The 108,583-nt window shown below is 65.2% G+C and carries 122 protein-coding genes, 1 tRNA gene and 2 pseudogenes (1 of these 125 cut by a window edge); 81 read left to right on the top strand and 44 right to left on the bottom strand.

Annotated elements, in window-relative coordinates:
* Positions 1–40, bottom strand: the beginning of a protein-coding gene (leuB, locus tag WOC76_RS18755; protein WP_341104627.1) for a 3-isopropylmalate dehydrogenase. The gene continues 1,070 nt to the left of window position 1, outside the view; the window shows 40 of its 1,110 coding nt (coding positions 1–40); it begins with the start codon at positions 38–40; its stop codon lies beyond the left edge, outside the window.
* Between the two features lie 246 nt (positions 41–286).
* Here leuB and WOC76_RS18750 point away from each other — a divergent pair, with 246 nt between their 5' ends.
* From WOC76_RS18750 to WOC76_RS18735, 4 genes are all read left to right on the top strand, one after another.
* Positions 287–754 carry a hypothetical protein gene (locus tag WOC76_RS18750; protein WP_341104628.1) on the top strand — a complete coding sequence of 156 codons (468 nt, stop codon included), beginning with the start codon at positions 287–289 and terminating at the stop codon, positions 752–754.
* A gap of 188 nt (positions 755–942) precedes the next feature.
* On the top strand, positions 943–1,548 hold the full coding sequence (gene secG / locus WOC76_RS18745) for a preprotein translocase subunit SecG (protein ID WP_341104629.1): 606 nt from the start codon (positions 943–945) through the stop codon (positions 1,546–1,548).
* A gap of 109 nt (positions 1,549–1,657) precedes the next feature.
* Positions 1,658–3,286: a CTP synthase gene (locus WOC76_RS18740; protein ID WP_341104631.1), complete on the top strand. Its 1,629-nt coding sequence runs from the start codon at positions 1,658–1,660 to the stop codon at positions 3,284–3,286.
* A 3-nt stretch (positions 3,287–3,289) separates the two neighbouring features.
* Complete coding sequence (locus WOC76_RS18735; RefSeq protein ID WP_445730604.1) at positions 3,290–3,427, top strand: type II toxin-antitoxin system PemK/MazF family toxin; 138 nt, start codon at positions 3,290–3,292, stop codon at positions 3,425–3,427.
* Between the two features lie 22 nt (positions 3,428–3,449).
* Here WOC76_RS18735 and WOC76_RS18730 read toward each other — a convergent pair whose 3' ends face one another.
* Positions 3,450–6,119, bottom strand: coding sequence for a PAS domain-containing sensor histidine kinase (locus WOC76_RS18730; protein ID WP_341104633.1), 2,670 nt, complete (start codon positions 6,117–6,119; stop codon positions 3,450–3,452).
* Positions 6,120–6,389: 270 nt separating this feature from the next.
* Here WOC76_RS18730 and WOC76_RS18725 point away from each other — a divergent pair, with 270 nt between their 5' ends.
* The gene (locus WOC76_RS18725) at positions 6,390–6,749 is read left to right on the top strand and encodes a phasin (protein ID WP_341104634.1); all 360 of its coding nucleotides are present in this window, start codon (positions 6,390–6,392) and stop codon (positions 6,747–6,749) included.
* A gap of 40 nt (positions 6,750–6,789) precedes the next feature.
* Positions 6,790–7,278 (top strand): phasin family protein, encoded by a 489-nt coding sequence (locus tag WOC76_RS18720; protein ID WP_341104636.1) that lies wholly within the window; start codon positions 6,790–6,792, stop codon positions 7,276–7,278.
* A 65-nt stretch (positions 7,279–7,343) separates the two neighbouring features.
* On the opposite strand, the gene WOC76_RS18715 is transcribed toward WOC76_RS18720, so the two are convergent.
* Positions 7,344–8,186, bottom strand: a complete 843-nt coding sequence (locus WOC76_RS18715; RefSeq protein ID WP_341104637.1) for a shikimate dehydrogenase — start codon at positions 8,184–8,186, stop codon at positions 7,344–7,346.
* A 94-nt stretch (positions 8,187–8,280) separates the two neighbouring features.
* Between WOC76_RS18715 and WOC76_RS18710 the strand changes: the two genes are divergently transcribed.
* Positions 8,281–8,682: a hypothetical protein gene (locus WOC76_RS18710; RefSeq protein WP_341104638.1), complete on the top strand. Its 402-nt coding sequence runs from the start codon at positions 8,281–8,283 to the stop codon at positions 8,680–8,682.
* Here the strand turns inward: WOC76_RS18710 and bioB are convergent.
* Both bioB and WOC76_RS18700 read right to left on the bottom strand, forming a co-directional pair.
* Positions 8,660–9,619 (bottom strand): biotin synthase BioB, encoded by a 960-nt coding sequence (gene bioB, locus WOC76_RS18705; protein WP_341431532.1) that lies wholly within the window; start codon positions 9,617–9,619, stop codon positions 8,660–8,662. The genes WOC76_RS18710 and bioB overlap by 23 nt on opposite strands.
* Positions 9,616–10,104, bottom strand: coding sequence for a PTS sugar transporter subunit IIA (locus WOC76_RS18700; RefSeq protein WP_341104641.1), 489 nt, complete (start codon positions 10,102–10,104; stop codon positions 9,616–9,618). Before WOC76_RS18700 ends, bioB begins: the two co-directional genes overlap by 4 nt.
* Positions 10,105–10,287: 183 nt before the next feature.
* Here WOC76_RS18700 and WOC76_RS18695 point away from each other — a divergent pair, with 183 nt between their 5' ends.
* The gene (locus WOC76_RS18695; RefSeq protein WP_341104642.1) at positions 10,288–10,572 is read left to right on the top strand and encodes a hypothetical protein; all 285 of its coding nucleotides are present in this window, start codon (positions 10,288–10,290) and stop codon (positions 10,570–10,572) included.
* Positions 10,573–10,686: 114 nt separating this feature from the next.
* Positions 10,687–13,488: a phosphoenolpyruvate carboxylase gene (gene ppc / locus WOC76_RS18690; protein WP_341104644.1), complete on the top strand. Its 2,802-nt coding sequence runs from the start codon at positions 10,687–10,689 to the stop codon at positions 13,486–13,488.
* A 24-nt stretch (positions 13,489–13,512) separates the two neighbouring features.
* Here the strand turns inward: ppc and WOC76_RS18685 are convergent.
* A pseudogene (locus WOC76_RS18685) lies at positions 13,513–15,008 on the bottom strand (putative bifunctional diguanylate cyclase/phosphodiesterase).
* Positions 15,009–15,475: 467 nt separating this feature from the next.
* Between WOC76_RS18685 and WOC76_RS18680 the strand changes: the two are divergent.
* A complete protein-coding gene (locus tag WOC76_RS18680; protein ID WP_341104646.1) occupies positions 15,476–15,811 on the top strand; it encodes a rhodanese-like domain-containing protein in 336 nt (111 codons plus the stop codon).
* A 15-nt stretch (positions 15,812–15,826) separates the two neighbouring features.
* On the opposite strand, the gene dgcA is transcribed toward WOC76_RS18680, so the two are convergent.
* Complete coding sequence (dgcA, locus tag WOC76_RS18675; protein ID WP_341389883.1) at positions 15,827–16,810, bottom strand: N-acetyl-D-Glu racemase DgcA; 984 nt, start codon at positions 16,808–16,810, stop codon at positions 15,827–15,829.
* A 133-nt stretch (positions 16,811–16,943) separates the two neighbouring features.
* Between dgcA and WOC76_RS18670 the strand changes: the two genes are divergently transcribed.
* The 6 genes from WOC76_RS18670 (at position 16,944) to WOC76_RS18645 (ending at position 22,395) form a co-directional block, all read left to right on the top strand.
* Positions 16,944–18,086, top strand: coding sequence for an ABC transporter permease (locus WOC76_RS18670; RefSeq protein ID WP_341104649.1), 1,143 nt, complete (start codon positions 16,944–16,946; stop codon positions 18,084–18,086).
* An 11-nt stretch (positions 18,087–18,097) separates the two neighbouring features.
* Positions 18,098–18,907 carry an ABC transporter ATP-binding protein gene (locus WOC76_RS18665; RefSeq protein ID WP_341104651.1) on the top strand — a complete coding sequence of 270 codons (810 nt, stop codon included), beginning with the start codon at positions 18,098–18,100 and terminating at the stop codon, positions 18,905–18,907.
* An 11-nt stretch (positions 18,908–18,918) separates the two neighbouring features.
* Positions 18,919–19,827, top strand: a complete 909-nt coding sequence (locus tag WOC76_RS18660; RefSeq protein ID WP_341104652.1) for an MlaD family protein — start codon at positions 18,919–18,921, stop codon at positions 19,825–19,827.
* 172 nt (positions 19,828–19,999) lie between these two features.
* The gene (locus tag WOC76_RS18655) at positions 20,000–20,389 is read left to right on the top strand and encodes a 2Fe-2S iron-sulfur cluster-binding protein (protein WP_341108723.1); all 390 of its coding nucleotides are present in this window, start codon (positions 20,000–20,002) and stop codon (positions 20,387–20,389) included.
* Positions 20,390–20,629: 240 nt separating this feature from the next.
* Positions 20,630–21,679: an NAD(P)/FAD-dependent oxidoreductase gene (locus tag WOC76_RS18650; RefSeq protein WP_341104653.1), complete on the top strand. Its 1,050-nt coding sequence runs from the start codon at positions 20,630–20,632 to the stop codon at positions 21,677–21,679.
* 23 nt (positions 21,680–21,702) lie between these two features.
* The gene (locus WOC76_RS18645; protein WP_341104655.1) at positions 21,703–22,395 is read left to right on the top strand and encodes a 4'-phosphopantetheinyl transferase family protein; all 693 of its coding nucleotides are present in this window, start codon (positions 21,703–21,705) and stop codon (positions 22,393–22,395) included.
* A gap of 9 nt (positions 22,396–22,404) precedes the next feature.
* Here WOC76_RS18645 and truB read toward each other — a convergent pair whose 3' ends face one another.
* From truB to WOC76_RS18610, 7 genes and pseudogenes are all read right to left on the bottom strand, one after another.
* A complete protein-coding gene (truB, locus tag WOC76_RS18640) occupies positions 22,405–23,307 on the bottom strand; it encodes a tRNA pseudouridine(55) synthase TruB (RefSeq protein ID WP_341104656.1) in 903 nt (300 codons plus the stop codon).
* A gap of 6 nt (positions 23,308–23,313) precedes the next feature.
* Positions 23,314–23,739 (bottom strand): 30S ribosome-binding factor RbfA, encoded by a 426-nt coding sequence (gene rbfA / locus WOC76_RS18635; protein ID WP_341104657.1) that lies wholly within the window; start codon positions 23,737–23,739, stop codon positions 23,314–23,316.
* 154 nt (positions 23,740–23,893) lie between these two features.
* Positions 23,894–26,532: pseudogene (gene infB / locus WOC76_RS18630) on the bottom strand (translation initiation factor IF-2).
* On the bottom strand, positions 26,525–27,271 hold the full coding sequence (locus WOC76_RS18625; RefSeq protein ID WP_341104662.1) for an RNA-binding protein: 747 nt from the start codon (positions 27,269–27,271) through the stop codon (positions 26,525–26,527). The pseudogene infB and the gene WOC76_RS18625 overlap by 8 nt, the downstream one beginning before the upstream one ends.
* A 4-nt stretch (positions 27,272–27,275) precedes the next feature.
* Entirely contained in the window at positions 27,276–28,862 is a 1,587-nt protein-coding gene (gene nusA / locus WOC76_RS18620) for a transcription termination factor NusA (protein WP_341104663.1), read from the bottom strand.
* A 3-nt stretch (positions 28,863–28,865) separates the two neighbouring features.
* Positions 28,866–29,639, bottom strand: coding sequence for a ribosome maturation factor RimP (gene rimP / locus WOC76_RS18615; RefSeq protein WP_341431531.1), 774 nt, complete (start codon positions 29,637–29,639; stop codon positions 28,866–28,868).
* A gap of 185 nt (positions 29,640–29,824) precedes the next feature.
* On the bottom strand, positions 29,825–30,865 hold the full coding sequence (locus WOC76_RS18610) for a linear amide C-N hydrolase (RefSeq protein WP_341104666.1): 1,041 nt from the start codon (positions 30,863–30,865) through the stop codon (positions 29,825–29,827).
* A 168-nt stretch (positions 30,866–31,033) separates the two neighbouring features.
* Here WOC76_RS18610 and murI point away from each other — a divergent pair, with 168 nt between their 5' ends.
* Positions 31,034–31,834 (top strand): glutamate racemase, encoded by an 801-nt coding sequence (murI, locus tag WOC76_RS18605; RefSeq protein ID WP_341104668.1) that lies wholly within the window; start codon positions 31,034–31,036, stop codon positions 31,832–31,834.
* Here murI and WOC76_RS18600 read toward each other — a convergent pair whose 3' ends face one another.
* The 7 genes from WOC76_RS18600 to WOC76_RS18570 all read right to left on the bottom strand — a co-directional run bounded on the left by WOC76_RS18600 (position 31,835) and on the right by WOC76_RS18570 (position 39,130).
* The gene (locus WOC76_RS18600) at positions 31,835–33,055 is read right to left on the bottom strand and encodes a cytochrome-c peroxidase (RefSeq protein ID WP_341104669.1); all 1,221 of its coding nucleotides are present in this window, start codon (positions 33,053–33,055) and stop codon (positions 31,835–31,837) included.
* Positions 33,056–33,184: 129 nt separating this feature from the next.
* Positions 33,185–35,005 carry a glucan ABC transporter ATP-binding protein/ permease gene (locus tag WOC76_RS18595; RefSeq protein WP_341104671.1) on the bottom strand — a complete coding sequence of 607 codons (1,821 nt, stop codon included), beginning with the start codon at positions 35,003–35,005 and terminating at the stop codon, positions 33,185–33,187.
* A gap of 155 nt (positions 35,006–35,160) precedes the next feature.
* Entirely contained in the window at positions 35,161–35,463 is a 303-nt protein-coding gene (locus WOC76_RS18590; protein ID WP_341104672.1) for an HPr family phosphocarrier protein, read from the bottom strand.
* Positions 35,464–35,470: 7 nt separating this feature from the next.
* A complete protein-coding gene (locus tag WOC76_RS18585; protein ID WP_341104673.1) occupies positions 35,471–35,872 on the bottom strand; it encodes a PTS sugar transporter subunit IIA in 402 nt (133 codons plus the stop codon).
* Between the two features lie 195 nt (positions 35,873–36,067).
* Positions 36,068–36,529 (bottom strand): HPr kinase/phosphorylase, encoded by a 462-nt coding sequence (locus tag WOC76_RS18580; RefSeq protein ID WP_341104674.1) that lies wholly within the window; start codon positions 36,527–36,529, stop codon positions 36,068–36,070.
* On the bottom strand, positions 36,526–38,421 hold the full coding sequence (locus WOC76_RS18575) for a stimulus-sensing domain-containing protein (RefSeq protein WP_341389327.1): 1,896 nt from the start codon (positions 38,419–38,421) through the stop codon (positions 36,526–36,528). Before WOC76_RS18575 ends, WOC76_RS18580 begins: the two co-directional genes overlap by 4 nt.
* Before the next feature lie 10 nt (positions 38,422–38,431).
* Positions 38,432–39,130 (bottom strand): response regulator transcription factor, encoded by a 699-nt coding sequence (locus WOC76_RS18570; RefSeq protein WP_341104675.1) that lies wholly within the window; start codon positions 39,128–39,130, stop codon positions 38,432–38,434.
* Here WOC76_RS18570 and WOC76_RS18565 point away from each other — a divergent pair.
* Complete coding sequence (locus WOC76_RS18565; RefSeq protein WP_341389325.1) at positions 39,120–39,275, top strand: hypothetical protein; 156 nt, start codon at positions 39,120–39,122, stop codon at positions 39,273–39,275. The two genes, WOC76_RS18570 and WOC76_RS18565, sit on opposite strands and share 11 nt — an antisense overlap.
* A 392-nt stretch (positions 39,276–39,667) precedes the next feature.
* Here the strand turns inward: WOC76_RS18565 and WOC76_RS18560 are convergent, their stop codons facing one another.
* Entirely contained in the window at positions 39,668–39,907 is a 240-nt protein-coding gene (locus WOC76_RS18560; RefSeq protein WP_341104676.1) for a YdcH family protein, read from the bottom strand.
* 726 nt (positions 39,908–40,633) lie between these two features.
* Here WOC76_RS18560 and rpsL point away from each other — a divergent pair.
* From rpsL to WOC76_RS18335, 45 genes are all read left to right on the top strand, one after another.
* Positions 40,634–41,005, top strand: a complete 372-nt coding sequence (gene rpsL, locus WOC76_RS18555) for a 30S ribosomal protein S12 (protein WP_026015930.1) — start codon at positions 40,634–40,636, stop codon at positions 41,003–41,005.
* A gap of 118 nt (positions 41,006–41,123) precedes the next feature.
* The gene (rpsG, locus tag WOC76_RS18550) at positions 41,124–41,594 is read left to right on the top strand and encodes a 30S ribosomal protein S7 (protein ID WP_341108724.1); all 471 of its coding nucleotides are present in this window, start codon (positions 41,124–41,126) and stop codon (positions 41,592–41,594) included.
* A gap of 33 nt (positions 41,595–41,627) precedes the next feature.
* Complete coding sequence (gene fusA / locus WOC76_RS18545; protein ID WP_341104686.1) at positions 41,628–43,703, top strand: elongation factor G; 2,076 nt, start codon at positions 41,628–41,630, stop codon at positions 43,701–43,703.
* A 47-nt stretch (positions 43,704–43,750) separates the two neighbouring features.
* Positions 43,751–44,941 (top strand): elongation factor Tu, encoded by a 1,191-nt coding sequence (gene tuf, locus WOC76_RS18540; RefSeq protein ID WP_341104687.1) that lies wholly within the window; start codon positions 43,751–43,753, stop codon positions 44,939–44,941.
* Positions 44,942–45,062: 121 nt separating this feature from the next.
* Positions 45,063–45,371 (top strand): 30S ribosomal protein S10, encoded by a 309-nt coding sequence (gene rpsJ, locus WOC76_RS18535; RefSeq protein WP_003613511.1) that lies wholly within the window; start codon positions 45,063–45,065, stop codon positions 45,369–45,371.
* A gap of 52 nt (positions 45,372–45,423) precedes the next feature.
* A complete protein-coding gene (gene rplC, locus WOC76_RS18530) occupies positions 45,424–46,152 on the top strand; it encodes a 50S ribosomal protein L3 (RefSeq protein ID WP_341104695.1) in 729 nt (242 codons plus the stop codon).
* A gap of 3 nt (positions 46,153–46,155) precedes the next feature.
* On the top strand, positions 46,156–46,776 hold the full coding sequence (gene rplD / locus WOC76_RS18525) for a 50S ribosomal protein L4 (RefSeq protein ID WP_341104697.1): 621 nt from the start codon (positions 46,156–46,158) through the stop codon (positions 46,774–46,776).
* The gene (locus WOC76_RS18520; RefSeq protein WP_036285005.1) at positions 46,773–47,069 is read left to right on the top strand and encodes a 50S ribosomal protein L23; all 297 of its coding nucleotides are present in this window, start codon (positions 46,773–46,775) and stop codon (positions 47,067–47,069) included. Before rplD ends, WOC76_RS18520 begins: the two co-directional genes overlap by 4 nt.
* A gap of 25 nt (positions 47,070–47,094) precedes the next feature.
* A complete protein-coding gene (gene rplB, locus WOC76_RS18515; RefSeq protein WP_341104701.1) occupies positions 47,095–47,934 on the top strand; it encodes a 50S ribosomal protein L2 in 840 nt (279 codons plus the stop codon).
* 3 nt (positions 47,935–47,937) lie between these two features.
* On the top strand, positions 47,938–48,216 hold the full coding sequence (gene rpsS, locus WOC76_RS18510; protein WP_341104703.1) for a 30S ribosomal protein S19: 279 nt from the start codon (positions 47,938–47,940) through the stop codon (positions 48,214–48,216).
* Between the two features lie 6 nt (positions 48,217–48,222).
* Positions 48,223–48,609 (top strand): 50S ribosomal protein L22, encoded by a 387-nt coding sequence (rplV, locus tag WOC76_RS18505; protein ID WP_341104705.1) that lies wholly within the window; start codon positions 48,223–48,225, stop codon positions 48,607–48,609.
* Positions 48,610–48,622: 13 nt separating this feature from the next.
* Positions 48,623–49,387: a 30S ribosomal protein S3 gene (gene rpsC, locus WOC76_RS18500; RefSeq protein ID WP_341104707.1), complete on the top strand. Its 765-nt coding sequence runs from the start codon at positions 48,623–48,625 to the stop codon at positions 49,385–49,387.
* A gap of 34 nt (positions 49,388–49,421) precedes the next feature.
* Positions 49,422–49,835: a 50S ribosomal protein L16 gene (gene rplP, locus WOC76_RS18495; protein WP_341389308.1), complete on the top strand. Its 414-nt coding sequence runs from the start codon at positions 49,422–49,424 to the stop codon at positions 49,833–49,835.
* A gap of 11 nt (positions 49,836–49,846) precedes the next feature.
* Entirely contained in the window at positions 49,847–50,053 is a 207-nt protein-coding gene (gene rpmC / locus WOC76_RS18490; RefSeq protein WP_341104708.1) for a 50S ribosomal protein L29, read from the top strand.
* A 14-nt stretch (positions 50,054–50,067) separates the two neighbouring features.
* Positions 50,068–50,310 carry a 30S ribosomal protein S17 gene (gene rpsQ / locus WOC76_RS18485; protein ID WP_341104709.1) on the top strand — a complete coding sequence of 81 codons (243 nt, stop codon included), beginning with the start codon at positions 50,068–50,070 and terminating at the stop codon, positions 50,308–50,310.
* Between the two features lie 205 nt (positions 50,311–50,515).
* Positions 50,516–50,884, top strand: coding sequence for a 50S ribosomal protein L14 (gene rplN, locus WOC76_RS18480; protein WP_016917723.1), 369 nt, complete (start codon positions 50,516–50,518; stop codon positions 50,882–50,884).
* Positions 50,884–51,201, top strand: coding sequence for a 50S ribosomal protein L24 (gene rplX, locus WOC76_RS18475; protein ID WP_341104711.1), 318 nt, complete (start codon positions 50,884–50,886; stop codon positions 51,199–51,201). The genes rplN and rplX overlap by 1 nt, the downstream gene beginning before the upstream one ends.
* Entirely contained in the window at positions 51,194–51,853 is a 660-nt protein-coding gene (gene rplE / locus WOC76_RS18470) for a 50S ribosomal protein L5 (RefSeq protein ID WP_341104713.1), read from the top strand. Before rplX ends, rplE begins: the two co-directional genes overlap by 8 nt.
* A gap of 47 nt (positions 51,854–51,900) precedes the next feature.
* Complete coding sequence (rpsN, locus tag WOC76_RS18465) at positions 51,901–52,206, top strand: 30S ribosomal protein S14 (RefSeq protein ID WP_341104714.1); 306 nt, start codon at positions 51,901–51,903, stop codon at positions 52,204–52,206.
* 14 nt (positions 52,207–52,220) lie between these two features.
* Positions 52,221–52,619, top strand: a complete 399-nt coding sequence (rpsH, locus tag WOC76_RS18460) for a 30S ribosomal protein S8 (RefSeq protein WP_341104716.1) — start codon at positions 52,221–52,223, stop codon at positions 52,617–52,619.
* A 38-nt stretch (positions 52,620–52,657) separates the two neighbouring features.
* Positions 52,658–53,191 carry a 50S ribosomal protein L6 gene (gene rplF / locus WOC76_RS18455; RefSeq protein ID WP_341389302.1) on the top strand — a complete coding sequence of 178 codons (534 nt, stop codon included), beginning with the start codon at positions 52,658–52,660 and terminating at the stop codon, positions 53,189–53,191.
* A 12-nt stretch (positions 53,192–53,203) separates the two neighbouring features.
* Positions 53,204–53,566, top strand: coding sequence for a 50S ribosomal protein L18 (rplR, locus tag WOC76_RS18450; protein WP_341104720.1), 363 nt, complete (start codon positions 53,204–53,206; stop codon positions 53,564–53,566).
* A 78-nt stretch (positions 53,567–53,644) separates the two neighbouring features.
* The gene (rpsE, locus tag WOC76_RS18445; RefSeq protein WP_341389300.1) at positions 53,645–54,217 is read left to right on the top strand and encodes a 30S ribosomal protein S5; all 573 of its coding nucleotides are present in this window, start codon (positions 53,645–53,647) and stop codon (positions 54,215–54,217) included.
* A gap of 14 nt (positions 54,218–54,231) precedes the next feature.
* The gene (gene rpmD / locus WOC76_RS18440; RefSeq protein ID WP_341104723.1) at positions 54,232–54,423 is read left to right on the top strand and encodes a 50S ribosomal protein L30; all 192 of its coding nucleotides are present in this window, start codon (positions 54,232–54,234) and stop codon (positions 54,421–54,423) included.
* A 10-nt stretch (positions 54,424–54,433) separates the two neighbouring features.
* A complete protein-coding gene (rplO, locus tag WOC76_RS18435; protein ID WP_341104725.1) occupies positions 54,434–54,910 on the top strand; it encodes a 50S ribosomal protein L15 in 477 nt (158 codons plus the stop codon).
* A gap of 166 nt (positions 54,911–55,076) precedes the next feature.
* A complete protein-coding gene (secY, locus tag WOC76_RS18430) occupies positions 55,077–56,411 on the top strand; it encodes a preprotein translocase subunit SecY (protein WP_341104727.1) in 1,335 nt (444 codons plus the stop codon).
* Complete coding sequence (locus WOC76_RS18425) at positions 56,408–56,989, top strand: adenylate kinase (protein WP_341104728.1); 582 nt, start codon at positions 56,408–56,410, stop codon at positions 56,987–56,989. Before secY ends, WOC76_RS18425 begins: the two co-directional genes overlap by 4 nt.
* A 60-nt stretch (positions 56,990–57,049) precedes the next feature.
* Positions 57,050–58,345, top strand: a complete 1,296-nt coding sequence (locus WOC76_RS18420; RefSeq protein WP_341104729.1) for an Hsp70 family protein — start codon at positions 57,050–57,052, stop codon at positions 58,343–58,345.
* Between the two features lie 219 nt (positions 58,346–58,564).
* Positions 58,565–58,933 (top strand): 30S ribosomal protein S13, encoded by a 369-nt coding sequence (rpsM, locus tag WOC76_RS18415; protein WP_341104731.1) that lies wholly within the window; start codon positions 58,565–58,567, stop codon positions 58,931–58,933.
* Between the two features lie 145 nt (positions 58,934–59,078).
* Positions 59,079–59,468: a 30S ribosomal protein S11 gene (gene rpsK / locus WOC76_RS18410; protein ID WP_014890740.1), complete on the top strand. Its 390-nt coding sequence runs from the start codon at positions 59,079–59,081 to the stop codon at positions 59,466–59,468.
* 100 nt (positions 59,469–59,568) lie between these two features.
* A complete protein-coding gene (locus WOC76_RS18405) occupies positions 59,569–60,588 on the top strand; it encodes a DNA-directed RNA polymerase subunit alpha (protein WP_341104742.1) in 1,020 nt (339 codons plus the stop codon).
* Between the two features lie 132 nt (positions 60,589–60,720).
* Positions 60,721–61,137: a 50S ribosomal protein L17 gene (gene rplQ / locus WOC76_RS18400; protein ID WP_341104743.1), complete on the top strand. Its 417-nt coding sequence runs from the start codon at positions 60,721–60,723 to the stop codon at positions 61,135–61,137.
* A gap of 6 nt (positions 61,138–61,143) precedes the next feature.
* Positions 61,144–61,425: a DUF4260 family protein gene (locus WOC76_RS18395; protein ID WP_341104744.1), complete on the top strand. Its 282-nt coding sequence runs from the start codon at positions 61,144–61,146 to the stop codon at positions 61,423–61,425.
* 75 nt (positions 61,426–61,500) lie between these two features.
* Positions 61,501–62,943 (top strand): DegQ family serine endoprotease, encoded by a 1,443-nt coding sequence (locus WOC76_RS18390; protein WP_341104745.1) that lies wholly within the window; start codon positions 61,501–61,503, stop codon positions 62,941–62,943.
* Position 62,944: 1 nt separating this feature from the next.
* Entirely contained in the window at positions 62,945–63,265 is a 321-nt protein-coding gene (cutA, locus tag WOC76_RS18385) for a divalent-cation tolerance protein CutA (RefSeq protein ID WP_341104746.1), read from the top strand.
* A gap of 29 nt (positions 63,266–63,294) precedes the next feature.
* Positions 63,295–64,266: a signal peptide peptidase SppA gene (gene sppA / locus WOC76_RS18380; protein WP_341104748.1), complete on the top strand. Its 972-nt coding sequence runs from the start codon at positions 63,295–63,297 to the stop codon at positions 64,264–64,266.
* Positions 64,267–64,311: 45 nt separating this feature from the next.
* Entirely contained in the window at positions 64,312–64,602 is a 291-nt protein-coding gene (gene ihfB, locus WOC76_RS18375; protein WP_341104750.1) for an integration host factor subunit beta, read from the top strand.
* A 112-nt stretch (positions 64,603–64,714) separates the two neighbouring features.
* A complete protein-coding gene (locus WOC76_RS18370) occupies positions 64,715–65,062 on the top strand; it encodes a LapA family protein (RefSeq protein ID WP_341104752.1) in 348 nt (115 codons plus the stop codon).
* Between the two features lie 109 nt (positions 65,063–65,171).
* Positions 65,172–65,247: transfer RNA gene (locus tag WOC76_RS18365), tRNA-Thr, on the top strand.
* 350 nt (positions 65,248–65,597) lie between these two features.
* Complete coding sequence (locus tag WOC76_RS18360; RefSeq protein ID WP_341104754.1) at positions 65,598–65,969, top strand: lasso peptide biosynthesis B2 protein; 372 nt, start codon at positions 65,598–65,600, stop codon at positions 65,967–65,969.
* The gene (locus WOC76_RS18355; protein WP_341104756.1) at positions 65,926–67,881 is read left to right on the top strand and encodes an asparagine synthase-related protein; all 1,956 of its coding nucleotides are present in this window, start codon (positions 65,926–65,928) and stop codon (positions 67,879–67,881) included. Before WOC76_RS18360 ends, WOC76_RS18355 begins: the two co-directional genes overlap by 44 nt.
* 356 nt (positions 67,882–68,237) lie before the next feature.
* Positions 68,238–69,107 carry a hypothetical protein gene (locus WOC76_RS18350; protein ID WP_341104757.1) on the top strand — a complete coding sequence of 290 codons (870 nt, stop codon included), beginning with the start codon at positions 68,238–68,240 and terminating at the stop codon, positions 69,105–69,107.
* Positions 69,104–69,382 (top strand): PqqD family protein, encoded by a 279-nt coding sequence (locus tag WOC76_RS18345; protein WP_341104759.1) that lies wholly within the window; start codon positions 69,104–69,106, stop codon positions 69,380–69,382. Before WOC76_RS18350 ends, WOC76_RS18345 begins: the two co-directional genes overlap by 4 nt.
* Positions 69,382–69,525 (top strand): hypothetical protein, encoded by a 144-nt coding sequence (locus WOC76_RS18340; protein ID WP_341104761.1) that lies wholly within the window; start codon positions 69,382–69,384, stop codon positions 69,523–69,525. The genes WOC76_RS18345 and WOC76_RS18340 overlap by 1 nt, the downstream gene beginning before the upstream one ends.
* A 63-nt stretch (positions 69,526–69,588) precedes the next feature.
* Positions 69,589–71,340 (top strand): ABC transporter ATP-binding protein, encoded by a 1,752-nt coding sequence (locus tag WOC76_RS18335; RefSeq protein WP_341104763.1) that lies wholly within the window; start codon positions 69,589–69,591, stop codon positions 71,338–71,340.
* Positions 71,341–71,413: 73 nt separating this feature from the next.
* On the opposite strand, the gene WOC76_RS18330 is transcribed toward WOC76_RS18335, so the two are convergent.
* From WOC76_RS18330 to WOC76_RS18320, 3 genes are all read right to left on the bottom strand, one after another.
* Positions 71,414–72,598 (bottom strand): nucleotidyltransferase family protein, encoded by a 1,185-nt coding sequence (locus WOC76_RS18330; RefSeq protein ID WP_341104764.1) that lies wholly within the window; start codon positions 72,596–72,598, stop codon positions 71,414–71,416.
* Between the two features lie 175 nt (positions 72,599–72,773).
* Positions 72,774–74,231: an O-antigen ligase family protein gene (locus WOC76_RS18325; protein ID WP_341431530.1), complete on the bottom strand. Its 1,458-nt coding sequence runs from the start codon at positions 74,229–74,231 to the stop codon at positions 72,774–72,776.
* 75 nt (positions 74,232–74,306) lie between these two features.
* The gene (locus WOC76_RS18320; RefSeq protein WP_341104767.1) at positions 74,307–74,798 is read right to left on the bottom strand and encodes a hypothetical protein; all 492 of its coding nucleotides are present in this window, start codon (positions 74,796–74,798) and stop codon (positions 74,307–74,309) included.
* Positions 74,799–75,030: 232 nt separating this feature from the next.
* Here WOC76_RS18320 and WOC76_RS18315 point away from each other — a divergent pair, with 232 nt between their 5' ends.
* The 4 genes from WOC76_RS18315 to WOC76_RS18300 all read left to right on the top strand — a co-directional run bounded on the left by WOC76_RS18315 (position 75,031) and on the right by WOC76_RS18300 (position 80,148).
* Positions 75,031–75,915 (top strand): polysaccharide biosynthesis/export family protein, encoded by an 885-nt coding sequence (locus tag WOC76_RS18315; RefSeq protein ID WP_341431529.1) that lies wholly within the window; start codon positions 75,031–75,033, stop codon positions 75,913–75,915.
* A gap of 83 nt (positions 75,916–75,998) precedes the next feature.
* Positions 75,999–78,230 (top strand): GumC family protein, encoded by a 2,232-nt coding sequence (locus WOC76_RS18310; RefSeq protein ID WP_341431528.1) that lies wholly within the window; start codon positions 75,999–76,001, stop codon positions 78,228–78,230.
* Positions 78,208–78,843, top strand: coding sequence for a hypothetical protein (locus tag WOC76_RS18305; protein ID WP_341104774.1), 636 nt, complete (start codon positions 78,208–78,210; stop codon positions 78,841–78,843). The genes WOC76_RS18310 and WOC76_RS18305 overlap by 23 nt, the downstream gene beginning before the upstream one ends.
* A gap of 306 nt (positions 78,844–79,149) precedes the next feature.
* Positions 79,150–80,148, top strand: coding sequence for a hypothetical protein (locus tag WOC76_RS18300; RefSeq protein WP_341389270.1), 999 nt, complete (start codon positions 79,150–79,152; stop codon positions 80,146–80,148).
* A 37-nt stretch (positions 80,149–80,185) separates the two neighbouring features.
* Here the strand turns inward: WOC76_RS18300 and WOC76_RS18295 are convergent, their stop codons facing one another.
* Positions 80,186–81,079: a tyrosine-protein phosphatase gene (locus WOC76_RS18295; RefSeq protein ID WP_341104777.1), complete on the bottom strand. Its 894-nt coding sequence runs from the start codon at positions 81,077–81,079 to the stop codon at positions 80,186–80,188.
* Between the two features lie 28 nt (positions 81,080–81,107).
* Here WOC76_RS18295 and WOC76_RS18290 point away from each other — a divergent pair, with 28 nt between their 5' ends.
* Positions 81,108–81,869, top strand: a complete 762-nt coding sequence (locus WOC76_RS18290; protein ID WP_341104779.1) for a methyltransferase family protein — start codon at positions 81,108–81,110, stop codon at positions 81,867–81,869.
* 55 nt (positions 81,870–81,924) lie between these two features.
* Here WOC76_RS18290 and WOC76_RS18285 read toward each other — a convergent pair whose 3' ends face one another.
* Complete coding sequence (locus WOC76_RS18285) at positions 81,925–83,340, bottom strand: sugar transferase (RefSeq protein ID WP_341104780.1); 1,416 nt, start codon at positions 83,338–83,340, stop codon at positions 81,925–81,927.
* 389 nt (positions 83,341–83,729) lie between these two features.
* Here WOC76_RS18285 and WOC76_RS18280 point away from each other — a divergent pair, with 389 nt between their 5' ends.
* The 6 genes from WOC76_RS18280 (at position 83,730) to WOC76_RS18255 (ending at position 86,231) form a co-directional block, all read left to right on the top strand.
* Positions 83,730–83,957: a hypothetical protein gene (locus WOC76_RS18280; protein WP_341104782.1), complete on the top strand. Its 228-nt coding sequence runs from the start codon at positions 83,730–83,732 to the stop codon at positions 83,955–83,957.
* Positions 83,958–84,077: 120 nt separating this feature from the next.
* Entirely contained in the window at positions 84,078–84,713 is a 636-nt protein-coding gene (locus WOC76_RS18275; RefSeq protein ID WP_341104784.1) for a tetratricopeptide repeat protein, read from the top strand.
* 134 nt (positions 84,714–84,847) lie between these two features.
* On the top strand, positions 84,848–85,147 hold the full coding sequence (locus WOC76_RS18270; RefSeq protein WP_341104786.1) for a hypothetical protein: 300 nt from the start codon (positions 84,848–84,850) through the stop codon (positions 85,145–85,147).
* A 110-nt stretch (positions 85,148–85,257) separates the two neighbouring features.
* On the top strand, positions 85,258–85,473 hold the full coding sequence (locus tag WOC76_RS18265) for a hypothetical protein (protein ID WP_341104788.1): 216 nt from the start codon (positions 85,258–85,260) through the stop codon (positions 85,471–85,473).
* Positions 85,474–85,757: 284 nt separating this feature from the next.
* Entirely contained in the window at positions 85,758–85,985 is a 228-nt protein-coding gene (locus WOC76_RS18260; RefSeq protein WP_341104789.1) for a hypothetical protein, read from the top strand.
* A 33-nt stretch (positions 85,986–86,018) separates the two neighbouring features.
* Positions 86,019–86,231, top strand: coding sequence for a hypothetical protein (locus tag WOC76_RS18255; RefSeq protein ID WP_341104791.1), 213 nt, complete (start codon positions 86,019–86,021; stop codon positions 86,229–86,231).
* Positions 86,232–86,249: 18 nt separating this feature from the next.
* Here the strand turns inward: WOC76_RS18255 and WOC76_RS18250 are convergent, their stop codons facing one another.
* From WOC76_RS18250 to WOC76_RS18235, 4 genes are all read right to left on the bottom strand, one after another.
* Entirely contained in the window at positions 86,250–87,281 is a 1,032-nt protein-coding gene (locus WOC76_RS18250; protein ID WP_341104793.1) for an amino acid ABC transporter substrate-binding protein, read from the bottom strand.
* A gap of 36 nt (positions 87,282–87,317) precedes the next feature.
* On the bottom strand, positions 87,318–87,935 hold the full coding sequence (locus WOC76_RS18245) for a L,D-transpeptidase (protein WP_341389262.1): 618 nt from the start codon (positions 87,933–87,935) through the stop codon (positions 87,318–87,320).
* Between the two features lie 56 nt (positions 87,936–87,991).
* A complete protein-coding gene (locus tag WOC76_RS18240; protein ID WP_341104797.1) occupies positions 87,992–88,474 on the bottom strand; it encodes a hypothetical protein in 483 nt (160 codons plus the stop codon).
* A 204-nt stretch (positions 88,475–88,678) separates the two neighbouring features.
* The gene (locus WOC76_RS18235; protein ID WP_341104798.1) at positions 88,679–89,047 is read right to left on the bottom strand and encodes a hypothetical protein; all 369 of its coding nucleotides are present in this window, start codon (positions 89,045–89,047) and stop codon (positions 88,679–88,681) included.
* Between the two features lie 210 nt (positions 89,048–89,257).
* Here WOC76_RS18235 and WOC76_RS18230 point away from each other — a divergent pair, with 210 nt between their 5' ends.
* Positions 89,258–89,920, top strand: coding sequence for an O-methyltransferase (locus WOC76_RS18230; protein ID WP_341104799.1), 663 nt, complete (start codon positions 89,258–89,260; stop codon positions 89,918–89,920).
* Between the two features lie 74 nt (positions 89,921–89,994).
* Here the strand turns inward: WOC76_RS18230 and WOC76_RS18225 are convergent, their stop codons facing one another.
* From WOC76_RS18225 to WOC76_RS18185, 9 genes are all read right to left on the bottom strand, one after another.
* Positions 89,995–90,441 carry a hypothetical protein gene (locus tag WOC76_RS18225; protein ID WP_341104801.1) on the bottom strand — a complete coding sequence of 149 codons (447 nt, stop codon included), beginning with the start codon at positions 90,439–90,441 and terminating at the stop codon, positions 89,995–89,997.
* A 178-nt stretch (positions 90,442–90,619) separates the two neighbouring features.
* Entirely contained in the window at positions 90,620–91,012 is a 393-nt protein-coding gene (locus tag WOC76_RS18220; protein ID WP_341104802.1) for a hypothetical protein, read from the bottom strand.
* A gap of 61 nt (positions 91,013–91,073) precedes the next feature.
* Positions 91,074–92,135, bottom strand: coding sequence for a GTPase ObgE (gene obgE / locus WOC76_RS18215; protein ID WP_341104803.1), 1,062 nt, complete (start codon positions 92,133–92,135; stop codon positions 91,074–91,076).
* Positions 92,136–92,142: 7 nt separating this feature from the next.
* Positions 92,143–92,745: a GNAT family N-acetyltransferase gene (locus tag WOC76_RS18210; RefSeq protein WP_341104804.1), complete on the bottom strand. Its 603-nt coding sequence runs from the start codon at positions 92,743–92,745 to the stop codon at positions 92,143–92,145.
* Between the two features lie 192 nt (positions 92,746–92,937).
* A complete protein-coding gene (gene rpmA, locus WOC76_RS18205) occupies positions 92,938–93,207 on the bottom strand; it encodes a 50S ribosomal protein L27 (protein WP_341104806.1) in 270 nt (89 codons plus the stop codon).
* 88 nt (positions 93,208–93,295) lie between these two features.
* Positions 93,296–93,598, bottom strand: coding sequence for a 50S ribosomal protein L21 (gene rplU, locus WOC76_RS18200; protein WP_341104807.1), 303 nt, complete (start codon positions 93,596–93,598; stop codon positions 93,296–93,298).
* A gap of 196 nt (positions 93,599–93,794) precedes the next feature.
* On the bottom strand, positions 93,795–94,130 hold the full coding sequence (locus WOC76_RS18195) for a hypothetical protein (RefSeq protein ID WP_341104809.1): 336 nt from the start codon (positions 94,128–94,130) through the stop codon (positions 93,795–93,797).
* A 72-nt stretch (positions 94,131–94,202) separates the two neighbouring features.
* Positions 94,203–95,711 carry a L,D-transpeptidase family protein gene (locus WOC76_RS18190; protein WP_341104811.1) on the bottom strand — a complete coding sequence of 503 codons (1,509 nt, stop codon included), beginning with the start codon at positions 95,709–95,711 and terminating at the stop codon, positions 94,203–94,205.
* 54 nt (positions 95,712–95,765) lie between these two features.
* A complete protein-coding gene (locus WOC76_RS18185; RefSeq protein WP_341104814.1) occupies positions 95,766–96,293 on the bottom strand; it encodes an adenine phosphoribosyltransferase in 528 nt (175 codons plus the stop codon).
* Between the two features lie 115 nt (positions 96,294–96,408).
* On the opposite strand from WOC76_RS18185, the gene WOC76_RS18180 reads away from it, so the two are divergent.
* Positions 96,409–96,726 (top strand): hypothetical protein, encoded by a 318-nt coding sequence (locus tag WOC76_RS18180; protein ID WP_341104815.1) that lies wholly within the window; start codon positions 96,409–96,411, stop codon positions 96,724–96,726.
* Between the two features lie 7 nt (positions 96,727–96,733).
* Here the strand turns inward: WOC76_RS18180 and WOC76_RS18175 are convergent, their stop codons facing one another.
* Positions 96,734–97,615, bottom strand: coding sequence for an S-methyl-5'-thioadenosine phosphorylase (locus WOC76_RS18175; RefSeq protein ID WP_341104817.1), 882 nt, complete (start codon positions 97,613–97,615; stop codon positions 96,734–96,736).
* Positions 97,616–98,132: 517 nt separating this feature from the next.
* Here WOC76_RS18175 and WOC76_RS18170 point away from each other — a divergent pair.
* The 5 genes from WOC76_RS18170 (at position 98,133) to WOC76_RS18150 (ending at position 103,174) form a co-directional block, all read left to right on the top strand.
* Positions 98,133–98,696, top strand: coding sequence for a F0F1 ATP synthase subunit delta (locus WOC76_RS18170; RefSeq protein WP_341104819.1), 564 nt, complete (start codon positions 98,133–98,135; stop codon positions 98,694–98,696).
* On the top strand, positions 98,696–100,228 hold the full coding sequence (atpA, locus tag WOC76_RS18165; RefSeq protein WP_341104821.1) for a F0F1 ATP synthase subunit alpha: 1,533 nt from the start codon (positions 98,696–98,698) through the stop codon (positions 100,226–100,228). Before WOC76_RS18170 ends, atpA begins: the two co-directional genes overlap by 1 nt.
* Before the next feature lie 81 nt (positions 100,229–100,309).
* Positions 100,310–101,191, top strand: a complete 882-nt coding sequence (locus WOC76_RS18160) for a F0F1 ATP synthase subunit gamma (protein WP_341104823.1) — start codon at positions 100,310–100,312, stop codon at positions 101,189–101,191.
* Between the two features lie 25 nt (positions 101,192–101,216).
* A complete protein-coding gene (gene atpD, locus WOC76_RS18155; RefSeq protein ID WP_341104826.1) occupies positions 101,217–102,644 on the top strand; it encodes a F0F1 ATP synthase subunit beta in 1,428 nt (475 codons plus the stop codon).
* A 128-nt stretch (positions 102,645–102,772) separates the two neighbouring features.
* Positions 102,773–103,174, top strand: coding sequence for a F0F1 ATP synthase subunit epsilon (locus tag WOC76_RS18150; RefSeq protein ID WP_341104828.1), 402 nt, complete (start codon positions 102,773–102,775; stop codon positions 103,172–103,174).
* Positions 103,175–103,274: 100 nt separating this feature from the next.
* Here WOC76_RS18150 and WOC76_RS18145 read toward each other — a convergent pair whose 3' ends face one another.
* The 3 genes from WOC76_RS18145 to recA form a co-directional block, all read right to left on the bottom strand.
* Positions 103,275–104,519 (bottom strand): cyclic nucleotide-gated ion channel, encoded by a 1,245-nt coding sequence (locus WOC76_RS18145; protein WP_341389251.1) that lies wholly within the window; start codon positions 104,517–104,519, stop codon positions 103,275–103,277.
* A complete protein-coding gene (gene alaS, locus WOC76_RS18140) occupies positions 104,516–107,185 on the bottom strand; it encodes an alanine--tRNA ligase (RefSeq protein WP_341104832.1) in 2,670 nt (889 codons plus the stop codon). Before alaS ends, WOC76_RS18145 begins: the two co-directional genes overlap by 4 nt.
* 214 nt (positions 107,186–107,399) lie before the next feature.
* Positions 107,400–108,473, bottom strand: coding sequence for a recombinase RecA (gene recA / locus WOC76_RS18135; RefSeq protein ID WP_341104834.1), 1,074 nt, complete (start codon positions 108,471–108,473; stop codon positions 107,400–107,402).
* Positions 108,474–108,583 lie beyond the last annotated feature (110 nt).

Below are 108,583 nucleotides of genomic sequence, written 5' to 3'. Positions count from 1 at the left end.
TGCCGTCGCCGGGCAGGAGCAGGATCTTGTAGGCGGACATGAAACCCTCTTTTTTGCGTGCGGGAAAAGTCAAAAGCGTCAATAGAGCGGCGGGTCGCCCCGCGCAACATCGCGGGCGCCCGGCGCCTGCGGCCGTGCGACAATTCGCGCGGCTCCTTTCCCTTGCTCGAAACGGCGAAGCCGTGCAGCTTGAAAAATGTCAAGGAACAAGGAAATTGCGGGCTCCGAGTCGCGGCCGCGAAAAGAGCCGGGATCGCGCGCAATTCCAAGAGGAGACGCTGCAACCATGAATATTCTCAAGATCGGCGCGCTGGCCATGTTCGCAGCCCTTGCCGGAGCGGCGCCCGCCAAGGCCTTCTGCCTCATCAACTGCGAGCCGAAGCCCGAAGACGCGCGCAAGGTTTTCGAAAACCTGATCAAGAAGAAGTTCGACGAGAACGCCGTGATCGACAAGTTCGACGTCACGCGGTTCTGGCCGCTCGACGTCGAGGGCGCGGGCCACGCCGGCTACGAGTTCTATTTCACCGCCAGTGTGCGCTTCCCGAAGGGCGCCAATCTGGAGTGCAAGCCGGAGGGCGGCGCGCCGAAGCCCGGCTGCTCGGACAATACGACCTACTTCTCGACCACGATCCAGAACCAGATGGTCAAGGACAAGCAGTATATCGAGCCGGGCAAGGTCATCGAATTCAAGGACGAGACCCGCTTCGATCAGGAAGGCGGCAAGTGGAAGGGCCAGGACGGCAATCTCTACTGAGTCGCAGCGCGCGGCTTTACGCAGGGCGGGCCGTCGCGGGCCCGCTTTTTTCATGAGCCGGTCGCAATCGCCGTCAGGGTCGCCACGTCGCCCCTTCCTTGCGCGTCCCGCTTGGTGTAGAAGCCCGCGCAGGGATTTGGCGTCGAGCTTGGCTTCGGCCGGGGCTCCGCTAGGGAAGAAGGTCGAAAATGCAGCAGGTCATTATCGCGATCCACCTGATGGTGGTGACGGCGCTCGTCGTTCTCGTGCTGTATCAGAAGTCCGAGGGCGGCGCGCTCGGCATGGGCGGCAGCGGCGTCTTCACGGGCCGCGGCCAGGCCAACGCCCTGACCCGCGCGACCGGCATTCTCGCGACGATCTTCTTCATCACCAGCATCGCCCTGACCGTGCTGCCGGCCTGGCAGCGTCACGCCGAGGGCGGCGACGACTGGACCAAGGCCATCGATCAGGGCGACATCAAGCTCAAGGAGCTGAAGCCCGGCGAGAAGGCGCCCGAAGCCGGCAAGGATTCGATCTTCGACCAGCTCCAGCGCGCCCAGCAGAAGCGCCAGCAGGGCGCCGCTGCGCCCGCACCCGCGGGCGAGGCCCCGAAGGCCGACGCGCCGCAGGCGCAACCTGTGATCGAGGCGCCCAAGATCGAGGCTCCCAAGTCGGAAGCGGCACCCGCCGCCGAGGCGCCCAAGAGCGAAGCTCCGAAGACCGAGGCGCCGGCCGCCGAGGCTCCGAAGGCGGAATCAGCGCCGGCCCCCGCTCAGCCCGCGCCGGCGACCCAGTGGAAGTCCCCCGCGCAATAAGCGCGGGCCCCTCCCTTTCCACACCTTTGGCGACGCGCTGGGGAAGGGTTCTTCTCCGGCGCATTAAACGCTATCCAAATCCATAGAAAGGCGTTAGGCGTTAAGCCCCATGGCGCGCTACATCTTCATCACCGGCGGCGTGGTTTCCTCACTTGGCAAGGGTCTCGCGTCGGCGGTTCTCGGCGCGCTCCTGCAGGCGCGCGGCTATACCGTCCGGCTCCGCAAGCTCGACCCCTATCTCAACATCGATCCGGGGACCATGTCCCCCTATCAGCACGGCGAAGTCTTCGTCACCGACGATGGGGCCGAGACCGATCTCGACCTCGGCCATTACGAGCGCTTCACCGGCCGCCCGGCGACCCGGCAGGACAATGTCACCACCGGCCGCATTTATCAGGACATCATCAACAAGGAGCGGCGCGGCGACTATCTCGGCGCGACGATCCAGGTCATTCCGCATGTGACGAACGCCATCAAGGAGTTCGTGCTCGAGGGCAATGACAACGTCGATTTCGCGCTGATCGAGATCGGCGGCACGGTGGGCGACATCGAGGGTCTCCCCTTCTTCGAGGCGATCCGCCAGCTCAAGAACGACCTGCCGCCGCACCACTGCATCTATATTCACCTGACGCTGCTGCCCTTCATTCCGAGCGCCGGCGAGCTGAAGACCAAGCCCACGCAGCATTCGGTGAAGGAGCTGCGCTCCATCGGCATTCAGCCCGACATTCTGCTCTGCCGCACCGACCGCGAGATTCCACGCGAGGAGCGCCGCAAGCTCGGCCTCTTCTGCAATGTCCGCGAGCAGGCGGTGATCGAGGCGCGCGACGCCGCGAACATCTACGACGTGCCGCGCGCCTATCACGCGGCGGGCCTCGACGCGCAGGTGCTCGCGGCCTTTGGCATCGAGCCGGCGCCCAAGCCCGACATGAGCCGCTGGAGCGCGGTCACGCAGCGCATCGCCAATCCGGAAGGCGAGGTGACGATCGCCGTCGTCGGCAAATATACGGAGATGAAGGACGCCTATAAGAGCCTCATCGAGGCGCTGGCGCATGGCGGCATAGCGAACCGCGTGAAGGTCAACCTCGACTGGATCGAGGCGGAGATTTTCGAGGGCGGCGATCCGGCCGCGCATCTCGAACATGTGCACGGCATCATGGTGCCGGGCGGCTTCGGCCAGCGCGGAGCCGAGGGCAAGATCCTCGCCGCCCGCTTCGCGCGCGAGCGCAAGGTCCCCTATTTCGGCATCTGCTTCGGCATGCAGATGGCGGTGATCGAGGCGGCGCGCGCCCTCGCCGGGATTGACGCGGCCAATTCGACCGAATTCGGCCCCTGCGCAGAGCCGGTCGTCGGTCTGATGACCGAATGGCTGAAGGGCAACGAACTCGAAAAGCGCGCGGCGGACGGCAATCTGGGCGGCACCATGCGCCTCGGCGCCTATCCGGCGCTGCTCGCGCCGGGCTCCCGCATCGCCGGCATTTATGGCGCAACGCAAATCTCCGAGCGCCACCGCCATCGCTACGAGGTCAATGTCTCCTATCGCGAAAGGCTCGAGGCCTGCGGCTTGCTTTTCGCCGGAACCTCGCCCGACGGCCTGCTGCCGGAGACGGTCGAAATCCCGGATCACCCCTGGTTCATCGGCGTGCAATATCACCCGGAGCTGAAGTCACGGCCGTTCGAACCGCATCCGTTGTTTGCGAGCTTCATCGCGGCGGCGAAGGCGCAGAGCCGGCTGGTGTAAGGCATGCAGACGACCGGCGTCGTCCGCTGCGACCAACCACGTGCGCTCGACCTTGCGTCACGATCCGGCCGCAAGCTCGAAAGCGCGCCGCCGGATATCGTCCAAGAGGTGCTGGCGAAGTTGGCGGCAATCCTGGAGTGACGCTGCGCGGCGGCGCGTTCCCTCACTCCGCCGCCAGCACCTGCGGCGGCGGGAAGGCGATCTCGATCAGCGTGCCTTCGTTCTTGCGGCTTCGGATCGTGAAGCTCGCCTGATTGGCCTCGATCAACGCCTTGGTCAGCGGCAGGCCGAGGCCGGTGCCGGGCCGCTTGTGCGAAATCGGCACCTGTTTGAAGGGCTCCAGCGCCGTCTGCACCTCTTCCTCGCTCATGCCGATGCCGGTGTCCTTCACGCGGATGACGACATGGCCCGAGTCGGTGAGCGCGCTCGAGACGATCACCTGACCGCCCGGCTCGTTGAACTTCACGGCGTTGGAGAGAAGATTGAGCAGGATCTGCTTCAAGGAGCGCGCGTCAGCGCGCACTGGCGGCAGGCGGTCTGAAAGCGACAGGCGCATCACGATGCGCGCCTTGTTGGCCTGCGTCTGCATGATCGAGGCGCATTCCGTGATGACGCCATTGGCGTCCACCCGGTCGAACTCCAATTCCATCTTGCCCGCCTCGATCTTCGAAAGGTCGAGAAGATCGTTGACGAGCGAGAGCACATGCTCGCCCGAGGCGTGCATGTCCCGGACATATTCCTTGTAACGCTCCGAGCCGATCGGCCCGAGCCGCTCCTGCATCATGACTTCCGCGAAGCCGAGAATGGCGTTGAGCGGCGTCCGGATCTCGTGGCTGACGCGGGCGAGGAATTCCGACTTGGCGGCGTTCGCCTGCTCCGCCGCGTCGCGCGCCGCCCGCAGCGCGTCGGCGCGCGCGTCCGCCGCGTCCTCGCGCAGGGTCAGGCAGGGTTTTTGCGCGGCGCCGAGACGGCGCAGCGTCGCCTCGAAGACCCTGCCGCCGAGCCGCTCGGACAGGCGCAGCGCGGCGCCTGTCTCGCCGGCGCGGGAGAAGGCGCCGGCGAGCGTGCGCGTATCCTCCGGCGAGAACAGCGAGGTGAGCGGCAGGCCGTCGAAGGCGCCTTTTTCGCCCTCGAACAGCGCGGCGAAGGCGCCCGTGGCGCTCTCGATGCGGCCCTCCTCGCTCACCACGGCGACGGCGGTGCCGCTCGCCTCCAGAATGCCGCGCAGCAGGCTGTTGTCGGCCCTCAGGCGGGCGAGCTTGTCGTCGAGTTCGCGGGCGAGCGCCAGCGCGCTTTCATCCGGGCCGGGCAGGCGGTTTCGGTTGCGGCGCAGGGTCACGAGCGTCGCCGGGCCGCCATCCCAGTCGACGCTTTGCAGATGCACGTCGACGTCGAGCGCCTCGCCGTCGCTCGACTGCACCGCCGCGGCCCGCGCGCCAGCGTCGCCCGGCGGCCGGCCGAAGAACATGCGGGCGAGGCCGCCATCGGCCTCGAAGGCGGCGGCGTCGGGATAGCCCAGATAATCGAGCAGCGTGCGATTGGCGAAGAGCGTACGGGCTCCCCGCGCGATCAATACGCCAACCGGCAGGCGATCGAGAACGCCAGAGGCGACGGAGGACGGCGGAACTGGCCCGGCGGGGCCTATCTCTCCGCCCTCTGGCGCGCCGGCGCGATCGGCCTCCTCCAGCGCCGCGTCGGCTGGCGCCGCGCCGCTCTCCGCGAGCGATTCAAGCGCGGCGTCCACGGCCAGCGGCATGTCCCCGCCCTTCAGGGCGCGAGCGATTTCCTCGAAATTCAGACGCTCGATTCGCGACAGCGATTCGGCCTGGGCGTCAACTTGCGCCTCCGGCTCCTCCCGGTGGATGGCGATCGGCCGCAGCGGTACGACATTGTCGGCCGCATAGGCCTGCGCCGGCGAAGGCTCCGGCGCTGACTCCGGCCTTGACTCGGCCGGCGTCCGCGCCGCCGGGGGCCTCGGGGCGGCGGCTGCAATGAAGGCCCGATCGAGATGAATGACGCCATAGCCCTGAAAGCCGGCGAAGCGGCGGTCTGCGTCCGATATCGGCAGGCCGCCGAGCGTGACCGGGGCGCGCGTGGCCTCGTCGAGCGGCCAATCGACCGAAAGGCCGGACCAGCTCTTCTCCGACGCGACCGCTGACGCGACCGCCGGGTCGAGCGCGAAATCCGAAACGACCTCCTCGACCGTCCGGCCGATAATCTCGGCCCTCGCGGCGCCTGCGACATCGGCGAGCACATGCGTCACGTCGACGAAGCGGCCGGCCGCGTCCGTCTTCCACAGGAAGCGGGGCGCGCGGCCGCCGTGGCGCCCGATGAGGCGCTCACGCAGCGCGCGCTCCGCGTCCGGCGCCGCGAGCGGCTCGCAGGGCGGGGCCTCCGATGCATCGGACCGGGCCCCCGCCTCTTGCGCCGGAGCGACGGCAGGCCGGACGCCGAGCGCGGCGAGGACCAGCAAGTCAGGTGCATCGGGCGTCGAGAGTTTGCGGCAGAGGAGCGTGACGGTCTGCGGCGACCGGCCGAAATCGAAGCGCAGGCGCTCGAGCCGCAGCGCCGCGCCCCGGCGGACCGATTCGACGAGTTCGGCGAGCCGCCTGGCGCTGGGCTCGGCGCCCGAAAACAGGCGCGCGGCCACCGCCGCGCGGTCGGCTCCGAAAATGGCGCGGGCCGAATCATTCAGATGGACGATCTCGAGCGGATCTCCCCATGCCGCGAGAATGGGCGCGCCGGACCCGTCCAGCGCCGAAAATGCAGGATCGGCCGCGATACGGCTGGCGGCGAGAACGCTTGCTTCGACCTCTGCCTGCGAAGAGCCCATGACGCTGGCTCGCCTTTGCGACGGGGAACACGCGCTCGCGCCAGACCCGCTTCTCTCGGAGCGAATTCAAGTTTGAGCTTAACGCAAACTTAAACCCTTGCCGCGCCCCGGTCCATCGGCGGCGCCTGCTTTACAGTCATTTTTTTGATACGATTCTAGGTTCCATACTGCATTGCACAATTAATGTTGCAACGCAGCAAAAAATGGACCATAGTGTGCGTGACGGCTTGGCCCACCCGCCAGCCGACGCATGAATAAAGGAGACGTTCCATGGTTGATCAGATCTATCAGGTTCCCACCGAAGTCCGCGATTTCGCGGAGAAGAGCGTCGAGCAGGCGCGCAAGGCCTTCGAAGGTTTCGCCGGCGCTGCGCAGAAGGCGCTGACCTCCACGACCGACCTGCCCATCGTGCCGCCGGGCGCGAAGGATGTCGGCGCCAAGGCCTTCTCGTACGCGGAAGCCAACGTGAACGCGGCCTTCGATCTTGCGCAGAAGCTCGTGAAGGCCAAGGATCCGCAGGAAGTTTTTCAGCTTCAGGCCGAGTTCGTGAAGTCGCAGTTCGAGGCCATTCAGGAGCAGACCAAGGAGCTCGGCGCCGCGATCCAGCGCTCCGCGACTCTGAAGTCCTGATCCCACTTTCATTCATCCGCAACATTTGAGGAGCGGGAAGATGGCGACGAAAAGCAGAGCTGACAAAAGCATCCCCCTCGACGTCGGGCAGGCGGCCCCTGCCGAGGCGCCGGAGGAGGCGCGCGCCGAGATTCCCGCCGAGCCGGCGTTTGCGCAATCCGCGTCCGAGCCGGCGCCTGCTCCCCTGCCGGAGCCGGAGATTGTCGACATCGTCTCGACTCCGCTCGCGGTCATCGAGGAAGCGGCCGAATCCTCCGCCGAGTCCTTCTCCGCTTCGTTTGACTTCCACACATCGGTCTGGACGAAGAAATCCTTCGAGCTCTGGGCCGAGAACGCCGCGGCGTTCCTCGAATTCGCCGAGCATGTGGCCCGGGCGAAAAGCTTCGAGGAAGCGGTCGATCTCCAGTCGCGCTTTGCGGCCGGACGCTTCGAGGCCTTCATCCGTCAGTCGCAGGAGTTGATGGAGATCGCCAGGGACATGGCGAGCTTCGCCGCCGCTCCGCTTTGCGACGCGCGCAAGGCCGCCTGAGCGGCAGATAAGAATTTTCGCTGTTTGGCGGGCGCCGGCGGCCATTGGGCCGCTGGCGCTTTTTTTCAGAGCGTTGCGACGATCGCCGCCCGCAGCTCGGGCGTCACTTCCGGCATGACGCCCGTCCAGTCCCGAAAGGCCGGCCGCGCCTGATGCAGCAGCATCCCCAGGCCGTCGACCGGCGTTGCGCCTCTGGCGCGGGCCTCCGCGAGCAGCGGCGTCTCGAGCGGGGCGTAGACGATGTCCGCGACGACCGCCGAGGCGGGAAGCGCCGCCAGCGAGAGATCGAGCGGCTCCTGGCCGACCATGCCCTGGCTCGTCGTATTGACGAGCAGCGCCGCGCCGGCGAGCGCAGCGTGGCGGTCGTCCCAGTCATGGGCCGAAACCGGCGCGCCGAAATCCTGCGCCAGCCGATCGGCGCGCGCACGGGTGCGGTTGAAGAGGCGGATGTCGCGGGCCCCCGCGTCGATCAACCCCGAGACGATCGCCCGCGCGCCACCGCCCGCGCCGATGACGACGCAGGGGCCGGCGTCGGCCTGCCACTCCGGCGCGGCTTCGCGGAGCGAGGCGACGAAGCCATAGCCGTCATAATTATGGCCGATCAGCGCGCCAGCCTTGTCCACGACGATGCAGTTGACGGCGCCGATGCGCCGCGCCGCCGGGTCGATGTCGTCGAGAAAGGGGAGCGCGGCTTCCTTGTGCGGGATGGTGAGGTTGCAGCCGGAAAAGCCGAGCGCCGGCAGCGCGCGCAGGGCGGTTTCGAGCCGTCCCGGCTCCACGGGCAGCGGAACGTAGCACCCCTCGATGGAATGGCGCGCAAACCAGTAATTGTGGATTCTGGGGCTGCGCGAATGGGCGATGGGCCAGCCCATGACGCCGGCGAGGATGAATTTTTGACGGTGGCTCACGGGTGTCTCGCGTTTTTTTTAGTCATTCGTTGTGAAAAAATTCTACCATATGTCAACCGCGAGCGCGGGCGTTTCCGGAGGAGGCGACAAGGGAATGAATGCGGCGACGAACCGGCGGCTGGACGCGCTTCTCGAAGATGCGGAGCAGTCCATCGCCGCCCATTGGGAGCGCTGCCGGGATAGCGGCGTGGCCGGCGCGACGACGGAGGCGACCGGGCGCGTCGATGATCGCGTCCGCGCCTATTTCGGCGAGCTGAAGGCGCTGCCCCCGCGCGTCCCCGAGGGAAGGATCGTCGAGGCGCTGACGCGCCTCTTCGACGATCTGATGCGACTGGACGAAGAGACCGGCGGCGGCCTCCTCGAAGAGGCCGAGCGCGATCTGTTGCAGCCCCTGATCCTCAACGCCGCCGAGACGGCGGGGCTCGATCCGCATAAATTCCCCCGCCGGGAGCCCGGTGGGCGTCGGCTCGATTTCAGCGTGGCGCGAGCGCGGTGAAGAGCGCGTCGTCCTCGTTCACGCCGGCGTTGTTCGTGGTGAGCAGCTTCTCGCCATAGAAGATGGAGTTCGCGCCCGCGACGAGGCAGAGAATCTGCGCCTCGCGGGTAAGGAAGGAGCGGCCCGCCGAGAGGCGCACCCGCGCGCGCGGCATGACGATGCGGGTGACGGCGATCATGCGCACGAGATCGAGCGGATCGACCTTTTCGCGCTCGGCGAGCGGGGTTCCTTCCACAGCGACCAGCGTATTGATCGGCACGCTCTCGGGATGCGGGTCGAAGCCCGCGAGAACCTGCAACATGCCGGCGCGGTCGCGCACGCTTTCGCCCATGCCGATGATGCCGCCGCAGCACATTTCGAGCCCCGCGCCGCGCACCGCCTTCAGCGTGTCGAGGCGATCCTGATAGGTGCGGGTCGAGATGATGTCGCCGTAGAATTCGGGGCCGGTGTCGAGATTGTGGTTGTAGGCGGTGAGTCCCGCCTCGACGAGGCGGCTCGCCTGCGACTCGTCGATCATGCCGAGCGTGACGCAGGCCTCCATGCCGAGTTCGCGCACGCCGCGCACCATCTCGACCACCGCGTCGAAACGCTTGTCCTTCGGGGCCGAGCGCCAGGCCGCGCCCATGCAGAAGCGGTCGGCGCCGGCCTCCCTCGCCGTCCTCGCGGCAGCGAGCACGTCCTGCGTCGAGAGGAGATCGACGCGATCGAGCTTCACCTCGCGGTGATGCGCCGACTGCGGGCAATAGGAGCAATCCTCGGGGCAGCCGCCGGTCTTGATGGAGAGAAGCGCCGCCTTCTGCACGTCGTTGACGTCATGATAGCGGCGATGCATGGCGTTGGCGCGCGCGATCAGATCGAGAAGGGGCAGGTCGTGGATGGCGACGATCTCGTCGACCGTCCAGTCGTGGCGGATGTCGAAGTCGGCCGGGGCGTTCATTGCGCGGCTCCTTTGCGGTCTCGCGAGCGCGCGGCGAGCTTGCGCGCGGGCGCGGCCGTCTCCGCGCCGGCCTTGCCGCCGAGCACCGTCATATAGGCCACATAGAGGGCCACCGCCACGTCGAAGCCGACGGTCGCCATGACGAAGGGCGCGGGCGCGAACGCCTGGCCGGCGCCGAAGTAATGTTCATAGAGCGTCCAGACCGGATGCAGGGCGAAGCCCGCGACCACGAACCAGGGCGAGCCGACGATCGACATGCCGGCGAGCGTGCCGAAAACGGCGACGGCGGTCATCTCGAAGCCGACCCAGGTCTCGTAGTTCTCGGCGCGGATGGCGAAGCCCACGTAAAGGAAGCAGACCGCGATGAGCGCATAGGACGCAAGCAGCGCCGGCCGCGTCTTCGACCAGCGCGAAAGGACGATGAGGCCGATGGCGAAGAGAACTCCGAGCCCCGCGAAGAGGGCGATTTCCATAGTGTCGAGCATGGCGTGACCGATTGGCGCGCGACGGGCGCGGGCGATTGACGTTTGCTGGCCGCGCAAGGTCTATAAGGGGGGCGGGGGTTTCGAACAAGGGGCGGTCGTTCGAGGCGGGCGCTCGAGGCGGGCGCTTGCCAAAGCGGCGCCGACGCCGCACAGTCGGCCTGTCTCAGAGCCAGGGGCCGCCGGATGAAGATCCTCGCTTCCGCATTCGCTTTCGTCATTCTTGCCTGCGCTCCGGCCTTCGCAGTCAACACCTGGGCGGGCAACACGGCCGAGGACATGGCCGAGGAGCAGGGCGCCTGCGCGGTCGACTCGGGCCGTTTCTGCGGCGGCAACACGGTCTTCATCTTCGAGATGGAGAACTGCCTCAAGCGTCACATCCGGCAACTGGCGCCGGCTTGTCGCCAGGAGCTGACGCCGACCGATTTCAGGAAATATCACGACGAGGAATTCGACCCCTTCGATCCGTGAGCGTCGGGCGCGGCGCCGGTCTTGTATGAGGCCCTGAGTCGTAAACGCGGCCCCGGCCTGCTATAGGCTGCGGCGCGCCGCGAGGGGCGGGGCGTTCGAATTCAAGGGTTCATCATGCAGCTCGACGCACAGACGAAGGAAGCGGCGGCTCAGGCTCAGAGTCCGGCGGAGCCGGAGGCGCGCGGCGACCTGCCGCTCAACGAGGACATCCGCCTTCTCGGCCGCCTGCTCGGCGACGCCGTGCGCGAGCAGGAAGGCGATGAGGCCTTCGAGCGCATCGAGACGATCCGCCGCCTCTCCGTGGCGGCGAGCCGCAACAAGGATCAGGACGCCGCGGTCAAGCTCGACGCGCTATTACGCTCGCTCACCGCCAAGGAGGCGACGGCGGTGATCCGCGCCTTCAGCTATTTCTCGCATCTGGCGAACATCGCCGAGGATCTGCATCCGCTGAAGGAACGGGCGCGGGCGCTCGCGGCGGGCGGGGTTCTCGACGAGCCGAGCCTCACGCGCTCCTTCTCGCATCTTCGCAAGGCGGCCATCGGCCCCGGCAAGATCGCGGCCGCCCTGTCGCGCGGCTGGATTTCCCCCGTCTTGACCGCCCATCCGACGGAAGTGCGCCGCAAGAGCCTGCTCGACACCGAGCGCGCCATCTTCACCTTGCTCGCCCAGCGCGAGCACATGAAGAGCAAGGCCGAGCGCGCCCAGAACGAAGCTCAGCTGCGCGCCCGCGTCATGCAATTGTGGCAGACCGAGCTTTTGCGCGAGTCGCGGCTCACCGTGCGCGACGAGATCGAAAACTCGCTGAGCTATTACCGCTCGACCTTCCTGCGCGAGATTCCGAAGCTCTACGGCGAGATCGAGGCGAAGCTCGACGGCCTGCGCGTGCCGCCCTTCCTGCGCATGGGCGCCTGGGTCGGCGGCGACCGCGACGGCAATCCGAACGTGACGGCCGACTCGCTTGCGACGGCGCTGCGCATGCAGTGCGAGACGGCGCTGCGCCATTATCTCGTCGAGGTGCACGAACTCGGCGCGGAGCTCTCGATCTCGCGGCGTTATGGCGGCGCCACGCGGGCGCTGGAGGAGCTCGCCCAGCGTTCGGGCGACGACAATCCGCACCGCGACAACGAGCCCTATCGGCGCGCGCTGATCGGCGTCTATTCGCGCCTCGCCGGCACGCTGGAAAAGCTCACCAGCGGGCAGGCGATGCGCCACGCCGTCGCGCCGGGCGCGCCTTACGCCAATTCCTGGGCGCTGCTCGCCGATCTCGTCACGATCGACGAATCGCTGCGCATCCATCACAGCGACGTCATCGCCTCGCAGCGTCTCGAGCCGCTCATTCGCGCGGTGGAGGTCTTCGGCTTCCATCTCGCCACACTCGATCTGCGCCAGAGTTCGGATCGCCACGAGGAGACGATCTCCGAGCTCCTCGCCGCCGCCCGCGTCGCCGAGGATTACGCGGCGCTCGCCGAAGTCGAGAAGCAGCAATTGCTCATGCGGCTCCTCTCCGATCCGCGTCCCGTGCGCCTGCCGGAGAAGGTCTACAGCGACCGCACGATGAGCGAGCTCGCGATCTTCGAGCGCGCCGTGGAGATGCGCCGCCTCTATGGCGACGAAGCGATCCGCCATTACATCGTCAGCCATACGGAGACGGTGAGCGATCTTCTCGAAGTGCTGCTGCTGCAGAAGGAATGCGGCCTGATGCGCGGCACGCTCGATCCGCGCGACGCGGAGGCCGTGGCCGCCGATCTCATCATCGTGCCGCTCTTCGAGACCATCGGCGACCTGCGCAACGCCGCGCCGATCATGCGCGCCTTCTACGCCTTGCCCGGCATTCAGCGGCTCGTCGTCAATTCCGGCGCGCAGCAGGACATCATGCTGGGCTATTCGGACAGCAACAAGGACGGCGGCATTCTCACGAGCATCTGGGAGCTCTACCGCGCCTCGACGGCGCTCGCCGACTTCTTCGCCTCCATGCCCAATATCGCCATGCGGCTCTTCCATGGCCGCGGCGGCACGGTCGGGCGCGGCGGCGGCCCGAGCTACGACGCCATTCTCGCCCAGCCGCCCGGCACGGTGAACGGGCAGATCAGACTGACCGAGCAGGGCGAAGTGATCGCGGCGAAATACGCCAATCCGCAGATCGGCCACGTCAATCTCGAGCTGCTGGTCGCCGCGACGCTGGAGGCGACGCTCCTGTCTCAGCACAAGGCGCCGCCGCCGGAGTTTCTGGAGATCGCCGACGAGCTGTCGCGCGCCGGCATGGCGGCCTATCGCGGACTCGTCTACGAGACCGAGGGCTTCGTCGATTATTACTTCGCCTCGACGCCGATCGCCGAAATCGCCTCGCTCAACATCGGCTCGCGGCCCGCGTCGCGCAAACCCTCGCGCAAGATCGAGGATCTGCGCGCGATTCCCTGGAGCTTCTCCTGGGCGCAGGCGCGCGTGGCGCTGCCGGGCTGGTTCGGCTTCGGCTCGGCCATCGCCGGCTATCTCTCGGCGGATGAAAAGCCGCGGCTCGATCTGCTCCGCCGCATGGCGCGCGAATGGCCGTTCTTTCGCTCGCTTCTTTCCAACATCGACATGATCCTGTCGAAGACGGACCTCGAAATTGCCCGGCGCTACGCCGATCTCGTCGAGGATCGCGCGCTGGCCGAGCGCATCTTCGCCATGATCGAGGCCGAGCACGCGCGCTCGGTCGCGGCGCTGGAGAAGATACTCGGCACCAGGGAGCGGCTCGCCGACAATCCGACGCTGGCGCGCTCGATCAGGCACCGCTTCCCCTATATTGCGCCGCTCAACTACATTCAGGCCGAACTCATCCGCCGCCACCGCGCCGGCATGACCGACGCCGAGATTCGCGAGGGCATTCTCATGTCCATCAACGGCGTCTCGGCGGGCCTGCGCAATACGGGCTGACCGCCCGCGGGTCGGGGCCTCGGGTCAGGGCGTCGCCGGGGCGGCGCCCTGACGGCTGATCCCCGCCGGCGCCGCCTCGGCCCAGCCGTAGAGCGCGCCCTGGAAATAGTCGACGCCCCAGTCGCGCAGGATGCGCGCCGTGGCGTCGTCCTCCACCCATTCCGCGACGACCTTCAGCGACAGGTGCCTGGCGAGGTCGATCAGCGTCTTTACGAAGAAACGGTCGTCCGCCGAGGTCGCGATATTGCGGATGAAGGCGCCGTCGATCTTGACCATCTCGAAGGCGAGATCGCGCAGATTGCGGAAAGAGGTGTGGCCGGCGCCGAAATCGTCCATCGCGACCCTCACGCCAATGCTCTTGCAGGCCGCGATGCGCGCCCGCGTGGTTTCGAAATCCTCGATCATCGCCGTCTCGGTGATCTCGATGATGAGGCGGCCTTTCAGGCCGGGGTTGGCGGCGGCCGCCTGGGCCAGACGCTCGGGCCACTCCGGATCGAGCACTGTATTGATCGAGCAGTTGACGGAGACCCGCAGATCGGGGTCGGCCGCGAGCCGGTCGAGCGCCAGCTCCAGCACCCGCTGGTCGAGGAGCGGCGCGAGGCCGGCCTTTCGGCGACCGGCAACAGGGTCGCGGGCGAGATCGCGACGCCGTCGGGCAGGCGTAGGCGCAACAGCGCCTCGTGAAAGGCGACCTCGCCCGAGGCCGCGTCGACGATCGGCTGAAAGGCGAGCTCGACGCGCCTGTCGCTCAGCGCGGACACGATATTGTCGGCGACGCGAAGCGCCCTCAGCCGCGCGTCCTTGCGGGCGAGAGAGGCGGTGTAGGCGACGTAGCGGCTGTCGGCCCCCTGACGCGCGAGGTCGAGCGCCTCTTCGGCGCGGCGAAACAGCGCCTCGGGACTGCGCCCCTCCCGCGGCCCGACGACCCCGCCGATCCGGATGGTCGCGGGGATCGGTCCGGCCGAGGTCTCGAAGAGCGCATCCTTCACCACGTCGATGAGGCGATGGGCGGCCGAATGCGCCTCCTCCGTGTCGCAGTCCTCGAGCAGCAGCGCCAGCTTGTTGGCCGCGTGGCGGCCGACCACATCGGTGGCGCGGACGTTTTCACGCAGGCGCCGCGCCAGCCCGGCGATCACCTCGTCGCCCGCCTGATAGCCATAGGTGCGGTTGATGGCGAAGAGATTGTCGAGCGCCGCGAGCAGCACGACGAACGGCTTGCGGTTGGGCTCGACGCGCTGGAGGGCGCCGGTCAGACGGTCGGCGAACTGGGCGCGCTGGAGCGCGCCGGTGAGCGGATCGATCTGCGCGCCGAGCGCCAGCCTGCGCTCCGCTTCATGGCGCTGGGTGACGATCCGCAGCACGCCATGGGCATGGGCGGGCCTGCCGTCGGCCCCGGCGAACCAGCGGCCTGTGTCCTCGACCCAGACGACGGGCGCCGGCCCCTCCTCGCGCGGCGCCTTGAGGCCATAGACGATCTGATAGGCGACGCCGGCGCCCTCGTCCTTCTCGGTCGAGCGCATGACGGCGTCCTCGCGCGAGGTCGCGCTCTCGCGGGCGACGAGCGCGCCATAGGCGGCGCCGCGGTCCATGTCGGCGGTCCCGATGGGCCCCAGCGTCTCCAGGCGGTTCGGCCCCCAGCTCAGCCGGTCGGCGGCGATGTCCCAGAGATAGACCAGCTCGCCGATGGACGGGAGGATGAGGCTCGGGTCGGGCGCGGGAAGAGCCGTCCCCGCGGGTCGCGCCTCCGGCGCCGCGGGCGCCCCTTGCGGACTGCGACTGGCGAGATGGCGTAACTGCATTCTAGAAGCCTTCAGCTCGGCATGAGCGCGCTCACTGTCGCGGCCAAACGTAAATGCGCGGTTTCCTCCCGCTCCGAGACATGGCGCGAGCCGCTCTGGGCGGGACTGGCGCGCGCCGCTCTGGACGGAACTGGCGCGCGCGTGCGAATGAAATGGCTGACCGAAAAAACCCTTGGAGTGATCAGCCCATGGACGCCTCCGCCTTCAACGACATCGGCCTCGACGCCCTCAAGGCGGGGCTCGCGAACGGCTCCATCCTTCTCGTCGACGTGCGGGAGGCGGAAGAATATGCGGCCGGCCATATCGCGGGGGCGCTGTTCAACCCGCTGTCGCAGTTCGATCCCGCGAAGCTGCCGGTCGCGGCAGAGGGGCGGAAGGTGGTGATCTATTGCCGTTCGGGGCGCCGGTCGGTGACGGCCATGGAGCAGGCGCGGCTCGCCGGGCGGCGCGACGCCGACACCCATTTCGGCGGCGGCATCCTGGCCTGGCTCGAAGCCGGCGAACCGGTCATCCAGGGCATGTGATCGAGCCTGAGGCGGTCAGCCCCAGAGCGCGGGAGGCGGCGGCGTCAGGGTCGAGCCCTCATAGACGAGGCCGGGCTCGCGGTCCTTCTCGAGCAGCAGCGGGCCGTCGAGGTCCACGAAAGCCGCCATCTGGCCGATGAGCGCCGCGGGCGCCATGGCGAGAGAGGTGCCGACCATGCAGCCGGCCATGATCTCGAAGCCCATGGCCTGCGCCGCGCGCGCCATGGCGAGCGCCTCGGTCAGCCCTCCGGCCTTGTCGAGCTTGATGTTGACCGCATCGTAGCGGCCGCGCAGCGGCTCGAGCGACTGGGCGTCATGGACGCTTTCGTCGGCGCAGATCGGGATCGGGCGGGCGATTCGCGCCAGCATCTCGTCCCGGCCGGCGGGCAGGGGCTGTTCGACGAGCGCGACGCCGTAGCGGGCGCAGGCGTCGAGCTGGCCGGGGAGCGTCTCTTCGCGCCAGGCCTCGTTGGCGTCGACGATCAGCCGCGCATGGGGCGCCCCCTCCCGCACGGCGGCGAGGCGGGCGTCGTCGCCCTCGCCGGCGAGCTTCACTTTCAGAAGCGGCCGGTCGGCGGCCTTCATCGCGGCGGCGCGCATCTCCTCGGGCGTCCCCACCGACAGCGTATAGGCGGTCGTCAGCGGAACGAGGCGCGCAAAACCCGCCGTGAGATAGGCGCGCCGCCCGCTCGTCTTGGCTTCGAGATCCCACAGGGCGCAGTCGAGCGCGTTGCGCGCCGCGCCCGGAGGCAGCAGGCGCTGGAGCGCCATCCGCCCCGCGCCCGATTCGATCTCGCTGCGAACGCTTTCGATCTGCGCCACGACGCTTTCGACGCTCTCGCCGTAGCGGGCGTAAGGCACGCATTCGCCGCGTCCGACAGCGTCGCCGGCCCGAAGCGCGGCGACGACGACCCGCGCTTCGGTCTTGGCGCCGCGGGAGATGACGAATCGCCCGGCGATGGGAAAAGCCTCGACGGCCAGGACAAGCTCGATGCGCAAATGTATCGCTCCGCGTTCTTCAGCCACGATTTATCACGCTTTTGCCACGAGCGCGCTTGTCGATGGGGAGCCGCGAAGCTAAGACCTGTTGAAAGGCTTGGCCGAACCCGGCTTTCTCCAAAAACGAGGTCCGATGGCTCTCGACGCCGCTCCGACGCCGCCAGACGTTGCGCCCCGCGAGGGCGGCGCGCGTCTGGCCCTGTCCGGCGACTGGACGCTCGCCGCCGCGCGTCGCCTCGAACAAAAGGCGCAGGACGTGATCGATCTGGGCCAGAGCGTCAACTTCGTCACGCTCGATCTGTCCGGCGTCTCGCGGCTCGACACCGCCGGCGCCTGGCTGATCAATCGGGCGCGGCGCCGGCTCACGCAGGAAAATGTCGGCGTGGCGCTCGAACATGTGCGGCCCCGGCACGGCGTCATGCTGGAACAGGCGGCCTGGCGCGATTTCGGCCCGCCGGCGCGCCGCCGCCCGTCCGCGATCGTCTCCCTGCTGGCCGACCTCGGGCTTTCGGTCGTTCAGGGTTTTTCGGAATTCCATCGGGGCATGGCCTTTCTCGGGGAATTCATGGCGGCCATGGCCTATGTCGCTCTAAATCCGAGGCGTTTCCGCGTCACCTCGCTCGTCGCGCATATGGAGCTGATCGGCCTGCGCAGCGCGCCGATCATCATCCTGATCAATCTCCTCGTTGGCGGCATCGTGGCGCAGCAGGGCATCTTCCAGCTCCTGAAATTCGGCGCGTCGAGCTACACGGTCAGCCTCATCGGCATTCTCGTGCTGCGCGAGATGGGCGTGCTGCTCACCTCGATCATGATCGCCGGCCGCTCGGGCTCGGCCATCACCGCCGAAATCGGCTCGATGAAGATGCGCGAGGAGATCGACGCGCTGCGGGTGATGGGTCTCTCGCCGATCGAGGTGCTGATCGCGCCGCGCGTGCTCGCGCTCGTCTGCTCGCTGCCGCTGCTCACCTTCATCGCCGACATGGCGGCGCTGTTCGGCGGCATGCTCGTCTCCTGGAGCTATGGCGGCATCAGCCCGGTGGCCTTCGTCTCCCTGCTGAAAGACGCGATCGCCTTTCACACCTTCATGGTCGGACTCATCAAGGCGCCCTTCATGGCGCTGGTGATCGGCCTCATCGCCGCCATGGACGGGCTCTCGACCGAGGGCTCGGCCGAGTCGCTTGGACGCCAGGTCACTTCGTCTGTCGTGAAGTCGATCTTCATGGTCATCCTGCTCGACGGGCTCTTCGCCGTGTTTTTCGCGGCGGTCGACTACTGAGGGGCGCATAGATGACAGCCCTGGAACAGGGAACGAGCCAAGAAACGGGGCCCGGCGAGCCGATCATCAGCGTGCGCCGCCTCGTCGTGGGCTTTGGCGACAAGCTCGTGATGAACGGGCTCGATCTCGACGTCTATCGCGGGGAGGTGCTCGGCTTCGTCGGCGGCTCCGGGCAGGGCAAATCGGTGCTCACCCGCGCCATTCTGGGGCTCGTGCCCAAGCGGGCGGGCGAAATCCGCATATTCGGCAAGGATCGCGACGCGCTGTCGGCCGCCGAGCGGCAGGCGCTCGAACAGCGATGGGGCGTGCTGTTTCAGAACGGCGCGCTCTTCTCCGGCCTCACCGTAAAGCAGAACATCCAGATGCCCATGCGGGAGACGCGCGATCTTTCGCAGCGGTTGATGGACGAACTCGCCATGCTCAAGATCGCCCTCGTCGGCCTGAAGCCGGACGCCGCCGACAAATTTCCGTCGGAATTGTCGGGCGGCATGGTCAAGCGCGCGGCGCTCGCGCGGGCGCTGGCCCTCGATCCCGAACTGGTCTTCCTGGACGAGCCGACCTCGGGCCTCGACCCCATCGGGGCGGCGGAATTCGACGATCTGATCGCGACGCTTCAGGAGACCCTCGGCCTGACCGTGTTCATGGTGACGCACGACCTCGACAGCCTGTATTCGATCTGCGACCGCGTCGCCGCGCTGGGCGATGGCCGGGTGATCGCCGACGGGCCGCTCGAGACGCTGCTCGAGTCCGATCATCCCTGGCTGAGGGCCTATTTCCACGGGGTTCGCGGCGGCAGGCTTGCCGGCGCGATTTCCGGCTAAGAGGGAGACGGATGGAAACCCGCGCCAACTACGCGCTGATCGGCGCCTTCACGCTGACAGTGATTTTCGCCGCCTTCGGCTTCGTCTACTGGTTCTCGGGCTCCGGCCAGAGCGGGAAGCAGGACATCTATCAGATCGTCTTCACCGGATCGGTTTCGGGCCTCTCACGGGGCTCCTCGGTCCTCTTCAATGGCGTGAAGGTCGGCGAGGTGACGCATCTGGCGATCTCAGCGACGGATCCGAGCAAGGTCGACGTGCTCGTGAAGATCAACGAACTGACGCCGGTCAAGACCAATACCCGCGCCAAGCTCGAGACGCGGGGCTTCACCGGCGTCTCCGACGTGCTCCTCGTCGGCGGAACCGAAAAGGCGCCCGATCTCGTCGCGCAGAAAGGCCAGCGCTATCCGCAAATCCAGGCGGAACGCTCGGAAATCCAGAACCTGCTCGGCAATGTCAACGATCTCTCCACCAAGGCGGCGGAGGTCCTGACGAAGATCGACCGGATGCTCGACGACAACAAGGATTCGATCAGGGGCGCGCTGAAGAACGCCGAGACCTTCACCAAGACGCTCGCCGACAATTCCACGCAGATTTCGTCCTTCATCAAGGACGCGGCGGAGACCGCTCATGCGCTGAAGCCCGTCGCGGCCCGGCTCGACAAGGTGCTCGCCGCCGGGGAGCAGACGATCAAGGCGATCGATCCCAAGCAGATCAAGGCCATTACGGGCAACATTGCCGGCGCCTCGGCCAATCTCAAGCATTTCTCGGCGGCCGGCCTGCGCCAGTATGAGCAACTGGCGATCGACGCGCGGCGGGCGGTGGATTCGCTCGACCAGGCGATCAAGTCCATAGAGCGCGACCCGTCCCAGTTCATCTGGGGCCCCTCACAGCAGCCGGCGGCGCAGACCTCCGGCCGTTGAACCTGCGCGTCTCGCGGGATGCGCGCCACGCGGGCGAAAGGGGGCTAGCGCGGCGCCCGGCCGGGTGCTAATCGAGCCCGACACGTACACAAGTTTCGGCCGGGCCGGACTTGAGCGGCTGCGGCATCAGCGGCGCCAGCGCCGCCGGCAATCGAGGGAAGAGACGCGCGTCATGGTGAAGATGAGCTTCGACGACACCGCCACCCGCTATGGCGCCGAACCCGGCGGCGGCGCGCCGACCAAGGTCAAGATCACCTTCGTCGACTCGACCGGCCAGGACCGCACCGTCGAGGGCGAGGTCGGCTCCACGGTGATGGAGACCGCCCGGCGGAACGACATTCCGGAAATCGCGGCGGAATGCGGCGGCGCCTGCGCCTGCGCCACCTGCCACGTCTATGTGGACGAGAAATGGGTCGAGAAGACCGGCAAGCCCTCGCAGATGGAGGAGGACATGCTGGACTTCGCCTTCGACGTGAAGCCGAATTCCCGCCTCTGCTGCCAGATCACCGTGCGTCCGGAGCTCGACGGTCTCGTCGTCGTCACGCCGGCCCAGCAGGGCTGAGGCCGCAGGCGGCGGCCCCGCCGCGGTGGGTTTGGTGTTGCATCGCCAGACGAATGCTATAGACGAAAGAGAGCGGCGGCGGATGAGCCTATCCGCCGGCCGGTTGGCCGCGTCCGACGATCCTCCCCGTTTTCTCGGTCCGGCCCATTTCGACCGTCCGGGGCGCGCCGGAGCGCCGCAGCGGCTCCGCGCCTCGAGTCGGGCGGACGCGCCGCAAGCAAGACATTGAGGATTTAGGACATGAACCAGCTCAACCCGCCTGCGATCGAAACCGATGTCGTCATCGTCGGCGCCGGGCCGGCCGGCCTCTTCGCGGTGTTCGAACTGGGCCTTCTGGACATCAAGTCTCATGTCATCGACATTCTGCCGCGCGCGGGCGGCCAGTGCTCCGAGCTCTACCCCGAGAAGCCGATCTACGACATTCCGGGCCTGCCGATCGTCACCGGCCAGGAGCTGACGGACAATCTGCTCAAGCAGATCGAGCCCTTCGGCCCGACCTTCCATTTCAACGAAATGGTCGAGACGCTCACCCCGCTCGGCACGCCCGAGAAGCCCTCCTTTCGCCTGACGACCGACGCGGGCAAGGTCTTCATCGCCAAGGTGGTGATCATCGCGGCCGGCGGCGGCTCCTTCCAGCCCAAGAAGCCGCCGATCCCGACGATCGAGCAGTACGAAGGGAAGTCTGTTTTCTACGCGGTGCGCCGCATGGAGGATTTCCGCGACAGGGACGTGGTCATCGTCGGCGGCGGCGACTCCGCGCTCGACTGGACGCTCAACCTCCAGCCGGTCGCCCGCAGCGTCACCCTCGTTCACCGCCGCGACGCCTTCCGCGCCGCGCCGCACTCCGTCTCTGCGATGCAGGAACTGGTGAAGGCGGGCAAGATCTCCTTCAGGCTCGGCCAGATCACGGCCGTCGAGGGCGCGGATGGCCAGCTTGCCCGCGTGACGCTGAAGGGAAATGACGGCGCGGAGGAGCAGCTCTCCTGCCATCGCATGATGCCCTTCTTCGGCCTGACCATGAAGCTCGGCCCCGTGGCCGAATGGGGCCTCCAGCTCAACGAGAACCTCATCCCCGTCGACACCGAGAAGTTCGAGACGAGCCATCCTGGCATCTTCGCCGTCGGCGACATCAATTACTATCCGGGCAAGCTGAAGCTCATTCTCTCCGGGTTCCACGAGGGCGCGCTCGCGGCGCAGAAGGCGCATCGCTACATCTATCCCGAGAAGAAGCTTCTGTTCCAATACACGACGTCGTCGACCAATCTGCAAAAGAAGCTCGGCGTGTCCTGACGCTTCGGGAAGCCTGGAAGGCCGTGGAAGTCGCGGTTCATGCGCTCGATGTGCGGAGCGTCGCCCCCGGGCAATGGCTGCGGCTCGCCGCGCTGCTAGACAACGACGAGCGGGCGCGCGCCGCGCGGTTCGCCTTCGAGGAGGACCGTCAGGCCTATGTCGCCGCCCACGCGCTGCTGCGCGCGGATCTCTCCCGCCGGGCGGGCGGGGCGCCGCAGGACTGGCGCTTCGCGGCGGCGCCGCTCGGCAAGCCCTACCTCCTCGATCCCCCCTGCGACCTGCGCTTCAGCATGACCCACACGCGGGGCATGGTCGCCGTCGCGCTCGCCGAGGGCGTCGAAATCGGCGTCGATGTGGAGCCCGCCAATCGGCGCGCCGAAAGCCTGAAACTGGCCGAGCGTTTCTTTGCGCCCGAGGAGGCCGCGCTTCTGCGCGCGCTCGAGGACGAGGCGCGGCGCGACGCGTTCTTCGCCATATGGACGATGAAAGAGGCGGTGGTGAAGGCGACCGGCGAGGGGCTGCGCCGCCCGCTCGACAGTTTCGTCATCTCGCTCGACCCGCCGGGGGTGTCCATGCGCGATGAAACCGCCGCAGGCGCCTGGCGCCTGGCGCATTGGCGGCGAGGGGCGCATCATTTCGCGCTGGCGGGCCGCTGCGCCGACTGGCGCCCGACCCTCGCCGAGACCGACATCGAAGCCCTGCTGCGCGGCGCGTGAGCCGCGCGATCAGAACGGCAGATTGAAGACGCGCGAGGGAACCAGCGCGCCCTCGACCACTTCGCCGAACGCCACGGGCGCGCCGCCGCAGGCCGCGTAAACGACGCCACCATGTGGCGCATCGCGGCCGCGCAGAATGACCGAGCCGCCGCGCCGCAGCCGGGCGGCCGTGTCGCGATCGACGACGACGCAGGGCAGTTCGGAAAGGCCCGCCTCGACGGAGAGCAGCGCATCGGCCGCCATGCCCTGAGCCTCGATCTCGTCCAGGGTGAAGGAATCCTCTTCGAGGAACGGACCGACCCGGGTGCGGCGCAGCGCCGTGACATGGCCGTAACAGCCCATGAGCCGCCCGAGATCGCGGGCGATGGCGCGCACATAGGCGCCCTTGCCGCACTCCATGAACAGGACCGTCTCCTCCGGGGAGAAAGACTCGATCGTCAGCGCGTGAATGGTCACGGGCCGGGCCTTGAGTTCGACCTGTTCGCCGCCGCGGGCGAGGTCATAGGCGCGTTCGCCGGCGATCTTGATGGCCGAAAACTGCGGCGGCGTCTGGAGGATGTCGCCGGTGAACTGCGGCAGCAGGCGCTCGATATCGGCGCGCTCCGGGCGCGTCTCGCTCGTGCGCGTGATCTCGCCGTCGGAATCGTCCGTATTGGTCTCGACGCCCCAGCGCACGGTGAAACGATAGGCTTTCTCGCCGTCCTGCACGAAGGGGACGGTCTTCGTCGCCTCGCCGAAGGCGACCGGCAGAATGCCCGAGGCCAGCGGATCGAGCGTGCCGGCGTGGCCCGCCTTCTGGGCGTTGTAGATGCGCTTGAGGCGCGACACCGCCTGGGTGGAAGTCAGTCCCACGGGCTTGTCCAGCACCACCCAGCCGTCGACGACGGCGCGATTGGATCTCTTTTGGCTCATCTTCTCTCAGGCGTTGTCTGTCGCGTCGTCGTCATCGGCAGCTTCGAGATCGCGCTTCACGCGCTCGGAAGCGAGGATCGCGTCGATGCGAGAGACCGTGTCGAAGCTGTCGTCGATGCGAAACCGGACGTCCGGCGCGAACTTCAAATTCACCTCATGCGCGATCTCTCCGCGCAGGAATTTCTTGTGGCGGTCGAGCGCGGCGATCACTTCCGGCTCGTCCTTGCCGCCGAGCGGCATCACATAGATCGTCGCAAGCTTGAGGTCCGGGCTCATTTTCACGCGCGACACGGTGACGACGTGCTTTTCGAGCACGGGGTCGCTCACGTCGCCCCGCGACAGGAGCTGCGCGACGGCGTGGCGAATGAGCTCGCCCACGCGCAACATGCGCTGCGACGGCGCGGCGCCGGCCGGATGGTGGGATCGGGACATGAGATGACTACGCTTCCGCCAACACGTCGCGCCCGCGCACGACGCGGGCGACCACGTTTCTATGGGTTGAAACTCCAGAGGAGAGGCGCGCCTTCAGCCGCCTCTTCCGGCGTTCATGGCCGGCAATGACCGGCCATGACGCGCGTGAAGCGGCTCAAAGCGTCCGCTTGATCTCCTCGACGCGATAGCATTCGATGACGTCGCCCGCACGCATGTCCTGGTAGTTCTCGAAGGCCATGCCGCACTCCTGGCCCGCGACGACCTCCTTGACCTCGTCCTTGAAGCGCTTGAGCGTCGAGAGCTTGCCCTCGTGCACCACGACATTGTCCCGGATGAGGCGGACGTTGGCGCCGCGCTCGACCGTGCCGTCGGTGACGCGGCAGCCCGCGACCTTGCCGACCTTGGAAATGTCGAAGACCTCGAGGATCTGCGCATTGCCGAGCATCGTCTCTCGGAGCGTCGGCGCGAGCAGGCCCGACATGGCCGCCTTCACGTCGTCGACCAGATTGTAGATGATGTTGTAGTAGCGAATCTCGATGCCCGCGCGCTCGGCCGCCTCGCGCGCTTCCTTGTGGGCGCGGACGTTGAATCCGATGACCGCCGCATGGGAGGCCTCGGCCAGCGCAATGTCGGACTCGGAGATGCCGCCGACGCCGGCATGCACCAGGCGGGCGCCGACTTCATCCGTGCCGAGCTTCTCGAGCGCGGCGGCGATGGCCTCGACGGAGCCCTGCACGTCGCCCTTGATGACGAGCGGGAACTCCTTGCGGCCCGCCGCCTTGAGCTGGCTCATCATGTCGGAGAGCGTGCCGCGCGCCGAACCGCCGCGGGCGGCGAGCTTGTCGCGCTTCATGCGCTCGCGATATTCGGTGATCTCGCGGGCGCGGGCCTCCGACTCCACGACCGCGACGCGGTCGCCGGCCTCGGGCGTACCGTTGAAGCCCAGGATTTCCACCGGGAAGCTCGGACCGGCCTCTTGCCGCGTCGCGCCCTTGTCGTCGAGCAGCGCGCGGACGCGGCCCCATTGCGTGCCGGCGACGATGATGTCGCCGACATGCAGCGTGCCGCGCTGGACGAGCATCGTCGCGACCGGGCCGCGGCCCTTGTCGAGGCGCGCCTCGATGACCGTGCCTTCTGCGGCGCGGTCGCCATTGGCCCTCAGGTCGAGCACTTCGGCCTGCAGCGATATGGCGTCCAGCAACTTGTCGAGATTGAGCTTCTGCTTGGCGGAGACTTCGACTTCGAGCGTCTCGCCGCCCATGCTCTCGACCTGCACCTCGTATTGGAGCAGCTCGGTGCGCACGCGGTCGGGCCTGGCGTCGGGCTTGTCGACCTTGTTGATCGCGACGATGAGCGGGACATTGGCCGCGCGGGCGTGGTTGATGGCCTCGATCGTCTGCGGCATGACGCCGTCGTCGGCAGCGACGACCAGCACGACGATGTCCGTCACCTTGGCGCCGCGGGCGCGCATGGCCGTGAAGGCCGCGTGGCCGGGCGTGTCGATGAAGGTCACTGGCTGGCCGCCGGGCGACGTCACCTGATAGGCGCCGATGTGCTGCGTGATGCCGCCGGCTTCGCCCGCGACCACATTGGCCTGGCGGATGGCGTCGAGAAGCGAGGTCTTGCCGTGGTCGACATGGCCCATGATGGTCACGACGGGCGGGCGCGGCTCGAGGTCGGCGTCGACGTCGGGCGTGTCGAACAGGCCCTCCTCGACGTCGGACTCGGCGACGCGCTTGACCGTGTGGCCCATTTCCTCGGCGACGAGCTGCGCGGTGTCGGCGTCGATCACGTCGGTGATCTTGTGCATCGCGCCCTGCTTCATCAGCAGGCGGATGACGTCGACGCCGCGCTCGGACATGCGGTTGGCGAGCTCCTGGATGGTGATCGTCTCCGGCAGAACGACTTCGCGGAGCACCTTTTCCTTCTGCTCGGCGTGGCCGAAACCCTTCAGGCGCTGCACGCGGCGGCGGAAGGAGGCGACGGAGCGCGTGCGCTCCTCGCCCTCGCCGCTCGTCGCGGTGGTCACAGTGAGGCGGCCACGGTTCTTCTGCTCGCCGCCGCGCGACGGCGCGGGGCGAGGCGGCGCGGGCGGCGTAAAGCCGCCGACGGTGCGCACGGGCGGGCGCCGGACCGGCGTCTCGGCCGGCGTCGGGCGTCCGGCGGGCGCTGGCGTCCTTGCCGGCGCCGGCCTCGCAGGCGCGGCGGGGCGGGCCTCGCCGGGGCAGGGGCGCTCGCGGCCTCCTGCGGCAGGCGGCGGCGCGCTTCCTCTTCGGCCTTGCGTTTGGACTCGGCTTCGCGGGCGAGGCGCTCCTCCTCCTCGCGCTTGCGCGCTTCGGCGGCGGCGCGCTCGGCGCGCTCGCGCTCCTCGCGTTCAGCCCTGGCCTTGGCCTCGACCTCCGCGCGGCGGCGCTCCTCCTCCTCGCGGGAGCGGGCGTCGACCAGCGCGCGGGCGCGGGCCTCGCGCTCCTCGTCGGTCAGTGCGCGCAGCACCACGCCCGAGCCGCCGCGCGGCGCAGGCGCCGGGCGTTCGTGCCGGGGAGGCGGGGTCGGCGTCGGCGCGGCGGGAGCCGGCGCCGCCGGCTGGGCGGGCGCGGGCGCGGCCGCGGCCTTGGGCGCTTCGCCATGGCCCGGCGCGCGGCGCTTGACCTTCTCGACCACGACCACTTTCGAACGGCCATGGGAGAAGCTCTGGCGCACCATGCCCTGCTCCCCGGCCGGCCGCTGCTTCAGATGCAACGTCTTCGACGGCGCGACAGTCAGGGTTTTGTCGCTGTTCTCGCTCTCACTCATCCAGCTTCCGATCCTCGGCCGCTACCGACCCGCTTGCTTCCATAGCCTCGCCGGCACGCCCCTCGGCCTCCGGCTGCACATCCCGCATCATCTGCGCCACAAGGGGCGCGCCGTCGAGCTCCACGCCCCGGTAAGCCGCCAATCGGCGGCAGCGCGCCAGAAAACTTGCGCCCGGCCCGCCGGGGGCGAGCGCAGCATGTATCACATTTGTGCGCCCCAAAGCCAAATCCAATTGGCTCGACGTAAATAAGCCGACCATGGGCGGAACGCCATCGTTTTCACGCCATACCGCGCCCGATCGCCGCGCCGCCTGATGAAGCTTCCGCTTGCCGTCGGCCCCGCCGTCCGCCGCCCCGATGAGGACGGCGGCGCCGCCGCTCGCCAGCAAACCCTCGACCTTGTTGAAGCCCGCCGTCACCGCGCCCGCCTTGTTGGCCATGGCGAGCATCTGCAGGCAGTCGGCTTCGAGCAGCCGGTCCACGTCCTCGGCGAGCCCGGGCGGCGTCTCCACCTGCTCCTTCAAACCGCGCGCGAACATGCGTTTTTTCGCCGCTTCCGCGACGAGCGACGCCCGCGCGCCGACCCAGACGCCGCGGCCCGGCAGGCGGGCGCGAATATCCGGCGCGACGACCCCGTCGGGGCCGCGCACGAAGCGGATCAGCCCTTCCGGCGGCTCTCGCCGCCGCGTGACGATGCAGGTCCGCTCGCTCTCGCGCTCTTTCGCCTCCACGGCCGCCACTGTCCTATTCGCCCTCCGCCGCGGTTGTCTCGACCGCCTCGACCGGAGACTCGATCCAGCCCGCGCTGACGCGCGCGGCCATGATCATCGCCTCGGCCTCTTCGCGCGACAGATCGATTCCGTCGAAAAAGCCTTCGTGTTTGACGGTCTCGCCATCCTTCTTCTCGGTCCAGCCGACGAGATCGTCCGGCACGCAGCCGGCGAAATCGTCCATGGTCTTCACGTCGTTCTCGCCGAGCCTTACCATCATCGCCGTGGTCAGCCCCTCGATCTCGCGCAATTCGTCGGAGACGCCAAGGGCCACGCGGCGGGCCTCGTTCTCCGCCTCCAGCCGTTCGAGATAATTGAGCGCGCGCGCCTGGATTTCGCCCGCCGTCTCCTCGTCGAAGCCTTCGATCGTGGCGAGTTCGGGCAATTCGACGTAAGCAAGCTCCTCGACGGAGCGGAAACCTTCCGACGCCAGCAGTCGGCCGACGACCTCGTCGACGTCGATCGCGTTCATGAAGACGCGGGTGCGCTCCTCGAACTCTCTCTGGCGGCGCTCGGATTCCTCGGCTTCCGTCAGAATGTCGATGTCCCAGCCGGTGAGCTGCGAGGCGAGGCGCACATTCTGGCCGCGGCGGCCGATGGCGAGCGACAGCTGATCGTCTGGCACCACCACCTCGATGCGCGCGGAATCCTCGTCGAGGACCACTTTCACCACTTCGGCAGGCTGGAGCGCATTGACGATGAAGGTCGCGGCGTCCGCTGACCAGGGTATGATGTCGATGCGCTCGCCCTGCAATTCCTGCACGACGGCCTGCACGCGCGAGCCGCGCATGCCGACGCAGGCGCCGACGGGATCGATGGAGGAGTCGCGCGAGATCACTGCGATCTTGGCGCGGGAGCCCGGATCGCGGGCGACCGACTTCACCTCGATCACGCCGTCGTAGATCTCCGGCACTTCCTGCTTGAAGAGTTTCGCCATGAACTGCGGATGGGTGCGCGACAGGAAGATCTGCGGCCCGCGCTGTTCTCGGCGCACGTCGTAGACATAGGCGCGCACGCGGTCGCCGGGGCGGAACATTTCGCGCGGGATCATCTCGTCGCGGCGGATGACGCCCTCGCCGCGGCCGAGATCGATGATGACATTGCCATATTCGACGCGCTTGACCACGCCGTTGACGATCTCGCCGATACGGTCCTTGTATTCCTCGTACTGGCGGTCGCGCTCGGCCTCGCGCACCTTCTGTACGATGATCTGCTTGGCCGACTGCGCCGCGATGCGGCCGAAGTCGAAGGGTGGCAGGGTCTCGGAAATCCAGTCGCCGGCCTGCGCCGCGGGATTGCGCTTGCGGGCGTCCTCGATCGCAATCTGCGTGGCCTCGTTCTCGACCCTGTCGACAACGAGCAGCAGACGCGAGAAACGCACCTCGCCGGTGCGCGGGTTGATCTCGGCGCGCACTTCGGTTTCCTGGCCATAGCGCGAACGCGCCGCCTTTTGCAGCGCATCCTCCATGGAGGCGATCACGATGCTGCGATCAATCGATTTTTCGCGCGCGACGGCGTCGGCGATCTGCAAAATCTCGAGTCTGTTGGCGCTGACGGCCATGGCTCACTCTCCCTCGGAGCGGGGGGCGCGGGGCCTTGCCGGCCCCGGACCTTTCTTGAAATGCGTCTGCACGCCGGCGGGGACCAGCGGCTTGGCCTTGTTTTTCTGATCTTTTTGCGGGCCGCGGAAACGACCCGGCCCGCGGCGGGGGCGTTCGTCCGCTTCGGCTGGAGCCTCGTCCTCGCCGGCGGCCTGCTGCATCTTGCCGGCGCGCAGCGACTCGCGGATGAGCGCCTCGGTCAGCATCAGCTTGCCCTCGTCGAGATCGGCGAGCGGCAGGACAACGAGCTTCTCCTCGTCCGAGCGCGCGTCCGTGCGTTCGACCGAAACCTTGGCGTCGCGGCCTTCGCCCTCGACGCCCCTGATGAGCCCGCGGAACCGCTTGCGGCCCGACTCCACGGGATGCGTCAGCTCGACGCGGGCCTCGTGGCCGATGGCGCGGGCGAAGTCGGAGACGCGCACGAGCGGCCGGTCGACGCCGGGCGACGACAGTTCGAGGCGATATTCGCCGGAAATGACGTCGGCGACGTCGAGCTCCGGCGAGAGCGCCTGGCTCGCCGCCTCGCAATCGTCGATGGTCATGGTTCCGTCCGGGCGCTCCGCCATGATCTGCAGCGTCTGGCCGTTCTGTTGCATGAGCCTGACGCGCACGAGGCGGAAGCCGAGCTGCGCGAGCACCGGCTCGGCGAGATGCGCCACGCGCGCGGCGACGCCCGTCTCGGCGACGAGGCGAGGCTCGTCGAGGGCGGCGTCGAGGGGGGCGGCGTGTTCGGTCAAGCTGTCGGAGCCTCTCGTTCGGGTGAGCCAAACAAAAAAGAGCGGGTCCCGGCCGGGCCCCACTCTCAACGGCGATCACCTTATGGATGATCGGTATGAGATGGAATTTGGGTCCTTATACACCCGATGGGCGGGGGAGGGCAAGGAAAAGCCGTCGCGCGCGTTCCGGCGCCCTCTCCCCCCGTTCAATGGCCGATGAATTTGAAGGGTTCTGCCGGCGCGAATTTGTCCGAGACGTCATCGGACAGGATCGGATGCCCCGTCAGATCGAGCTTCATGGGCTTGGCCCCGGCGTCGAGCTTCAGCCTGTCGAGATCGACCCAGAAGATCGACGGGCTGTAGGCGGATTCGAAATAATAGCGCCTGGCTTTCGTGTCCGAGACCGTGCGCCAGATCGTCGAGGCGATGTTGGGCTCCTTCGGGTCGGTGATGCCGAGCGGAACGGAAATCGCGCGAATCAGCGAGAAGACTGTCGCGGTCGCGAGGCGCGGGTCCTTTTCCTTCGGCGCGGCGTCGAGATTCCAGCTCATCCGGGCAAAGCGGTCGGAGGCGCGGGCCGTGCCGGGCAGGAACTCCAGCCCGCCCACTGTCTTCCAATAGGCGTTGATCGCGAGCTGCTGGTCATAGGGCGGCGAATTGGTCATGACCCGATATTGCGGCCCGTGATGGACGACGAGCTTGCCGCCGATATATTCGAAAATCGCGCTGTCGCCCGAGGCGTCGGCGAGCGAGAGATGGCCGGCGGCCTTGTGGCCGTTCGGCAGATCGGGCGCGACAAGAACGAAAGGCTCCTTCTTCAGCGCCGCCACGGCGTCGGCGACCGTCGCGTAAGTGTCGAGAACATACTGCGCCCAGGCGCCGATGGAGAGCTTGGGTTTCCTGGAGCCGGCCGTGTCCCCGTAATCGGCTTCGACGAGATAGAGCACATTGGCGACGAGCCCCGCGTCATTGATGCCGTCGACTGTCGCGAGATTATAGAAGGAGCTGATCACCGAGCCGTGTTTGGAGGTCCATTTGAGCGAACCCTGTCCCGCGGAGCCGTCCCGGCTCATGCCGCGCGGGAAAGCCCAGAGATCCGTGCCGGGGTCCTCCATCCAGTCCATGGTGCGCCCGACGATATGGGACGCGTCTCCCGTGTCGTAGACAATGCGCGTGCAGGCATGAGCCGTAACGTCGGAAAGGGCCAAAGAGGCTACCAGAAGCAGGCTCGAGAGGCGTTTCTTCATCGGAGTTCCATGCAGGAAAGGTTGACGCTCCGCCCTTCTTACAACCACCGCGGCAGGATGGCCACGTCCACGCCGAAGCCCGCCGAGCTTTTGGCGCGTTGATCTTGCGGGCGAAAACACGTCCTATCGCCTCACGCGCGCGAATCGCGCTCCTTTCAGACGGAAGCAATGACCCGGCGGCCCAGAATTCTCGTCTTCGACTCCGGCCTTGGCGGCCTCACGGTCTTTGCGCAGATCGTCAGGCTGCGGCCGGACGCCGACTTTGTCTATTGCGCCGACGACGCGGGCTTTCCCTATGGCTCCTGGAAGGAGGCGGATCTCGTCCGCCGTGTCGTCGGGGTGATGGAGACGCTGATCGCCCGCCACGCGCCCGACATCGTGGTGATCGCCTGCAACACCGCCTCGACGCTGGTGCTCCCCGTCCTGCGCGACCATTGGCCGCGGCTGCCCTTCGTCGGCACGGTGCCGGCGATCAAGCCCGCCGCGGAGCATTCGCGCTCGCATCTCATTTCCGTGCTCGGGACGCCCGGCACGGTCGCGCGCGACTATACGCAAAACCTCATCTCGCAATTCGCCGCCCATTGCCGCGTCACGCTCGTTGGCTCGGCGACGCTGGCGCGCATCGCGGAAAGCCAGATGCAGGGGCAGGGGGTTTGCGACGAAGACATCGCCGCCGAGATCGCGCCCTGCTTTCAGGAGGTCGGCGGCGCCCGCTCGGACGCGGTCGTCCTCGCCTGCACGCATTATCCGCTGCTCGTCGAGGACTTCCGGCGTCTTGCGCCCTGGCCGGTGGACTGGATCGACCCGGCCCCCGCCATCGCCCGGCGCGCCGACCAGGTCCTGCGAGACTGCGGCTTCGACGCGCCGGTCGCCGGCCGCGGCGAGGCGCGCGCGGTCTTCACGAGCGGCAAGAGGCCCGAGGGGCCGTTGCGCGCGACGCTCGCCCGCTACGGGCTCGCCGGCGGCTGATCAGGGCCTCGGCCTGTCCGTCAGCGTCTCGAGGAACGCAACGAGCGCGTCGATGTCTTTTTCGGAGAGGCGCGGCTTTTGGCCCGGCTTGCGGTCGTAGGGCGCTTCCTGCGTATTGACGTTGTTGCGATACTCGGCCGGCAGATCGTCGAATTTCGCGGCCTTGCCATACCAGCGGGCGGGGTCCGTGTCCCGCGTGGCGTAGAAGGCCACGACATCGCGGAGTTTCCCGAAGACGCCATTGTGCAGATAGGGCCCGGTCACGGCGACGTTGCGCAGCGTCGGCACCTTGAAGGCCCCGCAGACGCTCGCGGGGTCGAACCCGGCCGGGGCGATCTTCTCGAGGCCAGGGCGCTTGCACAGGCCGAGATCGGGCGCATTGGCCGTCGCCGCAATGGCGGCGTTCTTCGGCGCGCCCAGCGCGTCATAGGTGTAATCGGTGAAGAGCCAGTCCTGCGGATTGCGGGAGTCTTCCTTGCCGGCGTGACAGGCGAGGCAATTGCCTTTCTTCGGGTCCTTGAACAGGGCGAAGCCTCTTTGCTCGATCGGCGTCAGTTTTGCGTCGCCGCGCAGAAAATCGTCGAATTTCGAGGCGAAAGGGTGAAAGCGCGCGCTCGACTCATAGGCGACGACCGCCTGGGCGAGTTTCTCGAAAGCGGCGTCGGGATTGTCGAAGATCTTGTCGCCGTAGACCTCTCGGGCGAGCGGCGCATAGGCGCCGTCGCGGATCGCCTCCACGGCGAAGCGTTTCGAAGGCGCGTTCATTTCGAGGGGATCGAGCAGCGGACCCTCGAACTGCGCGAGAAGGTCGCCCGCCCGCCCGTCGAGGAACTGCCCGCCGGCGGGAATCTTTTCGACCTTTCCGGTTTCTTCGTCCTTCTCGTCCACGAAGCCGAAGGGCGGGGCGAAGGAGGAGTACATGATCGTGGGCGTATTGCGCCGGCCGAGCGACTCCGGTTTCGATCCGCGCGCCACGGCGGGAACGGGCGAGCCGTTGGACCCCTGAAAGGCGGTCGCGGCGTCGTGGCAGGAGGCGCAGGCGACGCCGGCCGGGCGCGAAAGGGTCTTGTCCTCGAAAATGCGCTTGCCGAGCCGTTCGAGTGGCGTGAGGCCCGCCTCCTCGGAGGCGATTTGCGGGGCCTCCAGCGCCTGCGCGCCGAAGGCGAGGAAGGATGCCAGAAGGGTTGACGCGAAACGCGCCGGGCGTGCGATCTTTGGCATAAGCCGCTCATTTCTCGACCAGAACGCCGCTCGGGCGCTTGGCGCGGAATTTACGGAGCGGCAAGCCTCGTGGTCAATTTGCCTTTCTTACATTCCTTCCAGGAAAGGCGCAGCGCATTGTCGCAGCCGCTAACCCGCCCGCGCCTGCGGCGCGGTCGGCTCCCGGAGCCCCTCGAGACCGGCGGCGGCGGTCGTCGATGGCTCGGTCATGAATTGCGCCGCCGCCAGCGTCGCGAAGCGACCGCCCTTCGCCACGAGGGCGTCGAAGGAGCCTGCTTCGACGATCTCGCCCTGATCGAAGACCAGAATGTGATCGGCGTTGCGCACGGTGGCGAGGCGATGCGCGATGACGAAGGTGGTGCGGCCTCTCGTCGCCGCCTCCAGCGCCTTCTGAATCTGGCGCTCGGTCGTCGCGTCGAGCGCCGAGGTGGCTTCGTCGAAGACGAGGATCGGCGGGTCCTTGAGCAGGGCGCGGGCGATGGAGAGGCGCTGTCGTTCGCCGCCCGAAAGCGAGCGGCCGCGCTCGCCGACGAGCGTCTCGCGGCCGTCGCTCTGGCGCGAGACGAATTCCGAGGCCTGAGCCAGCTCCAGCGCCCGCGCCATTTCGGCCTCGGTCGCGTCCGGGTCGCCGATGCGCAGGTTTTCCTCGATCGTGCGGGCGAAGAGCATCGGCTCCTGAAAGACGACGCCGATGTTGCGGCGAAGCGAGGAGAGCGTGAACTCGCGGATGTCGACGCCGTCGATCTTCACGGCGCCCTCGTCGGGGTCGAAGACGCGGTGGAGCAGGCCGAGCGTCGTGGATTTGCCCGACCCCGTCGCGCCGACGAGAGCGATCGTCTGGCCGGGCTTGGCCTGGAAGCTGACATTCTTCACCGCCTTGCGGCGGCCGTCATAGGAGTAGGTCACCTTCTCGAAGGCGACCGCGCCGGTCAGGCGCCCGGCGTCGCGCGCGTCCGGCCGGTCGGCGACAGCGGGCTGCGTGTCGAGCACGGCGAAGAAATCGCCGATCTTCGCCGATTGCAGGAAAAGCACATTGACGAAGCCGACGACCTGCTCGAGCCGCCCGATCAGCATGGTGGCGAAGTTGGTGAAGGTGACGATCTCGCCGATCGACGCCATGCCTTTGAGATGCAGCCAGGTTCCGAGCAGGAAGATCGACAGGATGGTCAGCGTCGCCGAGGCGCGGCTCGCCACGGCCACGAGCGCCCACCAGGAGAGCACCGGCATCTGCGCGGCCAGAAGATCGTCGATGATGCGCCTCAGCGCATGCGATTCGCTCTCGATGCGCGTGAAGCTCTGCACCACGGGAATGTTGCCGAGCGCATCCGAGGCGCGCTCGGCGAGCGAGGAATTGTGGCGCTCGACCGCGCCCTGAAGCGCCTCCGTCCGGCGCAGCACATAGCTCGTCGCCATGTAGAAGACGGCGACGAGCAGCATGAGCAGGCCGCCCAGCCGCCAGTTGAGGAAGAGGGTCGCCGGCAGAAGGATGAAGAGCGCGACGAAGGAGGCGCAGTTTTCACGAAAGAACGACAGCCACAGGCCGAACATGGCCGAGGAGCCGTCGAGCATCGTCTTCAGCAGCCGCCCCGAATGGACGCCCGTGTGGAAGGTCAGCGGAAGATTGAGCACATGCTCGAAATAGTCGGACAGAAGGGCCAGGCGGCGGCGATGGGCGAGGCGGTCGGCATTGAGCCCGACGAGGATGGCGCCGCCGATCGAAAACAGGCCGAAGCCCGCCCAGGCGAGAAGGAGCGGCAGCAGATCGCTCCAGGTCAGGGTCTGCCCAGGCGCCTGCGCCTGCGTCATGCGGTCGATGATGCGGCCGAAGAGCATCGGCTCGGCGAATTGCGCGATGGCGAACGAAAGATTGGCGGCGACCAGGATGAGCGACAGGCGCGCCTGCGGGCGCAACTCGCCGAGAACGCGCGCGTAGATTCTGAGGACCGACATCGACCCCGCCGTTTTGCCGCTCGATCAGCGATTACAGGCGCCGCTTGCGCCGCGCAAGGCCCGGCGCGAGGGCGATCGCCGCGCGCGGCCTTGCGGCGGGGAGCGAGGAGGGCCTGGGGCGGGCCTGGGCGGGGCCGCGCCGGCGGCGCCGGCCTTTACTCGTCCTCGCCAAAGCGGTTGGCGACGAGCGCGTCGAGGGCGTCGAGCGCCTCCCGGGCCTGGGGCCCGCTCGCCGTGATCGTGATCGTCGAGCCCTGGCCGGCGCCAAGAGTCAGAATGCCCATGATCGAGCTGCCGCCGACGGTCTCGCCATCCTTGGCGACGGTGATCTCGGCGTCGAATTTCTCGCAGCACTGCACGAATTTGGCTGTCGCGCGGGCATGCAGGCCCTTGCGGTTGACAATCGGAAGATCGCGGGAGACGGCCGTTTCGGCTCCCCGCTCCTGCGCTTCGGTCATATTCAAGTCACTTCGGGTTGAGAACTCGGCTGGCGATATAAACATATTTCCGCCCGGCGTCCTGAGCCTGGAGCACGGCCTGTTCGAGCGTGGCCGTGTCGCGGACCGACGCCAGCTTGATCAGCATCGGCAGATTGACGCCGGCGAGGACCTCGACCTTGCCGCCGTTCATCACGGAAATCGCCAGATTGGACGGCGTGCCGCCGAACATGTCGGTAAGCAGCACCACGCCGTCGCCGCTGTCGGCCTTGTGGATCGCTTCGAGAATATCGGCCCGCCGACGCTCCATGTCGTCATCCGGGCCGATGGAAATGGAGACGAGCTGTCTCTGCGGCCCGACGACATGTTCGAGCGCGGCGCGAAACTCCGTGGCGAGGTGGCCATGGGTCACCAAGACCATTCCGATCATCAGACCCTACCACTCATGAAGACGTCTCGCGCTGCGCGAAGCGGTTCTGGCGCCGATCCCGCCACGGCTTTTCGCCCCCTGCGGCAGCATATACAAGCTGAGCCGCGCCGCCCAATCCTATTTTGCCGGTCGCTCGCCAGGGCCGTCATTTTGTGCGTCGCCGCGGAATTGGCAAGCAAAAAGCGCGATATCGCTTCAAAATGCGTTAATGCTCTGAAGGAAAAAGACAATTCTTTCGAGAGAGACGTCGTCGCAGCCCTGAACGCAAAGACGCGGCAGGGCGACGTCTCGCAGAAGGACGCTTCTTTGGGCGTCCTCCGGGCGCCGAGGCGGCGTTTCGCCGGGGTTCGAAATATCGACGACGGCGTCCAGCCGGCAGGCCCTCTCGAAGGGAACGCGCGCCAGGCCGAGTCCCCGGATTTCGATGAGCCCTTCGATCGCCGGGTGGGGGCGGGCGACGAGCCGGCCGTCTTGGGAGTCGACGCGCACCCTGTCGTCGCCGACGAGCCGCGCGAAGGCGCCCCTGGCCGCAAAGCGGGCGATCAATGCAAGGGTGAGCGCGCTCTTGCCGACGCCCGAAGGGCCGCGCAACAGCAGGCCCCGCTCGCCCAGCGCCACCGCATTGGCGTGGAGATATGACTCCGTCCGGGCGGTCATCGCGCCGCCGGAAGCCAGACGACGAAACGCGCGCCGAGAACTGTGTCGCCCGGCGCCGGTTCGTCCGTGCCGTCGGGATGGGCGAGGGTCCGGTTGAGCGCGCGGATGCGGCCGCCATGCGCCTCGATGATCTGCCGCGAGATGGCGAGGCCGAGGCCGGAATTCTGGCCGAAACGCTGTTCGGGCCGGTCGGTGTAGAAGCGTTCGAAAATGCGCTCGAAAGCGCCCTCGGGAATGCCCGGCCCGTCGTCGTCGACGAGGATCTCATAGCCCTCGAGCGCGGCGCCGCCCGGGCCCTTGGCGCACTCCGGCCACAGCGACACGCGCACGGCGCCGCCCGGTTTCGAGAAGGAGCGCGCATTGTCGATGAGGTTGTTGAACACTTGGCCGAGCCTCGAATCGTTGCCGAGCACGCGCCAGCGTTGGCGTGGGGAGTCGCTGGGATATTGCCGGATCGTCAGCTCCACGCCGACGCCGTCGCCCCGCTCGATGGCGCGCGCGACGTCGACGACGGTGATGAGCGCCCTCGAGAGATCGACGTCCTGCATGTCGGCGCGGGCGAGTTCGGCGTCGAGCCGCGAGGCGTCGGAAATGTCGCTGATCAGCCGGTCGAGCCGGCCCACATCGTGCTTGATGACGGCGAGCAGCCGGTCGCGCGCCGAGTCCGTTTTCGCGATCGGCAGCGTCTCGACGGCGCTGCGCAGCGAGGTCAACGGATTCTTGAGCTCATGGGCGACATCCGCCGCAAAATGCTCGATCGCCTCGATGCGATTGTAGAGCGCGGTCGTCATGTCGCGCAGCGCCGCGGAGAGATGTCCGATCTCGTCGGGACGGTCCGAAAAATCGGGGATTTCGTGGCGCGACTTCGCGCCCCGGCGCACCCGCTCGGCCGCTTCGGCCAGGCGGCGCATCGGCTCGGTGATCGTATTGGTGAAGAAGAGCGACAGGAGCAGCATCACGCCGGCCGAGACCAGGAAGATGCGGATGATGCCCCAGCGTTCGGTGGCGATGACCGCGTCGATGTCGCCGCCCATGGTGGAGAGCAGAAGGGCGCCGCGCACGGAGCGGAACCGCTGGACCGGCACGGCGACGGAAATGATCGTCTCGCCCTTGGCGTTGGCGCGCACGACCGAATGCGCCCGGCCCTCCAGCGCGCTCGCGACCTCGGGATAGGTCCTGCCATTGCCCATGCCGATGTCTTCGTAGAGCGGCAGTTCCGGACGGCGCGTCAGCCGGCGCAGGAAATCAAGCGACTTTTGCAGGAAAGACGACGCGTCGATCGTCGTGGTCTGCCCCGTGGGCGGCAGCTCGAAACGCAGAATGTTGCTGCGGCCCGAAACGGAGCGCGAATCGAGCAGGAGATAGCCGTCGCGGTCGTAGATGCGCGCCCGAAGCCGCGTCGGCGAGACGAGGCGGCGCAGCAGCGGCCCGACGCGCTCGGGGTTGAGCGAAAACTCCAGCGCCAGCTGGCCCTCGCCGGCGCTGGCGCTCTCGCCCGGCGCGAGCTTCAGGAGCTTCTCGGGATCGATGGTGATGGCGTCGGTGTCGACGGTCGCGGAGGCGGCGACCGCGGCGGCGATGATCTCGCCCTGCGTCTGCAGGCTTTGCACGCGCGCGTCGATGAGGCCTTCGCGGAACTGGTTGAGATAGAGGAAGCCGCCGAGCAGCGCCACAAGCCCGCCGAGATTGAGAACGACGATGCGTCGCGTCAGCGATGAGGAGAGATGCGACTGCGCCGTGCGCATCAGGCGGCGCAGGCGCAGGCCGAGCGGCCGAACCCGGCGCGGCGTCGGCCGGACGGGCGCGTCGATCAGCCGCGGCGCGGCCCCGCCGGCGGCCGAAGCCTCCGCCGCGTCCTCCGCCAGCACGTCGCCGCTCTCGAATGCGCCCATGGGCGTCCCGTCACGCTTCCTTGAAGCGGTAGCCGACGCCGTAAAGCGTCTCGATCATCTCGAAGTCGGTATCCACGACCTTGAACTTCTTGCGCAGCCGCTTGATGTGGCTGTCGATCGTGCGGTCGTCCACATAGACCTGGTCGTCATAGGCCGCGTCCATGAGCGCGTTGCGGCTCTTGACCACGCCGGGACGCTGGGCGAGCGATTGCAGAATGAGGAATTCGGTCACGGTCAGGATGACGGGATCGCCCCGCCAGGTGCAGGTGTGGCGCTCGGGGTCCATCACCAGCGCGCCGCGCTCGAGAACCTTGGCCTCCGTCTCCTTCTGCGCGGCCGCCTCCTTGGGGTTGGCGCGGCGCAGGATCGCCTTCACGCGCTCCACCAGGAGACGCTGGGAGAATGGCTTGTGGATGAAGTCGTCGGCGCCCATCTTGAGGCCGAAAAGCTCGTCGATCTCCTCGTCCTTGGAGGTGAGAAAGATCACCGGAATATCGGACTTCTGCCTCAGGCGGCGGAGCAGCTCCATGCCGTCCATGCGCGGCATCTTTATGTCGAAAATCGCGAGATCCGGCGGATTGGCGCGCAGCCCGTCGAGCGCCTGAGCGCCGTCGGTATAGGTCTGCACGCGGTAGCCCTCGCCCTCGAGCGCGATGGACACCGAGGTCAAAATGTTGCGATCGTCGTCCACGAGAGCGATGGTCGGCATGATCACCCTTTGCTTTGTTGGCGGCGATGAGCGCGGCTGGCTGTCCGTCGGAACATTTTTTGGCCTCGAAGCGCCCGGAATGCTTCAATCGGGGCGCGAGGCCGGTAATGTCGCCCGGCGACTTTCAAGCTTCCATCGCCCGTAAAGTCCCGGCCCATCGCGGCTGAAATGTGGCCTTTCAATCGGCCAAGAACGCCTGATGCGCATCAAAGAGGCATGCTTGCCTGCGACAGCCTCCTGCCACTCTTATATACGCTTTCGGTCGCCAATGCGACCCCAATCGCGGTTTGAAGCGGGAAAGCAGGCGAAATCATGACGATAGGCGGGGAAGGCCCGGGCGCGAGCGAGACAAAGGCGTCTCTTCCGGCCATCCCGGCGGTCCAATCAGCGGCAGTCAAATGAGCGGCGGCGTTGGAGGGCGGCGCGCAAAGCGCGCGAGCTTCGGAGAAGCGTCCATGCAAAAGCTTCGCTCATCGGGCGAAGGCGGCGCGGCGGCTGAAACAGTCTTCGCCGCGCCCCTCAGAAGGGCTTTGGCCGTCAGATCGCCGCGAGGAAGCCGGCGATCTCGTCTTTGAGCGACAGGCGCTTCTTCTTCAGATCCTCGATCGTCGAATCGTCGACCGGCTCGACATTGGTCTCCATGCGGTGGATCGAGCGGTTGAGCGTGTGATATTCCTCGGCGATGCGCGCGAAATGCGCATTTGCGGCCTTCAGCGCGTGAATGGCCTGCGCCTTCTCGGGAAATTCTTCGTGCAACTCATGCGCGACATGGCTCATTTTCGGCTTTCCTCCCTTTACTTGATCAAGTCCCTATTTGACGCCGTCGGCGCCGCTGAAGCCTTTTCTACCGGCTTTTGCGAAAGGAACCGAGTCCTTGGTCTCTGCGACCAAAGAGCGCAAGCGAGGCCGACCTTGTCTCCCCGCGTGAAACTGTCCGTCCCGCGCTGAACGCGACTTCTCGGCCCCCGGTCTCGTCACTGGGGCGGGCGTCGTCGCCAACGCCAGGCTGCCTCTCCCGAGCGGCGGCGCTCGCGTTTTCTTTATTTTGACCACTTGTTTTTGACTGCTTGTTCCAAGCGGCGACGCACGCAAAAGAGGCCGGCAATCGACGCGCCTTTTTTTTTGCCTAATTTTTCCTGGCGCACGCACAATCTTCGCTTGACGCCTCGCGAAGGCGAGATTAGGTTCCGCCCACTTTCGACAGGCCGTAAGTTCACGCCGTCGGTGAGCGCCGCGCTCGCGACCTTCCGAACTTAAACGCTGTCGCCTTGCCTGTGACCGCCAAGTAATGCCGGCCCCGCCGGATTGGTAATCATGCCGTCGCCTTGCGGCGTCGGACAGGAAGGCACGATCCCGGGCCATGCTTGGGGTCCTCTGCGTTAGAAGCGCCTTGGCTTTGCGGCCATCGGCGCTTCGCTCGTTTGCGCGTCTTTGAACCGACGCGCCAGCGGGTCAACCCGAACATCCGCCATTCGCGATTAGAGCGAAGCGAAGGACTTTTTGATGCCGACGATCAGCCAGTTGATCCGCAAGCCGCGTCACCCGAAGACGTATCGCGAGAAGGCCCGCCATCTCGGCGCCTGCCCGCAGAAGCGCGGCGTGTGCACCCGCGTCTATACGACGACGCCGAAGAAGCCGAACTCGGCCCTTCGTAAGGTCGCCAAGGTGCGTCTGACCAACGGCTTCGAGGTGATCGGCTACATTCCGGGCGAAGGTCACAACCTTCAGGAGCATTCGGTGGTCATGATCCGCGGCGGCCGCGTCAAGGATCTTCCCGGCGTGCGCTACCACATTCTGCGCGGCGTGCTCGACACGCAGGGCGTCAAGGACCGCAAGCAGCGCCGTTCGAAATATGGCGCGAAGCGTCCGAAGTGACCCGAGCGTAGCAAGGGTCGCCCCGGGCGCGTGACGCGGCTCGGGGCTCTAAGGGAAACAAGATCAGCGGATGGCCGGCACAGATTCGGCCGTCACGGTGAAAAAGAGAGATCAGGTCATGTCGAGACGTCACCGGGCGGAAAAGCGCGAGGTCATCGAGGACGCCAAGTTTGGCGACGTGGTGCTCGCGAAGTTCATGAACTCGATCATGTACGACGGCAAGAAATCGGTCGCCGAGGCGATCGTCTACGGCGCGCTCGACCAGGTCGAGGTCAAGGCCAAGAGCGATCCGCTGGCGGTCTTCAAGCAGGCGCTCGACAATGTCGCGCCGGCGATCGAGGTCCGTTCCCGTCGCGTCGGCGGCGCCACCTATCAGGTGCCGGTCGAAGTGCGCACAGAGCGCCGTCAGGCGTTGGCGATCCGCTGGATCATCACCGCGGCCCGCGCCCGCAACGACAAGACCATGGTCGACCGTCTGTCGGCCGAACTGCTCGACGCCTCCAACAACCGCGGCGCCGCGGTGAAGAAGCGCGAAGACACGCATCGCATGGCGGAAGCCAACCGCGCCTTCTCGCATTATCGCTGGTAAGGCGTCGTCAAAGCTCTCACGAGGACATAAGTTATGGCCCGCTCGCATCCGATCGAGGACTACCGCAACTTCGGCATCATGGCGCATATCGACGCCGGCAAGACGACGACGACGGAGCGCATCCTCTATTATTCCGGCAAGAGCCATAAGATCGGCGAGGTGCACGAAGGCGCCGCGACGATGGACTGGATGGAGCAGGAGCAGGAGCGCGGCATCACGATCACCTCCGCCGCGACGACCACCTTCTGGAACGGCAAGCGCCTGAACATCATCGACACTCCCGGCCATGTCGATTTCACGATCGAGGTCGAGCGTTCGCTGCGCGTGCTCGACGGCGCGGTTTGCGTTCTCGACGGCAACCAGGGCGTTGAGCCGCAGACGGAAACCGTCTGGCGTCAGGCGGACAAGTACAAAGTGCCGCGCATCGTCTTCGTCAACAAGATGGACAAGATCGGCGCGGATTTCTTCCGCTGCGCCGAGGAGATCAAGACCCGCGTCGGCGGCCGTCCGGTTTGCGTGCAGTTGCCCATCGGCTCTGAAAACAACTTCAAGGGCATCATCGACCTGATCCGCATGAAGGCGGTCGTCTGGGAGGACGAGGGTCTCGGCGCCAAATATCACGACGAGGAAATTCCGGCCGACCTTCTCGACAAGGCGAAAGAATATCGCACCGCGCTGATCGAAGCGGCGGTCGAGCTCGACGACGACGCCATGGCCGCCTATCTCGACGGCGTCGAGCCGAGCGAAGAGGCGCTGAAGGCGCTGATCCGCAAAGCCGTGCGCGGCATCGTCTTCCATCCGGTGTTCTGTGGCTCGGCCTTCAAGAACAAGGGCGTTCAGCCCCTGCTCGACGCGGTGGTCGACTTCCTCCCGTCGCCGATCGACCGCGAGGCGATCAAGGGCGTCGACATGGACACGGGCGCCGAGATGGTCCGCAATCCGTCGGACAGCGAGCCTTTCTCCATGCTCGCCTTCAAGATCATGGACGATCCCTTCGTCGGCACCATCACTTTCGCGCGCGTCTATTCCGGCAAAATCGAGTCGGGCACGACCGTGCTCAATTCGACGAAGGACAAGAAAGAGCGCATTGGCCGCATGCTGCTGATGCATGCGAACAACCGCGAAGACATCAAGGAAGCCTATGCGGGCGACATCGTCGCGCTCGCCGGCCTCAAGGAGACTCGCACCGGCGACACGCTCTGCGATCAGCAGAAGCCCGTCATTCTGGAGCGCATGGAGTTCCCCGATCCGGTCATCGAGATCGCGATCGAGCCGAAGTCCAAGGCGGACCAGGAAAAGCTCGGCATCGCCTTGCAGAAGCTCGCGGCGGAGGATCCGTCCTTCCGCGTCTCGACCGATCAGGAGAGCGGCCAGACCATCCTCAAGGGCATGGGCGAACTGCATCTCGACATCAAGGTCGACATTCTGAAGCGCACCTACAAGGTCGACGCTAACATCGGCGCGCCGCAGGTCGCCTATCGCGAGCGTCTCGGCAAGAAGGTCGAGATCGACTACACGCACAAGAAGCAGACCGGCGGCACCGGCCAGTTCGCTCGCGTGAAGATCATCTACGAGCCGAACGAAGCCGGCGCTGGCAATGAATTCGAGTCGAAGATCGTCGGCGGCGCAGTTCCGAAGGAATACATCCCCGGCGTCGACAAGGGCATTCAGTCCGTCACGACCTCGGGCATCCTCGCGGGCTTCCCGGTCGTCGATCTCAAGGCGACGCTCATCGACGGCGCCTTCCACGACGTCGACTCTTCGGTTCTCGCCTTCGAAATCGCGTCCCGCGCGGCGACCCGCGAAGCCCTCACCAAGGGCGGCTCGGTTCTGCTCGAGCCGATCATGAAGGTCGAAGTGGTGACGCCGGAGGAATACACCGGCTTCGTCATTGGCGATCTCAATTCGCGTCGCGGTCAGATCCAGGGTCAGGACATGCGCGCCAACGCCGTGGTGATCAACGCCATGGTGCCGCTCGCAAACATGTTCGGCTATGTCAATCAGCTGCGTTCCGGCACGCAAGGCCGCGCCAGCTACACGATGCTATTCGATCATTACGAACAGGTGCCCGAAGCCGAGTCGAAGAAGGTGCAGGCGAAATACGCCTGATCTCGCGAACGCTAGGGTAAAACGGAACTCTCTAAAGGAGCACGGCAATGGCCAAGGAAAAATTCTCTCGCACCAAGCCGCACTGCAACATCGGGACGATCGGTCACGTCGATCATGGCAAGACGTCCTTGACGGCGGCGATCACCAAGGTTCTGGCGGAGACGGGCGGGGCGACCTTCACGGCCTATGACCAGATCGACAAGGCTCCGGAAGAGAAGGCGCGCGGCATCACGATTTCGACGGCGCACGTCGAATATGAAACGCAGAACCGCCACTATGCGCACGTGGACTGCCCTGGCCACGCCGACTATGTGAAGAACATGATCACCGGCGCGGCGCAGATGGACGGCGCGATCCTGGTGGTTTCGGCGGCCGACGGCCCGATGCCGCAGACGCGCGAGCACATTCTGCTCGCCCGCCAGGTGGGCGTGCCGGCTCTGGTCGTGTTCCTCAACAAGGTCGACATGGTCGACGATCCGGAGCTCCTCGAGCTCGTCGAGCTGGAAGTGCGCGAGCTTCTGTCGAAATATGAGTTCCCGGGCGACGACATTCCGATCGTGAAGGGCTCGGCGCTGTGCGCGCTGGAGAGCAAGAACCCCGAGATCGGCCATGACGCGATCCTGAAGCTGATGCAGGAGGTCGACCGCTACATTCCGCAGCCGGAGCGTCCGAAGGATCAGCCGTTCCTGATGCCGGTCGAGGACGTGTTCTCGATTTCGGGCCGCGGCACGGTGGTGACGGGCCGTATCGAGCGCGGCGTCGTGAAGGTGGGCGAGGAAGTCGAGATCGTCGGCATCCGTCCGACGACGAAGACGACGGTGACGGGCGTCGAGATGTTCCGCAAGCTGCTCGATCAGGGCGAGGCGGGCGACAACGTGGGCTGCCTGCTGCGCGGCACGAAGCGCGAGGACGTGGAGCGCGGCCAGGTGCTGTGCAAGCCGGGTTCGGTGAAGCCGCACACGAAGTTCAAGGCCGAGGCCTATATTCTGACGAAGGAGGAGGGCGGCCGCCACACGCCGTTCTTCACCAACTATCGCCCGCAGTTCTACTTCCGCACGACGGACGTGACCGGCATCGTGACGCTGCCCGAGGGCGTCGAGATGGTGATGCCGGGCGACAACGTCACGATGGAAGTGGCCCTGATCGTTCCGATCGCCATGGAGGAGAAGCTGCGCTTCGCCATCCGCGAAGGCGGCCGCACGGTCGGCGCGGGCGTCGTCGCCTCGATCATCGAGTAAGAAGCGAATCTGGACCGCGGGTCGTTTCGGCTCGCTCTTGTGAACAAGGCCGCGCGCTTCATGGAGGCGCGAGGCGCATGAAAGCGGGCGACGACAGCTCGCGGTCCCAAAGGACGAGACAATGAACGGTCAAAATATCCGGATTCGCCTGAAGGCGTTCGATCACCGGATTCTCGACACGTCGACGAAGGAAATCGTGTCCACGGCGAAGCGCACCGGCGCCCAGGTCCGTGGCCCGATCCCGCTGCCGACCAAGATCGAGAAATTCACGGTCAACCGCTCGCCTCACATCGACAAGAAGTCGCGCGAGCAGTTCGAGATCAGAACCCACAAGCGCGTTCTCGACATCGTCGATCCCACCCCGCAGACGGTGGATGCGCTGATGAAGCTCGATCTCGCCGCCGGCGTCGACGTCGAGATCAAGCTCTAAGAACAGATTTGGGCGGCGCCAGCGGCAGTCGCCTCGCGAAGGAATATTGAACATGCGGTCGGGCGTCATCGCGCAAAAGGTCGGAATGACCCGCGTCTTCACAGAGGCGGGCGAGCATGTGCCGGTCACGGTGCTGAAGCTGGACGGCTGCCAAGTCGTCGCTCAGCGCACCAAGGAGAAGAACGGCTATACCGCCGTTCAGCTCGGCATCGGCCGCGCCAAGGTGAAGAATGTGTCCAAGGCCGAGCGCACGCGCTTCGCCGCGGCGAAGGTCGAGCCCAAGCTGAAGCTTGCCGAGTTCCGTGTGAACGAGGACGAGCTGCTGCCCGTGGGCGCCGAGATCACCGCCGACCATTTCGTCGTCGGCCAGTTCGTCGACGTGACCGGGACCTCGACCGGCAAGGGCTTCGCCGGTCCGATGAAGCGTTGGGGCTTCGGCGGTCTGCGCGCTTCGCACGGCGTGTCGATCTCTCACCGTTCCCACGGTTCGACCGGCGGCCGTCAGGATCCGGGCAAGACCTTCAAGAACAAGAAGATGGCCGGCCACATGGGCGTCGAGCGCGTGACCACGCAGAATCTGCGCGTCGTGCAGACCGACGTCGCGCGCGGGCTGCTGCTCGTCGAGGGCGCCGTCCCCGGCACCGCCGGCGGCTGGATCTTCGTGCGCGACGCCGTGAAGCGCGCGCTCCCCAAGGACGCTCCGCAACCGGGCAAGTTCCGCCTCGCCGAGGCCGGCCAGGCCGACGCGGCCCCCGCTCAAGAAGAAAAGAAGGAGGACTGAGCCGTGAAGATCGACGTCACGTCGTTCGACGGCCAGGCGGCCGGTTCGATCGAACTCTCCGATGACATTTTCGGCCTCGAGCCGCGCGCGGATCTCATCCACCGGATGATTCGCTGGCAGCTCGCCAAGCGCCGCGCGGGCACCCATGCGGTCAAGAACCGTGCGGAAATCGCCCGGACCGGCAAGAAAATGTACAAGCAGAAAGGCACCGGCGGCGCTCGCCACGGCTCCGCGCGCGTGCCGCAGTTCCGCGGCGGCGGCCGCGCTTTCGGTCCGCAGGTCCGCAGCCACGCCCACGACCTTCCCAAGAAGGTGCGGCAGCTGGCGCTGAAGCACGCGCTCTCGGCCAAGGCCAAGGATGGCGGCATCATCGTGTGGGAGAAGGCCGAACTCGCCGAGCCCAAGACGAAGATCCTCGCCGGCGGCTTCGCCAAGTCCGGCCTGTCGAATGCGATCATCATTGTCGGCGGAGAGCTGCAGGACAATTTCGCGCTCGCCGCCCGCAACATCCCGCAGATCGACGTGCTGCCGGTCGAGGGCGTCAATGTTTACGACATCATTCGTCGCGAGAAGCTGGTTCTGACCCGCGCCGCGGTGGACGCGCTGGAGGCGCGCCTGAAATGAGCAAGGACGTGCGCCATTACGACGTGATCGTCGCCCCGGTCATCACCGAAAAAGCGACGCTCGCTTCCGAGAACAACAAAGTGGTCTTCAAGGTTGCAAAGACCGCGACCAAGCCGCAGATCAAGGCGGCGGTCGAGGGTCTCTTCGACGTGAAGGTCGAGTCCGTGAACACCCTGGTCCGCAAGGGCAAGGTCAAGGCGTTCCGCGGCGTCCGCGGCCAGCAGAGCGACGTGAAGAAAGCCGTCGTGACGCTCGCCGAGGGTCACAAGATCGACGTTACGACCGGTCTGTAAAAGAGAAGGCGTGAGGACTTAACAAATGGCGCTGAAGACATTCAAGCCGGTCACGCCGAGCCTTCGCCAGCTCGTCATCGTCGACCGCAGCGATCTCTACAAGGGCAAGCCGGTCAAGACCCTCACCGAGGGCAAGACCTCGAAGGGCGGCCGCAACAATCTCGGGCGCATCACCGTCCGCTTCCGCGGCGGCGGCCACAAGCAGGCCTATCGCCTCGTCGATTTCAAGCGTCGCAAGGTCGACGTGGTCGGCAAGGTGGAGCGTCTGGAATATGACCCGAACCGCACAGCCTTCATCGCGCTGATCCGTTATGCGGACGACACGCTGGCTTATATTCTCGCGCCGCAGCGCCTTTCGGTCGGCGACGAAGTGGTCTCGGGCCAGCAGGTCGACGTGAAGCCGGGCAACGCCATGCCGATCGCCAATATCCCGGTCGGCACAATCGTGCACAATGTCGAGATGAAGATCGGCAAGGGTGGCGCTATCGCGCGGTCGGCGGGGACCTACGCCCAGATCGTTGGCCGCGACCAGGGCTATGTCATCATCCGCCTGAACTCCGGCGAGCAGCGCCTGGTTCACGGACAGTGCTTCGCCACGATCGGCGCGGTGTCCAACCCCGACCACATGAACACCTCGATCGGCAAGGCCGGTCGTTCGCGCTGGCTTGGTCGTCGCCCGCACAACCGCGGCGTCACCATGAACCCGATCGACCATCCGCACGGCGGCGGCGAGGGCCGCACCTCTGGCGGCCGTCATCCGGTGACGCCATGGGGCAAGCCGACCAAGGGCAAGAAAACCCGCAGCAACAAATCCACCGACCGTTTCATCGTGTCCTCGCGGCACGATCGCAAGAAGAAGGGCTAATCCATGGCTCGCTCGATTTGGAAAGGCCCGTTCGTCGACGGCTATCTGCTGAAGAAGGCAGAAACCTCGCGCGGCTCCGGCCGCTCCGAAGTAATCAAGATCTGGAGCCGCCGCTCCACCATCCTGCCGCAATTCGTCGGGTTGACATTCGGCGTGCACAATGGCCAGAAGCATGTCCCCGTTTCGGTGTCGGAAGACATGATCGGGCACAAGTTCGGCGAATTTGCTCCGACGCGCACCTTCCACGGTCACGCAGCGGACAAGAAGGCGAAGAGGGGCTAAGCTCAGATGTCCAAGCAGGCCAATCCCCCTCGGAACGCGGAAAACGAGGCGCGAGCCGTCGCCCGCATGATCCGCGTGTCGCCCCAGAAGCTCAATCTTCTCGCCCAGCTCATCCGGGGCAAGAAGGTGGACCGCGCCCTCGCCGATCTGGAGTTTTCCAGAAAGCGCATCGCGCATGAGGTGAAGAAGACGCTCGAAAGCGCGATCGCCAACGCCGAGAACAATCACGGCCTCGACGTCGACGATCTGATCGTGGCCCAGGCCTTCGTCGGCAAGGCGCTGGTCATGAAACGCTTTCACGCCCGCGCCCGCGGTCGTGCGAGCCGGATCGAGAAGCCGTTCTCGAATCTGACGATCATCGTGCGCGAAGTCGAAGCGCAAGCGAACGCCTAAAGGATCGAAAACCATGGGTCAGAAGGTTAATCCGATCGGGCTGCGCCTCGGCGTCAACCGTACCTGGGACTCGCGCTGGTTCGCGGGCAAGGGAGAGTATGCGAAGCTCCTGCACGAGGACATGGCGATCCGCGAGGCGGTGTCGAAGACGCTGAAGCAGGCGGCGGTTTCCAAGATCGTCATCGAGCGCCCGCACAAGAAGTGTCGCGTGACCATTCACTCCGCCCGGCCGGGCGTCGTGATCGGCAAGAAGGGCGCTGACATCGACAAGATCCGCAAGCTTGTCGCCAAGCTGACGGGCTCCGAGGTCGTCATCAACATCGTCGAGGTGCGCAAGCCCGAGACCGAAGCGGCTCTCGTCGCGGAGTCGATCGCGCAGCAACTCGAGCGCCGCGTCGCTTTCCGCCGCGCTATGAAACGCGCGGTCCAGTCGGCCATTCGTCTCGGCGCCCAGGGCATCCGCATCAACTGCTCCGGCCGTCTGGGCGGCGCCGAAATCGCCCGCCTCGAATGGTATCGCGAGGGCCGCGTGCCGCTGCACACGCTTCGCGCGGATGTGGATTACGGTACCGCGACCGCTCACACCGCCTATGGCGCCTGCGGCATCAAGGTCTGGATCTTCAAGGGCGAGATTCTCGAGCACGATCCGATGGCGCAGGAGCGCCGTGCGGCCGAAGCGGCTTCGGCCGGCGGCGACCACGGCGAGCGTGACCGCGAGCGCGGTGACCGCGACCGCCGTCGTCGCGAGCCGCGCGAGCCTCGCGGCGACGCGGCCTAAGGCGCAACACGCAAGAGATTAAAGAGCACCTATCATGCTGTCACCAAAGCGCACCAAGTTCCGCAAGGCCTTCAAGGGCCGCATCCACGGCGCCGCGAAGGGCGGCTTCTCGCTGAACTTTGGTCAGTTCGGCCTGAAGGCGCTGGAGCCCGAGCGCATCACCGCGCGTCAGATCGAGGCGGCGCGCCGCGCGATGACGCGCCATATGAAGCGCGCTGGCCGTGTCTGGATTCGCATCTTCCCTGACGTTCCGGTTTCCAAGAAGCCGACCGAAGTCCGCATGGGTAAGGGCAAGGGGTCGCCCGAATTGTGGGCTGTGCGCGTTGCGCCCGGCCGTATCATGTTCGAGGTCGACGGGGTTCCTGCCCCGCTCGCCCGTGAGGCGCTGACGCTGGCCGCCGCCAAGCTTCCGATCAAGACCCGTTTCATCGAACGCATCGCCGAATAAGGGAGGACGACATGAAATCCAGGCAGCGCCTCTCGGACATCCAGGCGATGACCGACGACCAGCTCAACGACGAAGTGCTGAAGCTCAAGAAAGAGCAGTTCAACCTGCGCTTCCAGCGGGCGACCGGTCAGCTCGAGAACACCGCCCGCGTGCGCGTCATCCGTCGCGACATCGCCCGGGCCAAGACCATCGCTGCGCAGAAGCGCGCGGGAAAGTAAGGTATAGAGCCGCCATGCCGAAGCGAATTCTCCAGGGCGTCGTCGTCAGCGACAAGCAGAACAAGACTGTGGTGGTGAAGGTCGAGCGCCGTTTTACCCACCCGCTGTTCCAGAAGACGGTGCGCCGCACGAAGCATTACCACGCACACGACGAGAGCGGCGCGTTCAAGGTCGGAGACGCGGTCACGATCGAGGAGACGGCCCCGATCTCGAAGTTGAAGCGCTGGCGGGTTGTCGAAAACGCCTCGAACGCGTAAATACATCGCTCGAGCCGGTTCACAAAAGGGTCGCATGCCCTTATAGAGACCGCTCGAGCCCTTGGAAAAATCTGGCGCGCTTCCCCAACGCATGGCTCATGCGCTGTGGAAGCGCGCTGAAATTGAACATCAGGTTTTCCGGACGAAGTCGGCCGTCGCGATCGGGCGATGCCGAAACCAGACCGGAGTGAAAGGCGGGTAAGCCATGATTCAGATGCAAACAAACCTCGACGTCGCCGACAATTCCGGCGCCCGCCGTGTGATGTGCATCAAGGTGCTGGGCGGCTCGAAGCGGAAATATGCCGGCGTGGGCGACATTATCGTCGTCTCCATCAAGGAGGCTATTCCGCGTGGTCGCGTCAAGAAGGGCGACGTCCTGAAGGCCGTCGTCGTTCGCACCTCGAAGGACATCAAGCGTTCGGACGGCTCCGTGATTCGGTTCGACTCGAACGCTGCGGTGCTGATCAACAACCAGCAGGAGCCGATCGGCACCCGCATCTTTGGGCCGGTCCCGCGCGAACTGCGTGCGAAGAACCACATGAAGATCATCTCGCTCGCGCCGGAGGTGCTGTAATGGCCGCCAAAATCAAGAAGGGCGACAAGGTCGTCGTTCTCACCGGCCGCGACAAGGGCAAGAGCGGCGAGGTTATGCGCGTGATCCCTGAAGAGGGGCGCGCCATCGTCGACGGCGTGAACATGGTCAAGCGCCATCAGCGCCAGACGAAAGACCGCGAAGCGGGCATCGTGAACAAGGCTGCCGCGATCGACTTGTCCAACCTTGCGGTCGCTGACCCCAAGGACGGGAAGGCGACCCGCATTGGCTTCAAGATTCTCGACGACGGCCGCAAGGTCCGCGTCGCCAAGCGTTCCGGAGAATTGATCGATGGCTGAGGAAAAGAAGCCCAAGGCGGACAAGGCCGCCGCGAAGGCTCCGAAGGCCGCCAAGGAGAAGCCGGCGAAGGCTGAAACCGCCGCCGTCGCCAAGGCGAGCGTCGCGGGATATACGCCGCGCATGAGGAAGCATTACGACGAGGTCGTGCGTGAGGAGCTGATCAAACAGTTCGGCTACAAAAACGCCCTCGAAGTGCCGACCATCGACAAGATCGTCCTCAACATGGGCGTGGGCGAAGCGGTCAACGACACGAAGAAGGTGACGTCGGCGGCTGGCGACCTTAGCCTCATCGCGGGGCAGAAGCCGGTCATCACACGCGCCCGCAAGGCCATTTCGACCTTCAAGGTGCGTGAAAACATGCCGATCGGCGCGAAGGTGACTCTTCGCAAGACCAGGATGTACGAGTTTCTCGATCGCCTGATCACCGTTGCGCTGCCGCGCGTGCGCGATTTCCGTGGGCTCAATCCGAAATCCTTCGACGGCCGCGGCAATTACGCCCTGGGCATCAAGGAGCACATCGTGTTCCCGGAGATCGACTACGACAAGGCCGAGTCAATTCTCGGCATGGACGTGATCGTTTGCACCACGGCGAAGACCGACGAAGAAGCGCGCGCCCTTCTCCGGGCGTTCAATTTCCCGTTCCGGCAGTGAGGGCTTTTTAAGCCCTCAAACGCGGATACCGAAAGGCAAGACCACTCATGGCGAAGAAAAGCGCGATCGAGAACAATAAGAAGAAGGAGCGGCTGGTGAAGTCTTACGCCGGCCGTCGCGAGCGGCTGAAGGCGAAGGCGAATGACAAGTCGCTGAGCATCGAGGAGCAGTTCGAGGCGCGCCTCAAACTGGCCGAGCTGCCCCGTAATTCGGCGGCCATCCGCATCCGCAATCGGTGCGAGATTTCCGGCCGTCCGCGCGCCTTCTATCGCAAGCTGAAGATGTCGCGCATCGCGCTGCGCGAGCTCGGCTCCCGTGGCCTCATCCCGGGCCTCGTGAAGTCGAGCTGGTAAGGAGACTCTGAGAGATGGCGATCAACGATCCGTTGGGAGATCTCCTCACCCGCATCCGCAATGCGCAGATGCGCCGCAAGAGCAAGGTTTCGACGCCTGGCTCGAAACTGCGTGCGCACGTCCTCGACGTGCTCAAGGACGAGGGTTACATCCGTGGCTACTCGACCACTGATTTTGGCAACGGCCGCACTGAGTTCGAAATCGAACTCAAATATTTCGACGGCGAGCCGGTGATCAAGCAGATCGAGCGTGTATCGCGCCCGGGCCGTCGCGTCTATGCGGCCGTCGATGCTGTCCCGCGTGTCGCCAACGGCCTCGGCGTGACCATCATGTCTACGCCCAAGGGCGTCATGGCCGATCATGCAGCGCGTGAGAACAACGTCGGCGGCGAGGTGTTGTGCAAGGTCTTCTGACCTCGCACGCGCTTTCAGACTGAACAGGAATTGCAACAATGTCTCGTATCGGCAAGAAGCCTGTGGTCGTTCCGGCCGGCGTCACCGCCAAGGTCGACGGCCAGCTCGTGTCCGTAAAGGGCGCGAAGGGCCAGCTCGAGTTCCTGGTGCCCGAGGACGTCTCGGTCGTTCATCAGGACAACGCCATCAAGGTCGATCCGCGCAACGACTCCAAGCGCGCGCGCGCGCTCTGGGGCACGTCCCGCGCCCGCGTCAACAATCTCGTCATCGGCGTAACGGCCGGCTTCGAGAAGAAGCTGGAAATCACCGGCGTCGGCTACCGCGCCGCCGTTCAGGGCAAGGTCCTTCAGCTTGCGCTCGGTTATTCGCATGATGTGAACTATCCGATCCCTGCAGGCATCGCGATCGCGACGCCGAAGCCGACGGAGATCATGATCAGCGGCATAGACAAGCAGCAGGTCGGGCAGGTCGCCGCCGAGATCCGCGCGCTTCGAGGCCCCGAGCCCTACAAGGGCAAGGGCGTCAAATACGCCAACGAATTCATCTTCCGCAAGGAAGGCAAGAAGAAGTAAGGACCTGCCGCCATGGCAAAGGATGTCAGCATCGAACAGCGCCGCAAGGCGCGTGTCCGCAAGGCGATCCGCGAGCGCGCCTATGGCCGCCCGCGTCTGTCCGTCTTCCGTTCATCGAAGCAGATCTATGCGCAGATCATCGACGACGAGAACGGCCAGACCCTCGTCGCCGCTTCCACGATCGAGAAGGCAAACCGCGAATCTCTGAAGACCGGCGCAGATGTCGAAGCCGCTAAGGTCGTCGGGAAGCTGCTTGCGGAACGCGCGACTGCGAAAGGCGTCACTCAGGTGGTGTTCGATCGCGGCGCGTATATGTATCACGGCCGCGTTAAGGCGCTGGCCGAAGGCGCCCGCGAGGGCGGCTTGCAATTCTAAATCTGCTTCTCCCGGCGCGGAAGAAGCGAAAAACGAAGCGAGCGGCGCGATTGCGCCGCGTAAGTGACGGATAGAGAAATGGCGCGTGAAGCTGAAGGCGGTCGTGGTCGCGACCGGGATAGGGAAGAGCGCGACAGCGAATTTGTAGACCGTCTGGTCCACATCAATCGCGTCGCGAAAGTCGTGAAGGGCGGCCGCCGTTTCGGCTTCGCCGCGCTGGTCGTCGTCGGCGACCAGAAGGGCCGCGTCGGCTTCGGCCACGGCAAGGCGCGCGAAGTTCCGGAAGCGATTCGCAAGGCGACGGAAGCCGCCAAGCGCGCGCTGATTCGCGTGCCGCTTCGCGAAGGCCGCACCCTGCACCACGACGTCTACGGCCGCCATGGCTCGGGCCGCGTGATCCTGCGCGCCGCGCCTGCGGGCACGGGCATCATTGCGGGCGGCCCGATGCGCGCCGTGTTCGAGACGCTCGGCATGCATGACGTCGTCGCCAAGAGCCAGGGGTCGTCGAATCCCTACAACATGATCCGTGCGACCTTCGACGCGCTTGGCCGCGAGGACTCGCCGCGCTCGGTCGCGGCGCGCCGCTCGCTCAAGGTTTCTGCGCTGCAGGCGCGGCGCCAGGGCGTCGACGCCGACGCCGTCGACGCTTAAGGGGAGGATCTGACATGGCGAACACCAAGCAGATCACCGTCGAGCAGACGGGCAGCGCGATCGGCCGCCCGGAGCGTCAACGCAGAACGCTCCTCGGCCTCGGCCTGACCCGGATCGGCCGCAAGCGCGAGCTGGAAGACACCCCGGCCGTGCGCGGCATGATCGCCAAAGTGGCGCATCTCGTCAAAATCGTCGACGGGAAGTGAGGACGCGGCAATGAAACTCAACGAACTTTCCGACAATCCGGGCTCCAGCAAGAACCGGATGCGCGTTGGCCGCGGCATCGGCTCGGGCAAGGGCAAAACCGGTGGACGCGGCGTCAAGGGCCAGAAGGCTCGGACCGGCGTCTCGATCAAGGGCTTCGAAGGCGGCCAGATGCCGTTGCATCGTCGCCTGCCCAAGCGCGGGTTCTTTAACCCCTTCTCGACCGACTACAACGAGATCAACATCGGACGCATTCAGCAGGCCGTCGACGCTGGCAAGCTCGACGCCTCGGCGCCGGTCACGATTGACGCGCTGATCGCCGCCGGCCTGGCGACGAAGCCGCGGGACGGGGTGAAGATCCTCGGCCAGGGAGAGATCAAGTCAAAACTCTCCTTCGAAGTGGCGGCCGCCTCCAAGGGCGCCATTGCCGCGATCGAAGGCGCGGGAGGCTCGGTTAAGCTCCTCGCGGGCGACATCGCCGCGGCTTGACGAGATGATTTTGAGCGGCCGCTCTCGCATGAGCGGCCGCTTTGCCTTATAGAAGCGTCACGTAATCGCCGGGCGCGCGGCGCGGGCCGCCTAAAGCCCCCCGAAGCGCCTGCCACTAACAAGAAGGCGCCGCAGAAGAACCGGCGCGACAAAGGGGAGTTCCTCCATGGCATCGGCAGCCGAGCAGCTCGCGGCCAACGTCAATCTCTCCGCCTTCGGCAAGTCCGAGGAACTCAAGCGGCGTATCTGGTTTACGCTCGGCGCGCTCATCGTTTATCGACTCGGCACCTATGTGCCGCTGCCCGGTATCGATCCGGAGGCGTTCGCGAAGAGTTTCTTCGGCCAGTCGAAGGGCATGCTGGAGCTCTTCAACATGTTCGCCGGCGGCGCCGTCCAGCGCCGCGCGATCTTTGCTCTCAACATCATGCCGTATATCTCGGCGTCGATCATCATTCAGCTTCTCACCTCGGTGTTTCCGAGCCTCGAATCGCTGAAGAAGGAAGGCGAGCAGGGCCGCAAGGTCCTCAACCAATACACCCGTTATCTGACTGTCGCGCTCGCCACGTTCCAGGCCTACGCCATGGCGATCGGCCTCGAAGGCCAGCAGGGCGTCGTGACCGAGCCAGGACTGTTCTTCCGCATCACGACAGTGGTGACCCTCGTCGGCGGAACCATGTTCCTGATGTGGCTCGGGGAACAGATTACGTCACGCGGAATCGGCAACGGATCTTCGCTCATCATCTTTGCGGGCATTGTCGCGGCGTTTCCGTCGGCCATTGTCTCGACCCTCGAACTTGGCCGGCAGGGCGCGATTTCGACGGGCGTGATCGTCGGCGTCATCGCCATGTCCTTTTTCGTGGTCGCCTTCATCGTCTTCATGGAGCGTGCGCAGCGGCGTCTGCTGATCACCTATCCCAAGCGCCAGCACGGCAACCGCGTGTATGAAGGCCAGACATCCTTCCTGCCCCTGAAGCTCAACACGGCCGGCGTGATTCCGCCGATCTTCGCCTCCTCGCTGCTGCTCCTGCCGACGACGGTCGCGAATTTCTACCAGTCGACGGGGTCGGAAAGCGTCTTTGCGACGATCTCGGCCTATTTCGGGCATGGCCGCCCTCTTTACATGCTGGCCTATGTCGGGCTCATCGTGTTCTTCGCCTTCTTTTACACGGCGATTGTCTTCAATCCGACCGAGACGGCTGACAATTTGAAGAAGCATGGCGGCTTCATTCCTGGCATCAGGCCCGGCGAACGCACCGCCAAGTTCATCGATGACGTGCTCATGCGGATCACCGTCCTCGGCGCGGCCTATCTTGCGATCATCTGCCTGCTGCCGGAGGGACTCATCGCTTATGCGAACCTGCCCTTCTATTTCGGCGGCACCTCGCTCCTCATCGTGGTGAGCGTGACGATGGATACGGTCGCCCAGATCCATGGCCACATGCAGGCGCAGCAATATGAGGGGCTGATCCGCAAGACCAAGCTGAAGGGGCGGCGTCGATGAGACTGGTCCTTCTCGGCCCTCCCGGCGCCGGAAAGGGGACACAATCGGCGCGGCTGGTCGAGCGGCTCGGCGTTCCGCAGCTCTCGACAGGCGACATGCTCCGCGCGGCGGTCGCCGCCGGAACGCCGATCGGCCTCAAGGCGAAGGCGTTGATGGACGCGGGCCAGCTCGTGCCCGACGAAGTGGTCATCGGCATCATCGATCAACGCATCGATGCGCCGGATTGCGTGAACGGATTCATTCTCGACGGTTTTCCGCGCACGGTCGCCCAGGCCGAAGCGCTGCGCGAGCTTCTTGCTCGTAAAAACATAAGGCTTGACGCGGTCTTGGAGCTGGTCGTGGACGAAAACGCGCTGGTCGACCGGATGCGGAAGCGCGTCGCCGAAAGTCTGGCGGCTGGCAAGGACGTGCGCGCCGATGACAATCCCGAAAGCTTCAAGACGCGGCTGGAAGCCTATCGTGCGCAAACCGCGCCTGTCTCCGAACATTACGGGGCGCGCGGCGAGCTGAAACAAGTCGATGGGATGATGACGATCGACGAGGTCAGCGCGGCCATCGAAAAATCGATCGGCCACTGAAATCGTTTCGCGCGGCGCGACGGCCCAGTCTCTTCTCCCACATTCGCGCAAGAATCCCGCATGGAAGCAAAGTCATTTTGCGGCCTCGATTTCGGCACGTCCAATTCGACCGTGGCCCTGACAGGGCCGCAAGGCGTCGAGCTTGCGGCGGTCGAAGGTGAGAGCCGCACCCTGCCGAGCTCGATCTTCTTCCCCTTCTCTGACGGCAAGCCGGTGTTCGGGCGGGCCGCGATCAGCGCATATGTCGACGGCGTCGACGGGCGGCTGATGCGAAGCCTCAAATCCGTCCTAGGCACGGCGCTGATGGACGAAACGGTTCGTATCAAGACGAAGACTTATACGTTCAAAGACATAATCGGATTGATCCTCGGGCGTCTCAAGCAGGCGGCGGACGCCCGCGCGGGCGCTGAAGTCACGCGTGTCGTTCTGGGTCGACCCGTGCATTTCATCGACGATGATCCGGCCGCCGATCAGCGCGCCCAGGACGCGCTCGAGGAGATCGCCCGCGCCCAGGGGTTTGGCGAGATCGCCTTTCAATATGAGCCCATCGCCGCCGCGCTTGCCTATGAGAGGAGCGTGCGCGAGGAGCAATATGCGCTGATCGCCGATATTGGCGGCGGCACCTCGGATTTTTCGATTGTCCGCGTGTCGCCTCAGGCCAGGACGAAGGCCGACCGCGCCAGCGACGTTCTCGCCAACAAGGGCGTGCATATCGGCGGCACGGACATCGATCGGCTTTTCAGCCTGAAGTCCGTCATGCCGCATCTGGGCCTGGGGAGCGAAATGCGCCTGCCTTTCGCGGACAAGGACATTCGTGTTCCAAATGGCGTCTACGTGGATCTCGCGACCTGGCACCGCATCAATTTCCTCTACACGCCCAGGGTTGCGCGTGATCTCGAGGAACTTGCGCGCTACGCGCTCGCGCCGGAGAAAATCGCCCGCCTCGCAGATGTCGTCCAAAGTCGCCGGGGGCATTCGGTCGCCCTGGCGGTGGAAAGCGCCAAGATTGCCTTGTCCGACGCTGATCGGGCGACAATCGAGCTCGGCGATGTTGAGAAGGGACTCGCGCTCGAAACGGGCGCCAGCGTGCTGCATGAGGCGATCGTGGATCAACTCGGCGCGCTCACCCGCACGTTAAAGGAGACGCTCGCCGCCTCGGGGCTCGGGGGAGAGCGCATCGACGCGGTTTTTCTGACGGGCGGCTCGACCGCCATTCCGGCGGTGCGGAACGCGGTCACGCGGGAAACCCCGGGGGCCAGGATTGTCGAAGGAGACATGTTCGGAGCCGTGGGCCTCGGCCTGGGACTGGACGCAGCGCGCAAATTCGGCTTTGATGACGAAGCATGCGCCGCCTGAGTCGAAGAAATCCGACTCCTTCCGCGAGTTTTTGCTTGACTCGCCCGCGCATGCTCGGTATCGGCTGATTACAGACCAAAATTCGAGGAAGTTCTCTTCGGAGGGCTTCCGTTTTTGCGTTCTGCGCAACCCTGATCCCATTCCTCCGCAAGGGCCGGCCTCCACCGGACGCGGGGTTCCCCGGCGGCGCCTTCGGCTCCGCCTCAAATGGAGAAAATCGTGGCTCGTATTGCAGGCGTCAACATCCCCACGAACAAGCGCGTCGTCATCGCGCTTCAGTATATTCATGGCATCGGCGCCAAGAAGGCGGCCGAAATCTGTGAGAAGGTGAACATTCCGGCCGAACGCCGCGTCGCCCAACTCACGGACGCCGAAGTTCTGCAGATTCGCGAGACGATCGATCGAGATTATCTCGTGGAGGGCGATCTGCGCCGCGAGGTCGCGATCAACATCAAGCGTCTGATGGATCTCGGCTGCTACCGTGGCCTGCGCCATCGTCGGCAGCTCCCGGTTCGCGGTCAGCGCACGCACACGAATGCGCGCACCCGCAAGGGCAAGGCCAAGCCGATCGCCGGCAAGAAGAAGTAATCGGCGGCTGTGCCGATCCGCCCCGGACTCGTTCCGGGGCGCGCTCCGTCGCGTGGTTGGGATAAGTCCTGCCGCGCCGACAGAATAGACGACCTCAACTCCCCAGCGCCTGGCGTTACGGGCGCGTTCGAAGGACAAGAACACCATGGCCAAGGACACTACCCGCGTTCGTCGCCGCGAGCGCAAGAACATTGTTTCCGGCGTTGCGCATGTCAATTCGACATTCAACAACACCATGATCACCATCACCGACGCGCAGGGCAACACTGTGTCCTGGTCGTCGGCTGGCTCGATGGGCTTCAAGGGCTCCCGCAAGTCGACGCCCTACGCCGCGCAGATGGCGGCCGAGGACGCCGCCCGCAAGGCGGGCGAACACGGCGTCCGGACGCTTGAGGTCGAGGTTTCGGGTCCCGGCTCGGGTCGCGAATCCGCCCTGCGGGCGCTGCAGGCGGCGGGTTTCACCGTCACCTCGATCCGCGACGTGACTCCGATCCCGCACAACGGCTGCCGCCCGCGCAAGCGCCGGCGCGTCTGACGCCAGGGCAGGAGCCCGCTTTCATCGAGCATATTTCGCGCGCGAACCCGGCGACCTCCCCGCCGGGTCGCGTTCAGAAGCTTCAAGGAAAGGCGTCCCAGTGAGCATCCAGAAGAACTGGCAGGAACTCATCAAGCCGAACAAGCTCGAGGTGGCCCCCGGCGACGATCCGCGCCGCATGGCGACCGCGGTCGCCGAGCCGCTGGAGCGCGGCTTCGGCGTGACGCTCGGCAACGCCCTGCGCCGCATTCTTCTTTCGTCGCTGCAGGGCGCGGCGATCACCTCCATTCACATTGACGGCGTCCTGCATGAGTTCTCGTCCATTCCGGGCGTGCGCGAGGACGTGACCGACATCGTCCTCAACATCAAGGACGTGGCCATCAAATATCAGGGCGAAGGCGTGAAGCGCCTGACCCTCAAGAAAACCGGACCCGGCGTTGTCACCGCTGGCGACATCCAGGCCACCGGCGACGTTCAGATCCTCAATCCGGACCTCGCGATCTGCACGCTCGACGATGGAGCCGAGATCCGCATCGAATTCACCGTGTCGACAGGCAAGGGCTATGTCCCGGCGGATCGCAACCGCGCGGAGGACGCGCCGATCGGTCTCATCCCCGTCGACAGCCTCTATTCGCCGGTCAAGAAGGTCAGCTACCGCGTCGAAAACACCCGCGAAGGCCAGGTGCTCGACTATGACAAGCTCACCATGACCATCGAGACCAATGGGGCGCTCACCCCCGAGGACGCGCTCGCCTTTTCTGCGCGTATCCTACAGGATCAGCTCAACGTCTTCGTCAACTTCGAGGAGCCTCGCCGCGAGGAGGCCGCTCCGTCCATCCCGCAGCTCGCCTTCAACCCGGCGCTGCTCAAGAAGGTGGACGAGCTGGAGTTGTCGGTGCGTTCGGCGAACTGCCTGAAGAACGACAACATCGTCTATATCGGCGATCTGATCCAGAAGTCGGAAGCGGAAATGCTGCGCACGCCGAACTTCGGACGCAAGTCCCTGAACGAGATCAAGGAAGTGCTCGCCCAGATGGGTCTGCACCTCGGCATGGAAGTTCCGGGCTGGCCGCCGGAGAACATCGACGATCTCGCCAAGAGATTCGAGGAGCATTACTGAGGCGGGGCGTCAGCTGCGCCTCTTGCCCCACCGATCCCGCTTTGCGGGGCCGCCTTCTCCCGCAAGCGGGAGAGGGAAATAAGGAGACGGCCGTTCCTTGGCACGGCGGCCGCATAACCAACGGAGAGCCATATGTATCACGGTCACAAGAAGCGCCGTTTCGGCCGCACCCATGAGCATCGCAAGGCCATGTTCGCCAATATGGCGCAGGCGCTGATCAAGCACGAGCAGATCGTCACGACCCTGCCGAAGGCCAAGGATCTGCGTCCTGTCGTCGAGAAGCTGGTGACGCTCGGCAAGCGCGGCGATCTCCACGCCCGCCGTCAGGCCATCGCCCAGATCAAGGACGTCAAGCTCGTCGGCAAGCTCTTCGACGTGCTCGGCCCGCGCTACAAGGACCGCAACGGCGGCTACACCCGCGTGCTGAAGGCCGGTTTCCGTTACGGAGACAATGCGCCGCTCGCGGTCATTGAATTCGTGGATCGCGACGTCGACGCGCGCGGCCAGGATTCGGGCCCCGTGCTCGGCGCCGAGGAAGCCGAGGCGTAATCAATCATGCAAGCAGACAGCTCGGCGTCAGGCTTTGTCTCCGGCGCTCCGAAGCTTTTGCTGAGATCAGAAGGGGCGGCGCGCTTGGCGGCCGCCCTTTTCTTTTACGCCAGTATTGGAGGCGGATGGGTGCGCTTCGCGTTCCTGTTGCTTGCTCCGGGTCTTTCGCTCCTCGCCCATTTCGCGGGACCGAGGGCGGGCGCGTCCGGCTGCATCGCCGCCCATAAGACGACGGCGGCGCTCGCCTATGGCGCGCTGGGAGCCCCGATCGGGCAGGCGTTGCGCTGAGGCCCCGGCTCAGTCTCGCGCCGCCCGGATTTCATCCCTATATTCGCCAGCACGCGACTCATCTTGGAGCGGCTTATGCCTTTGATCCCTCGGAATAGCGCCTTCGTAGCCATTGCCTTCGCCGCCGTCTCCCTCGCGCCTATTCCCCTCGCCGCGCAACAGACGCAGGCGTCTCCCTCCGAGTCCCCCGCCGTCCCGAAGAGTCGCGCCGAGATCGCCGTCTCCTTTGCGCCTGTCGTGAAGAAAGCCCAGCCGGCGGTCGTCAACGTCTTCGCCTCGCGCGTCGAGCGCATGCCCGCGAACCCGCTCCTCGACGACCCGATCTTCCGCCGCTTCTTCGGCGAAGGCGGCGGGATGCCGGGACGCTCCCCCACGGCCCAGTCGCTGGGCTCCGGCGTCATCGTGGACCCGTCCGGCCTGGTGGTCACCAACAACCATGTGATCGAGGGCATGACGGACGTGAAGGTCGCGCTCGCCGACAAGCGGGAAATCCCCGCCAAGATCCTGCTGCGCGATCCGCGGACCGACCTCGCCGTGCTCAAGCTGACCGAGGGAACGAATTTCCCCACCATGGAGCTCGGCGATTCGGACGCGCTCGAGGTCGGCGATCTGACGCTCGCGATCGGCAATCCTTTCGGCGTCGGCCAGACGGTGACGCAGGGCATCGTTTCGGCGCTGGCGCGCACCCATGTCGGCATTTCCGACTACGGCTTCTTCATCCAGACCGACGCGGCCATCAATCCCGGCAATTCCGGCGGGCCGCTGGTCGACATGAATGCGCGTCTCGTCGGCATCAATTCGGCGATTTTCTCCAAATCCGGCGGGTCGGTCGGCATCGGCTTCGCCATTCCGGTCAATATGGTCAAGAGCGTTCTGGCGGCGGCCAAGGGCGGCGGCAAGCTGGTGCGGCGCCCCTGGCTCGGCGCCACGCTCCAGACCATGTCGCAGGAGATTGCCGAGGGCCTCGGCCTCGAGCGGCCGACAGGCGCGCTGCTTGCGGACGTCGATCCCAAGGGGCCGGGCGCCGAATCGGGACTGAAGCGCGGCGACGTGATCGTTTCGGTCGACGGGCAGGCGACGGACGATCCCGAGGCCGTCGGCTATCGTCTCGGCACCAAGCCGCTGGGCGGGCAGGCGACGCTCGGCGTGCTGCGCGGCGGCAAGAAGATCGCCGTGCCGATGCGCCTTGCTCCGGCGCCGGAAACGCCCCCGCGCGACGCCGTTAAGCTCAAGGGCCCGTCGCCCTTCGCCGGCGCGACCGTCGTCAATATTTCGCCGGCCGTCGTCGAGGAAATGTCGGTGCAGGGCGCGACCAATGGCGTCGTCGTCTCGGAAATCGAGGACGGCTCCGCCGCGCAGCAGCTCAACCTGCAGCGCGGTGACGTAGTGCTCGCCGTCAACGACCAGAAAGTCGAGACGACGCGCGATCTGGATCGGGCGGCGGCGTCGCGCGCCTATTACTGGAAGATCACCATCGCCCGCGGCGGGCAGGTTTTCACGACAGTCGTCGGCGGCTGACGTGTGTGGCGTCGCGATCCTTGTCACGACGGTCGATTCCGACGAGAAGGCGCGGGCCATCGCCCGCGCGGTCCTCGAAGCGCGGCTTGCGGCCTGCGTGCAGATTTCGCGCATCACCAGCCACTACCGCTGGCGGGACGAGCTCTGCGAGGGGGAGGAATTCCTGCTGCAGATGAAGCACCGGGTCGAAGATTATCCGGCGCTGTCGGCGCTTGTCCGCCGCCTGCACGGCTATGAGACGCCGGAAATCCTTCGCGTGGACGTGGCTGAAGCGGATTCGGCCTATGTCCGATGGCTCGACGAATCGACGCGGCGCGACTGAGCTGCCGCTTTTGGAACAGAGAGAGGAAAATGACGGCGCCTACGGATTATCTGATCGACCGCCGCCGCCTGCGGCGCAAGCTCAGCTGGTGGCGCATGGCCGCCATCGCCGCGGCGGGTTTCGCCCTAGTCGTCCTCGTCTCGCGGCTTACGGGCGCGGATTCCGCCGACAAGCTAACGCCCCATATCGCCCGCCTGTCCCTCCAGGGGATGATTCTCGGCGACAAGGACACGATCGAGCTGGTCAAGAAGATCGGCGAATCGAGCCAGGCCAAGGCTGTAATCGTCGCGATCGACAGCCCCGGCGGCACGACGACCGGGGCAGAGAAACTCTATGGCGAGTTGCGGCGGCTCAATGAGAAAAAGCCGGTCGTTGCGGTCGTGGGCGCGCTGGCGGCCTCGGGCGCCTATATCGCCGCCATGGCGGCCGACACGATCGTCGCGCAGGAGAATTCGCTGGTCGGGTCGATCGGCGTGCTGTTCCAGTTTCCCAATTTCTACAAGCTGCTCGATACGGTGGGCGTGAAGGTCGAGGAGGTGAAATCCACCCCGCTCAAGGCCTCTCCCAATGGTTTCGAGCCGACGAGCGAAGTCGCTCGGGCGGCGATTGCGAGCCTCGTCGCCGATTCCTACACCTGGTTCAAGGACTTGGTGAAGGAGCGGCGGCGTCTCGACGACGCGGGCCTCGCCAGGGTCGCGGATGGCCGCGTCTTCACCGCGCGGCAAGGCCTGCCCCTGAAACTCGTCGACGTGCTGGGCGGGGAGCGCGAGGCGATCGCCTGGCTCGAGGCCAACAAGGGCGTCGCCAAGGGGCTGCCCGTGCGTGACTGGAAGAAGCAGGCGAGCATGGAGCGCCTCGGCCTGGTTGAGAGTGCGGCGACCGCAGCGAAGGTCTTCGGGCTCGACACGCTTGCCGCCGCTCTCGACCAGGCCGTGACGGCGGAAAGGCGCGGCAGTCTTGACGGTCTATTGGCGATTTGGCAGGGTTTCGACGCGCGTTGAATCGGGCGCAAGACGTTTTGCTGCAACTAGATAGATGGGCCGGGGATGATCAAGTCGGAACTTATACAGCGCATCGCGCGTCGCAACAGCCATCTCTACCAGCGTGACGTCGAAACGATTGTCAGCACAATCCTCGATGAAATCACGGCGGCGCTCGCGCGCGGCGATCGGGTCGAGCTGCGCGGTTTCGGCGCTTTTTCCGTCAAGAAGCGGGACGCCCGGACGGGGCGCAATCCGCGCACCGGCGCGCAGGTCTCTGTGCAGGAGAAATCCGTGCCCTTCTTCAAGACGGGCAAGGAAATGCGCGAGCGGCTGAACGAAAACTACCAGGGCTGAGCCGGGTTTGCCGCGCGCCGCACGGGCGCGCGGATGAGGGGACGCCGGGCTCTCGCGGCCAACGCGCGGTCGTTACATTCCGGCGCGTTCGCCGGCCATCGGGGAAGAGCTCATGAAGGCCTTACTGCGCATCATCATTTTTGTTCCGCTAGCGTTGATCCTCCTGTTTTTTTCCATGGCCAATCGCGCGCCTGTGAAGATCGGGCTCGATCCATTCGCGGGGGGCGACGCCGCCGCGCCCTCGATCGAGGCGCCGATGTTCATGGTGGTGCTCGCCGCCATGGCGATCGGGGTTCTCGCGGGCGGCGTAACGTCGTGGCTCGGTCATATGTCGGTCCGCCGCGCCGCCAAGGTGGCGCGCGCCGAAGCCAAGAAGACGAGGCTCGAAGTCGAGAAACTCCGCCAGCAGGCCCTTGCCCAACTGCCCGCCGATGCGAATGCGAAGGGCGGCAAGCGCTGATCCGGTCGGTGGGGAAATCGAGAAGGAAATCGAAAATCCTGCCACCCGGCCGCTTGAAAAACGTCGCGGGCGCCGATAAGAGAAAGCCGCGCGACTGAACGTCGCGCATGCCGCAATAGCTCAGCTGGTAGAGCACATCATTCGTAATGATGGGGTCGGGGGTTCGAATCCCTCTTGCGGCACCACGAACTCCACGAACGATCGCGCCCTCTGCGCTCGGCGGATTGTGGCGACGCGGTCATCGCCGAAGCGACCAAATTGGGAGCGGGCGGCGGCCGGAGGCGCTGCGGGCTTTCCGTATGTGTGACGCGCGTATTTGGGGCGTCAGGCAAGTGTCCACGCCCATAGGTTGAGACTTTGCCGCGCGGCTGCCATATAAATTGGCAAACAGGCGATCATTCCGCCGCGCATCTATTTTCTTCGCAGCTGAAAACGGACGCGGCGGCAGGCAGTTTCAGCTTGGGATGTTGTCGTGCCAGCAACAAGATACGCAAAATTTTTTTCTCTCTCGGGACGTGAGAGGCGGATCCTGGGGATGGCGTTCGTCTTGATGCCGATTTTCTGGCTGGCGTTGCAGGTTCTTGGATTCAAGAGCTTCATGCGCTGGTTCATCGGGGCCCCTTCGCCTGGGCTGGCGCCGGTTTCCCATGACGACGTCGTGAAGATCGCCCGTCTCGTCAACACGGCGGCTTTCCACCTTTTCGGATCCGACAATTGCCTGATCCGATCCTTGTATCTGGCCTGGCTGTTGCGCCGTCTCGGCGTCATGTGCGAGTTGCGGATCGGCACGCGATTGGCCCCCGGCCGCCTCATGGGCCACGCCTGGATCGAAGTCGCGGGCGTCCCCGTGAACGATGCGGCGGATGTCGGCAAGCATTACGCTGTTTTCGAAAAATCTTTCACGTGAGGTCGTTTCGGCAATGAGCGCCATAGCTGGCGTCGTGCAATTCGACGGCGCTCCCGTCGAGGCGGCGGCGGTCGAAAAGATGACGACTGCGATGGCCCTGCGTGGGCCCGATGGATGCGCGCAGCGCGTCGAGGGATCGGTTGGTCTCGGGCACTGCATGCTGCGGACGACGCCCGAGTCTCTTCACGAATCGCAGCCGCTGACGAATGAAGATGAAAGCCTCGTCCTGGTCATGGACGGCCGTGTCGATAATCGTGAGGATCTGACGCGGGAGCTCATGTGGCGGGGCGTCGTGTTGCGCGGCGATACGGATGCAGAGCTGGTATTGCGGGCTTACGAGACATGGGGCGAGGAATGCCCTCACTGGATTATCGGCGAGTTCGTCTTTTTCGTCTGGGATTCGCGGCGAAGGCATTTGTTCGGCGCGCGGGACGCGGCGGGCGCGCGGCACTTTTATTATCATGAGGGCGCGCGCTGGTTTGCTTTCGCGTCGGAGATCAAGGGCCTGTTGGCGCTTGGGCGCATCGACGCCCGGCTGAATGACTCGCGGGTCGTCGATTTCATCGCGCCCGAGTTCGATCGGGACGACGAAATCGGAACCTTCTATCGCAATATCAAGCGGCTGCCGGCCGGACACGCGATCAAGGTCGCCGCGGAAGGCGCGGTAAGCTGGCGGTACTGGGATCCCGGCAACCTCCCGGCGGTCTCCTTTGCGTCGCTCGACGAATGCGCGGAAGCATTTCTCGAACAGCTCCGCGTGGCCGTGAAATGCCGCTTGAGAAGCATAGGGCCCATCGGCGCGGCGCTGAGCGGCGGACTCGACTCCACATCGATTGTCTGCCTCATCAGCAAGGAATTCAGAGGGCGTCTCAGCGAGCCTCTGCGAACATTCTCCCTCATCCGCGACGATCGGGAAAACTGTCTGGACTGGCCCTGCATAAGAAGCGTCATCGAGAGGGACGACTGGATAGACGCGGAGATTCTGACTTCCAGCCTGTCAGGCGAGACGTGCCGCGCGTTTCTGGCCGCCGGCTGCGCGGCGGATGAGCCCTTCGCGCTCACTCATGGATTGGTGGCGCATTTGATCTACGGAGCGGCGAGCGCCAAGGGCTGCAGGGTCGCTTTAGACGGCATGGCGGGCGATCTGCTGTTTTACGGCTATGAGGGAAGCCTGAACGCCGTCCTTCAGGAGAGATCGTTTGGGTCTCTCCCGGCCATCTTTCGCGCCCACGTCCGGCATGGGGTCGGCGGGGTGTCGGCCCTCCGGCAAGCGGCGCGTCAGGGACTGGCCGCCCTGACCCCTGAATCTATTCGAAACTTCTATCGGGAATCGCGAGATCAGCGCGCCCTGCTGCGGGGCGGCGCCGCTTGCTCCTATACAGAGGTCACGAGAGGCGCGCTGGCGACGAAATACGCACTGCGCCGCGAGGCTGCGGCGAAGGCGCGGAACCGGGGCGATCAGGCGCACCACGCGCGATACTTCACTTCCGGCCTTCTGTCCTTTGCGCATGAGGTCTACGGGGAAATCGCGTTCTCGAAAGGGGTGGAGCCCCGCAGTCCGTTTTCCGACCGCAGAATGATCGAATTTGCAGTGAGAATGCCGGTTGAATCAAAACTATACGCCGAGTGGTACAAGCGCCTCCTGCGGCGGAGCATGGACAGTATACTTCCTGAGGAGGTTCTGTGGAGGAGGAGCATAAACGGCAATCCAGGCTGGAAATTTCATCATACACTGTTTCAGATGATGGTTGACGTTTATCCTCAAATCTGTGACCTTCGCCGGGACAATTTGGCTAGGTGGGTAAGTTTCGTTGAGTCTGCCGGGGGCGTTGACGACGAGCAGTTGCTCGAGCGGTTCGGCCTCGGCGCGTTGAGCGTTTGGTTGACGGAGCGCGAATTCAGAGGCGGCTGATCCCGCCTGCATTTCTGATCGCGTCTGCCTTAAGGAGAGACCTATGGACCAGAAAAATATTGAGCCGTCGCAGGCGGACGCTGACCGGAAAACCTATGCGCGTCCGGAATTGACTGTCTATGGGACCGTGAAGAAACTGGTCCAATCCGGCTGCTCGGGCCGCAGAGAGAATCACGAGCATCCCGGCCCGAACCGCGCTAGGCCTTGAGTCGCGCCTGCTCAGAGATCGGGAGCTGAAACAGAAAGGTTTCGCGGCGGATCCGACATCCGTTGTGGGTCGCTCTTTTTCGGTTGCCGATTTCCCTCGAAGCATGTGGATGACGGCTCGCGTGCGGGACTCGGGTTCGGAGAGCGGTGTGGGGGTTTCCGATTTCACGATTTTGGCGCCGCGCCAACAGGGGCGCGAATTGGACCCGCCTTTCTATGAGTGGGTTTTTCCGGACGGAAGCCGCGCCGCGCAATTTTACCGCATGCCGTCCGGCTATCTCCTGCGCTTTCCCGGTCTGGCGGATTTCGAGGTGGCGGAGGAGGGCTCCCGCATCTCCTGTTTTCCCGCGCCGGGCGTCGATGACGCGACCCCGCACCACCTGTTCCAAAGTCAGGTTCTTCCAGTCCTGCTGGGGAATCGGGGGCGCTATGTGTTTCACGGCGGCGCCGTCGAAATCGGGGAGTCGGCGGTTGTGTTTCTCGGCCAGTCGGGGCGCGGCAAATCGACGTTGGTGGCCAGCTTCGCAAGCAGCGGGCATCGCCTCCTCGTCGATGACGGATTGATGCTCGAGCCTTGCGACGATGGGTTCCAGGTGGCGCCTGGCCATCCGTCCGTTCGCCTCTGGAGCGACAGCGAAAAAATCCTGTCGAAAAGCGGCGTCGAGCGCGCCGCGGCATTGCATTTCACGACAAAGACCCGGTTTCTGGCCGGATCCGGACTCGCCTATTGCGATCAGCCCCGGCCCTTGCGCGTCGCCTATTTTCTGGGGGACGGCGGCGCGCAAGAGACTGTCTTCCGCAAACTCACCAAAGCCGAAACCCTCATGGGCTGGGCGAAGAATTCTTTCCTGCTCGACGTGGAGGACCCCGCCATCGTCGCCAGCCACTTCAAACGGATAGCAGCTCTGACAGATGCGCTCGTCGGTTACGAACTCGATTATCCGCGGCGGCTCGATGAACTCGGGCGGGTGCGAAAGGCCATCGTCGAGCATGCGACATCCGAGGGAGCGACCTCATGAACTCGGTCGATAATCTGGTCATTTCTCCCGATATCCTGGTTCAGGAGGTCGGAGAGGAAATCGTCCTTCTGGATCTGAGAAATGGAACCTATTACGGCCTCAACCAGGTCGGCGCCTGCATGTTCCGATGCATCAGGGATGGAAAGGCGCTCGAAGAGGCTCGCGAGAGCCTGTTGGACGAATTCGAGGTGGCGCCGGATGAGCTCGACCGCGATATCGCGCAATTGGTGGAAGAGCTGCTGGCCCGTCGTCTGTTGTGGATGAAGGACGCATAATGCGCCGACTCCGGGGTCTGCCGGCGGTCGGGCGGGCTTTGGACGACCCGGAGGCGTTGGCGTCCTTCGCGGGCTGGTTCGGCCGGTCGGATGAATGCGCCGTGGCCGAGCCTGGGGACAATCGCGCGGAGCTCTCCGGCTAGGCCGTGCGCCTCCTCGACCTGCCAAAGTCTCCGTAAAACTTCGCGGCCCTGGAGATTTCCAATTTGAGCGACGCGCCCGCCGCCGCCACTGTTCTCGACGCGTTACGTCAGATTGCGCGCTTCTGGCGATTGCTCGTCGCCGAAGTGGGAGCGCGTCGCCTCTTTATCGCCAGCGCCCTGGCTTTGAGTTCGGGCCTGAGCGAAGGCGCGGCGCTGCTTTTTCTGGTTCCGCTGATCCAGTCGCTCGATCCCGCCGGCGGGCCGACGCAGGGACCGATGACCTGGCTGCCGCATTGGCTGCAACGTCTCGGCGTGCAGCTCAATCTCACCAGCGTATTGGCGATCTTCATCGCCGTGGCGGCGGCCCGTTCGCTGCTCAATCGCCGGAGCGACCTTTACCTCACCAACTTGCGCCTGAATTTTCTGAGCGAAACGCGCGTCCGTCTTTATTCGGCGATCGCACACGCCAACTGGTCCTTTTTGCGCCGGCTTCGGCCTGCGGATTTGCTGGCCGCTCTCACCGCCGAGACCGATCGCCTCGACACGGCGGTGTATTACGCGCTGCAAATGCCGAGCCGCATGTTGCTCATCGGCGCGCATATCGCCGCAGCTTGCGTGATCGCCCCCGTCTTGACCCTTGCTGCGCTCGCAGTCGGTTTCTCCCTTGTCTGGATTGCGCGGGGCAGGCTGAGCGAAAGTCTGCGCCTCGGCGAAGCGCTGACGACCGCCTATCAGGACTACCAGCATGCGGTCTCCGAGTTTCTCGCCGGGCTGAAGATCGCCAAAAGCTATGTCGCCGAAGAGCAATATGTCTCGGCCTTCGCCACAACCGTCGACGAGATAAGGCGAAATTTCCTGTCTTTCGTCAAAAGCCAGGGCAACGCCCGGACGATGCAAGAGATCGCCGGCGCCTGTGCGGTCGCGGTTTTCCTCGGCGTCAGCGCCGGCGCGTTTCACATGCCGGTGGCGCAGGTTCTGGTGCTGGCTCTGATCTTCTACCGGCTCCTGCCCCTGGTGCAGTCTCTACAGCAGGCGGCGCAGGAGCTCTTGCACGTCGCGCCCGCCGCCCAGACCATTCTGGCGCTCTTGAGGGACTGCTCAGCGGCGCGCGAAACGCCGCATGGCGAGCCGCAGCAGGCGTTCAACCTCGAGAGAGAGATACGCTTCGACAAGGTCTCCTTCGCGCATGCGGCAAACGCGCCAGAGGCGTTGCGCGACGTCACCCTGCGCCTGCCGAAAGGCGCACTGACTGTCCTGACCGGCTCTTCTGGAGCCGGCAAGAGCACGCTTCTCGATTTGCTGGCCGGGCTCCTGTCCCCCACGGAGGGCAAAATCCGCATCGACGACCGGGAGCTGACAGGCGAACTGGCGCAGCTATGGCGGCAATCCATCGCTTATGTCGCGCAGGATCCCTTTCTGTTTCACTCCACCATTCGGGCGAATTTGTCGATCGCCAAACCCCATGCAAGTCAGTCCGAACTGCGCGAGGCGCTGACGCTGGCCGGAGCGGCGGGGTTTGTCGATGCGCTGCCCGAGGGGCTCGAGACGATCGTCGGCGATCGCGGAACGCGGTTTTCCGGCGGCGAAAGGCAAAGACTGGCCCTCGCGCGCGCTCTTCTCCGTCGCCCCGCTCTCCTGATCCTCGATGAACCGACAAGTTCGCTGGACGAGGCGAACGAGCGAATGGTTCTGGAAGGGATAGAGGCGCTCGTCGGTCGGGTGACGATGGTCCTCGTGACCCATCGCCCCGCGCGCGTCGGCGCCGCCTGCCAGGTCCTGCGACTTGAACAAGGGCGCTTGATCGCGCCGGCGTGACGCAGGGAGGACGGGCGCGGCTACGACTGTTCCCCCGCCTGATCTTTTGGCTTTAGATCGGGAGCATTATTTTTCAGCTCCGATCCGCGTCCCCGAATTGAAAAAGCGCGGGAAACGTTCTCTTCAATCGCTTCGCGACCGTGTTCACGATGCGATGCACATAAAGCCACGCCAGCCAGTTCGGTTCGACGTGGGCATACATTTCGCGCATATATTCGACGGGAGGAAAAAGAATTTGTATCAGAAAACGTAGCTTGTCCCCTGCGCCCGGGATCGCCGCGAAATTTGCAGAATACTGATCCAGCGGCGAAGCGGCGAGATAAGTCGAGATAACATCATTTGCGCCCGTTTTCCGCCGCCGCTCCACGATCTCGCGTGACGGCCCGCTTCCGAAATACGCCCTCGCCTTTTCGAGCGCCTCGAGGCAATTGTTGAGCAAGCGCTTTTCCTCGACGAGATCGAAGAAGGCGTCGTAATCGGCGCTTTCCCAGTTCTTGCAGATCAGGCTCATATCATAAAACCATATGAGACGATCGCCGTCGTAGTATTCAACCCCATCCACAAAATAGGGGCATTCCTTGTGTTCGGCTCGATGCATGCAGGCGATAGCCAGCGCGTGCATATCGCCAGGTCCAATTGCGTGGGGGCTCAAAGCTGGTAGAGGAGAGGCGGCGCGGACCAGTTCATCATAAGAAAACAGTCTGGAAAGCACCTGGGCATTGCTGATCCGCCAATGGAGGTCGATTTCATGCGCGCCAAGGCCCGCGTCCTCGATCGCATACTCTATGGCGTTGCTGACGAGATCGCCGCGCGCGCAGGCCGTGCGGCGGAAACCCAGCGATTCGAGCGCCTCGCAGCTTTGCTCTTTCGCGTGAAGCGGGATGAGCGCGTCCGTGTCGCCTCTCCTCCTCATGAAGGGCGCGGGATAGGCGCTGTAAGCGAGCGCGGTTCCCTTGAAAAGAATGGGGCGTACGCCGATCTCGGCGAGGCGGTCCAGGAGGCTCCCCAGAATTTCCTTATGGCGCATTTCCCACATCGCCTGGCCGACAGCCGCCTCTCTGCATGCGTCCAGAATGGATGGGGGCCAGCCCAGCTCGCGGAATGTCCCATTGGTCAGATGCTGGTGAAGTAATGCCTGAACCCCATGATACGCGCTCCGTTCGAGAAAGAGGCTCGTGAATGCGTCATTTCCATCCGCCGGCCAGGTCGGGCGTTCGCCGCGCAACAGGGCGCAAATGATGGTTTCGGCTTCAGGCATTCAGCGCAAGTCTTGCATCGTCGATTGAGCCACTTTCGTTCGCCGGCATGAAAACGTGCGCGCGGTTGCGGTCGAGAGGAGACATGGTGTCTCAAAAGGACGCGGCCGACAATCCCGTGGTCCGAAACGCCCGCTGGTGGGCGGCAGAAGAGCCTTCAGGTTCGAGAGCGAGGTATCAGGCTGCGTTTTGCGCCAATGCATCGCGCCGCCGCCGGCGTTCCTGACGCGTCCTGCCTTGCGTGTGAGCTTCGCCGCCGCCGGGCGCCTTGATCAGGAGCGCGCACGCAAAGGCAAAGACTGACAGCAGAGCGTTCGTGCGAAGCGGATAGTCCATGAGCGAGTGGCCGAGAAAGAGAAAAATGACGATCATGGCCGCATCCTGCAAATAGACGTCGATAACGGGCCGGTTGATCGCCGTCCAGACCTTGCGCGCGCGCGTGACGAGCCAGACAATAAATACGCATAGGAGCATGAGGCCCGCCATGCCTGTTTCCAGCGCCAGTTCGAGCAGGTCATTATGCGCGTGGTTCGCATAGACGCCGCTGAACATGTCTCGCGGCTTTTCGAACATCTGGTAGGCGGAGACAAAAGAGCCCAGGCCGGATCCGACGGGCATGAAAGCCTTGGTCGCAAAAAAGGTCACTCTGGCGAAGACCGGCCGCTCATCGGAAAGCGGATCGGCGCCAAATCGGTCGAAAACGCCCTGGATCGACGACCAGCCTACGAAGAAGAATGCGACCAGCGCGAGCATGATGAAGGCGGCGGCGACGGGGAGCCAGTGTCGTCGCCCGAGGCTTTCCGACTCGGCGCCGTCGAATTCTGCGTGGGGAGAGGGGCGTATCGCCGCCAGGATGGGGAGCGCGCCCAAACCGAGAAACAGGAGCAGGACGCCGGCGCGCGACCTGACGACCAGCTCGACGGAAACGAGCGCGACAAGGGCGAACGCCGATCCGGCCATGGTGACGATGGTCTGGTGGTCGATCCGGTCTTGATCCAGTCGAACGGCGTCGTAGGACGCGAGAAGCCAGGCCGTCGCGAATGCGGCTCCGCAATAAAGCAGAGCGCCAAGATGATTGCGGTTGACAAAAAATCCGACGGGCGACGGATCGCGCAAATCGACGTTGTAGAAGCGAAACGGACTATCGACGCCCTGCGCCGCCTGCAAGAGAGCGACGAATGCGCTCAGCACGGCAAATGCGACCAGCAGCAGACTCAACAGGCGGCATTCCCTCCAGTCGAGGGTCAAGACTGCGAGAAAAAGGGTCAGCGGCGGAAGCAAAGAGAGCATCGAGAGCCAAGTCTCCTGGCCGGATAGGCTGATGGCGGCCCAGTCGGGGGAGCGGCCAAGCAGCGTATACGTGGAGACCAGCGCCTCCCGTCCTGGAAGCTGTGTCCAGATGAGGGGGGGCAGCGGTATGAGCTGAATGAGCGGAAGCGCGAGTATGGCCGCGCAAAACGCCAGCGACCAACGCATCTCCCGTGTTGTCGGCAAATTGCATAGCCGCCAGCCGGCCAGGAGGAGCAGCGGCACGGCGCAAAGCTGAAGCAGCGCGTCCTGAAGGGAGGCGTGCTTCGTCGGGCCGCCAAGGACGAGGCTTGCGAGAAAACAGGCGAAGGTGAGGTAAAAAAACACCTGTCGTCGTCCAGTCAAATTGCCGGGCGACGACAGGGGCAAAATGGTTCGACCATTTATTGCAGCGATTCCGCCTTACTGGCTGGCGCCAGCCGGCGGCGTGACGCCAGCCGGCGGGATGAAAGTGGAATAGGAGTGCTGCTGGGTCGCCAAGGCGGCCGCGATGCCGCCGCCGACGCCGGCGATGCCGCCCACGAGAAGCCCGCAGGCTGCGACATTGTCCCCAACGCCGCAGCAACGCGGATCGACAGAGTCCCGGCACACGTCCTCCGGGCTCTCGCCGCGGCCGGTCAGCTGCGCCCGGAACGAACAGGGCGACTGCTTCGCGACGGTCGCGAGCGCGCCGCCCGGGATGGTGACGCTGCATCCGTCAGAATACACGAGCTTGGCCGTAGCCTTTTTGCCAACCTTGATCTTGTCGCCAGGAGCGAGGTCGATCGATTTATCAAACTTTGCGAAGCCTGCGCCGTGGTTGACGAGGACATCGCCCTTGATATCGCTCAGGGCGGCGGCATGCGCCGTGCTGCTTGCAAGAAGTGCAACCATAAGAACTTTGAGAGTTTTCATCAATACGCTCCTTCAGGCGATCGCCTAGGATAATCCGCCAGCTTTGGCTGTATTCAAATGACCGACCCTATCTTCAGCGGTAACCCAGGGCGGCCGCTCCCGCAAGCAAAGCCGTGACCATTCAATCAATTTTTCCCTTGAATCGTTGCGATTCGGCAACAGTCCCGAGAGAAGTTGATTAATGGCATACTAATGTTTCGGATCGACTGGCCACATCAAAATCTCGCCTGAAGTGATCGCGCCTATTGCCTCTGGTCGTGACGAGGATTTCTTTTTTTTTGCTTCTGCGATAACCGTAAGTAACTGCGGCCCGTATGGCTTAGCTTACGGTTTGACAAGGTGCTCCATGGATTCCCAAGCGCAAGAGGATTTTTTCCTGAAGCCAATTAGATTGCTGTTAATATTCATATTCGCGAGCGGCTTCGCCATTGGCGTCAGCGGCTGCAATGGGGTTCCGGAGGGGGACGGTGGTTTTTCTTCACAGGAACGGCAGCCGTCGAGTTCGGAAGCGGCCGCTGCGAAGGTCGCAAACAGATATGTTTCCGCAACAACGCCTGGCAGCTCCACCTATCTGATCGGTCCGCAGGACGTGCTCGAGGTCACTGTCTTCAAGGCGCCGGATCTTTCCAGGACCGTTCCGGTCGCCGATGACGGCACCATAAATCTGCCCTTGATTGGGCAGACGATGGCGAGCGGCAAAAGTCCGTCTGCGTTGGAACGGGACATACAGAAGCGTCTGGACGCCGGCTACATGCGTTCGCCGCAAGTCACCGTTTCAATCAAGGAATACAACAGTCAAAGATTGACGGTCGAAGGAGCGGTCAAAAATCCGGGCGTCTTCCCCATGCGCGGGAGCGATACGCTCGAACAGGCGATCGCCAGGGCGGGCGGGGTGGAGCGCTCTACGTCTTCAGATAGTGTAGTGGTCTTCAGAATCGCCGAGGGACAGAGGACGATGATACGCTATGACCTCGGCGATATTCGCAACGGGACGGTCGAGGATCCGCCAGTCGTTCCCGGCGACGTCATCGTCGTCGAGGATTCCACCACGAAAACAGGCTTGAACCTCGTCCTCAAAGTTTTGCCGATCGCAGGTTACGCGGTTCCATTCATTTAACGGCTGGCGGACGCCGCCCAAGGGATAAGTTGATGGCCGACAGAGAGCTGCCTGTTCAGATTGACGCCCAAGGAAAAGGCTCGATGATGCAAAGTCCGGCCAACTGGCCGGGCGGCTACGCCTACCCCGAAGCGGGCGGTTACCTCGGCGAGCCGTCGGAAGACTCCAAGATCGATCTGCGAGAGATCATCGGCGTTCTTCTGAAGCGGAAGCGACTGATCGGGATTGCAGTAGCCTCATGTCTCGCGCTTGGCGGTTTGTGGGTGTTTTTGCAAAAGCCGCTCTACACGGCGTCAATCAGGCTGCAGATCGACAAGAACGCCTCGACCATCCTCAAAAATGGCGCGGAAGACGTCGAGCGCAATGAAGATTACATGGGAACGGAACTGGAGCTGCTGAAGGGACGCAGTCTCGCCGAGCGGGTTGCGTCTCGGCTTCATCTTGGCAAGGAGGCCGGGGTCCAGGCAGGTTCCGCAAAAGAGCGCTCAGACCGGGATCGGGCTGCGGCGGATAGTGTGCTCGGCGGCGTTTCCGTCAAGCCCGTGGCCGGGACGCGCCTGGTGGATATTTTGTACACCGACGGCGATCCGAGCCGCGCGCAAACGACCGCCAATGCGTATGGCGACGCCTATGTCGCCTCGCACCTTGATAAGCGGTTTCAGGCAAACGCTTATGCGAAGTCCTTTCTGGAGGATCAGGTCAAGCAGCTGAAGTTGCGTCTCGAGGAAGCGGAGAAGGCGATGATCGCCTTTGCCGAAAAGGAGCAGATCGTCGTCACCACGGACAAGGAGTCGGTGGCGGAAAGCAATCTTGCCGCCGCGAACGCTGCGCTTGGCACGATCATCGCGGACCGCATGAAGAACGAACAATTGTGGCGCCAGGCGGAAAGCTCCGGCGGCATCGACCTCCCGCAATTGCTCACCAACCAGGCCATTCAGGAGCTGCGGGGCCGACGGGGGCAACTGGTCGCGGAGTATCAGGAAAAGTCGCAGACCTTCCGGCCTAACTATCCCGAAATGATGCAATTGAGCGGCAAGATCAAGGAGGTCGAACATCAGATCGGCGTCGAGGTCAAAACCGTAAAATCATCCCTGAAGGCCGCCTATGAGGGCGCGCTCAATCAGGAAAATCAGATGAAGGAGAGGATCGAAAAGCTGCGGCAGGAGACCCTCGATCTTCAAAAAAGAAGCGTCCAGTACAACCTCCTGAAAAGGGAGGTGGACAGCACCCGCGCTCTGTACGAGAACCTCTTGCAGCGCTACAAGGAAGTGGACGTCGCGAGCGGCATCGGGACAAACAACGTCTTCATAGTCGAGAGGGCGTTGCTTCCGAGCAGCCCGAGCTCGCCGAACAGGCCAAAAGCGATGTTGATCGCTCTGGCTCTCGGGCTCGTGATTGGCGTCGGAGGCGCTTTCGCGCTGGAGCATATTGACGACGTCGTCCACGATCCGGCAGAGGCCGAAAGGGTTTGCGGTCTGACGTTGCATGGCGTCATTCCGAAACCCGCGAGCGGCAAGTTGTTCGAAGACGAATGCCTCGATCTTCGCTCCGCCGTCTCGGAAGCGTTCCGATCCACGTGCACCTCGCTTCAGTTTTCAACCGAAGCCGGCGTGCCCAAGACGCTTGTCGTCACCAGTTCCGGACCCGGCGAGGGCAAATCGAGCGTCGCGTTCAGCCTGGCGAACAAATTCTGCGCCCTGGGGCTACGCGTGCTCGTGATCGACGCCGATTTGCGCAAGCCGTCCTTGCACCAGAAGGCGCACCTCGACAACAATATCGGGCTGAGCAACTATCTCACCCATAACTGCGAACTTGGCGAAGCGATCAGGCAACTCGAAGGAACCGCCGACCTGCATATCATGTCAGCGGGTCCGACGCCGCCCAATCCGGTTGAATTGCTCAATGGGGCGCGCTTTGCTTCCCTGATTTCGTCCAGCGGCGAAGTATTCGACATGGTGATTATCGACGGGCCGCCGGTCATGGGAATGGCTGATGCGCTCGTGCTCGGCAATATCGCAAAAGCGACTGTTTTCATCATCGCTGCAGGGCAAGGGCGCGTCGGGTTGATCCGCAATGCCCTCAAGAGGCTGAAGCGCGCGCGGGTAACGCCTCTCGGCATTATTGTGACCAAATACGATCCCAAAAAGGCGGGCTTCGGAGGTGGTTACGGTTACGGTTACGGCTATGGCTATGGGTACGGATATGGTTACGGCTATGGCTATGGCTCCGAACCGGAGCAGATAGAAGGCGCGGGCGAAACCGGGATGCATGAACGCGGCAAGGACTCGACGGATGACGGCTCCGCCGCCGCGTGAGGGCGAGCTTCAAGCAATCCGGGCGGCGTTGTCGTTGCTTTCCGCCCCGCCGCGGGGGCGTCACGTGCGCCAGTCGCCGCTGCCGGATGGCGTGGACACGTTGATCAAGGTGGCTGTCGATTTCGAAACCGCTGAGGCGCTGTCACAAGGCCTTCAACGCACCCCTGGACACCTCATGGACGCCGCTTCCTTCTTCATCGAACAAATATTGCTCGCTCCCGGTGTCGATAGCTATCGCGCGCTCGGGGCCACCCGGGAAAGTCCGACGCCTCATCTGAGACAGAACTTCGTCCATCTGTGCAAATGGGCTCATTCAGAGGAAAGAGAAGGCTTTGCAGGGCCGGCCTATCTCGTCAGGATCACGCAGGCCTGGAACAACGTCAAAACGCCGGCGCGACGCGCGGCGTACGATCAGTCTCTGGATGCTCGCCTTGCCGAGGAGGCGTATCATCGCGAGCGCGATGTGAAGCGGGGGAGAAGCGCCGAAGCCGAGAAGACGATTTTTCGCGAAGGCTCGCTCGCGCAATCACGTCGGCACACGCCCGCCCGATCGCATAAACGCCCGGGCCTTATCGGGCGCCTCCTCGCCTTCGCGTTCAACGTGAAATTCTGACGCGTTCCCATGTTTGACCGCGACTGGCGACTGAAAAAACAAGGGTTGCGCCGCGCGCCCGCGCTCGTCCTTGGTTTTTTCGCTTTCGGCCTCATCCTGTGCTGGCTCATTTTCACACATAGTTTCGCGGCTTATTTCGCGCGAGTCGCGCCCGATTGGGCTCTGTGGCTCGACGCCCGGCAGGCGACGGCCTTATATTCCATCGCCGATGCGCAAATTAATCCCGACGCGCGACCGGATGCTCCACAAGCGCCGAGACATCCGCAAAAAAAAATCGAAGAACTGAGAAAGCAAGCTGAATTAGCGTTGCTGGCCGATCCGCTGAGCGGCAAAAATTACCGGCTGCTAGGTCAGCTTGCCGAACTGCAGGGATCTCGCAAACTTGCCGCTTCAGCAATGGTTGCGGCAGCCCGGCATTCTCTGCATGAGGGATATGCGGCGTTCTGGCTGATGACCAGGGCTCTCGAGAACAAGAATTTTCCGTCTTCCGCCTACTACGCCGACGTATTACTGCGCTCGGGGACCGTCCTCCCTGATTACGTCATGCCGCCGCTCGCCAGGATGCTGGAAAGCAAGGGAGCAGGCGAACAGGAGGTTGTGAAGCTTCTGGCGCAAAATCCGCCTTGGCGCCCCGTCTTTTTCGGATTGATTTACAACAACCTCTCGGATGCATCCGTGCCATTGAAGCTTCTCATGGATCTCAGAGAGACCGCGGCGCCCGCCAACGTCAAGGAGCTCAATGCCTACCAATGGTTCCTGATCAACAAGAGATTTGTCGAGCTCGCCTATTATGTCTGGCTTCAGTTCCTGCCTCCGGAGGATCTGGAGCATGCTGGATTTCTGTTCAATGGAGACTTTGAGAAGAAGCCGTCGGGCTCGCCTTTCGACTGGCAGGTTCCTCCGGTCGCCAATGTCACGGTGGATTTCGTGGCTAAATCCGAAAAGGACGCCGATCGCGCACTACTGGTCGGGTTCAGTTCCGGGAGAGCGGAATTCCCCGGAATTTCTCAGATTACAATGCTGACCCCAGGGCGTTACAAACTCAAAGGCTCTTACAAGAGCGATCTCGACGGACCGCGCGGCGTCATGTGGATGGTGTCTTGCGCCGACAACAAAATCCTCGGTCAAAGCCGGCACACAACGGGGCTGACCGAGGATTGGGCGCAGTTCGAATTCGCATTCTCTGTGCCTGAAAAGGGCTGCCCGGTGCAATCACTGCGGCTGGGGCTCGCCGCGCGTTCGCCGTCGGAGGAGCTTCTTTCGGGCGAAATATGGTTCGATAAATTGAGTATTGCGTCGGATTGAAGAGACGCAGCCTTTTCGTTGCGCCCGCCGCCTCCGCCTAGCTGAAAATGCCTCTCCTGAGGGCGCTGCGCGCAACGCCGAAAACCTTGCCCAACCCGGAGGAGGAGTCCGCTTTCGACGGACCGCCGCCATGCGCGCGCGCTGGCATGTCTTGATGCGCGCGTGAGGCCGCATAGCTTCCCGGATGCGTCGCCCCGGCGGGCGGGCGGACAGACGAGGGGTCCACATTTTCGAGGATGGCGTAGGGACGCAGATAAACGAGCTGCTCGGCTTCCTCGGCGCCCACCCATTTTTCGGCCGCCGCTCGGCCAGCGGCGAGGTCGGGCCGCCGACGACGCACGCCATGAGCATCGGACGCGAGGATATGAACAAGGCCTTCATCGAGCATGCGCTCGCCCCAATACTTGGGTCTGGCGCCGAAGGCGCCCGTGAGGGAGCCCGAGGTCACCTGCATCCAGACGCCGGCGCGGAACAGGCGGACAAAGGTCTCGTAATGCGCTTCGATCCACCGCAGCCTTTCTGGATGAGTGAGCACGGGCACATAACCCGCCGCGAGCAGGTCGAAGAAGAAGGCGTCGATTCTCGGAGGCGCGACATGGTGCGGCGGCTCGACAAGGACATATCTTGTGTCGGCAAGAGACAGAATAGTCGAGTTGCGCAGGCCGCCCACCATGTCGGGGACCATGTGCGCGTCCGCCCCTGTGACAAGCGTCAGCTCGATCCCCGCTTCGTCGATTTCCCGTTGGAGTTCAACCACAGCGGCCCGTATTTGAGGGCCGGTGTTATTATAGACGCCGGGAAAGATGTGAGGCGTGCAGGCCTGGACGACAACGCCTTCCGATGAGGCGATCCTGGCCATTTCAAGCGACAGAGCGAGATCCGCGGCGCCATCGTCAATGCCCGGCAAAATATGGGAATGTAAATCAATCACTGCTGTTCTCGCTCATGACAAAATTCCAGTGCAAAAGCACCTTTCCAATTTGGTTTTTATAAGGCGCGCCCGTGATTTGCAGCTACTTTGCAAGGCTGAAGCCATGCTCGCAAACGCTGGTCTCGCGCTTTTGCGGCGGGGTGGCGCTGTGACAAGGGAAAAGCTTCATGACCTGATCGCAGCCAGCCCGGTTATCCTCTGGTTCGGCGTCGGCGCGGCGGGCTCGCTATCACGGGTCGTCGAGCTTCTCGGCGCTGAGGCCAACCCTTTCCTGATCGGCTCCCAACTCGCGAACGTCGCATTTCTCCTTGTCGCCATTGCCCTGCTGGCGCTTCGAATTCCGCCGGTCAAAAAACAGCAGGGCGCTGGCCCGGTGCTGGCGGGCGTCATTGGATGCCTCGTTCCGTTCGTGGTTGTCTTATTGCCCCAGAGGGCGCTGCCGTCGGGGATTCTGACAGCGCTGTCCGCCCTGGGATTGCTCGGCGCGGCGCTTTCGATCTGCGTGCTGTTCTGGCTGGGTCGTTCATTCAGTATCTTGCCGCAGGCACGAAAGCTCGTGACCAAAGGTCCCTACCGCTTTGTTCGTCACCCGCTTTATCTGGCCGAATTTCTGATTGTCGCAAGCCGGGCATCCGAACTGGCGCAGCCTTGGCCGCTTGTGGCCTTTGCATTTGCGGTCGGTTGCCAGCTTCCTCGCATGCGCTACGAGGAACGCATTCTGGCCGAGGCGTTTCCGGATTACAGGGACTATGCGCGCCGGACGGCGCGATTGATCCCCTGCGTCTACTGAAAAAATCCGCAGAAATCGCCCGCTCTCGTCCGCTCTCGCCTGCGCTCGCGGAGCCTCAGGACGTCTTCGCCGGACTATTGCTCTTGGGCCCGTCGGCGCGGGAAGGCGAGAAGGTCGTTTCGCGCCACCGCACTGCGTTTTGGACGGTGCTCTGATTTTGCTTTTCTCCCGTCAGCGCGACCAGAAGGGTGCTGAAGACGATGCGTAAATCGAGGGCCAAGGACGCGTGCCGAATGTACCATATGTCGAGCGCGTCTTTTTCCTCGGGACCGATGGCCGTTCCGCCGTTGATCTGGGCCCAGCCGGTAATGCCCGGCCGCACCAGCAATCGCGTGCGCGGGTCCTTTGGCTGGTCGTGCGGCAAGAGCGGGCGCGGGCCGATCAAGGACATGTCGCCAACGAGCACACTATAAAGCTGAGGAATTTCATCCAACCGGATTGATCTGATCAGGCGGCCGATCTTCGAAAGTCGCTGCTCTTCTGGAATGGGCCGACCCGAACCGTCGAATGGCGCATGATAGGTGCGAAATTTGTAGAGAAGAAACTTGCGTCCGTGTCTGCCGACGCGCTGCTGCCAGAACAGCACTGGCGCGCCGACGTCGAAATACGTCAGCGCAGCGACAATGGCGGTCATCGGGAGAAGCGCCGCGAGCAACGCGCTGGCGCCGACGATGTCGATCACACGCTTGATTTCGAAATATTCTCCGACTTCATCCGCTTCCTCCTCGTCGAAAACCGGGACAGCCGGCTGCGCCTGGAGGTTCAGAGCCTCGGATATTTTGAGAAAGGCGAGATTCCGCGCCTCGCAACGGCTTTCGACATAATTCGTGAGTTCTTGCGACAGGGGCGCCGAGTCGGATAGCCAGACTTCGTCGATTGCAACGCCGTGCACGAGATACTCCTGCACGATTTCTTCGATGTCAGCGGCGTTGCCGACGATTTTCACGCCGCTGATCTTGCGCCCCATGGTGGAGGCGCGCCAATCCAGCGCGGCCACGACGATCGTCGTCCTCGGTCGCTGGCAATCGATCAGCCGGATCGCCGCAGCCGCGAAATGATCGACGCCGATGATGAGAATCCGTCGGTAATCCGGAGCGTGGGGCGCGGGTTCGGGATGACGCGCCTGATCTCTGGCCATCGTGCGCGCCGCCAATCGCGTCGCCATCAGTCCACTCGCCAGCACGAGGCCGTAAATCAGGGGCGTGGAGCGCGGCACATCCTCCAGCCGGGTGAAGGTAAAAGCGACAATCCCGCTCAACGCCACGGAGCAGGCGACCGCCGCAAGGAGGTTGGCGGCCTCCCTGATCGAGAAGAAACGGCTGATGCTGTCGCTGATGCGAAAAAACAGGAAGCTGCACAGTGACAGAACAATTGCGATGCCGGCGAATTTGTAGGTCTCCGGGACGCCCGGCTGGCTGCCGATAGCGAGCAGGGCGGGATCTCGAAGAGCGAGTGCAATGAAAGGAGCCACGATGGCCCAAAAGACATCCGCAGGATCAAGGCGCAGACGATACCTGTCCCGCGACGTAGGCGAAGCCAATCGCATATATTGAAGCTTCCCTATTTCTGGAAATAATGACGGCTATTGTAATCAGGTAACAGGTCCTTCGCAACCGCAATCGCTCCTTCGTCAGGCCAAGGTCTGGCCAGCTTCGGATAAGGGGCGGTTTTATCTCGGTCTTCTCCAGTGCGGTTGGCGATCTGATGAAACGTCTTCTCAATAGCGAAGATAAAGCTTCGGACTCGCACAATCGGACATTCCCGCGCCTTTCAGCAGCAGGAAGGAGTTGGGCCGCAACGTGGTAAACGGAGCGCTCGACTGATCGAAGATGGCCTTTCCCCCGACTCTGGACCGCCCCGATGCCAAAGTACATACCGAGCGCCAACCCGTTTCTCGTCGCCGCCGCCGCGCTGAGCGGCGTTTTCCTCGCCGTCCATATCTATCTGCATCTCGGCGACTACACCGCCGAGCGCGGCGTCGTCGCCTTTTTGCAGATCGTCGGGATTTCCAGCGCCTTCGGCGCGATGGTGCTGCTTGTTCTGGAAACCGCGCGGAATGCTGTGGAGAAGATTTTCCCGAGGGATTGAAACAAAAATTGCGCACTCGACCGTGTGTAAGGATTTGGGAGCAAAAATCGGCGCATTGTCGAGGGCGGCAGGGTCAGCGCCGCGCCCGTCGCGGCTGGAGATTTTCCAAGAGGCCGTCGCATGCAGAGGATGTGCGCGTTTCTTGTCGCCTTGATCCTGGCGGAGGCCGGCATGGCGTCGCCTGGCCCCGTCCACGCCGCCCGGCTCGGTTACTCGCGGGCCTATTGTCTCAGTGAGACGCTCCCGGCGGTCGAGGCGGTGTCCGCCTGCACGGCGGCGCTCCAGAAGCTGAAGAACAATGCGGTCGTTCTCCTGCGTCGCGGCGCCGCCTTCGGCGAACTCGGAGCTTTCGACTACGCCATTGGCGACTTCAGCCGGGCGATCCGGCTCGCGCCGGATCATGCGCTCGCCCTGCGCTTGCGCGGCCTGGCGTATGAAATGCGGGGCCGCATGCAGGAGAGCCTCGCCGATTATCGGCGCCTCCAGGATCTCGGGCGCTCCGATTCCGAGATCGAGGCGGCCATCCGCCGCATCGCGCTGACCGTCGCTCCCATTCCCGCCGTCGAGTCTGCCGCCGCGCCGCGCGCGCCCGAGCCGTCGCCGGCGGCGCCGGCGGAACCCGTCATGGAGATTGAGGCCCCGCCGCCTGGTTCAGCCATTCCGGGGCTCGCTCTGCCGGCCGCGGGCCTGATCCTGGCGGGCGCGGCTCTCGTCGCCTGGCGGGTCCGCCGCCGGAACACCGAAATCGCAGTCTGACCAGACTGTCACCGCGCCTCTTTTCGCGCCGCGTCTCCGCATTGACCCTGCCGGACCGTCGCCTATCTGCCGCGAGGGCCAAAAGGCGCGCAAAACGCGCGAAATCGGCGCCGTGGGGGGCGACGGAGGCGACCATGACGCAGCGATCCACCCGATTGTTGTCCCTGGCGGTCGCGCTGACTCTTGCGACGGGCGTCGGGTCTGCGGTCGCGCAGGGCGCGGCGCCCCCAACGTCCGGCTCCGCGGGGGCGGGACCCACAGGGGACGCAAGCGCCGGCGGCGCCGCGGCCGGCCGATCGGGCGCCGACAGAAGCGCCGGTGGAACAGGGGCCGCCGCCGGCGCTGGCGGGAGGATCGGCAATTTCGGGTCCGGCCTCGATCGCGGCGTGGGCAGTGGAGCGGGGAGCACCGGCATGCGGGGCCCCGCGAAATAGACCGGGGCGGCAGGCCCGCGCGCTCTGCGCGTTTCGATGTGCGGCCACGCACATCGGGGCGCGGCTCCCAACGCTAGCTTGCGGTCGTGAAGTCAATCACGGAGGCGAATGTGTCAGACATCTTCTATTCCCTCGCAGACCGCGAATCCGCGCGCCGTCAGTTCCGAATCTCTCTCTTTATGGTGATCGCCCTGGCGGCAGGCGCCGTTCTCGCTGGATTGGTCACGCCGGCGGCGCCGGCCAAGGATGCGGTCGCATTGGATGCGGTCGCACTGGATGATGGCGCGGCTTTCACGGGGCGCCTCGTTGCAACCGGCGATCGCTGACGCGGGCGTCCCAGGCGCAGGGGCGCATGCCGGCGCCGCGTCCTATTCCATCTCGAGAGCGGCCTCGATGGCGACAGGCCGCTAAGCCGGATCGTTAAGCGTTCCTTCGTTCGATTACTAAATTTTTACCCATTTCAAACTTTGCTTTGGGTTACGCCCCCCTTGTCCCAATGAAAGCGATTTCGGCGCGCAATTTCGCGCGACAGGGCCGCAGCGCGGCAAGCGCCGAAGAGGGCGTTCCTGCAAAGACGAAGAAGTCAGTTGCGAGAAGCTGAGGAGGCCGCATGTCGCACGCCTATTTGATCGAGATCGAGCAGGATACGGTGGGGCTGATCGTTCGCGAAGCGGAGGGCTACCGCTTTTATGCGACCAGACGCTCGTTGAGCGTGCTTCAAAGCGATGTTTTTGGCACGGCCAGGGAAGCCCGCGACGCGATCGTTGCGTTGCATGGCCGGGCGGATGCGATGCGCGCGAGCATGACTCCGCTCACCCCGCTTTCTGCGGCGGAATGAATTTCTCAAAAGGAAAAACGAAGGAGTTTCGTCATGCCGCAATCGGCGGACAGGAAATGTGTCGAAAAACGCGAGCGTCAGGCGCGCGATCGCCTGCTGCGCCATTATCGGGACATCGGCGCCCCGGCGATCGCCGCGGCGCTCGATGTCGTCAGAGCCGTGCAAGAGTCCTGCGCTGAAGATCCCGCAGGTGAGCTGCGGGACTCAACGCGAGGATTTCCTCGCCGGGACGATCACGCCGCCTGAGGGGCGGCGCCTCGACGATCAGCGAAGGGGCGGCGCATATTGAATGCCGCCCATCGTCCACAGCTGGTTGAGGCCGCGCGCGATGCCGAGCTTTGATTTCCTGCCGACGTTCCGCTCCAGCGACTCGCCATAATTGCCGACGCTCTTCACGATGTTGACGGCCCAGTCGGGCGAGAGGCCGAGATGCTTGCCGATATCGCCTTCGGCCCCGACGAAGCGACGAACCTGCGGCTTCTGCGACTTTTTGGCTTCTTCGACATTGGCGCTGTTGATGCCGAGCTCCTCGGCGTTCAGCATGGCGAAATTGACCCATTTCACCAGATTCAGCCACTGATCGTCGCCCTGGCGTACGACCGGGCCGAGCGGCTCCTTGGAAATGATGTCCGCCAGAATGATGTGGTCGTTGGGCTTCTTCAGCTCGAGCCGGTTGGCGTGGAGCTGCGAGACGTCGCTCGAGATCACATTGCACTGGCCGGACTCATAAGCCTTGAGAATATCGGGAAGAAGCTCGAAACGCACCGCCTCGAACTTCATGTGGTTCTGTTTGAAATAGTCCTCGACATTGGCTTCCGTCGTGGTGCCGGCCTTCACGCAGACCTTGGCGCCGTCGAGCTCCAGGGCGGAGGTCGCCTTGCGGCTCTTGGGAATCAGGAAGCCCTGGCCGTCGTAATAGGTCACGCCGGCGAAGACGAGGCCCTGCTCGACCTCATTGGAGAAAGCCCAGGTCGAATTGCGCGACAGCAGATCGAACTTGCCGGACTTCAGGGCCTCGAAGCGCTCGTCCGCCCCCACCGGCACGAATTGCACCTTGGACGAGTCGCCGAAGATCGCCGCCGCGACGGCGCGGCAGAAATCAACGTCGAAGCCCGACCACTTGCCCTTGTCGTCGGCGATCGAGAAACCGGCGATCCCATTGCTCACGCCGCAGATCAATGCGCCGCGCTGCTTCACCGTATCGAGAGTGGAAGCCTGCGCGGCGGCGGCGAGCAGGCAGAAGGAGGCCGTCACCAGGGGAAGCAACGCGCGGACGCGCTTGTGCAAAAGTCGCATAACGACCTCTTTTGAACGTTGGAAACGATGAAAACTTCAGAGATCCGCCGCCTGCTTGACGACGATCTTGGTTCCGATCGGAACGCGATTGTAGAGATCCGTCACGTCGCCGTTGACCAGGCGGAAACAGCCAGACGAAACGGCGTGGCCGATCGTTTGCGGCTGGTTCGTGCCATGGATGCGGTAGACCGTCTGGCCGATGTAGAGCGCACGCGCGCCCATCGGGTTGCCGGGCCCGCCGGCCATGAAACGCGGCAGATAGGGCTGGCGCTGGATCATCTCCGGCGGCGGGCGCCAGTCGGGCCATTCCTGCTTGCGGGTGATCTTGTGCATGCCCGCCCACTGGAAGCCCTCGCGGCCGACGCCAATGCCATAGCGGATCGCGCGATTGTCGCCCTGCACGAGATAGAGATAGCGGTCCGCCGTATGGACCACGATGGTGCCGGGGGCTTCCGTGGTGCGGAAAAAGACGACTTGCCGCTCGTAGGGCCCGGAGAGCGTCTCCTCTTCCGGGCTCGGCTCGTAGCCCGGCTGATCGTCGATCTGCATTTCATCCTGCTGGGGACTGGCGGTCGCGGCGGCGCCGAAGCCCAGCAGAAACAGCGCCGAGGACGCAAAGATCAGGCGCAGGGCCGTATGTGCAATTCCCATCATTGACCTCTTGCGGGACGGGAGATGACTGAAAGGACGCGACGCCGAGCCCTCGGAACTCAAGAGCAGCGGATGTAGACCATCGTGCCGTAACGGGTCGAGTTGTCGGGGCTCACCCATTTTACGGTAAAGGAATTGTCATTGATTGTGACAATTTCGCGGTCGGTCGGAAGAGCCGCCGGACCCGGCGGGCCGAGATAGGTGACGCCGCTCGGGCTGCCCTTGAGCACCAGCTCCGAAACCTGCGCCTCGTCGGCGAGATGCATCATAACGCCGCCCGCCGGGCCGGGCTTGATCGTATAGGCGTTGTTGCACTGGCGTCGCGCCTCGGCTTCAGTGCGGGGGCGGTCGCTGTCGCGGTGATAGGCGGCGACGCCCCAGCGGCCGACCAGGGAGCTCGCCGGGATGGTCGACGGAATAGCCGGAACGCCCTGAGCGACGCCGGGATCGGCGGTCTGGGGCGAGTTGCAGGACGCGAGCGGCCAGGCCGCCATTCCGATCGTCATGAAAAGAAGCAGCGGACGCAAGTCAAAAACGCGCATGAGGATACCTCGGGACTTCGGCATTGACGCTCGACCAACCAAACACACGCGCCGCAAGCGCGTAAAGCCATAGCATAGCTAAAGAACTGTCGAAGAGGCAAATGTGGTGAACAGGCCGTTGCGTGGCGGCGGTCCGACCGGAGCGATAAAATTAAAACGCCGGCCCGAGGGCCGGCGTTTGGCTGCTCGAAGCAGGATAGCGGCTTATTGCACGCCGGCGCGGATCGAGAACTTGCCGTTGGCGCAGGTCACTTCGCCGTTGTAGACGCGGGCGTTCTCGTTCGGCTTGCCGGTCCAGACGCAGTCCTTCTTGTCGTCGGTGCGGTCGACGAGCTTCACCGTGTAGGCGCCGCCGGCCACCGTGCCGTCGAGCTTGTAGGTGAGCACCGAGCCGTTATCGAGCTGGAGGTCGGCCTTGCCGGCCACCTTGTCGCCCTGAACGTTGAGCGTCCAGGTGCCATTGGCGCGCTTGATGCCCGAGGTGGCGATTTCGGTCACGTTCCAGGAATCGGCGAGGGCCGGGACGCTCATGGCGACGACCGCGGCGGCGGCGGTCAAAGCAAGCTTGATCATTTGTTTCGCTCCCATAGATTTTGGCTGATGAGCGGCAAGTCGGCCGCAGGGAGACTGAGGCAAAATCGAAATGCGGCCATCCAGCCTTCCCAGTTCTGCTCATGCGACGAGCGCGAACAGCGGCACATGGCACGAAGATTCATGCAAGGTCAAATGATTTTGCCTCGAAAGTGGCCGAGCCGCCTTTCGACGAGACAAGGATTTCCCGCGATGACGGACAAATGGCGAGTGGTCGACGATTATGTCGCGGACTGGCTCATCCCGCCTGCCGAGCGGCTTCAGGAGACGCTCGACGCCAACGGACGCGCGGGGCTTCCTGCAATCGACGTTTCGGCCCCGCAAGGAAAATTCCTCTATCTCATCGCCGCGGCGACGGGCGCAGGCCGCATTCTCGAGATCGGAACCCTCGGCGGCTATTCCACCATCTGGTTCGCGCGTGCGCTCGGCGCGGGCGGGAGGATCGTGACGATCGACGTCGATCCGCGCCATGCCGAGGTGGCGCGCGCCAATATTCAGCGGGAGGGGGTGGCCGACAGGGTCGACCTGCGCGTCGGCGCCGCGCTCAGCGTCCTGCCGGGGCTCGAAGCCGAAGGCGTCGCGCCTTTCGATCTTTCCTTCATCGACGCCGACAAGGCGAACAATGCTTCCTATTTCAAGTGGGCGTTGCGGCTTTCCCGGCCCGGCGCGCTCATCATCGTCGACAATGTCGTGCGCGAGGGCGCCGTCGCGGATGCGCAAACGAGGGAGGACGGCGCGCTTGGCGCTCGGGCGCTCTTCGACGCCGTCGCCGCCGAACCGCGCGTGAGCGCCACAGTCATTCAGACGGTCGGCGCGAAAGGCTGGGACGGCTTTCTGATTGCCCGAGTAAAATGACGCAGCGCCCCCCGCGCGTTGCTCTCGCGGGGGCGGTTCCGGGCCAGTGTCCCGGCACGGTCCCGACGCGGGCGTCAGACCCCGGCGGGACGCTTGCCCACGGGACGGATCTGGGCGCCGTCGGCGCCGTAGAAGGCGGCGTCGACGCGGCGGCCGGCGTCGTCGTAGCGCCAGGCGATGCGGGCGGCGCCCACGTCCTTGCGAACGGTCGGCTTGCCTTCCGCGTTGAAATAGGCCTCCTCGACCTGATTGCCCTGGGCGTCATAGGCGCGCGCGACGCGCTCGGCGCCGACGCCCTTGCGTTTGATCGGCCGACCCTTGGCGTCGAAATACATTTCCATCACCTCGACGCGGTCCTTCTGCGCCGCGTCGGGATACAGGCGCTCGGCCGAGGCGCTCAGCCGGATCGCGCCTTCGACGGGAGCGGTCAGCTTGCCATTCTGCGAGCAGCGGCGCTCGCGTGAGGAGAGGCGGGCGACGGCCTTGACCGGCTTTCGCGCCCGCGCGGGTTTCTTGTCCATGATCCCATGTCACCTAAACGCGCTCCAGCCGGCCGCGAACTTGGCCGTTTCGGGCCGTGCGGCCCGGCTTTGGATTCGATGATCAAAGCGCAAACTTTCTGGAGACTTTGTCCAACGCCAGACCTTTCGCCCGCGCAGGCGGGCGAGGTCGTTCGACGCCGCTATAGCGCGGCCGGCTTCAGACCAGGGCGGGAGGGGCGCGGGAGCCAAGCGGCGGCGTCGCCGCCTCTGAGCCCGACAAGGCGTGTTCGAAGGCAAGCCGCGCTTCGATATAAGTCAGCGGCGGCGGCGTCTCGCCCACGAAGGGGGAGGGGGCCGTCGCGCCGCCGAGGGACACGCAATGAATGACGCAGCAGGCGTCGCCATGTCGCGTGGGCCGGATCGGCGCTCCAGGCGCGCCGCCGAGCGGGCCGGCGCTCTTGCCGAGGCAGATGGCGTCCGAAAACAGCGCCGAGCCGCGGGCGCTGGTGACGGCGCCCGCCGCGATCCCTTGCAGGATGAGCAGATAGGCCACGAGCAGCGTCGCCGCCGTCGAGCCGAAATGCCCTCTCCTGTCGTTTCTCGGGATCATAACGGGTGGAAGCTAGTCATTGACCCTGTCAAGGTCAATGGCGCAGCAGCCCAAAGATTGATCACGGCCGCCATTCGGCCGGCTCGGCCACGGCGCCCTCTGAAGCGCGGGACGCATCTATGGCGGCCCCCAGAGCGCGCAGGGCCTCGGGGACGCCCGCGCCCGTGGCGGCGGAGAGGGCGAGAAGGGGGCCGCGCGCCTCGGCCGGCGGGCCGGCGCTGGAGATGGCCCGCTTGAGACGTTCGCGCTGCTTCTTCAGATGGTCGGGATCGACCGCGTCGATCTTGGAGAGGGCGACGATCTCGGTTTTCTCGTCGAGCCCCGCGCCATAGGCCGAAAGCTCGCCGCGCACGGTCTTGTAGTCCTTGCCCGCATGTTCGCCGGTGGCGTCGACGAGATGCAGCAGGACCCGGCACCGCTCGACATGGCCGAGAAACCGGTCGCCGAGGCCGTGGCCCTCATGGGCGCCCTCGATCAGGCCCGGAATATCGGCGAGCACGAATTCCCGCCCGTCGCTGCGCACGACGCCCAGGCCGGGATGCAGCGTGGTGAAGGGGTAGTCGGCGATTTTGGGCTTGGCCGCCGTGACGCTCGCCAGAAACGTCGATTTGCCGGCGTTGGGCAGCCCGACGAGGCCGGCGTCGGCGATGAGCTTCAACCGCAGGATGAGGGTGCGCTCCTCGCCCGGCAGGCCCGGGTTGGCGCGGCGCGGGGCGCGATTGGTCGAGGTGGTGAAATGGGCGTTGCCGAAGCCGCCGTTGCCGCCCTTGCAGATCACGATGCGCTGGCCCACCTCGGTGAGGTCGGCGATCAGCGTCTCGCCGTCCTCCTCGAAAATCTGGGTGCCGACCGGCACTTTCAGCACAGCATCGGCGCCGCGCCCGCCGGCGCGATTCTTCCCCATGCCATGCATGCCGGTCTTGGCCTTGAAATGCTGCTGGTAGCGATAGTCGATGAGCGTGTTCAGGCCCTCGACGCATTCGGCCACGACGTCGCCGCCGCGGCCGCCGTCGCCGCCGTCCGGCCCGCCGAATTCGATGAATTTCTCGCGCCGGAAGGAGACGCAGCCCGCCCCGCCATCGCCGGAGCGCACATAGACTTTGGCCTGATCCAGGAATTTCATGACTGGCTCACGTTGACGTGAATTTGGGGCGCCGGGCGCCGAAGGCGGTATGGGCCGCGCCGCGCGAGAGCCGCGTGCGCAGCGCCTTCAGCGGCCGGCCGCGCGCCGGCGCCTCGATCTCCACGTCGCCGAGGCTCACGAAGCCGAGCTTCTCCTGCACGCGGCGCGAGGCGACGTTTCCGGGCAGGGCGTCGCAGACGATCTCGCCGAGCGAGGAGACGCCGAAGATCATATCGACGAAGACCCGCGCTGCTTCCGTCATCAGGCCCTGGCCCCAGAATTCGCGTCCCAGCCAATAGCCCAGATGCGCCGTTCCGCGAAAATTGGAGCCATGCGCGCCAATGACGCCGATCGGGTCGTTCGGCTGCCGTTTGAAGGCCAGCGCCAGCACGAGCCCCCCGCCCGACTCGTTCTCGGCGCGAGCGCGGCGAATGAACTGCTCCGCGTCGCGCAGATTGTAGGGATGCGGAATATTGGCCGTCTGCGCGGCGACCTCCGGGTCGCCGGCGCGGAGCGTAATGGCCTCCGCGTCCGCCATGCGCGGCCAGCGCAGCCACATCCGCTCGGTTTCCAGCCTGAAAACGTCGTCGTGGGTAATCTCGGGAAACATAAAGGGCTCCAAGCGAAAGACCGAACCGGCCCCGGATGCGACAAAGGGGGAAGCGGCGGCCGCTCCCCCCTATCGGCCCAGTTGGACCTTTTCCGGACATTCGCTCTGGAGCCCTGGGCTCCTTGCGGGGTCTCGAGACGACCTGTCCGCCGGGGAAATGGCCGGCGGCGGGTCGCTTGCGATCCGTCCGCCTTACTCTGCGGCCTGTGCGGCCGGGACGACGACCGAGACGCTGGAGCGTCCGCGGCTCGAGTGAAACTCGACGACGCCGTCGACGAGGGCAAAGAGCGTGTGATCCTTGCCCATGCCGATGTTGCGGCCGGGATGCCACTTGGTCCCGCGCTGGCGAATGATGATATTGCCGGCCACGACGGACTCGCCGCCGAATTTCTTGACGCCGAGGCGCCGGCCGTCCGAGTCGCGGCCGTTGCGCGACGAGCCGCCCGCTTTCTTGTGAGCCATTGTCCTGCTCCGTGTCGTTCTTGTCCGGCGGCCCGTGCCGACCGCCCGTTTCTACGGCGGCCCCGAGCGCCGCCTGAAAATCCGTTGCTTAGATCGCGAGAATCTTGACGAGCGTCAAGTCCTGACGATGCCCGCGCTTGCGCTTGGAGTTCTGGCGGCGGCGCTTCTTGAAGGCGATCGACTTGGCGCTGCGCGCCTGGCCGACGATTTCCGCCGACACCGTGGCGCCCGCGACCGTGGGAGCGCCGATCTTGGGGGAGTCGCCCCCGATCATCAGCACCTCGTCGAAGGTGACCTTGTCGCCCGGCGCGCCTTCGAGCGCCATGACGGTGATAATGTCTCCGGCGGACACGCTATATTGCTTGCCGCCGGTTTTGATGACTGCGAACATCTTTTTTTCCTGTGTTCGGATCCGGCGCTCGCCTGTTCGAGCATAGCGCGGTGGCGCTGTGCGGGCGGGCCGGCTTCTTGCAGTTGGACCGGTTGCGCTTCGCTTCAAAATGAAAAAAGCGGCGAGACCGCCGCGACGAAGCAAAATACGCCTAGCGCGTCGGCCCGGCCTTGTCAATGGCGCGGGCCGCGTCGGCTCAATAGCAGTTCGCGGCCTTCATCTGAACGAGCCAGCTCATGCAGGCCGCCTGGGCGCGATTGGCGCGGGCCGCGCGGCGCTGGGCCCGCCAATAGGCGTAATCCTCGTCGTCCCAGTCGCCATCGTCGGGATAGCCCTGGCCATACCCGCCCCCATAGCCTCTCGGGCCGCCCCATCCGCCACCGCCGTAGCTCTGCTGCTCGACGACGCAGGTGTTGTAGGCGTTGGCGAGGGTCATGCAGACCGCCACATTGGGCCCGCCCGCCTTGGCAGGCTGAGCGGCGATAAGGGCGCCGATGGCGCCGGCGAAGAAGAGAGTGCGGATTGCAGGCATCGGGTCCCCGGTCGCGGCGCAGCTGGCGCCGTCGGCTTGTCTAACGTCCCTTGTCTGAAGAACATCTGAACGTCACCAGCCGGCGACGCGGCGGCAGGCGGAGGAGCCGCCGTCGAATTCATAATGGTCGCCGCAGGCGAAGGCGACCGGCGGCTCGCCCGTCTGCTCGAACATGTCGTAGCCCTGTTTGAGATTGTGCCAGAAGCCCGCCCATTGCGCATAACCGCCGCCGCCGCTGACGAAGGCGAGCCAGCCGCCGCCATTCCCCGTCTCGCGCGCAAGATTGGCCTCCGTCATGCGAAAGGGAAAGATATGCACCGGGATTTCCTTCTGCCCGGCGCGCAGGGCCGCTTCGACGAAGCCGTAGATTTCCTCGATCCCGCGGTCGGTCATGGCGAAACAGCCGACCGACTTGCAGGCGCCATGCACCATGACGAGCCCGCCCGTGCGGCCGTTCTGCCGGTCGAAGGCGTTGGGATAGCCGACATTGAAGGCGCGGTAATAATTGGAGTGCGGATTGAGCTGCTTGGCCGAGACGCTGTAGAAGCCCTCGGGCGACTGGTAGTCCGCCTCCTTGATCTTGGGGCCGAGCCGGCCCGACCATTTGCAGATCGGGAAGGTCTTGTAGAGCGCATAGCGGCCGTTCTTCTTCAGCCACAGCTCCAGTTGCCCCTCCTGCTTGAAAATGCGCACGAAGACGGGGTCGCCCATGCCGAATTTCGGCGGCGGCGGCTGGAAGGCGTCCTCCGGCGCCGGCCGCAGGGCCGGCTCCTGCAGGCGGGCGAGTTGAACCCCGTCCGGCGCGGCGGCCGGCGCCGCGGCGGCCCCCGCAGGCGTCTGGGCGGCCGAATCGCTCGCGGGCGCGAGGGCGGCCAGCTTGCCGAGATCGGCGGGGCGGGCCGGGGGCGTCGGCACATCGGCGTAAAGCGGCGCGGGCGCCGCTGCGCCGGCGGGGGGCGCGGTCTCGGGCGCCGGCTGCGCCGCCTGCGGCCATTGCGGAAAAGACCAGGACGAGGCCGGAGGCTGCTGGGCCGGCTGCGGCGGCGGGGGAGCGGGGGCCGGCGGCTCGGCCGGGGCCGGGGCCTCCAGCGCGGCGAGGTCGCGCGGGCGGACGGGCGGCAGCGGCGTTTCTCCCGAGGCATTGGCCAAGGGCGTTTCCGCGTTGCGCAGTTCCACTGGGCGGACCGGCGGGGGCGGCGGGAAAGAGACAGAGCCCTCGACGCCCCCGCCATCGAGACCGGCGGCCGGGGCTTGGGGCGCGGCGCCGGCGGGCGCCACGGCGGCGAGGGCCTGCGGCGCGGCCGGTTGCGGGGCCAATCCGGTGAGCGGCGGAGCCGCCGGCGCTTGCGGCGCGGGCGGGGCGGCGTCGGCCGTGGAGACGGATGAGGGCGGGAGGCCGCGGCGCAGGCCTGTCACGATGGCGCCGCCGGCCGGATGGGGCGCGCCGAGGGCGACGACCCTGGCGGCGCCGGGACCGCGCGCCTTGCCGGCTCCGGGCATGAAACGCAGCGCCGCAACGCCGAGGCCGAAAGCGGCGACGGCGAGCGCGGCGAAGAGAAGATGCGTGAGGCGCGGCTTCATGAGCGGGCGTTTCGTTCCTCTCGACGCAGAGCCTGAGACAGGGGCGCCCTCCCGTCAATGTCCCTCGAAAGAGACGAGGGTGCGCACCGGCACGCCGAGCGCCTCGATCTTTCTCGCGCCGCCGAGGTCTGGCAGGTCGATGACGAAACAGGCGGCGATCACCTCAGCCCCCATCTTCTGTAACAGCCGGATCGCGCCCGTCGCCGTGCCGCCCGTGGCGATCAGATCGTCCACGAGGATGACGCGCTCGCCCGGCGCGACGGCGTCGACATGCATCTCCATCTCGTCGGTCCCATACTCCAGCTCATAGGCGATCGACACAGTCTCATGCGGCAATTTGCCTTTTTTGCGAATCGGAATGAACCCCGAGGACAGCTGATGGGCGACGGCGCCGCCCAGAATGAAGCCGCGCGCCTCCATGCCGGCGACCTTCTCGATCTTCGCGCCGGCCCAGGGCTGAACCAGCTCGTCCACCGCCTTGCGAAAGGCCCTCGCGTCGCCGAGCAGCGTCGTGATGTCGCGAAAGAGTATGCCTTCTTTCGGGTAATCCGGAATCGTGCGGATGCTGGCGCGAAGCGGCATCTGTGAACCCTTGGGTGCGTGTTACGGCATCCTCAACCTTAAGTTGAGATCGCGCTGGCGCGCGCAGGCAAGCTGCATACACTGCAACCGGGCCAAACACCAAGGTTGTCGCCAGATGCGTCGCGTTCTCCTCATCTGTCTCGCGCTTTTCCCTCTTGCCGCGCCCGCGCAGCCCCTGCCGCAAGCGTCCCCTGGCGCCGCCCTGCCGGGAGCCGTTCCGCCCGGCCAGCCCTATGGCGCCGGTCCCCGCCAAGGGGCGGGGCAGGGCGCCGGACAGGCGGCGGCCTGGGGTCCTCAGGGCTATGGCGGCTGTTACGGGTGCAGCTATTCGGGCGATTACTATGGCTACTATGGCGCGAATATCGGCGCGCGCCGTCCCGCGCCGCCTCTGCGATTGCAGGGCCAGTGGCGCAACGGCTGGTGGTATTACTGACGCCCGCCTATTTGCTCGCGGCGTTGAGGCGCGCCATCACCGCATCCAGTTTCTCCAGCAAGACCGGGTCGCGCGCCTCGGGCGCCGTGAGAATCGCATTATCCAGCGCCCGGTCCGAGCCAATGGGGCAGGGCTCGTGCTCGGCGGGGAAATCCTTCAGCACGCGCGCCACGAGCCGCGCGGCGGCGGCGGAGTTCTTGCGCACGATGTCGATCACCGATGCGACGTCGACGTGATCGTGGTCGGGGTGCCAGCAGTCGAAATCCGTGACCATGGCGATGGTCGCATAGGAAATTTCCGCCTCGCGGGCGAGCTTCGCCTCCGGCATCGCGGTCATGCCGATGAGATCGAAGCCTGCGGCCTTGTAGTGGAGCGATTCGGCGTAGGTCGAGAACTGCGGACCCTCCATGCAGACGTATGTGCCGCCCTCCGCGATCTCGATCCCCTCTGCGCGGGCCGCCGCCGCGATGCGCTTCGAAAGCTTCGGCGCGATCGGATGCGCCATCGACACATGCGCCACGCAGCCGTCGCCAAAAAAGGAGGACTGGCGGGCGAATGTGCGGTCCACGAACTGGTCGACGAGCACGAAAAGCCCCGGAAAGAACTGCGATTTGAACGAGCCGCAAGCCGAGACGGAGATGATGTCGGTCACGCCCGCGCGTTTCATCGCGTCGATATTGGCGCGGTAGTTGATCGACGAGGGCGACAGTCGGTGGCCGCGTCCGTGGCGCGGCAGAAACACCGCTTTCGTGCCGCCGATCTCGCCGAAGACCAGTTCGTCCGACGGCTCGCCCCAGGGGGTCGACACCCGCGCGCGCCGCACATTCTCGGCCCCCGGAAGGTCATAAACGCCCGAGCCGCCGATAATGCCCACAACCGCGCGCGTCATGCGCCTCTCCCGTTGAAAGAAAAGGCGCGAACGCCCGAAGCGCGCAACTTAGCCGCCGGCGGGCGAGAAGCAAAGGCGATGCGGTTATATGGCGCCCGACAGATTTTGAATCGCTAAAATGCCGCAGGCTGATTCTCTGTTCCGCCGCTCGGCGGAGGACCACGGCCGCCGTGAAAAGGCCAGAGGGCGCGGGCCACGGAAAGAACCCGGTTCGCGACTGGGAAATCAGCGGAATCGGACCGGCCAGACGCGGCGCAGGTCGGATGCTTCCCTCATCCTTTCCACCCGTTCCGCGACGGGCTCGCGCGGGAGCGCGATTGAAAACGATGAGCCCGACAGGGTTGCGCCGCAAAATCCGCTGTGTTAGGGGACCCTCGCCTTGGGACTGGGGCGTTGCCGCCTTCAGTTCCTTGCCCCTGCAGCATCCGTCGCTTCTAGGCTGACCGCGGAAAACGCGCGCGCATTCTCTGCGCCGTGGCCGGCGTTTGGAACGGCGGGAATTTGACGAGCGATCCAAGTGGCTCAAGACGGAGTTTCGCTTTCCGGCGTCGCAGGACGCTACGCCTCCGCCCTTTACGAACTGGCGTCGGAGAAGCGCGCCACGGACGAGGTCGCCGCAGCCCTCGCCGCGTTCCAGGGCCTCATGAATGAAAGCCCAGACCTGAAGCGCCTGGTGAAGAGCCCGGTGTTCTCGGCGCAGGAGCAGGTCAAGGCGCTCGACGCGCTTCTCGGCAAGGCCGGCATTTCCGGCATCGCCGCCAATTTCATCCGGCTGGTCGCCTCCAAGCGCCGCCTCTTCGTCCTTCCGGACATGATCGCCGCCTATCAGGGGCTGCACGACAAGGCCAAGGGCCTCGTGCGCGCCGACGTGACCGTCGCCGCCCCGCTGCGCCCCGATCATGAATCGGCGCTGCGCCAGGCGCTCGCCGCGGTCACCGGCGGCAAGTCGGTCAGCCTCAACGTTCGCACGGATCCGTCGGTCATCGGCGGCATCATCGTGAAACTCGGTTCGCGCATGGTCGACGCTTCCGTTCGCACCAAGCTCAACTCAATCCGCACACGCATGAAAGAGGTCGGCTGATGGATATCCGCGCCGCAGAAATTTCCGCGATCCTCAAGAACGAGATCGCCAACTTCGGCAATGAGGCCGAGGTCACCGAGGTCGGCCAGGTCCTGTCCGTCGGCGACGGCATCGCTCGCGTCTACGGGCTCGACAATGTGCAGGCCGGCGAGACGGTCGAATTCGAGAACGGCGTGCGCGGCATGGCGTTGAACCTCGAAAGCGACAACGTCGGCATCGTCATTTTCGGCTCCGACCGCGACATCAAGGAAGGCCAGACGGTCAAGCGCACGGGCGCCATCGTTGACGTGCCGGTCGGCAAGGAGCTTCTCGGCCGCGTCGTCGACGCGCTCGGCAATCCGATCGATGGCAAGGGCCCGATCAAGGCGACCAAGCGCGCCCGCGTCGACGTCAAGGCGCCTGGCATCATTCCGCGCAAGTCGGTGCACGAGCCGATGGCCACGGGCCTCAAGGCCGTCGACGCGCTGATCCCGATCGGCCGCGGCCAGCGCGAGCTCATCATCGGCGATCGCCAGACCGGCAAGACCGCCATCGCGCTCGACACGATCCTCAATCAGAAGTCGCTGAACGTCGAAGGCGCGCCGGAGAGCCAGAAGCTCTACTGCGTCTATGTCGCCGTCGGCCAGAAGCGTTCGACCGTCGCGCAGTTCGTGAAGGTGCTCGAGGAGCGCGGCGCGCTCGAATATTCGATCATCGTCGCCGCCACGGCGTCCGATCCGGCCCCGATGCAGTTCCTGGCGCCCTTCGCCGGCTGCGCCATGGGCGAGTATTTCCGCGACAACGGCATGCACGCGGTCATCATCTACGACGACCTTTCCAAGCAGGCCGTCGCCTATCGCCAGATGTCGCTGCTGCTGCGCCGTCCGCCGGGCCGCGAAGCCTATCCGGGCGACGTCTTCTACCTGCACTCGCGCCTTCTCGAGCGCGCCGCCAAGCTCAATGACGAGCGCGGCGCGGGCTCGCTGACGGCGCTGCCGGTCATCGAGACGCAGGCCAACGACGTGTCGGCCTATATTCCGACCAACGTGATTTCGATCACCGACGGCCAGATCTTCCTGGAGACCGATCTGTTCTACCAGGGCATCCGCCCGGCGGTGAACGTCGGCCTCTCGGTGTCGCGCGTCGGCTCCTCGGCGCAGACCAAGGCGACGAAGAAGGTCGCCGGCAAGATCAAGGGCGAGCTCGCCCAGTATCGTGAGATGGCGGCCTTCGCCCAGTTCGGCTCCGACCTCGACGCGGTGACGCAGCGTCTGCTCAATCGCGGCGCGCGCCTGACCGAACTGCTGAAGCAGCCGCAGTTCTCGCCGCTGAAGATGGAAGAGCAGACCTGCGTGATTTACGCCGGCGTCAACGGCTATCTCGATCCGCTGCCGGTCAATCGCGTGAAGGCCTTCGAAGACGGCTTGCTCGCGCTGCTGCGCTCGCAGCACGCCGACATCCTTGAGAGCATCCGCTCGACGAAGGATCTCCCGGCCGAGACGGAAGCGAAGCTCAAGAGCGTCGTCGAAACCTTCGCGAAGTCCTTCGCGTAAAGCACTCGTGCCCTCTCCCCGCCCGCGGGGAGAGGGGGAAGCGCCTCCCGGAGGCGAACCCTTTAGACAAGAAGCACGCTCATGCCCTCGTTGAAGGATCTTCGTAACCGCATCTCCTCCGTCAAGGCGACGCAGAAGATCACCAAGGCCATGCAGATGGTCGCGGCGGCCAAATTGCGCCGCGCGCAGACGGCGGCCGAGGCCGCCCGTCCCTATGCCGAGCGCATGGAATCGGTGCTCGCCAATCTCGCCGCCGGCGTCACCACCGGCGGCCCGCAGCTTCTGGCCGGCAACGGCCGGAACGATGTGCATCTGCTGGTCGTCGCCACCGCCGAGCGTGGTCTCTGCGGCGCATTCAATTCCTCGATCGTGCGCCTCGCCCGCGACCACGCCCAGCGCCTCCAGGGTCAGGGCAAGACGGTCAAGATTCTCTGCGTCGGCAAGAAGGGCTACGACCAGCTTCGCCGTCAATTCGAGAAGGAGATCATCGAACTCATCGAGTTGCGCGGTCTGAAGCAGATCGGCTTCGAGAACGCCGACGAGATCGGCAAGAAGATCATCGCCATGTTCGAGGCCGGCGAATTCGACGTCGCCACGCTCTTCTTCTCGAGGTTCAAGTCGGTCATCGCGCAGATCCCCACGGCGCAGCAGCTCATCCCGGCGCAGATCGCCGCCAATGAGAACGCGCCCGCGCAGGAAGGCCCGCAGCCGACCTATGAACATGAGCCCGGCCAGGACGAGATCCTCTCGACCCTTCTGCCGCGCAACATTTCGGTCCAGGTGTTCCGCGCGCTGCTCGAGAACGCCGCTTCCGAACAGGGCGCGCGCATGAGCGCGATGGACAACGCCACGCGCAACGCCGGCGACATGATCCGCAAGCAGACGACCCTCTACAACCGGTCGCGGCAGGCGATGATCACCAAGGAACTCATCGAAATCATCTCGGGCGCCGAAGCGCTCTGATCGTTAAAATAGACGAGGACGTAACATGGCCGCCAACAAGCCCACGGGCCGCATCACCCAAGTCATCGGCGCCGTCGTCGACGTGAAGTTCGACGGCCACCTGCCCGAGATTCTCAACGCGCTCGAGACCACCAACCAGGGCCAGCGCCTGGTGCTCGAGGTCGCCCAGCATCTCGGCGAGAACTCCGTTCGCACCATCGCCATGGACACCTCCGAGGGCCTGACCCGCGGCCAGGAAGTCACCGACACCGGCGCGCCGATCTCGGTTCCGGTCGGCGAGGAGCTGCTCGGCCGCATCATCAACGTCATCGGCGAGCCGGTCGACGAAGCCGGCCCGGTGAAGTCGAGCGGCGTTCGCGCGATCCATCAGCCGGCCCCGTCCTACGCCGAACAGGCGACGGAAGCGCAGATTCTCGAGACGGGCATCAAGGTCGTCGACCTGCTCGCGCCTTACGCCAAGGGCGGCAAGATCGGCCTGTTCGGCGGCGCGGGCGTCGGCAAGACCGTGCTGATCATGGAGCTCATCAACAACGTCGCCAAGGCGCACGGCGGTTACTCCGTCTTCGCCGGCGTCGGCGAGCGCACGCGCGAAGGCAACGACCTCTATCACGAGATGATCGAGGGCGGCGTCAACAAGAAGGGCGGCGGCGCCGGCTCGAAATGCGCGCTGGTTTATGGCCAGATGAACGAGCCGCCGGGCGCCCGCGCCCGCGTCGCGCTCACCGGCCTCACCGTCGCCGAGGAGTTCCGCGACAAGGGCCAGGACGTGCTGTTCTTCGTCGACAACATCTTCCGCTTCACCCAGGCGGGCTCGGAAGTGTCGGCGCTTCTCGGCCGCATCCCCTCGGCGGTGGGCTATCAGCCGACGCTCGCGACCGACATGGGCGCGCTGCAGGAGCGCATCACGACGACGACCAAGGGCTCGATCACCTCGGTGCAGGCGATTTACGTGCCGGCCGACGACTTGACCGACCCGGCCCCGGCCACCTCCTTCGCCCATCTCGACGCGACGACCGTTCTGTCGCGCTCCATCGCCGAGAAGGGCATCTATCCGGCGGTCGATCCGCTCGACTCGACGTCGCGCATGCTCTCCCCGGCGATCGTCGGCGAAGAGCATTACGACGTGGCCCGCAAGGTGCAGTCGACGCTGCAGCGCTACAAGTCGCTGCAGGACATCATCGCGATCCTGGGTATGGACGAGCTCTCGGAAGAGGACAAGCTGGTCGTCGCCCGCGCCCGCAAGATCGAGCGCTTCCTGTCACAGCCCTTCCACGTCGCCGAAGTCTTCACCGGCTCGCCGGGCAAGCTCGTCGCGCTGGCGGACACCATCAAGGGCTTCAAGGGCCTGGTGAACGGCGACTACGACCACCTGCCGGAAGCCGCCTTCTACATGGTCGGCTCCATTGACGAGGCGATCGAAAAGGCCGCCAAGCTCGCCAAGGAAGCGGCGTAACGCGCTTCAAATCGCGAACATGGCCGGAAATTTCCGGCCGTGTTCCTCTGCGCGGCCGGGCGTGATCCCGGCCCTCGTGCGCCGAAACGCGGCGCCATCCCGCTACAGAACCTCCCCCGGAGACTGACATGCCCGCATTTCACTTCGAACTCGTCTCTCCCGAGAAGCTCCTGTTTTCGGGCGAGGTCGAAAGCGTCGTGGCGCCGGGCGCCGAGGGCCAGTTCACGGTCCTCAAGGACCATGCGCCGGTCATGACGACCCTGAAATCCGGCGTCGTCACCGTCGCGGGCGGCGACGGCAAGGTCGAAAAGCTCTTCGTGCGCGGCGGATTTGCGGATGTCAACGCGGCCGGCTTCACCATTCTCGCCGAGCTCGCCGTGTCGATCGCCGAGATCGACGTGGCCAGGCTCGACGCCGACATCAGGAACGCCCGCGAGGACGTCGCCGACGCCAGGTCAGACGAGACGCGTAGCGCCGCCAGCGAGAAGCTGGCCCAGCTCGAGGAGATGCGCGCCGCCGTCGCGGCGTAAACGCGCTGACGCTTGTCCACTTTCAACGCGCTCCGGCGGCCACGCCGGGGCGCGTTTGTCGTCCGGGGGCTGGAGTCTTCCGGGGCATTGAAAGGCCCGGTCAGTCGCAGGCAGGCCCCTCAGTTGTATCGGCAGGCCGCGCCAATTCCGCCTCAATCATGTCGCCATGCTGCGCCTCCGGCGCCAGTTCCTGGCGGCTCGCGGCAACGTCACGAATGGCGTCGCCGATTTCCGGATTGCGTACGATCAGGGACTGCAGGTCGTAGGCGTCGAGAACGAGCAGTTTGGTTGGCTCGACGGCCCGGACGTTCGCTGTGCGCAGCGTCTTGTGCAGAATCGCCATCTCTCCGAAAAACTGACCCGGCCCAAGTCGTGCAGGCTCGCGGGAAAGTTCGATCTCGACCTCGCCCTCGGCGATGAAATACATCGACTGCGCCAGATCGCCTCGCCGGACGATGAGCGTCCCCGCCGGAATCGACTGGGCGCTCAGATAACGCATGATTTCGGCGATCGCCGTCGCGCCGAGCGTCCGAAACAGAGGCACGCTCGCGACCATGCTCCAGGTGACCACGAATTCACGGCGGTGAATTTCCTCGGCGAAGGCGGTGGCCACGATGCCGACGGGCAAGCCCAGCATCACATACCCCAAAACCATTGTAACCGAGGCGATCATGCGTCCGGCGACGGTGACAGGGGTGACGTCGCCATAGCCGACGGTGGTGATGGTCACGATGGCCCACCACATGGCGGTGGGAATCGTGCCGAAAGCTTCCGGTTGGGCGTCCTGCTCGGCGATGTGGATGGCGCTCGCGGAGAAGAGAACGGCGCCAAACAGCAGGATGCCGGTCGCGACGAGCGCCTTGCGTTCGGCTTCCATGACGGCGACGAGGGTCCTGATGCCAGCCGAATAACGGGCGAGCTTGAAAAAGCGCAGGAGCCGCAGCAGGACCATCACCCGCAGGTCGGTGGCGATGAAGAGCGAAAGGTAGAAAGGCAAGATCGTGAGGAGATCGATGATCGCCGAGCCGGAAACGATGAAGGCAAGCCGCGCGGCGGTCGAGGTGCGATCGGTGTAGGGCGTATGGTCCGGGGCGGACCAGAGCCGCATCAGGTATTCGATGGTGAAAGCGACGACGGCAACATATTCGATCGCATGAAACAGTGGCCCGTATTTATGTCCATATTCGGGGACCGACTCTAGGACCACCGCGAAGACGGAGAAGGCGACGAGGACCACAAGGGTCCGATGAACGAACCGGGTCGCCCAGTCGTGCCCGCCCCCGTCGAGAATCAGATGCGTGCGGCGCCGAGTGCGATAATACCAGCCTCGTTTTTCCGCCGTCACTGCGCCGCCTTGCCTCTCAAGGCGTCTTCGACCGAGGCGAGGGCCTGATCGATCGCCGTCGCGTCGGGGCCGCCGGCCTGGGCGAGATCAGGCCGTCCGCCGCCGCCCTTCCCGCCGAGCGCGGCGCTCGCGACCCGGACGAACTCGACGGCGCTATATTTTTCGGTGAGGTCGTCGGTGACGCCCACGACGATCCCCGCCTTGCCGTCCGGCGAGGCGCTGGCGATGGCGACGATTCCGGAGCCGATGCTCTTCTTCGCGTCGTCGACGAGTGATTTCAGGTCCTTGGCGTCGATCCCTTCGACCGCGCGAGTCAGCAGCTTGACGCCCGCGACCTCACGCGCCTCCGGCCCGGCCCCGGCGCTCCCGCCGCCGCCCATGGCGAGCTTGCGCTTGGCGTCGGCAAGGTCGCGCTCCAGCCGCTTGCGCTCTTCCACCAGCTGCGCCAGCCGCGACGGCGCCTCTTCGACCGGGGCGCGCATCAGCGTGGCGATCTCCTGCAGCGCCCGGGACTGCGAGACCAGATAGGTTCGCGCGCCCTCGGCGGTGCGCGCCTCGATGCGGCGGACGCCCGAGGCGACCGCGCCCTCGCTGATGATGGTCAACAGCCCGATGTCGCCGGTGCGGCCCACATGGGTGCCGCCGCAGAGCTCCACGGAAAAGGCGTGACGCGAGCCGGGATCTGGGCGGCCCATGGAGACGACGCGAACCTCATCCCCGTATTTCTCGCCAAAAAGCGCGCGGGCGCCGGAGTCGATCGCTTCGTCCTGCGCCATTACCCGCGTGTCGACGGGGGCATTGTCCTGGATGATCTCATTGGCGAGCGTCTCCACCCGGCTCAGCTCCTCGGCGGTGAGGGGCTTTGGATGGGTGAAGTCGAAGCGCAGACGCTCGGGGGCGACGAGCGAACCCTTTTGCGAGACATGGTCGCCAAGAACCTGCCGCAACGCCTCGTGCAGGATATGCGTGGCCGAGTGATTGGCGCGCGTCGCCCTGCGACGGTCATGATCGACGTCGAGTTCGAGCGCGAGGCCCGGCGTGAGTTCGCCCTCCTCGAGGACGCCCTCATGGACGATGAGGTCGCCGAGCTTTTTCGATGTGTTGTCGACGCGGAAGCGCAGGCCCTTGCCGCGCATGACGCCGACGTCGCCCACCTGGCCGCCTGATTCCCCGTAAAACGGGGTCTGGTTGAGGATGACGGCGCCGCGCTGTCCCCGTTTCAGAGCGAAGGCTTCGGCGCCGTCGTGGACGAGCGCGGTGACGACGCCTTCGGATCTCTCGGTGTCATAGCCGAGAAATTCGGTCGCGCCGAGGCGCTCCTTGAGCGCAAACCACAGCGTTTCGGTCGCCGTTTCGCCGGATCCCGCCCAGGCCTTGCGGGCCTCGGCGCGTTGGCGATCCATGGCGGCGTTGAACGCCTCTTTGTCCACGGCGATGCCCCGCGGGCGCAAGGCGTCCTCGGTGAGATCGAGCGGGAAGCCATAGGTGTCATAGAGCTTGAAGGCCGTTTCGCCGGAGAATTTCCCGCCCGTGGCCAGCCCGGCGGTCTCTTCGTCGAGGATGGCGAGGCCGCGCGCGAGCGTGGCGCGGAATCGGGTCTCCTCGGTTTTCAGCGTATCGACGATCAGCGCCTGGGCGCGGACCAGTTCGGGATAGGCCTGCCCCATTTCGGCGATGAGGGTCGGCACAAGACGCCACATCAGCGGTTCCTGCGCCCCGAGAATTTGGGCATGGCGCATGGCGCGGCGCATGATCCGGCGCAGCACATAGCCGCGCCCTTCGTTGGAGGGCGTGACGCCGTCGGCCACCAGGAAGGAGGAGGCGCGCAGATGGTCGGCGATCACTCGGTGGCTGGCGGCCTGCGGCCCGTTGACCGAAGCGCCGGTCAATTCGGCGACCGCGCCCGTCAGCGCGCGGAAAAGGTCGATCTCGTAATTGGAAGTGACGCCCTGCATCAGGGCGGCGATGCGCTCGAGCCCCATGCCGGTGTCGATCGAGGGACGCGGCAGGGGCGCCCGCTGGCCCGGCGCGACCTGCTCGTATTGCATGAAGACGAGGTTCCAGAATTCGAGGAAGCGGTCGCCGTCCTCGTCGGGGCTGCCGGGCGGCCCGCCCGCGAGCGTCTCGCCCTGGTCGTAGAAGATTTCCGAACAGGGGCCACAGGGGCCGGTGTCGCCCATGCTCCAGAAATTGTCGGAGGAGGCGATGCGGATGATGCGGCTGTCATGGAAGCCCGCGATCTTTTTCCAAAGATCATAGGCCTCGTCGTCATCGTGGTAGACGGTGACGAGGAGGCGATCGACCGGGAGCTGGAATTCCTTGGTGATCAGGCTCCAGGCCAGTTCGATCGCGCCGTCCTTGAAATAGTCGCCGAAGGAGAAATTCCCCAGCATTTCGAAGAAGGTGTGGTGGCGCGCGGTGTAGCCGACATTGTCGAGGTCATTGTGCTTGCCGCCGGCGCGCACGCATTTCTGGGCGGAAGCCGCGCGCGCCTGATGGCGTTTCTCGACGCCCGTGAAGACATTCTTGAACTGCACCATGCCCGCATTTGTGAACATGAGGGTGGGGTCATTGTGCGGGACAAGCGGAGAGGACGCGACCTTCTCGTGGCCGTTGCGCACGAAATAGTCGAGGAATGCGGAGCGTATCTGGTTGACGCTGCTCATTTTGCGTCTCTCTGAAGGCGACCGGGGACGCCGGTCATATGGTGAAAACCTTGCCGGGCGGAAGGCCGCCCTGCGAAAGGCCGCGTCGCGGCTGGCCGGAAGAGAGCCCGCGCGCCGTCTGTCGCGGCCGGATATGCCAGTCCGGGAGCGTTTCGGCAATGAAAAAGGCCCGGCAAGCGGGCCTTCGATCATCGGTGCTGAAAGGGGCGCGGAATTATTCGCCGCCGTCGTCGTCGCCTGCGCCTGCGTCCAGAATTTTCTCGGCGATGAGGCCGGCGTTCTCGCGGATCGCCTGCTCGATGCGTCCGGCGATTTGGGGGTTCTGACGCAGAAAGCCCTTGGCGTTCTCCCGGCCCTGGCCGAGGCGCTGGCTGTCGTAGGAGAACCAGGCGCCGGATTTTTCGACGACGCCCGCCTTGACGCCGAGGTCGATGAGCTCACCGACCTTGGAGACGCCCTCGCCATACATGATGTCGAATTCGACCTGTTTGAAAGGCGGCGCGACCTTGTTCTTGACCACCTTGACGCGGGTCTGGTTTCCGATCGTTTCGTCGCGATCCTTGATGGCGCCGATGCGGCGGATGTCGAGGCGGACCGAGGCGTAGAATTTCAGCGCATTGCCGCCCGTCGTCGTCTCCGGCGAGCCGTACATCACGCCGATCTTCATGCGAATCTGGTTGATGAAGATCACGAGCGTATTGGAGCGGGCGATGGAGGCGGTGAGCTTGCGCAGCGCCTGGCTCATCAGACGCGCCTGAAGCCCCGGCTGCACCTCGCCCATCTCGCCCTCGATCTCCGCGCGCGGCGTGAGCGCGGCGACCGAGTCGATGACGAGCACGTCGACGGCGCCGGAACGCACCAGCGTGTCTGTAATCTCGAGCGCCTGCTCGCCCGTGTCGGGCTGGGAAATCAGAAGCTCGTCGAGATTGACGCCGAGCTTGCGGGCGTAAACCGGATCGAGCGCATGTTCAGCGTCGACGAAGGCGCAGACGCCGCCGGCCTTTTGCGCCTCGGCGACGACATGCAGCGTAAGCGTCGTCTTGCCCGAAGACTCGGGCCCGTAGATTTCGACGATGCGGCCGCGCGGCAGGCCGCCGACGCCCAATGCAATGTCGAGCCCGAGCGAGCCCGTCGAAATGGTCTCGATCTCGACCGCTTTCTGATTCTTGCCGAGCCGCATGATCGAGCCCTTGCCGAAGGCGCGCTCGATCTGCGACAGGGCGGCGTCAAGCGCCTTGGTCTTGTCCACGGACGTTCCTTCCACGAGGCGGAGATTGGCTTGGCTCACGGCTTGAAAATCCCTTCTGGCACGAATCGACGCACAGGGGCAACGGCTCGGGCTCTATTGTGCATGATTTGTTCCGCTCTCCAAGTTCTTTTTTCGTTCCCGCGGCGCCG

The organism is Methylocystis sp. IM3 (assembly GCF_038070105.1).
Lineage (GTDB): Bacteria > Pseudomonadota > Alphaproteobacteria > Rhizobiales > Beijerinckiaceae > Methylocystis.
This window is presented reverse-complemented; position numbering and strand designations above follow the sequence as displayed.

Excerpts from the sequence above, each read along its gene's own strand:
- WOC76_RS18750 (WP_341104628.1), top strand. The coding sequence starts at position 287 with ATGAATATTCTCAAGATCGGCGCGCTGGCCATGTTCGCAGCCCTTGCC.
- secG (WP_341104629.1), top strand. The coding sequence starts at position 943 with ATGCAGCAGGTCATTATCGCGATCCACCTGATGGTGGTGACGGCGCTC.
- WOC76_RS18740 (WP_341104631.1), top strand. The coding sequence starts at position 1,658 with ATGGCGCGCTACATCTTCATCACCGGCGGCGTGGTTTCCTCACTTGGC.
- WOC76_RS18735 (WP_445730604.1), top strand. The coding sequence starts at position 3,290 with ATGCAGACGACCGGCGTCGTCCGCTGCGACCAACCACGTGCGCTCGAC.
- WOC76_RS18730 (WP_341104633.1), bottom strand. The coding sequence starts at position 6,119 with ATGGGCTCTTCGCAGGCAGAGGTCGAAGCAAGCGTTCTCGCCGCCAGC.
- WOC76_RS18725 (WP_341104634.1), top strand. The coding sequence starts at position 6,390 with ATGGTTGATCAGATCTATCAGGTTCCCACCGAAGTCCGCGATTTCGCG.
- WOC76_RS18720 (WP_341104636.1), top strand. The coding sequence starts at position 6,790 with ATGGCGACGAAAAGCAGAGCTGACAAAAGCATCCCCCTCGACGTCGGG.
- WOC76_RS18710 (WP_341104638.1), top strand. The coding sequence starts at position 8,281 with ATGAATGCGGCGACGAACCGGCGGCTGGACGCGCTTCTCGAAGATGCG.
- bioB (WP_341431532.1), bottom strand. The coding sequence starts at position 9,619 with ATGAACGCCCCGGCCGACTTCGACATCCGCCACGACTGGACGGTCGAC.
- WOC76_RS18700 (WP_341104641.1), bottom strand. The coding sequence starts at position 10,104 with ATGCTCGACACTATGGAAATCGCCCTCTTCGCGGGGCTCGGAGTTCTC.
- WOC76_RS18695 (WP_341104642.1), top strand. The coding sequence starts at position 10,288 with ATGAAGATCCTCGCTTCCGCATTCGCTTTCGTCATTCTTGCCTGCGCT.
- ppc (WP_341104644.1), top strand. The coding sequence starts at position 10,687 with ATGCAGCTCGACGCACAGACGAAGGAAGCGGCGGCTCAGGCTCAGAGT.
- WOC76_RS18680 (WP_341104646.1), top strand. The coding sequence starts at position 15,476 with ATGGACGCCTCCGCCTTCAACGACATCGGCCTCGACGCCCTCAAGGCG.
- WOC76_RS18670 (WP_341104649.1), top strand. The coding sequence starts at position 16,944 with ATGGCTCTCGACGCCGCTCCGACGCCGCCAGACGTTGCGCCCCGCGAG.
- WOC76_RS18665 (WP_341104651.1), top strand. The coding sequence starts at position 18,098 with ATGACAGCCCTGGAACAGGGAACGAGCCAAGAAACGGGGCCCGGCGAG.
- WOC76_RS18660 (WP_341104652.1), top strand. The coding sequence starts at position 18,919 with ATGGAAACCCGCGCCAACTACGCGCTGATCGGCGCCTTCACGCTGACA.
- WOC76_RS18655 (WP_341108723.1), top strand. The coding sequence starts at position 20,000 with ATGGTGAAGATGAGCTTCGACGACACCGCCACCCGCTATGGCGCCGAA.
- WOC76_RS18650 (WP_341104653.1), top strand. The coding sequence starts at position 20,630 with ATGAACCAGCTCAACCCGCCTGCGATCGAAACCGATGTCGTCATCGTC.
- truB (WP_341104656.1), bottom strand. The coding sequence starts at position 23,307 with ATGAGCCAAAAGAGATCCAATCGCGCCGTCGTCGACGGCTGGGTGGTG.
- rbfA (WP_341104657.1), bottom strand. The coding sequence starts at position 23,739 with ATGTCCCGATCCCACCATCCGGCCGGCGCCGCGCCGTCGCAGCGCATG.
- nusA (WP_341104663.1), bottom strand. The coding sequence starts at position 28,862 with ATGGCCGTCAGCGCCAACAGACTCGAGATTTTGCAGATCGCCGACGCC.
- WOC76_RS18610 (WP_341104666.1), bottom strand. The coding sequence starts at position 30,865 with ATGAAGAAACGCCTCTCGAGCCTGCTTCTGGTAGCCTCTTTGGCCCTT.
- murI (WP_341104668.1), top strand. The coding sequence starts at position 31,034 with ATGACCCGGCGGCCCAGAATTCTCGTCTTCGACTCCGGCCTTGGCGGC.
- WOC76_RS18600 (WP_341104669.1), bottom strand. The coding sequence starts at position 33,055 with ATGCCAAAGATCGCACGCCCGGCGCGTTTCGCGTCAACCCTTCTGGCA.
- WOC76_RS18595 (WP_341104671.1), bottom strand. The coding sequence starts at position 35,005 with ATGTCGGTCCTCAGAATCTACGCGCGCGTTCTCGGCGAGTTGCGCCCG.
- WOC76_RS18590 (WP_341104672.1), bottom strand. The coding sequence starts at position 35,463 with ATGACCGAAGCGCAGGAGCGGGGAGCCGAAACGGCCGTCTCCCGCGAT.
- WOC76_RS18585 (WP_341104673.1), bottom strand. The coding sequence starts at position 35,872 with ATGATCGGAATGGTCTTGGTGACCCATGGCCACCTCGCCACGGAGTTT.
- WOC76_RS18580 (WP_341104674.1), bottom strand. The coding sequence starts at position 36,529 with ATGACCGCCCGGACGGAGTCATATCTCCACGCCAATGCGGTGGCGCTG.
- WOC76_RS18575 (WP_341389327.1), bottom strand. The coding sequence starts at position 38,421 with ATGGGCGCATTCGAGAGCGGCGACGTGCTGGCGGAGGACGCGGCGGAG.
- WOC76_RS18565 (WP_341389325.1), top strand. The coding sequence starts at position 39,120 with ATGGTCGGCATGATCACCCTTTGCTTTGTTGGCGGCGATGAGCGCGGC.
- WOC76_RS18570 (WP_341104675.1), bottom strand. The coding sequence starts at position 39,130 with ATGCCGACCATCGCTCTCGTGGACGACGATCGCAACATTTTGACCTCG.
- WOC76_RS18560 (WP_341104676.1), bottom strand. The coding sequence starts at position 39,907 with ATGAGCCATGTCGCGCATGAGTTGCACGAAGAATTTCCCGAGAAGGCG.
- rpsL (WP_026015930.1), top strand. The coding sequence starts at position 40,634 with ATGCCGACGATCAGCCAGTTGATCCGCAAGCCGCGTCACCCGAAGACG.
- rpsG (WP_341108724.1), top strand. The coding sequence starts at position 41,124 with ATGTCGAGACGTCACCGGGCGGAAAAGCGCGAGGTCATCGAGGACGCC.
- fusA (WP_341104686.1), top strand. The coding sequence starts at position 41,628 with ATGGCCCGCTCGCATCCGATCGAGGACTACCGCAACTTCGGCATCATG.
- tuf (WP_341104687.1), top strand. The coding sequence starts at position 43,751 with ATGGCCAAGGAAAAATTCTCTCGCACCAAGCCGCACTGCAACATCGGG.
- rpsJ (WP_003613511.1), top strand. The coding sequence starts at position 45,063 with ATGAACGGTCAAAATATCCGGATTCGCCTGAAGGCGTTCGATCACCGG.
- rplC (WP_341104695.1), top strand. The coding sequence starts at position 45,424 with ATGCGGTCGGGCGTCATCGCGCAAAAGGTCGGAATGACCCGCGTCTTC.
- WOC76_RS18520 (WP_036285005.1), top strand. The coding sequence starts at position 46,773 with ATGAGCAAGGACGTGCGCCATTACGACGTGATCGTCGCCCCGGTCATC.
- rplB (WP_341104701.1), top strand. The coding sequence starts at position 47,095 with ATGGCGCTGAAGACATTCAAGCCGGTCACGCCGAGCCTTCGCCAGCTC.
- rpsS (WP_341104703.1), top strand. The coding sequence starts at position 47,938 with ATGGCTCGCTCGATTTGGAAAGGCCCGTTCGTCGACGGCTATCTGCTG.
- rplV (WP_341104705.1), top strand. The coding sequence starts at position 48,223 with ATGTCCAAGCAGGCCAATCCCCCTCGGAACGCGGAAAACGAGGCGCGA.
- rpsC (WP_341104707.1), top strand. The coding sequence starts at position 48,623 with ATGGGTCAGAAGGTTAATCCGATCGGGCTGCGCCTCGGCGTCAACCGT.
- rplP (WP_341389308.1), top strand. The coding sequence starts at position 49,422 with ATGCTGTCACCAAAGCGCACCAAGTTCCGCAAGGCCTTCAAGGGCCGC.
- rpmC (WP_341104708.1), top strand. The coding sequence starts at position 49,847 with ATGAAATCCAGGCAGCGCCTCTCGGACATCCAGGCGATGACCGACGAC.
- rpsQ (WP_341104709.1), top strand. The coding sequence starts at position 50,068 with ATGCCGAAGCGAATTCTCCAGGGCGTCGTCGTCAGCGACAAGCAGAAC.
- rplN (WP_016917723.1), top strand. The coding sequence starts at position 50,516 with ATGATTCAGATGCAAACAAACCTCGACGTCGCCGACAATTCCGGCGCC.
- rplX (WP_341104711.1), top strand. The coding sequence starts at position 50,884 with ATGGCCGCCAAAATCAAGAAGGGCGACAAGGTCGTCGTTCTCACCGGC.
- rplE (WP_341104713.1), top strand. The coding sequence starts at position 51,194 with ATGGCTGAGGAAAAGAAGCCCAAGGCGGACAAGGCCGCCGCGAAGGCT.
- rpsN (WP_341104714.1), top strand. The coding sequence starts at position 51,901 with ATGGCGAAGAAAAGCGCGATCGAGAACAATAAGAAGAAGGAGCGGCTG.
- rpsH (WP_341104716.1), top strand. The coding sequence starts at position 52,221 with ATGGCGATCAACGATCCGTTGGGAGATCTCCTCACCCGCATCCGCAAT.
- rplF (WP_341389302.1), top strand. The coding sequence starts at position 52,658 with ATGTCTCGTATCGGCAAGAAGCCTGTGGTCGTTCCGGCCGGCGTCACC.
- rplR (WP_341104720.1), top strand. The coding sequence starts at position 53,204 with ATGGCAAAGGATGTCAGCATCGAACAGCGCCGCAAGGCGCGTGTCCGC.
- rpsE (WP_341389300.1), top strand. The coding sequence starts at position 53,645 with ATGGCGCGTGAAGCTGAAGGCGGTCGTGGTCGCGACCGGGATAGGGAA.
- rpmD (WP_341104723.1), top strand. The coding sequence starts at position 54,232 with ATGGCGAACACCAAGCAGATCACCGTCGAGCAGACGGGCAGCGCGATC.
- rplO (WP_341104725.1), top strand. The coding sequence starts at position 54,434 with ATGAAACTCAACGAACTTTCCGACAATCCGGGCTCCAGCAAGAACCGG.
- secY (WP_341104727.1), top strand. The coding sequence starts at position 55,077 with ATGGCATCGGCAGCCGAGCAGCTCGCGGCCAACGTCAATCTCTCCGCC.
- WOC76_RS18425 (WP_341104728.1), top strand. The coding sequence starts at position 56,408 with ATGAGACTGGTCCTTCTCGGCCCTCCCGGCGCCGGAAAGGGGACACAA.
- WOC76_RS18420 (WP_341104729.1), top strand. The coding sequence starts at position 57,050 with ATGGAAGCAAAGTCATTTTGCGGCCTCGATTTCGGCACGTCCAATTCG.
- rpsK (WP_014890740.1), top strand. The coding sequence starts at position 59,079 with ATGGCCAAGGACACTACCCGCGTTCGTCGCCGCGAGCGCAAGAACATT.
- rplQ (WP_341104743.1), top strand. The coding sequence starts at position 60,721 with ATGTATCACGGTCACAAGAAGCGCCGTTTCGGCCGCACCCATGAGCAT.
- WOC76_RS18395 (WP_341104744.1), top strand. The coding sequence starts at position 61,144 with ATGCAAGCAGACAGCTCGGCGTCAGGCTTTGTCTCCGGCGCTCCGAAG.
- WOC76_RS18390 (WP_341104745.1), top strand. The coding sequence starts at position 61,501 with ATGCCTTTGATCCCTCGGAATAGCGCCTTCGTAGCCATTGCCTTCGCC.
- sppA (WP_341104748.1), top strand. The coding sequence starts at position 63,295 with ATGACGGCGCCTACGGATTATCTGATCGACCGCCGCCGCCTGCGGCGC.
- ihfB (WP_341104750.1), top strand. The coding sequence starts at position 64,312 with ATGATCAAGTCGGAACTTATACAGCGCATCGCGCGTCGCAACAGCCAT.
- WOC76_RS18370 (WP_341104752.1), top strand. The coding sequence starts at position 64,715 with ATGAAGGCCTTACTGCGCATCATCATTTTTGTTCCGCTAGCGTTGATC.
- WOC76_RS18360 (WP_341104754.1), top strand. The coding sequence starts at position 65,598 with ATGGCGTTCGTCTTGATGCCGATTTTCTGGCTGGCGTTGCAGGTTCTT.
- WOC76_RS18355 (WP_341104756.1), top strand. The coding sequence starts at position 65,926 with ATGTCGGCAAGCATTACGCTGTTTTCGAAAAATCTTTCACGTGAGGTC.
- WOC76_RS18345 (WP_341104759.1), top strand. The coding sequence starts at position 69,104 with ATGAACTCGGTCGATAATCTGGTCATTTCTCCCGATATCCTGGTTCAG.
- WOC76_RS18340 (WP_341104761.1), top strand. The coding sequence starts at position 69,382 with ATGCGCCGACTCCGGGGTCTGCCGGCGGTCGGGCGGGCTTTGGACGAC.
- WOC76_RS18330 (WP_341104764.1), bottom strand. The coding sequence starts at position 72,598 with ATGCCTGAAGCCGAAACCATCATTTGCGCCCTGTTGCGCGGCGAACGC.
- WOC76_RS18320 (WP_341104767.1), bottom strand. The coding sequence starts at position 74,798 with ATGAAAACTCTCAAAGTTCTTATGGTTGCACTTCTTGCAAGCAGCACG.
- WOC76_RS18310 (WP_341431528.1), top strand. The coding sequence starts at position 75,999 with ATGATGCAAAGTCCGGCCAACTGGCCGGGCGGCTACGCCTACCCCGAA.
- WOC76_RS18305 (WP_341104774.1), top strand. The coding sequence starts at position 78,208 with ATGACGGCTCCGCCGCCGCGTGAGGGCGAGCTTCAAGCAATCCGGGCG.
- WOC76_RS18280 (WP_341104782.1), top strand. The coding sequence starts at position 83,730 with ATGCCAAAGTACATACCGAGCGCCAACCCGTTTCTCGTCGCCGCCGCC.
- WOC76_RS18275 (WP_341104784.1), top strand. The coding sequence starts at position 84,078 with ATGCAGAGGATGTGCGCGTTTCTTGTCGCCTTGATCCTGGCGGAGGCC.
- WOC76_RS18270 (WP_341104786.1), top strand. The coding sequence starts at position 84,848 with ATGACGCAGCGATCCACCCGATTGTTGTCCCTGGCGGTCGCGCTGACT.
- WOC76_RS18260 (WP_341104789.1), top strand. The coding sequence starts at position 85,758 with ATGTCGCACGCCTATTTGATCGAGATCGAGCAGGATACGGTGGGGCTG.
- WOC76_RS18255 (WP_341104791.1), top strand. The coding sequence starts at position 86,019 with ATGCCGCAATCGGCGGACAGGAAATGTGTCGAAAAACGCGAGCGTCAG.
- WOC76_RS18250 (WP_341104793.1), bottom strand. The coding sequence starts at position 87,281 with ATGCGACTTTTGCACAAGCGCGTCCGCGCGTTGCTTCCCCTGGTGACG.
- WOC76_RS18245 (WP_341389262.1), bottom strand. The coding sequence starts at position 87,935 with ATGATGGGAATTGCACATACGGCCCTGCGCCTGATCTTTGCGTCCTCG.
- WOC76_RS18240 (WP_341104797.1), bottom strand. The coding sequence starts at position 88,474 with ATGCGCGTTTTTGACTTGCGTCCGCTGCTTCTTTTCATGACGATCGGA.
- WOC76_RS18235 (WP_341104798.1), bottom strand. The coding sequence starts at position 89,047 with ATGATCAAGCTTGCTTTGACCGCCGCCGCCGCGGTCGTCGCCATGAGC.
- WOC76_RS18230 (WP_341104799.1), top strand. The coding sequence starts at position 89,258 with ATGACGGACAAATGGCGAGTGGTCGACGATTATGTCGCGGACTGGCTC.
- WOC76_RS18225 (WP_341104801.1), bottom strand. The coding sequence starts at position 90,441 with ATGGACAAGAAACCCGCGCGGGCGCGAAAGCCGGTCAAGGCCGTCGCC.
- WOC76_RS18220 (WP_341104802.1), bottom strand. The coding sequence starts at position 91,012 with ATGATCCCGAGAAACGACAGGAGAGGGCATTTCGGCTCGACGGCGGCG.
- obgE (WP_341104803.1), bottom strand. The coding sequence starts at position 92,135 with ATGAAATTCCTGGATCAGGCCAAAGTCTATGTGCGCTCCGGCGATGGC.
- WOC76_RS18210 (WP_341104804.1), bottom strand. The coding sequence starts at position 92,745 with ATGTTTCCCGAGATTACCCACGACGACGTTTTCAGGCTGGAAACCGAG.
- rpmA (WP_341104806.1), bottom strand. The coding sequence starts at position 93,207 with ATGGCTCACAAGAAAGCGGGCGGCTCGTCGCGCAACGGCCGCGACTCG.
- rplU (WP_341104807.1), bottom strand. The coding sequence starts at position 93,598 with ATGTTCGCAGTCATCAAAACCGGCGGCAAGCAATATAGCGTGTCCGCC.
- WOC76_RS18195 (WP_341104809.1), bottom strand. The coding sequence starts at position 94,130 with ATGCCTGCAATCCGCACTCTCTTCTTCGCCGGCGCCATCGGCGCCCTT.
- WOC76_RS18190 (WP_341104811.1), bottom strand. The coding sequence starts at position 95,711 with ATGAAGCCGCGCCTCACGCATCTTCTCTTCGCCGCGCTCGCCGTCGCC.
- WOC76_RS18185 (WP_341104814.1), bottom strand. The coding sequence starts at position 96,293 with ATGCCGCTTCGCGCCAGCATCCGCACGATTCCGGATTACCCGAAAGAA.
- WOC76_RS18180 (WP_341104815.1), top strand. The coding sequence starts at position 96,409 with ATGCGTCGCGTTCTCCTCATCTGTCTCGCGCTTTTCCCTCTTGCCGCG.
- WOC76_RS18175 (WP_341104817.1), bottom strand. The coding sequence starts at position 97,615 with ATGACGCGCGCGGTTGTGGGCATTATCGGCGGCTCGGGCGTTTATGAC.
- atpA (WP_341104821.1), top strand. The coding sequence starts at position 98,696 with ATGGATATCCGCGCCGCAGAAATTTCCGCGATCCTCAAGAACGAGATC.
- WOC76_RS18160 (WP_341104823.1), top strand. The coding sequence starts at position 100,310 with ATGCCCTCGTTGAAGGATCTTCGTAACCGCATCTCCTCCGTCAAGGCG.
- atpD (WP_341104826.1), top strand. The coding sequence starts at position 101,217 with ATGGCCGCCAACAAGCCCACGGGCCGCATCACCCAAGTCATCGGCGCC.
- WOC76_RS18150 (WP_341104828.1), top strand. The coding sequence starts at position 102,773 with ATGCCCGCATTTCACTTCGAACTCGTCTCTCCCGAGAAGCTCCTGTTT.
- alaS (WP_341104832.1), bottom strand. The coding sequence starts at position 107,185 with ATGAGCAGCGTCAACCAGATACGCTCCGCATTCCTCGACTATTTCGTG.